Origin of the sequence: Streptomyces coelicoflavus (assembly GCF_003112555.1) — a bacterium.
GTDB lineage: Bacteria > Actinomycetota > Actinomycetes > Streptomycetales > Streptomycetaceae > Streptomyces > Streptomyces coelicoflavus.
Window position 1 is genome coordinate 1 of record NZ_BEWB01000022.1, and the last position, 95,967, is coordinate 95,967.

A 95,967-nucleotide genomic window follows, 5' to 3' on the forward strand; every position below is an offset into this window, starting at 1 on the left:
TACCACTCGATGGTCTGGCGCACCCGTGCGGGCAGGGGCACGTCGCGGTATTCTCCCGGCTTGCGGTGCTTGAGCCGCTCGTACTGGCAGGTGGTCCGGTTGACCTGCTCGGTGATGCGGTAGACGTCGTCGGCGACGATGTTGTTGACGTTGACCGCGAATGCTTCGCCGTTGCGCATGCCGCAGCCGCTCATCAGGTCGGCGACCAGCAGGAAGCTGTCGTCGCCGGCGGTGCGTATCTGCCCCAGCTGTTCGGGTGAGGGGATCACCACCCGCTTGGGGTCGTACTGCGGCGGCTTGATCCCGGCGACCGGGTTGTCGTCGAACAGGCCCAGCCGGTTCGCGTCCAGCAGGATCGCCTTCAGCTTGTCGAAGCAATTGGCCTGCGCGGCCAGGCCGACGCCGTTGCGTTCCAGGGCCTGGAGGAAGCCCTCGACGACCTTGTGGTCGAAGGTGTTCACCCGCCGGCTGCCCAGCAGCGGCAGCAAATGAATGTTCAACAGCGACTCCAGGTGCACCACCGACGCCGGGCCGAGATCCCGCTGGCCGGCCTTCCACTCGACGGCGTACTCCTTGAACCGCATCGCCCCGTACTTCGCGACCCGGTCCGCCTTCGCCTGCCCCCGCGGCGCAGACTTCCTCGCGTTGTAGACCTCCGTCAAACGCGCGATCGCCTTGTCCTGGGTCGCAAACCCGGACTCCTTCACCTGCTTCCCGGCCGCCGACCGATACCGCACCTTGTACGCGTGCGGACACTTCGACCACCGCGACCGCGGATGCTCACACTCCTTGAAAAACGAACCCATCCCACGAACCAACGAACCCGCCACACTGTCACATCCTGTACAGCTAGTAATTTCCACACGGTTCGGCGTATTTCGATCCGCGGCATTAGCGCCAGTATCGGGCTGACCGGGGATCGGAGTTCGCTTCAACAACCCAATATTCGTTGCTGCCTCACCCAGGCTTCGACCTCTGACACTTTGAATCGGATTTTGGCGTTCGCTCCCGCACCAAACTTGTACATCACCAATCCCGACCGGGCGGAATTTTTGTACAGCCAGGAGATGGACACGTTCAAATACTCGGCAGTTTCCTTGACATCCATAAAATGAACAGTCACCACCCGAAAATCTCCCTTTTAAAACTATGCTCCGTAGCCGCACCATGCTGCTTCGAAATGCCACGCTTGGGATCCGATGTCTGACTGGCCCCCAGGCGTTACAACCAATACTCCGCAAGGTCGCCGGTTTGCCCAACCGGCAATCGTCGGCTATGTTGCGCTCGCCATGAACGCCTCCAGTGGTCCTCGGCTAGCGGTTCGAACTCGCGAGGAAGCCCGTCAACCCGAGCCACGCACAGGAGTGGCGGGACTCAACTCGGCTGGAGATCGGGCTTGACGAGAGCCGCGGGGTTGGAGGGCGGCAACGACATCGACCCCGCCAAGAGATGTGGTCCGGGACTGCGCCTCGAAACGATCACACTGGTTCGCTTGGTTGCGGAGCCGGGTCCTGGTTGGCTCCGGTGCTTTCAAATGTTTGGTGCGTCTGGGTATGACCTACAACTTGGCTGCTCAGGAAGACGAGCCGTCGTCGGAGCGACCAACGCCGCCGATGTCTTCGACTGCCCGACTCTCCCTCGACACAGTCAAGGAGGGGCTGGTGTACGCCCACCGCATACCTCAAGGAATACTGAACCGGCCTCGGCGCTGGCCACCTTCAGAGCGTGGACATCAGACCGGGACTCGAGTCCGGCAACCCAGCACCGACGCTCCCGTCGGCTGGCTATTGACACCACGGGATGCGCCTCCCGGATGTGCGGCCGCCGCCGCAGTCCTGCGGTCCCGAACCACGGCCCGCAAGCAGCCGAGCTTCACCCACCACGGATGCAACCTGTGCGACCATCCGGCGCCCCAGGCCGCTTCCCAAGCGACGCTGTCGGCAAAGGCCCGCCACTCCCAGCAGCGCCGGGCCCTGCCGATTCAGATCTCGCTCCATGGCCGCAGCAGTTACAACAGCGCAGCGGAGCGCAAATGGGTCTCCGGTAAGATCCGTCCTCAGCCCGCCGGTGGTCCCATAGTTGGCTACGATCTGCTGCGATGGAACGTCCGCGGACAAGACGAGACGGCGTCGCCCGAAGGGCGATGCCGCTATTTGTACTGCGCTGTGCCGCTCTGCTCGCAGTCTTGGTCTGGGTCCTCCCGGTCTGCACGCACGCCTCGTTCGACTCCGCTGCGGCAACCAGAGCCTCGGCGGCGACCGCAGTAACGCCTGCCGCCGCCGCTACTGCTCCTCTCACCTTGCACACGTGCCCTGACATGCGACACGAGCCGGGTGACACGCACTGCCGTCCCGCCACCGGGGCTGCTTTGGCCACTCCTTCAGTCCCGGTGCCCTCCGCGGAGACTGCCGACGGGGCCGCCGTGTGGCGGCCTCACCGGCAGTCCGCCCCCGGCAACCCGGCCCGTCACCCCCGAGTGCCCGGCATACATCAACTCCAGGTCCAGCGGATCTAGAAGCGGCATGCTGTGCAGCCGCGCGTTCGCACGGCTGCGTTGCGCCGCCTTCTCCCGCCCGCGTGCCGCACCCGGGTAGGCAACCGACCGCCAGCCGTACCACCGCCGATGCCTTGACGCTCGGCGGGGACAAGGACCTGTCATGGGATCTTCCCGAGCAAAAGTTCAGCGTGCCGCCCGACGCGAGAAGATAGAGGAGATACGTCGCGTCCAAGCGGCGCGGGAGCGTCGCAACAAGATCATCGCCTGGACTGCCAGCCTGGTGATCGTCTCCGGTGCCGTCGCCGGCAGCTGGTACCTCATGGACCGGACTGCATCTCAAAACGAAGCGAAGAAGCAGGCGGCGGCTTCCCCGGTCAAGGGCGAGAAGTCCTTCGAGGACCTCGGCCGCAACCACGTCACCACCCCGGTCGACTACAAGATGTCCCCGGCGGCCGGCGGGGACCACAATCCCGCTTGGATGAACTGCAACGGTGACGTGTACGAGCAGGAGATTGACGAGACCAACGCTGTCCATTCCCTTGAGCACGGCGCGGTCTGGATCACCTATAGCGACAAGGCTGCGGGCAAGGACGTCAACGCTCTCAAGTCGAAGGTGCAGAAGACGCCTTACACGCTGATGAGCCCCTACGCCGACCAGTTGTCGGCGATCACCCTGTCCGCCTGGGGGAAGCAACTGAACGTGGATTCCGCGTCGGACGGGCGGATCGAGAAGTTCCTCGACAAGTACGTGCAGGGGCAGCAGACTCCCGAGCCGGGGGCCGCCTGCACGGGCGGTGTCTCCGCGTGAGCGAGAAGCGGAAGAGGCCACAACCAGCGAGGCGGGCAAACGCCGCGTCCCGCGCCTGATCGCAGGGGCCCAGCTCTGGGATTGGCACCAGGGCCGGGCCCCTGCCGGAGCTCTTCGGGACCGGCTACCAGCCGACGCGGTCGCAGCCGGCGTGTTCGGCGGGTTCCACCTGCAGGGTGGCGTGCGCGACGCCGTGCAGGTCGCGGAGCAGATCGCGGGCTTGGTCCAGTACCGCGTGGCCGTCGGCGGAGCCGGCCGTGACCAGATGTGCCGTGGCCACGTTCATACCGGAGGTGAGCGTCCACAGGTGCAGGTCGTGGACATCCTTGACGCCCTCGACCGCCGCCAGGTCGTCGGCGACCGCTGCCGGCTCCACACCCGCCGGCGCGTGCTGGCCGAGGACGGCGAAGACCTCTCGTCCCAGGGCAATGGCACGCAGCGCCACGAACACGCCGATCGCGAGGGCAACGAGGGTGTCCCACAACGGCTGGCCCGTGGCAGCCACCAGCGCGCCGGCCACGATCACGCCGACCGAACCTGCGGTGTCGGCGAGGACTTCGAGGTAGGCGCCCTTGACGTTGAGGCTCTCCGAGGCGCCGGACCGCAGCAGCAACAAGGCGACCATGTTCACGGCCAGACCGATCGCGCCCACGACGAGCATGGGGCCGGAGGAGATCTCGGCGTCACCGCCGATGCGGCCGACGGCTTCGGTGACGACGTAAACCGACACGCCGAGCATCAGCAGCACCGACAGCAGGGAGGCGAACACTTCCGCGCGGTAGGAGCCGTAGGTGCGGCGGCCGGTGGTGTCGGGCCGGGTGGCTATGCGGGTGGCGACCAGCGCCGCGCCGAGGGCGACTACGTCGGCGGCCATGTGGCCGGCGTCCGAGAGCAGGGCCAGTGAGCCGGACAGGAGTCCGTAGACCAGTTCGATGCCGAAGTAGGAGCCGACCAGGGCGAACGACATCCCGAGGCGCCAACGGTGCCGGCCTCCCGCGTGAGCGTCGACGTGACTGTGGCTGTGGCTGTGTCCACCCATGACTTCCCGTCCCTCCCCTGTTCCGGTGACCGTCGACGACAGCGAAGCACAGCGGGGATGAAAGGGGCAAAGGCTGCATCGGTGACCGTTGTCATCTCCGGTAACGAGCCTCTGACCTGGGTAAACGTCTCGACCGCGTACTGGGGCATAGAAGCACCACCCGGCGGCCTGCTGTGGAACGCCAAGTGGGTACGCTGCCCAAGCACACGATGACGCGACCTGTGCGCCACGCAGGTTCCGATCCCGCACCGGACCGACCGAAAGTTCGAGCTCATGCGACCGCACACGACAGGTACCGCCGCATCGCCGGCGGCCGGCGTACTGCGCGGTATCCGGGCCAGTGCGCTGGCGGTCCTGTGCGTGCTGTTGCCGCTGGCCGGACATGTGCTGTCCCAGGGGCACACCCCGCGGTGGCTCGTGGTCGCGGCGACAGCAGCCGTGGCGACACCCGGAGCAGTCGTCCTGACCCGCCGCCGGCTCACGGACACCGAGCTGCTCGCGGTGCTCGCGGCGGCACAGCTGGCCTACCACGTCGTCTACTCGCTGCCGGGCGCCTGCGCCGCGATGGCCGGGACAGACGGAGCACCCGGCGGTCTGCCGGGTCTGACCGAGCACGATGCCGTGGCCGGACCGCCCACCGGAGTGCTGCTCGCCGGGCATCTGGTGACGGTCCTGCTCGCCGCGCGGCTGCTCGGTGTGACCGAGCGCCTGCTGTGGCAGGGCAAGCCACTGCTGACGGCCGTACGCCGACTGTTGCTGTTCGTATGGCCTCTGCTGGGCCGCGCGCACGGTACGGGACCGGAGAGCGCCGTCCGCGAGACCGCGACGCCGCTGAGGTCCGTGCTGCTGGTGCGGCTGCACGATGGTCGGGCGCCGCCGCAGCCCGCGCGTGTCACCACCGCCCTTTTCCGGCCCCTGCCGACCGGCGGTCCCTGCCCAGCCTGACGACGGGCACACGGAAGGGACTTCTTCGGCGCGCCGGTCCCTTCCGTCCCGGCGCCCTGCCGGGGGACACAGAGAGTCCCGCATCATGCACGTCGCACCCCGGCGTGCCGCCCGCTCGGCGGCACGCACACTCGTCGTACCCGCTGCCCTGACAGTCTTGGCCGCGACCGCACCGCAGGCCGCCGCCCACACCGACCTGGAGTCCAGCAGCCCCGGCGCCAACGCGACACTGGCCGGGCTGCCGCCGCGCGTCACCCTGACCTTCAGTGACCCGATGACCGAGAAGTACGCCAAGGTCGCTGTGACCACGGCGGACGGCACATCGGCCGCCCAGGGCGAGCCGCAGGTCTCGGGGCAGCAGGTCACACTCGCCTTGAACAGCACCGCGCCGTCCGGCCGCTACACCGTGGGATACCGCGTGGTGTCCGCAGACGGACATCCTGTATCCGGCTCGTACACGTTCACGGTGAAGGGCAGGACGGCGGCGGCACGTTCTGCCAGCCCGCAGGTGCCGGCCCCTGCCCCGGCCCCCGAGTCCCCGAAGGCTGCTGCCGCGAACGAATCCGACGGTGGGGGTTCCGGTGCGACCGTGCTCTTGGTCGGCGGAACCGGCGCCTTGGTCGTGGCGGTCGGCGCCGCGAGCGTGTTCGCGACGCGACGCAGGCGGTCCCGCCGTGGCGACTGACACCCGGATCGCCCCGGCCGGGCGGCGGCTGCCCATGATCTTGGCAGCGTCGACCGGTGCCTGCCTCGCCGTCGCACTCGCCGCCGTGTGGGCAGGCGGCGGCACTGCGGCCGACGTCCCCGGCATCGAGGACGCCGGGGCACTGACGACCTGGGGTCTGCCGACCGCACGGGCCGTCTCCGACGCGGCGGCGGTCGCCACGGTCGGCGCCCTGCTCCTCGTCGTGGTCCTGCTCCCGGGCGGCAGAGCACTCAGCGCCGTACAGCTGCGCTACCTGCTCTGGGCGGCGTGCGCCGCAGCGGTATGGACGGCGGCGTCGGCGGTGACGCTGGTGTTCACCCTGTCCGATCTGTTCGCCCAGCCCGTCGGCACGGTTGTCTCGCCCGCGATCGTGGCGGACTTCGTCAGCACCGACGCCCAGGGCCGGGCGTACGCGCTGTCGGCCGCCGCGGCGGGGACGATCGCCACGATGTGCGTCGGCGTCGGCACCGCCCGCTGGGCCCGCCTGGCACTCCTGCTCGCCGTCGCCGGCCTGCTGCCGCCCGCGTTCACGGGCCACTCCTCGGCGGCCGGGAACCACGACGCGGCCGTCACCAGCCTGGCATTGCACCTCGTCGGCGTGGCCGTGTGGGTGGGCGGACTGGTGTTCGTCCTGGTCGCCGCGACCCGCCGTGAGGACAGGGCGGCGGACGCCGCCCGGCGCTTCAGTCCGCTCGCGGGCTGGTCGCTGCTGGCGGTCGCCGCGAGCGGAATCGTCAACGCAGCGGTGCGGCTGCCGTCCCTCACGGACGTGTTCAGCAGCAGGTACGGGGCGATGATCCTGGTGAAGACCGTGGCTCTCGCCGGCCTGGGCGGTATCGGTCTGTGGCACCGCCGACGCACCCTGCCCGCTCTGCAGAACGGCCGGAGAAGGGCGTTCGTGCGGCTCGCGGCCGGCGAGCTGCTGCTCATGGCCGCGGCCATGGGGCTCGCCGTGGGCCTGTCGCGCACGCCGGCACCCGGCGCCGACGGCGCCTCCCTGTCTTCCAGCGAGGAGTTGCTCGGCTTCCCGATGCCGCCGCCCCTGGGCGACTTCCCCTGGACGCCGCTGTTCACCCAGTGGCACTTCGATCCGCTGTTCGCCTTCGGTACCGCCGCCGCCGCACTGCTGTACCTGGCAGGGGTGCGCAAGCTGCGGGCCCGCGGCGACAGCTGGCCGGTGGGGCGCACCGTCGCATGGCTGTTGGGTCTCGCGGTGGCCGTCATCGCCACGATGAGCGGGCTGGGCGTCTACGGCAAGGTGCTGTTCAGCGTCCACATGGGCCAGCACATGATCCTCGCGATGACCGTGCCCCTGCTGCTCGTCCTCGGGGCGCCGGCAACCCTGGCCCTGCGTGCGCTGCCGGCCGTGCCGAAGGGCGAGCCGGACGGTCCGCGGGAGATGCTGCTCAAGCTGCTGCACAGCCGCTACGTGAAGGTGGTCTCCCACCCGGTGGTGGCGAGCGTGCTGTTCATCTTCAGCGCCTTCGCCGTCTACTACACCTCGCTGTTCGAGACCCTGATGCGCAGTCACCTCGGTCACATGTTCATGCTGGTGCACTTCCTGGCCGTGGGTTTGCTGTTCTTCTGGGTGATCATCGGCATCGACCCGGGCCCACGTCGCCCGCCCTACCTGGGCAAACTGTTCGTGATCGTCCTGACGATGCCGTTCCACTCCTGGTTCAGCATCTCGCTGATGAGTTCCACCGCGCTGATCGGCGAAGGCTGGTGGTCCATGCTCGATCGGCCCTGGGTCGAGTACCCCATGGACGACCAGTACAACGCCGGCGCGATCGCCTGGGCCACCGGCGACATCCCGGTACTGATCACCACCATCGTGCTGGCCGTCCAATGGATCCGGTCCGACGGCCGCGAGGCCCGGCGCGTCGACCGGCAGATCGACCGCGGCGGCGCCGGCGACCCACTCGCCGCCTACAACGCCTACCTGGCCGGGCTACGGGCCCGCGACCACCGCCCAGCACCCGCCGTGCCCACGCCGCACGGTGCCCATCCGCCAACGACGACAACCGGCCCGGCCGACAACGCTCCCCGTGAGGAATCATGACCAGACTCAAGAAGCACCTGATCGTCGCCGCGGTGATCGTGGCCGGATTCGCAGCAGCCCTCGGCTCCTACCTGCTACTCGCCCCCGAGGACAGGAACAGCGGCGGCCTGGACGTGCCTGCCGCCCAGGCCATGCCCGTACGGGACAACAGCCATCGCCTCACCCAACCGGCGAAGAGCGAACTGACCGTCGTGGAATTTCTCGACTTCGAGTGCGAGGCATGCGGGGCCGCCTACCCGATGGTGGAGAAACTCCGCGAGGAGTACGGCGACCGGGTCACCTTCATCGCCCGCTACTTCCCCATGCCCGGTCACCGCAACGGCGAACTCGCGGCTCGGACCGCTGAAGCCGCCGCCCAGCAGGGAAAGTTCGAGCAGATGTACACCAAGTTGTTCACCACCCAGAAGCAGTGGGGCGAATCGCAGGAGTGGAAGCAGGACGTCTTCCGCGGCTACGCCAAGGAACTCGGCTTGGACATGGCCCGGTTCGACGCGGCCCTCGCCGACCCGGAAGTCGCCGGACGCGTCGAAACGGACCAGCGTGACGGACTGGGGCTGGGTGTCCGGGGCACGCCCACCTTCTTCGTCGACGGCCAGATGATCGACACACCGCGGTCCTACGAGCAGTTCAAGGCCCTCATCGACGACCGGCTCTCCGGCTGACCGGGCACGGAGGACCAGCCATGCAGTACCTCATCGACCAAGCCCGCGTCTTCCGGGCCCGCGCGACGGCGCACGGCATCGACCTCGGGCTCCACCGCCAGGAACACCGCCCACGTGCGATGTTCGTCTCCTGTTCCGACGCCCGGATCGTCCCCGCCCTGATCACCGACAGCCGGCCCGGTGACCTGTTCGAGCTGCGGACCTACGGCGGGCGCATCCCACCGTTCGAAGCCGAGGAGCCAACCGGCGAATCCCTCACCATCGAACACGCCGTCCTCGATCTGGAAGTCACCGACATCGTCGTGTGCGGCCACTCCCACTGCAACGTCGTCCAGGACGCGGTGGCCGGGAACCCGGGCCCCGCCGGGCCCGCGGCGGCCGGGCAGTGGCACACCCTGACACAACTCGACCACCTCGCCGCCTACCCCTGCGTCGCTCCCCGGCTCGCCGACCGTTCCCTGCGGCTGCACGCCTGGTTCTACGAGGCCGACACCGGCGCCGTACACCAGTACGCGCCCCGGGCCAGCGCCTTCCTCCCCCTGTGAACCAGCCCACCAACCGATCCGTATACGACAAGGTGACCGCAGTGACCACCACGCCCAAGGCACCCGCCTACGACGAACGCCTCACAGCTCCCAGGCTCTGGTGGGGTATCGCCTTCCTCTTCGGCCTCTCCATGGCAGCGATCTTCCTTCCCTTCGGCATCATCCCCGCCCTGACCGCCCTCGTCGCCGGTACCGGTTTGGTCGGCTTCTACGTCAGCAGCCAGGGATCCATGCGCATCCGAGTCGTGGCCGGCCTGCTCGTCGCCGGGGAGGCCCGCATTCCGCTCTCGGCCCTCGGCGAACCTGAGGTCCTCGCCGGGGAGGAAGCACGCGCCTGGCGCACCTACAAGGCCAACATGCGGGCGTTCATGGTGATGCGGAGCTACATCGTCACCGCTGTGCGCGTCGAGGTCGTCGATCCGGACGATCCGACCCCGTACGTCTATCTCTCCACCCGCAGCCCGGACGAACTCGCGGAGGCGATCCGCAGCTCACGGTGACAGGCAGACAGCAAGGCTAGGAAGAGGCGGGTGATCGTGGCGGCTGACCGTGGAGCGCAGGCTGATGACCAGCGCGACAGGAGCGCGCGTCGCGGGCATGCCACAGCATGCGTCCGTGCCGGGCTGTTCGCCCTAGTTGGCACGGTGCTCGCTGCCCTGGGCCATCACGCTGTCGCCGAAGGGCCCTTCCCCTGGCGTCTGGTGAGCGCGTTCACGCTGGTCCAGTTCGGCCTCATCTGGCCGGCCGCCCGCCGTCGGCTCCCCTTGAGCATGATCCTGGCGTGCACGCTCGCCGCCCAGGGCTCGCTGCATCTCGCTCTTACGTGGGCGGGTGCCGCGACTGCAGCCCACACCGGCCTTGAGGCACGCCGGTCGACCGGTGTGGTCCACCCCGCCACCCGTGACGGTCATGCCTGGCATCACGCGTCGGCAGCGATGACGGCGGCTCACGTGACAGCCGCGCTGCTGGCCGGCTGGTTGCTGCACCGGGCGGATGTCACGGTCTCAGGGGCTCTGGCCGCTGCTCGGACCGTGCGCCGCGTCACCACCATCGTCGTGGGCTGGCTCGTCCCTTGGCGCCGCATCACTGCGGTCACGGCGCCATCCGTCGCGCACCCGGTCAGCCGCTTCGTGCTGCCTGCAGCGCCCAACTCCCGCCTTTTGCATCACGTGCTGGTGCGCAGAGGACCGCCGGGACACGTCTCGCCCCCAGCGAATGTCCTCTCACTGGGCTGCGGCCACGGGCTGCAGCCCGGCATCATCAGCTAGGAGTCCTGCATGTCCCATTACCGGACTGTCCGCACGGTCCGCCGGGCGGCGCTCGTCGGTACGATCGCCATGGCCGCCCTGCTCACGCTGGCCGGACCCGCCGCCGCCCATGCCGAAGTCGAGGCCGACAAGCCGCAGGCACTGGCAGAGAACGTCACCCTCAGCTTTGTGTCCGAGGCCGAGTCCGGCACGGCCGGATTCACCGAACTCCGCGTCGTCCTGCCCAAGGGAATCGTGCCCGGTGACGTGACACTCGGCACGGCACCCAAGGGCTGGAAGCTCAAGCCCACCAGTGACGGCTACACCGTCGGGGGCCCCGCGCTCAAAGCCGGCGTCGACGCCGAGCACGAGGTCAAGGCCCGGCAGCTCCCGGACGCCAAGGAGCTCGCCTTCAAGACGGTGGAGACGCGACGGTGAGATCTCCCGCTGGGGAGAACTGCCCAAGGACGGCCAGGAGCCGGAACAACCTGCACCGCTCCTCACACTGAAGCCCGCAGCACCGAACGCGAGTCCGATCGCACCTGGTCCCTCCGCAACTCCGACCCCCAGCCCCACCCCGTCTGCCATCACCACACCGTCTGCCGACGCCTCCCCGCAGACTGCGGAGGAAGCCGCCGAGGAGGAAGACGACTCGTCCACTGGTTGGATCATCGGCGGCGTGATCGCAGCCGTGCTAGTGCTCGGGGGCGGAACGACGTGGCTGGTCAACCGTCGCGCCTCATCGACGGGCGGCTGACACGTCCCGATATGCGGGCCATCGGCTGCTTGACGGCCATTCAGTTGCCCCGTCTCTCAGCGAGGCGGGGCAGCACCGCATGGGGGCCAACTCAGCACTACGCGTCCAGATGCGGTCGAGGCACGGGTACGAACACTGGCCTTCCCAGGAGAGCAGGCAGCACTTCACTTGGGGCTGGGAGGCGGATTGCCTTCCGGGGCGTGCCGAGAACGTCTCAGGAGGCTGGACAGCAATGAGGTCGGGCGCCTTTCACATGCGCTTGAGGATGGTGCAGATGTCGGCCTGGCCGCAATCGGCTGGATCGGTGGTGGTCGCGCGGTCGGCGAGAGCGCGCAAGGCTTCCCGGGTGGCGCTGAGTTCGGCCATCCGCTTGTCAATGTCGTCCAGGTGCTCGTGGATCAGGCTGGAGACATGCGTGCATGGGGCGTGGCCGTCGTCGCGGATCGCGAGGATCGAGCGGATCTCGGCGAGCGTGAGGCCGGCGCGCTGGGCGTCACGGACGAAGGCGAGCCGGGTGACGCTGCGGTCAGGGTAATCGCGGTATCCGCCTCGGGTGCGCGGTGGCGCGGGCAGCAGGCCGCTGTCCTCGTAGAAGCGGATAGTCTTGGTCGTGAGCCCGGTGCGGGCGGCAAGGTCGCCGATACGCATACCTCCAGGCTAGCCCTTGACCTTCCAGCGCGCTGGAAGGTCTAGCGTCGGTCAATAGGAAGCAGCCTTTGAAGGGAGGATCTCGTGCGGATCACGGTCTTGACAGTGGCAGACTGCCCGAACGCGCAGCCCGCGCTGGAACGAATAACTGCCGTCCTGGACGGACTGGACACCGAGCTGGAGCTGGTTGAGGTCGCTAGCGAGACCGAGGCTGCTCGGCGGGGTATGTACGGGTCGCCAACGATCCTGATCGATGGCAACGACCCCTTCGCACAGCCGGGAGCGGGTCCGAGCCTGTCCTGCCGCCTCTACCACAAATCCGACGGCACCCTGTCCGGCGTGCCGGACGAGAACGCCCTGCGCCGAGCCCTGGCCGGGGCGAGGGCACCAGGGCCGGATGGCGGGACGTCGGACACCGGCAGGCCCCAACCGCTGGGTGCTTAGCACGTGGCGGGCCGGGCCGGTAGCGGGCGTCGCGCACCTGACGAGCGCGGCCTGCCGGTGGACCTGCAGAACCTCGGTCACTTCACCACGACCGAGGCCAACCTCGGTGCGGAGACGCTTCAGACATCCGCGGGCGGAAACAGGGGGAACAGGTTGGGGGCTGAGTTGGCTGCAAGGGATCTTCTCACCGACCGGGCTGCCGGTACGACGCACTGAGGGAGGAACCGAATGACTGTAGCCGCTGGACGTCGCCACCGATCCTCTTGTGTAGCGCCGCCAGCGTCTTTGGTTCAGCGCTGACGACCCAGCGAGAGCCAACGAGGTATGTGCCGCCGTACACCCTCGCGGTTTCCAGCCAAGTCCGCTTGTACTTCTCCTCCGGGAAGGTGGTGATGAGGTACTCGCCCTGCTCCGTGTGGCAGATCCCCTCACGCAGCTCCGTCGCCTCGACGCGGATGTTGGGCTCGCAGCCCGTCAGATTGGCGATGACCTCGACCTTGGCTGGGGCCATGGCCGCCGCGGCCGGGACCGACGTCTGCGATGGCCTGCCCGCGCCTTCGACCCGGCCGCAGGCTGCGGCCAGGGGGACGAGGGCCAAGGCCCCGGCCATAACGACGGCGGGCACTGCGAAGGTCGTGGGCACAGCAGGGCTGGTGCGTACTCGAAGCTGTGGCAGGAGCATGCGCATTCTCCGTCTCGGCTACGGTCGCCGGTACCAGCAGGACCGGTGTCCATTTGAGGTACGGGCGGACAGTGGTTGCCGTTCACTGCGGCGTCCCGTTCCGAAACCGCAGCATGAATGCCGCCTCGCTCGTGGACGCATGGGAAGAGGGGCGGCGCGCGGAGTGTTCACCCCGGCCAGTCGGCCGTCCTGGTCGCGGTGAGGCGCCCCACGTCACCCGATCTGCTGATCCTTCGTATCCGCCTGAGAGCCGGCCCAGGGCGCTTTCGTCAGCTCCTGAGGCTTGTAGCCGCGGGTTTCCGCCGACGTCAGCCCGCCGACGTCCGATGAAGGGCTCCCCCGGATGGCCATCCACTCACAAGAACTTTACGCGTCCATCCGCTTACTGTGCGTCCATGTCGATCAGTCAGCCGCCACGCGGCAGACGCTCCTCGGTGTGGACCGGGGCAGTGCTGCTGGTACTGCTGGCTGCACTGATGCATGTGCTGGGCTGCGCTCACGGGCCGGTCCCGACGTCTGCTCCGCGCGTCGACGCCGTCCCTGTCGTCTCAGCCGGCTGCGCGCATGATAGCGGGCAGCCGCAAGGCTCCGTCGGAGTGCAGGCTCCTGCCGCCCCTGACGGCACCGGGCACTGCGTGGGGCCGGACGAACCGACAGTCCAGCCACCGCGCGACATCGAACGCCCCTCGCAGGCGGATGTGATGAACCAGGCCGCGCGCACCACGGTTCCGGCACGGCCCGCACCGCGATGCGTTCGAGTGAGCACCTCGCACAGCGGCACTCTCAGCACGGCGCAGACACGAGCAAGTCTGGGCGTCTGGCGGTCCTGACCGGCGAGCCGAACCTGCCTCATCCTGGCAGGCGCGGCAGCCGGACCAAGTCCGTCCGTTCCCCCAGCACCCGGTCGGTCCTCGCGTGGCCGCCCGCAGGAGAAGCACGTGAACCACTGCACGCATCCCCCCGCGTTCACCAGCCCGGCGCAACTGCTCACCGGCACCAAGCATCCGCAGATCACCCCCGGTGGCCTCGTCGGCGACACCCCCGTTTTGTGGATCGGGGAGCCCTTCACCACCGCAGGACGAGGCTTTTGGGCCAAACTCGAAGGCCACAATCCCGGAGGCATCAAGGACCGCACCGCCCTGTACATGGTCCGCACCGCCCGGGAACGCGGACGGCTGCGCCCCGGCGCCCGCATCATCGAATCCACGTCGGGCACGCTCGGCCTCGGCCTGGCGCTCGCCGGTGCCACGTACGGCCATCCGGTTACTGTCGTCACCGATCCGGGCATGGAGCCCCTGATGACCGGTCTGCTCACGGCGTATGGAGCCGAGGTGGACCTGGTCACCGCGCCACACCCGGAGGGCGGCTGGCAGCAGGCCCGACGCGACCGAGTGGAACTATTGCTCACCGCTGACCCCGATGCCTGGTGTCCCGACCAGTACCACAATCCCGACAACGTGGCTGCCTATGCCCCGATGGCTCACGAACTAGTCGCCCAGCTAGGCCGCATCGACACGCTCGTCGTCTCCGTGGGCACCGGCGGACACTCCGCTGGCATCGGGTCCGTCCTTCGCGGCTTTTTCCCCCAGCTGAGGGTTGTCGGGGTCGACACCACCGGCTCCACGATCTTCGGTCAACCGGCCGCGTCACGACTCATGCGCGGTCTGGGCAGCAGCATCTACCCGAGCAACGTCGCCTACGAGCTCTTCGACGAGGTCCACTGGGTTGCCGCCGCCGAGGCCGTCTGGGCCGCTCGGCGCCTTGCCCGCCACCACTACGCCACCGGGGGCTGGAGCGTCGGCGCCACAGCCCTCGTCTCACGCTGGCTCGCCCGCACGCTTCCCGCCGAAGAACGGGTCGTCACCGTCTTCCCTGACGGCCCGCAACGCTACGTCGGCACCGTCTTCAACGACGCCTACGCACGCGAGAACGGCCTGCTGGGGCAGATCCCCGCAGACGAGCCGGACGAGATCGACGAACCCACCGCGCGCGTTGTCACCCGCTGGACGCGCTGCACACGCGTCCTCGACCCCGTCGCCGGTGCCCGTCTCGAAATGGCGGAGGCCGTCCAGTGAGGAACCTGTGGCAGCAGACGCGTTCCTTCCCACCTGCCGCGCGTCTCCTGATGGCCAACCAGTTCGCCATCAACCTCGCCTTCTACATGCTCATGCCCTACCTCGCAGCACACCTCGCAGGGGAACTCGGCCTCGCCGCCTGGGCGATCGGCCTCGTCCTGGGCGTGCGCAACTTCTCCCAGCAAGGCATGTTCCTCATCGGGGGCACCCTCGCAGACCGCCTCGGCTACAAGGCGCCGATCATGGCGGGCTGCCTCTTGCGCACAGCCGGCTTCGGTCTGCTTGGGTGGGTCGACAACCTGCCCGCCCTGATCGCCGCCTCGGCGGCCACCGGCTTCGCCGGCGCTCTGTTCAACCCGGCGGTCCGCGCTTACCTCGCTGCCGAAGCTGGCGATCGGCGCGTGGAAGCCTTCGCCACCTTCAACGTCTACTACCAGGCCGGCATGCTTCTCGGCCCCCTGGTCGGTCTCGCCCTCCTGGCCGCCAACTTCCGGCTCGTCTGTACCGTCGCCGCCGCCATCTTCGCCGTCCTGACTCTGCTGCAATGGCGAGCCCTGCCTGCGCGCCAGGGAACTGCTTCGGGCGGCCAGGACAGCGTGCTGACCCAGTGGCGCACGGTTGCCGCCAACCGCCCCTTCCTCCTCTTCGCGGTAGCCATGATCGGCTCGTATGTCCTGACCTTCCAGGTGTACCTGGCCCTTCCTCTGGCCGCCTCGGATGCACTGGGCACCAATGCCAAGGCAGTCACCAGTGGCCTCTTCGTCGTCTCTGCCGCCGTCGCCGTCATGGGCCAACTGCGACTCACGGACTGGGCCAAACGTAAGTGGAGCGCGCACGAGGCACTGGTACGCGGACTGGCGATTATGGGCCTGGCCTTCCTGCCCCTGGCCGTCGTCCCAGGAGGCGCGCCGGTGGGCATCGGGGCAGCCCTGGTAACGACGGTAGCGTTACTCGCTGTTGGCAGCGCAATGGTGTACCCCTTCGAAATGGACACCGTCGTGACCCTGTCCGGCAATCACCTGGTCGCCACCCACTACGGCCTTTACAACACCGTCTCCGGTCTGGGCATCACCCTCGGCAACCTCGCCACAGGGGCGCTCTGGGACTTCGCGAAGGAGCATGGCGCCCTCTGGCTGACCTGGATGGCCCTGGCTGCCACGGGACTCGCGTGCGCCGCGTCCATCGCTGCCCTGGCCCGCACCGGACAACTGTCCGCCCGACGACAACAGCCCGCCACCGCCTGAAGACCAGCACGAGGCTCGGGCGCTCAAGCACCCGAGCCGAACGCCAAGAGGGGCGTCGACATCTCGGCCCAGCCGCGAACCCAACCGGCCTGGTCACCCATGTCGTCGTGATCACTGCAGCCACCGAGCACCTGCCCGCCGGTCTGGTCCCGGGATGACGGTTTCGACGCCTTCCTGGTCATCGCCCGATACCTGGGACCTGCCCCTGGATCGGCACCCTAGCCAGTGGGTGCCGTCTCATCGTACGGCTGCGGCTGCACGGGTACCCCTGTGACCCATCGGCTTCGAAGAGAGCACCATGTCGCATAGATCGCTTTGGGAGAGGCCGTTCGAGGAGATCTGCAGCAGGTCACGGACGCTGTTGGACGGATGACGCCCCAGGGCTACTGCGTGAAACCCTGCGGATAGCCGCATCAGGAAGCAGTGGTGGCGCTCAAACCAGACGGGGCGTCGGTGTCGTCGGGTCCGTCGACATCAGGCGGAATGGTGGACATCGCACTGAACCACAGCCCCTTCTCGACCAGGCCACGGCGACGCTGGAGAGCGGCCTTGCCGCCGGTGACGATCCTATGGCCGCCGTGCGCTGCGCCCGGACGGTGCACGCCCTGGAGGGCGAATTCTGGATCTGCCTCGCCCAGGACCTCAATTTCGGCTGAGGTCGGCCACCTTGACGGCCGGGCGGTTCGCTTGACAGGCATACCCCCCACTCCTATGTTCGCTACACCTACCCCCTAGGGGTATGCCCCCGGTGAACCGGCACCCGGACACACCTGTGTGTCATCGGGCGTCGACAATGAGAGGAGTGCCGATGTCCTCGGCAGCAAGCCCACCGCAGACACGCGCCGGGCGTAAGGAATGGACAGCGCTGGGCCTGTTAGTCCTGCCGGCCCTGCTTCTGTTCATGATGCTGACCATCCTCTTCCTGGCCAGCCCCTACCTCGCCGCAGACCTGGAGCCCACCGGCACCGAGATTCTGTGGATCCTGGACATCTATGGATTCCTCATGGCGAGCCTGCTCGTCCTGATGGGAACCGTGGCCGACCGCTACGGACACCGAAACCTACTGGTGACCGGTGCGGCTCTCTTCGGCATCTTCTCCGTAGTGGCCGCCATGACGGACTCGCCGGTGATGATGATCGTCTGGCGTGCCGTCCTCGGCATCGCGGCCGCCATGCAGATGCCCGCGACGCTCGGCCTCATCTTCTCGATGTTCCAGGACGCCAAGCAGCGCGGTGTCGCGATCGGCATCTGGGCGGCCGCGATCTCGGGCGGTGTCGCGCTTGGTCCGCTGCTCGCCGGACTGCTCCTGGAGGCCTTCTCGTGGCGGGCGACGTTCCTGGTCGCAGTCCCGGTCATGGCCGTCGTGGTGATCGGTGGGCTCCTGCTGCTGCCTGGCCATCAGGCGTCCCAGAGCACCAAGCTGGACCTGTTCAGCGCGCTGCTCCTGGTCCTCACGCTGCTGCCGTTCATCTACGGGATCAAGTCGTTCGCCACCGAGGACGAGACGGCGCGATCGATCGCCGCGGTGGTGGTTGGCCTCGCCTTCGGAGTCTGGTTCGTCCTCCGGCAACTACGCTCCTCTGCCCCTCTGCTGGACGTGCGGCTCTTCGTCAACCGCACCGTCGGCGGGGCTCTCGGTGTCTTCATCCTGGCTGCGACCGGCCTCGGCGGCGTCTACCTGATGTTCACGCAGTTCCTCCAGCAAGTGAAGGACCTGTCGCCGATCGAGACCGGGTTCGCCATTCTGCCTGCGGCCATCGTGCTGATCGTCGTCGCCACTCTCTCGCCCGTGATCGCGCGCCGGATCCGTCCGGGGTACGTCATCGCCACCGGCCTGGCCGTGCAAGTGGTCGGCTACCTGCTGTTCACGCAGATCGAGAGCACGACCGGGTTGCCGCTCGTCATCGCGGGATTCGTCGTCCTCTACCCGGCGGTGTCCCCGTCCATGGCGCTCACCACCGACTTGGTGGTGGGCTCGGTCCCGCCCGAGAAGGCCGGTGCTGCGGGTGGACTGGCCTCGACCGTCAACGACCTGGGCATCTCGCTGGGCGTCGCGATCGTCGGTACCATCGGCACGGCCGCGTACAGCAGCGGCCTCGAGAACAAGTTGCCCGATGGCCTGCCCGCGGAGGCGAAGGACGCCGCGGACGAGAGCCTCGCCGGCGCGGTGGCCGCCGCGCAGAACCTTCCCGATCACCTCGCCGATCCGCTGCTGCGCGTGGCTAAGGACGCCTTCGCGCACGGACTCAACGTCGGGTCGGGTATCGCCGCGGCCATCGCGGCGGTCGGTGCGATCATCGCCGCCGTCACGCTACGCCACGTTCCACCCACCGGCTCCGCAGCACCAGCGGAGCAGAGCGATGAGCCGGACCCGGTCCAGGTCACAGAGTTCGGCTCGAAGTAGCTACACCTTGCAGAGCAGGAAGCGGCGGCTGGGCAACTCCCGAGTTGCACCGGCCGTCGCCTTCAACGTTCCCCTCGCACCCGGCTCGGCACATGGCTCTCATCAGGAGGCGCACAGTGATCGATTTCAGCACGGCAACCACTGAGGTGATCAAGAGCGAAGGCGGCACCTGCATGTACGCACAGGTGGAACGGCTGCGAGCGTTGGGGCCGGCCGTTCCGGTAGAGCTTCCCGAAGGTGTCGGCGCCTGGTCGGTGTCACGGGGTGACGTGGTCAGGCGGCTGTTGACACACCCCGGCGTCTCCCGGAATCTCAAGGAGACGGTACCGAGCTATGTCCCCGGATCCGTGCCCTGGCTGGCCCCTTGGGTCGACGTGGACTTCATGGCCACCACGGACGGCAGTGCTCATGCACGTCTACGGAAACTGATCACCCCTGCGTTCACTCCCCGCCGTGTGGAGAGGCTCCGTGCTCAGGTCGAGGCGACCGTCACCGAGCTCCTCGACAGGCTCAGGGCCCGCACCGGTGACGAACCCGTCGACCTGCACCGAGAGTTCTCCTACGAGGTTCCGACGCGCGTGATCTGCGACCTCTTCGGCGTACCGGACGACCAACGGCCCGAGGTGCTGCGCGCCTTCCGTGTCGTCGCCACCACCGATGTGCCCGAAGAAAAGTCCGTCGCCGTCTACCAAGACCTCGAAGCGGCGATGCGCCTGCTGATCGCCACCAAGCAGACAACGCCAGGCGACGACCTCACCAGCTTTCTCATAACGACGCGCTCTTCTGGCGAGTCCCCTCTGACCAGCCATGAGTTGATATCGACGCTGCTGCTGATGATCGGCGGAGGAAGCCAGACAACCATCAACCTCATCGATCACACGATCCGCGAACTCCTCACCCGCCCGGACCAACTAGCCCGCCTCCGCAACGACCCCGCGCGCTGGGACGACGCGATCGAGGAGTCGCTGCGCGTGCACTGCCCGGTCATGCACCTGCCGATGCGCTGGGCGACGGAGGACATCGACCTCGGCGAGGGCGTAGTGATCCGCGCCGGCGACGCAATCCTGATTTGCTACGGCGCCCACGGCCGGGACCCGGGAGTACACGAGAACCCCGAGACCTACGACATAGACCGCGAGGACAAGGACCACCTGGCATTCGGGCTCGGTCCCCACTTCTGCCCGGGATCCCACCTCGCCCGACTCGAGGCCACCGTGGCGCTCCCCGCCTTGTTCGACGCCTTTCCTCGACTCGCCCTGGCCGTCGCGCCGGAGGACATCGAGCCTGGCCAGACCTTCATCGGCAATGACATCACCGCTCTGCCCGTCCTCCTGCGCCACGACATCGAGGACTCTGTACGGTGACGGCCGACGATCTACTCAAACGCTCCCGGCAGCTCTTGGACACGGCCCGCTACCTGAACCTGGCCACCGCGTCCGAGCAGGGCGATCCCTGGGTCGCCACCCTTGAGTACGCCTGGTTCGCGGCCCCATTGCGGTTCGTCTTCGGCTCGGCGACCGGGTCCCGACACAGCCGCCACGTGCAGGCCCGGCCACAGGTGAGCGGCTCGCTTTTCACTGCTGGCCGTCACGAATCGGTCGCAGACCTCACCTCGGTCGACGGCGCCCAGTTCACCGGCCGCTGCACCGAGGTTCCCCCCAATCGACTCGACACGTATTACACGGAGTTCTACGCGACAGTGTTCCCGAACCCGCACCAGCGGGCGGAGTGGCAACTGCCCCCCTCGCTGCTGCGGCACCCCGCACCGCACCGCCTCTACCTGGTGGAGGTCGACCGCTGGTGGCTGATCGACACCCGCACATGGGCCGAGGACCGCATCGACCGCCGCATCGAAGTGCCGGCGGCGCACCTGGAAAGGTAGAGGTTTGACCACTTCACACGCACAGGGCGCCACCACCTTCGCGGAGGCCTTACAGGAACGGGCGAGCAAATCCCCCGACGCCGTCGCCTTCCGTTTTGTCGCAGACGACGAGTCGGCTGAGATCATCACCTACGCCGAACTTGACGCACGGGCGCGGGCGGTGGCCGCTGGACTCATCGAGAGGGCCGATACCCGGCGCGTTCCGGTCCTGCTGCTCTTCGTGCCCGGCCTCGACTACCTGTCGGGGCTGTTCGGCTGCTTTTATGCAGGCGTCCCGGCAGTCCCGGCCTTCCCACCCGACCCGGGTCGCCTGTCGCGCACGCTGCCGCGGCTCCAGGCCATCGTCGATGACGCCGGCTCCGACGTCGTACTCACCACGTCAGACATCAAGCCGCTGATCCAACAGAGTCTTCATTCTTCGTCCGGGCGCGCTCCTCACCTGCTGGCCGTTGACCTGCTTCCGAGCGAGGACGGCGGACTCGTGCCTCGCTGCGACCACAGGACTCCTGCCCTGCTGCAGTACACCTCAGGTTCGACCTCACTCCCGCGCGGCGTCGTGCTGAGCCATGAACATCTGATGAGCAACTGCCATGACATCGTCCGCGGATTCGGCATTCACCGTGGCAGTTCGGGGGGCCTGTGGCTGCCGCCGTACCACGACATGGGACTGATTGGCGGCATCCTCACGCCGTTGTTCTCCGGCATCCCGGCGACACTCATGTCACCGATGACGTTTCTCCGCCGACCTTTGTCCTGGCTGCGTATGGTTTCGCGATACGGATCGACGATCACCGGCGGCCCGAACTTCGCGTACGAGCTATGTCTGCGGCGTGCGACGGAGGAGGAGATCGAGGGCCTCGATCTGTCCGGCATCGAACTCACCTTCACCGGTGCCGAGCCCGTGCGGGCCGAGACCATGGCACGCTTCGCCGAGCGTTTCGCTCCGACGGGATTGCGGGCCAAGTCGTTCTATCCGTGCTACGGACTCGCCGAAGCCACACTGTTCGTGACCGGCGGCACCCCACTCGACGGTTGGAGCTCGAAGCGGATCGCGAGCGAGCCCCTCGGCACCGAGGGAGTAGCCCGCCCGGCCTCTCCCGCCGAACCGTCGAAGACCCTTGTGAGCTGCGGCAGACCGGGCCCCGACACCCGGCTGCTGATCGTCGACCCTGACACCCGGGAACCCTTGATGAGTGGAAGAGTCGGGGAGATCTGGGTCGACTCCCCCAGCGTCGCCGAGGGCTATTGGCAGCGGCCCGAGGAGTCCGCCGCGACCTTCGGTGAGAAGACCGCGAGCGGGAGCGGCCCCTACCTCCGCACGGGCGACCTCGGATTCCTCATGGACGACGAGCTGTTCGTCGCGGGCCGTATCAAGGATCTGATCGTCATCAACGGCCGCAACTACCACCCCATGGACATCGAGCAGGTCTGCGAAGAGTCGGTCGCGGGAATCCGCCGGAACTGCGGCGCTGCGTTCTCCGTCGAGGACGGTACGGGCACGGACACCGAACGACTCGTTCTCGTCTACGAAACTGATCCCCGCGACGACAGGCCGTACGAGGAGATCATCGAGGGTATCCGTCGCACGGTCTCCCTCCACTTCAGCATCCCCCCGCACGCGGTCCTCCTGATTCCTCCGCGTGCGATCCACAAGACGTCGAGCGGCAAGGTCCAACGCTGGCTGACTCGACGGTCCTACCTAGCAAGGGAATTTGACGAGCTTGCCCGATGGGAGGCTGCCGGCTAGCGGGACACGAGGCGACTCGGATTCCGCCCGCTCGGCGACCCGGCCACATACCGTGTGCGGGTATCTTTCATAGGGAGGTCGACGCTGCGCTTGGCACCGACCCGGGGAGGAAGGAATTGGAGCCATGCCTGGCGAGAAGAAACAGCACAAAGAAGACGTACTGATGCGACTCCGTCGCATCGAGGGCCAGGTACGAGGCCTGCAGCGGCTGGTTGAGCAGGACACCTACTGCATCGACGTCCTCACACAGGTGTCGGCCACGACCCGCGCCCTACAGTCGTTCGCCCTGCAATTGCTCGACGAGCACATGGCCACCTGTGTGAGCGACGCCGTGGCTGAGGGCGGCGAGGAAAGGGAGAAGAAGCTCCGGGAAGCGTCCAACGCCATCGCCCGCCTGGTGCGTTCGTGAGTTGTGCTACCCCGCCTGCCGGCGGGACGGGGTAGCACGCGGTCTGTCCGACACGTCAGCGCCAGAAAGACTCAACCCGGTTGGCGCCACCTTCAGTGCTGATGCTCCTCGGACTCCTCGGCGGTGTCGCTCCCGGCAGGAGCGTTGGACGCCTCTCCGGCGTCGACCGTGAAGCTCGCGGTGTGCACCTTCCCCTCGTGCTTGAAGTCGAGGAAGAGCCGGTACGAACCAGCACTGGGTGCCGTTGCGGTGAACGAAACTGTGGGTCCGGGCTTGGTCTTGCCGTCACCCGGGGCTCCGTTGGGATGGACATGCAGGTAAGCGAGATCCCCTGAGCGCAGTGCCACCAAGTGTCCGTACGCCTCGAGGTATGGCTGAAGGTCGGTGACAGGGCGCCCGTCCTTGGCGACCGTCAGGTCAAGCCGGCCGCTCACGCCCGGGCGCAGCCCACCTTCCAGCGCGACCTTGTAGCCATCGACCTCCGCGACATTCGAGACGGAGGGCGTCGGCGCGGGGCGGTACATGCCGGAGACAGCGAGGTCCGCACCGAGGGTGAGGTCCGCAGCACCCTTCGCGGCGGGTGTGAAGTCGGCGAAGAGCCGATAGTCGCCGGCTGCGGGAAGTTCGGCGTCGACGCTCCAGGTGCCCTCGGAGGTGCGGATCGGGTGGAGGTGCCGGTAGGTCGCCAGATCTCGAGATGCAAGGATCAGGTGCAGTTCCTTGCCGTGCTCGCGCCGATAGTCGGTGACCTTGCGGCCAGCACTGTCGCGCACGGCGAAGCGGATTTCAGACTCCTTGGCCACAGGGACACTGCGGGTCTCGAGGTCAAGGCTGTAGCCCCCCTCCGAGATCTGCAGGCCACCGGGGGGAGCGCTGCCGTTCTCCTCTGCCCTCTTGTCGGCTTCTCGCTCTCCCGCGCCCCCGGCCCGGTCGTGCCCCGCGTGGGCGGCTGACTCGGCGGTGGTCCTGATCGGGTCGGCTGCTCCTCCCACACCGTATGCGGTTCCGAAGGCTGTGGCGAGCACGGCGGCGAACGCGGTGATCCGCAAAGGGGTGTTCATCAGGGCCTCCTCAGGCGCCGTTTGTTGTGCGACACGGAAATCGAGCATATACCCCCTCCGGGTATGTGCAAGAGATGCACAACCCTTGCCACAGATACCAACTGGGGGTATACATGCAAGGCACCCATACCCCCACGGGGTATCCCAGATCATCCTTCCCTGGAGGAACCATGTCCGACTGCTGCACGCCTGACGGCAGCTGCTCCACCGGTGCGGCGAAGGGCACGACGACCGCGACGGAAGACGGGATCGCGACGGTCTACACGGTGACAGGCATGACGTGTGACCACTGCAAGTCGTCAGTCACCGAGGCCGTCAGTGGGATCGGCGGCGTGCTGAGCGTCGATGTCGACGTCAAGACCGGCCGGGTCTCCGTCACCACCGCGGAGGAACCTGACGACACCGCGTTCGCGAAGGCGGTCGACGAGGCGGGCTACGAGCTCACCGGCCGCGCTGTCTAGCCCTCACCATGCCGCTGGGCCCGTCAATCCCCCGGACGGGCCCAGCTCCCTCCCTGAGGAGCAGTGATGACCAACCTCACCGACGTCGGCGAGGTCGAACTCGCCATCGGCGGCATGACCTGCGCCTCGTGCGCAGCCCGGATCGAGAAGAAGCTCAACCGCATGGACGGTGTCGAGGCGACCGTCAACTACGCGACGGAGAAGGCCAAGGTGACCTACAGCGGCAGCATCGCTGTCAGCGATCTGATTGCCACGGTGGAGGCAACCGGTTACACCGCCCAGGAGCCGACGCCCGTCGCCGCGGACAGCACCTCAGAGTCCGGAACCGTTGAAGAACCCGACCCACACCGGTCGTTGCGCCAGCGCCTTGTGACCACTGTGGTCCTCGCCGTACCGGTGATCGCGATGGCCATGGTGCCGGCATTCCAGTTCGAGTACTGGCAATGGCTCTCCCTGACCCTGACCGCACCCGTGGTCACCTACGCGGCCTGGCCCTTCCACAAGGCCGCGTGGACCAACGCCAGGCATGGCGCCGCGACGATGGACACACTCATCTCGGTCGGAACGTCCGCGGCATTCCTGTGGTCCCTGTGGGCATTGTTCTTCGGCACCGCGGGCACCCCAGGAATGACACACCCCTTCGAGCTGACCATCGGCCGGAGTGACGGTGCCGGGAACATCTACCTGGAAGCAGCGGCCGGTGTCACCGCCTTCATCCTGGCGGGCCGCTATTTCGAAGCTCGCTCCAAGCGGATGGCCGGCGCCGCGCTCAAGGCCCTTCTGGAACTCGGAGCCAAGGAAGTCACGGTCGTACGCAACGGCGTCGAATCCACAGTGCCGATTGGGGATTTGCGCACTGGTGACCGCTTCCTCGTGCGTCCGGGCGAGAAGATCGCCACGGACGGCACGGTGGTCGAGGGATCGTCCGCCGTCGACGCCTCCATGCTGACCGGAGAGTCTGTCCCGGTGGAAGTCGTCGTCGGCGACAGCGTCGCTGGCGCCACGTTGAACACCAGCGGCCGGCTCGTCGTCGAGGCCACCCGGGTCGGCGCGGACACCCAACTGGCCAGAATGGCACAGCTCGTCGAGGAGGCGCAGAACGGCAAAGCGGCCGCTCAGCGCTTGGCCGACCGCATCTCGGCCGTCTTCGTTCCAGTCGTGATCACCCTCGCGACCGGCACGTTCGGCTTCTGGCTCGGCAACGACGCAGGCCTGTCGGCGGCGTTCACCGCCGGGGTCGCCGTACTCATCATCGCCTGCCCCTGCGCCCTGGGTCTGGCCACCCCTACGGCTCTGATGGTCGGCACTGGCCGCGGCGCCCAGGTGGGAATTCTCATCAAGGGCCCAGAGGTCCTGGAGACGGCCCGTAAGGTCGACACGGTCGTCCTCGACAAGACTGGCACGGTCACAACCGGACAGATGACGCTGGTCGCCGTACGGACCGGAGTGGACGAGAACGAGGCCGACGCTCTGCGTCTCGCGGGCGCACTGGAGAACGCCTCAGAGCATCCGATCGCCCGCGCCGTGGCGGAAGGCGCGGCGCGGAAGGTCGGCACGCTCCCCGTTCCCGAGGACTTCACCAACGTGGCGGGACTCGGGGTCCAAGGCATCGTCGAGGGACATGCGGTGCTCGTGGGCCGCGGGCGGCTTCTGGACGAGTGGGAGATCCGTCTGCCGGTCGAGCTGGAGCGAGCCAAGGAAGCGGCGGAGGCCGCCGGTCGGACTGCGATCCTGGTGGCGTGGGACGGGGCGGCGCGAGCCGTGCTGGAAGTGGCCGACGCCATCAAGGAGACCAGTCCCGAAGCCGTCCGCCGCCTGCGCGTGCTCGGTCTCACCCCGATCCTGCTCACCGGGGACAATAGGACAGTGGCCGACACCGTCGCGGCGGAGGTCGGGATCACCGAGGTGATCGCCGAGGTGATGCCCGAGGACAAGGCGGACGTGGTCAAGCGGCTGCAAAGCGAGGGCCGCAGTGTCGCCATGGTCGGCGACGGCATCAACGACGCGGCCGCGCTCGCGCAAGCCGACCTGGGCCTGGCCATGGGAACCGGAACGGACGCGGCCATCGAGGCCAGCGATCTCACGCTCGTACGCGGTGACCTGCGCACGGCGGCGGATGCCATCCGGCTCTCCCGCAAGACCCTCGGGACCATCCACTCGAACCTCTTCTGGGCCTTCCTGTACAACGTGACGGCCCTACCTTTGGCTGCGGCGGGCCTGCTCAATCCCATGATCGCCGGAGCCGCGATGGCCTTCTCGTCGGTATCGGTGGTCGGCAACTCGCTCCGCCTGCGCCGTTTTTCCGCCCAGTCCTAAGGGGGTCGGACGCAGATCGTGCGCATCGCCGATGTCTTCCGCCACCGTGAGACGGTGGCGGAATCTGCGCCCAACTTGATCTGCAACGGCCGGTGTCGTGCCTCGAAGTTGATCACTCGGTTTGTATAACCGCCGTACGCCAAGGCGGCCTTCGTCTGAACATGTGCTCCGACCAAGGAACACACATCTTCAGCACGAAGGCCGTGAGGATGAGTCCGTCGCATCGCGATGCCCGACAAAAGGCATTGGCTGAACTTTCATGATTCCGGGGCGAGTTCTACTCCTGCCTCACCGCTCGTTCGGATACGTTGTTCGAGCTGGCTGACGCTGTTCTGTGCGGCGACGGGCCAGTGAGATCGCTGGCCGAGCTGTCGCTGGCCGGCGAGCACCGCCGCGGTCATGGCGGGCTATACGCCGCCGGCGCCGGTGGCCGGGTCGATACCGGCCGGCTGCGGCGGGCCCTGGCCGCGGTGCCATTGCCGCGGGCCGCCGACGGCCGACTGGTCCTGGCCATCGACATCACCTGCTGGCTACGCCCCGACGTGCACACCTCACCGCAGCGGATCCCGTGTCACACCTACGGCCGGGGAAAAGACCAGCACATCCCTGTCCCCGGCTGGCCGTACTCGATCATCTGCGCGCTCGAGCCGGTCGCAGTTCCTGGGCCGCCCCTTTGGACGTGCTTCGCCTGGCCCTCGGGGACGACACGGCCACCGTCACCGCCCGACAGCTGCGGGACCTGCTCAACCGACTGATCACCGCCGGGCAATGGCAAGAGGGCGACCGCGACGTCCCCGTCATCGCGGACGCCGGATACGACGCATTCCGCCTTGCGTTCCTCCTCAAAGACCTGCCGGTCGAAATGCTCGCCCGGATGCACTCGGACCGGGTGCTGCTCCGGGCTCTCCCACCCCGCCAGCCACACACGATGGGCCGCCCACCCCGGCACGGCGGCTAATTCGTCTTCGGCCAGCCCGACACCTGGGGCGTCCCGGACACCGAAACCGTCACCGACACACGCCTTTACGGCACCGCCAAGGCCCGCTCCTGGGACCGGCTGCACCCCAGGCTCACCCACCGCTCCTCCTGGGCCACCACCGACGGCACCCTCCCGGTCGTCGAAGGCACGGTGCTCCGCCTCGACATCGACCACCTGCCCAACGGAGCAACACCGAAGCCGGTCTGGCCGTGGTGGTCAGGCACCGACGCCCCCCGGCAGACGCCGATCGTCTCTGGCAGGCTTACCTGCGACGCTTCGACATCGAGCACACCTTCCGCCTGTTCAAACAGACCCTCGGCTGGACCTCCCCAAATATCCGCACTCCCCGAAGCCGCCGACCGCCGGACCTGGCTCATCCTCGCCGCCTACACCCAACACCGCCTCGCCCGCACACTCGCAGCCGAGCCGGACCGGCGCCGCCCCTGGGAAAACCCCAGCTCTCCAGACCGGCTCGCTCCCGCCCGCGTCCGGCCGCGACTTCCGGCACATCCGCCCACAGACCGCCTGCCCGCCCAGAGCACCAAAACCCACCCGCCCCGGCCCCGGACCGACCACCGGGCCGAAAGAACACCCATCCCGCACCGCGCCACGACTGCACACACCCAAGAAGACACAGCCAGCAGAACGACAAAAGAATGAAGTCAACCAGCCCAAAGCCCCGCCGCACAGGTTCAAGATCAAGCTAAGGGCTGTGCTGTAAATGATGTAGGGCATGCCGATTGGCCAGCGGCGCTGCCACGCACCCTCTGAAGATGAGGCGATGGAGGCTAGCGAGGCCGAGCATGGGGTGGTGAACGCCCTTGTCCTTGAGGCGGCCATCGGGCGGAGGATCATCCAGATCTTCATACGCGGAGGTACGCCCGACGCGGGCGCGGCTCTTGCGGTGGGAGGCGTGAGTCGGGCGGAACCGGCGAGGCAGCCGCGGCCCTGCCGAGATTGATCATCTGGGCCCTCCGCAGCCGCTTCTCGAGATCCCGGCATCGGCCTGGGCCTTCCTGCTGCTCAGCCTGGGACGGGGCTGCTTTCTTCATCCCCGGAACGCGCCGAGCACCAGCGCAACATCGGCCAGACCGTCGAGCACGGACTCGGCACCCGCATCCTTCAGTTCGGCCACCGAGGCCTTGCCGGTGGCGACCGCGATCGTCCGAACGCCAGCTGCACGCCCGCCCGCCACATCCGCTCGGGTATCCCCGAAGAACACGGCCTTTGGCCCAGTGACGTCCGCCCGTTGAAGAGCGATGCGCAGCAGTTCAGGGCGCTCCTCTCCGTCCTCCCCGAAGGCGCCCTCCTCAAGCCGAAGGTACGAATCCAGACCGAACGTAGCCAACTTCACCTCGGCCGCAAGCCGAACGTTGCCGGTCACAACTGACTGCCGCAAGCCCCGCTCATCGAGTGCGGCAAGAAGCGTGGCGGCACCTGGCAGTGCGTGGCCACGCTCGCGCAGGTCGGCTGCGCGCCGAACGTGCACCGTGCCAAGCGCGTCAGCGAACCGGGTGAACAGCTCCTCGTCGTAGTCGAGACCGTGGAGCCGGGCGGTCTCCCGCAGGATCACACGCTCCGTCGAGCCCGTGACCGACGCCTGCTCGCGCATCGCACATCCTGTCACCTGCTCGAATGCGTCGGCCCACAGCTCGCGGCCCAGCCCGCCTGTGGCCATGAGCGTGTGATCGATGTCCCACAGCACCAGTTCCGGCACCGGCAGCTCCCTTCTCCAGAACAGCAGGGTCCCCGTGCATCCCGCACCCTACGCTCGGAAGAAGCATCGAGGAGCGGACACATGGTGGCAGCAGACCTCCCCATCGGGGACCGCATCAGGCATTACCGCGGCGGGCGTAGGCAGGACGCCGTCGCTGGGCTGGTCGGTATCAGTCCGGACTATCTGTCGCAGATCGAGCGCGGACTGAAGGTTCCGTCGGTGCCCATGTTGTACGCCCTTGCCCAGGAGTTGGGGGTGCCAGCCGCAGCGCTGCTGTCCGAGCAAGCGCCCGTGGAAGCTGAGTCGACAGATACGGCGGAGGCCGCGGTCGGTCGTGCTTTCCTCGGGTATGGTCCGCCCCGCAGTACCGCCCCGGTTCCGGCGGCTGTACTACGGGACCGTGTGGAGGTCGCCTGGCAGTCCTGGCAGACGAGCGGCACCCGTTTCACGGAGGCTGCCGAGACGCTGCCCGACCTGGTTGGCGATGTCGAGCATGCCGTCCGGGCCGCCCGCGCCGGTAACGACCCGGCCGAACGGCGAGCCGTGCTGCGGGCAGCGGCCGACCTCTACTGTCTGCTCCGGTCGTACTTACGACGCACCGGCCGCGTGGACTTGGCCACCATCGCGGCCGACCGAGCCCAGCGCGCTGCTGAGGACGCCGACGATCCTTTGCGCATCGCCGCCGCCCAATGGAATCTAGGCCACGTCCTGCTCGCTGCCGGCCAGCCAGCAGAGGCGGAGGAGCTTGCGCTCTGCGCGGCCGAGCAGGTCGCCGCGACAACGATGCCCGAGGCCGAGCGAGTGGCGATGGGCGGCGCCCTACAGCTCGTCGCCGTGGTCGGCGCCGCACGCCGCCGCCGGTGGTGGGAAGCACGCGAGCGGCTAAGGCAATACGCTGCACCTGCAGCCCGCCGGGTGCCCGATGAGAGCAACGTGGCCTGGACCGTCTTCGGCCCGACCAATGTGGCGTTGCACTCCTTGTCCATCGACATGGAGGCGGGCGAGACCGGTGAAGCCCTACACACAGCGGACGCCATCGACAGCGACGGACTTCCGTCTGTAGAGCGGGAGTTCACGTTCGGCCTGGAGGTCGCTGCCTGCCACTCTCAACGCCGCGACGACGCAGCCACGCTGCTGACCCTGCGGGAGCTGGAGACACTCGCGCCCGAGGATCTCGCGCGCAACCCCCTCGCCCGCCAACTAGTGCTCACGGTCATCCGTAGGGCGCGGGCCATGCAAGCCCGGCAGGCAGAGAAAATGGCCGAACGGATCGGACTGGTGTGAGCGAGCCGCTGGGTCACCCGAGCTGACAGCTCGGGTGTGATCGCACCCTGTTCCCTACGGTCGTCGGTGTGAGACGGATCACCGCGACTGGGGAGGCCAGGGACATGCCTAGCGAACCCGCGAGCACGCTGTTGACAACGGCTACCGTGCGGATGCGCGAGGTATCGCGGCAAGCCTGTCTACGGGCGCTTCGACGCGTCACACCAGTAGCTTGCGAGCATCTCGCCCGGCCAGGCCGGTTGCCGGACGGCTCCTCGGGGGCCCATCTCCTGAAAGTACGGGGCCAGGTCCACGACCGGCGTCCCGTCGACCGCGTCGAGATCGGTCACCAGGAGGTCGCGGCCTTTCACGCTGAGCAGCTTCGGGTAGCTGACGGCCAACTGGTTGGGCCGTCGGTGATTCCGGTGAACGAACGTTCCGGTCGCCGGCCACTGCGGGTTGCCTCGGGGGCTGCGGGCGTGGAGTTGCACATCCTCGGGTTGTGCAAGGTGGAAGCGCCACGTCACCGTCAAGTGGGAGAACGCCTCGATGCCCTGCAGCGTTTCGAGTGGGAAGGCGTCATTCAGTCGAATGATCGATTCCGCCCCGCCCTGGTAATCGTCTTGGACGCGGGTGTGGCCTCCGACGACCGTTGCGATCGATTCAACCTCGTACGTTGCCATCGGCGCTCGTTCCTCTCCCCTGGAGTCGCGTGTACAGCAGCCACCAGCCGCAGCCGCGGACCTGCCCTGTGGTCAGCCTATGGCGCGCAGCATCTCCCGCGCCCGGCGGTCCAGTGCGGCCACGTGACGGCCCCCACGTTGCCTCACGGGCGACAGGTCGCTCTGCATACGGAGGATGATGTCGCGGGCGCGGCCGGACTGGACGCCGGCCATGGCGTCGAGGGCTTGTGCCCAGGTGCCGCATGCCTCGTCGAGACGTCCTTGCTGGACCTGGACGGCGCCCAGGTAGCCGAGGGTCACGCTGTGGGTGCGGGCGTATTGCTGTCGGCGGCGGGTGGCGACGCTGCGCTGGAAGTGGAGTTCCGCGTCGAAGGGGTTGCCCAGGTCGCGCAGAGCGCAGGCGGTCTCGTGGGCGAGGGAGGCTTCCTGGAAGAAGCCCACACGCTCGGGGGCATCCTCGTTGTCGGCTCGGGCGAGATCCCGCTCCGCCCGGCTGATGGCCGCGAGGGTGCCGGGGCGGTCGCCGTCGGCGGCCAGGGCGCGGGCGTGGACGATGGAGAGCAGGGCCTTCTCGCGCGAGCTGGCTTGGCCGTAGTGGGTGTGGGCCATGGAGGCGTCGGCCAGGTCGAGGGCCCTGCGTGGGTGCCCGAGGTCGACTGCCTGGTGGGCGAGGGCGCGCAGGATGTGGCCGCCCAGCGGTCCGTCTGCGGCTTCGGCCGCGATGCGTGCGGCGAGGGTGAGGTAGCGCTGGGCGGTGCGGTGCTCCGAGGCGTCGAACGCCATCCAGCCTGCGATGTAGGTCATCTCTGCCACGGCCGAGTATGTGTCCCGGCGGTGCCGTTCCGTTCGGAATCTGCTGCCCAGCAGTGGCACCGCTTCGTCGCGGAGGTGGCCTGCCAGGGCCGAGCGCCCCGAGGCTCCACCACGCTGCTGGTCCCGCGCCGAGTAGAAGGCTGTCAGGTTGCGGACGTCGCTGATGTCGGCCTGCGTTACCAGTCGTGGGGAGACCGCTGGGCGCGATGCTGCCGCGGCTGGGGCGGTTGTCCACCACGTGCTCTCGGGCAGTGTGAGGCCGGCGGCCGAGTACGCGGCGGTTGCCAGCAGCTTGCGTCGGTGCATGTCCAGGTCGTCGCTTCCCAGCTCGGCGAGCACGGTCAGAGGGTCGACGCTCCAGTCGGAACTGCTGTCGGGCGAGCCTGTCGGTCCGTCTTCCAGCCCGAGGTCAGCGAGGGTGAGGCGGCGGCTGAGCCTGCGGGACAGCGTCTCACGCAGGATATGGGGCGCTCGTCCGCTGGGCTTGGTGCCCTGGACCCACATGGCGATGTGCGAGCGGGAGACGGCCTCCAACTCGCGTGCACCGCTCTCCGCGGCGACACGAGCGATGGCGGCGGCTGCTTGGGGCTGGGACCAGCCCGCTTCGCGCAAGAGTGCGGCGAGGGCGATGTTTCGCTCACGGGCCATGGGGTGCCCCTCGGGTCCGAAATGATCTTTGACGCCTTTGACGGCCTTGCGGGCCGCGCAGGCATACCCCTCAGCGGGGATTCGCGGTTCGCTCAACGTAGCGGCCGGATCACTCACCTTGCACGCCGACCGACTGCGGTGCACGGCGTTTCTCACCCAACTTGGCTTGATCTACATAGGAGTTGTGTCATGCGTCTCTCGCTGGTCCCTCGCCGGGCGTTGTGCCAACGCAGTGGTCAGGACCGGAGCCTCAGTGATCCGGGTGCCGGGCGTGACCAAGCGGTGTCCGCGACGGAGACGGTGACGCTCGTGCTGGGCGAGGACTCGCCAGTGCCCGAGACCGCCGCCGATGTGGAGAACCTCGTCCTGCGGCTGCGAGGGCACGTCAACCAGCTCGGATTCCTGATGCCTTCGCAAGAGCCGGTTTTGCTCCGTGCGCAGCAACTCTGCTCGGTCGGGCTCCCGGAGGGCTATCTGCCCAGCCGGGTGCACCTCGTCAGACTCGCCGAGGCAACGCAGGAACTCATCGCGAAGATCCGGCTGGACGACGTCGGAGCGAGTCGACCGGCACGGAGGTTGGCTCGATGGACACCGCAGATCAACGTGCTGCGCGGTGCGGTCTTCGCCGTCGCCCTCACCTGCCTGGTGTGGGCCGCTTCGGTGCCCCGGACATGACCCTCACCGGAGCGCTCCTCATCGGACTGATCCTCGTCCCGATGGCGTGGCTGGTGTGCCGAGGCCCTCGTGCGACTGGCCTCGATCCCGCAGACAGGGCCTCCACGCCACCTCCGAGCGAGCCTGCGTCCCCGCGGTGACCGCTGACTCCTTGACTCCCGGCCTGTCCCCGGCCGCTTCGGCGGCCCCTATAACACCCCCAGACCAGCGGGGCTTAACGGAGATCCACACAAGATGAAACGCCTTCCACGTATTGAGCAGTACGGCCTGATTGGCGATACGCAGACCAGCGCCCACGTCTGCGACGACGGCATGATCGACTGGCTGTGCCTGCCTCGCTTCGACTCACCGGCCGTGTTTGCCGGCCTGCTCGGCACACAGAAGCACGGCACCTGGCAGATCTCCCCGGCCTCGTCCGCAGGCCGGCCCGGCTCCGGAACAGTGGCTGGGCGCCGGTACCGCGGTGACTCGCTCGTTCTCGAATCGCTGTGGCGTACCCCGACTGGTTCGGTCCGGGTCCTGGATTTCATGCCGCCGCGCGACGGGGCCCCGCAGGTGATCCGGATCGTGGAGGGCCTGTGCGGCGAGGTGGAGATGGTCTCGGCCATGCGTCCTCGGCCCGGGTACGGCAGCGTCAGCCCGTGGATCCACGAGGTCGGTGGGCGCATGGTCGCGGAGGCCGGCGCGGACGCTCTGTGGCTCGACACCTGCGTCCCGCAGGTGGAGAAGGACGGCGTCGTCGTCAGCGCCTTCACCGTCGCCGCCGGACAGAGCGTGGCGTTCGTGCTCAGCTGGTGCCCGTCCCATGCAGCCGCCCCTGACGTTGCTGCCCCTGAGACCGCCCTCGCCGAGACGCTCGCCTTCTGGCAGGACTGGACGCAGGAGTGCACCTACGACGGGCCCTATCGCGAGGCCGTGGTCCGGTCCTCGATCACGCTGAAGGCCATGACCTACGGGCCGAGCGGCGGGATCGTGGCGGCGCCGACCACGTCGCTTCCCGAGGAGATCGGCGGCGACCGGAACTGGGACTACCGCTTCACCTGGCTGCGCGACGCCGCCACGACGCTCGCCGCACTGCTGGGGACCGGATACCGGCACGAGGCACAAGCATGGCGGCGATGGCTCCTGCGGGCCGCGGCCGGGGACCCGGAGAACCTGCAGATCATGTACGGGATCACCGGGGAACGTGACCTGCGGGAGCGGGAGCTTCCCTGGCTTCCCGGGTACGAAGGCTCCTCGCCGGTGCGGGTCGGGAACGGGGCTGCGGATCAGCTGCAGCTGGACGTGTACGGCGAGGTGATCGACACCCTGTATCTCGCACACCGGAGCGGAGTCGCCCACTGCGCCGACACCGCGGTCCTGCACCAGCGGCTCATCGAGCACCTGGTCCAGCGCTGGCGGGAGCCCGACGAGGGCATCTGGGAGATCCGCGGTGCCCGCCGGCACTTCGTCCATTCCAAGGTGATGGCCTGGGTGGCGGTCGACCGCACCATCCGCCTGGTCGAAGCCGGCGCCCTCAACATCGACGTGGCCCCGCTGGTCGAGCTGCGGGCGGCGATCCACCGGGAGGTCTGTGACAAGGGTTTCGACCCGGTGCGCAATACCTTCACCCAGTCCTACGGCTCGCAGGAACTGGATGCCGCCACGCTGCTCATCCCCCGCACCGGCTTCCTGCCGCCCGATGACCCGCGCGTCATCGGCACCGTGGATGCGGTCCGTCGTGAACTCTCCACGGACGACGGGCTCGTGTACCGGTACCCGACCTGCGGTGAGGACGTCGGGGTGGACGGCTTGACCGGCGACGAGGGCGCCTTCTTCCTGTGCAACTTCTGGCTCGTCGACGGCCTCGCCCTGACCGGCCGCCCCGACGAGGCGCGCGCCTTGTTCGAACGCCTCCTGGCTCTGCGCACCGACCTCGGGCTCCTGGCGGAGGAGTACGACCCCGTCCAGCAGCGCCAGCTCGGCAACTTCCCGCAGGCGTTCAGCCACATGGGCCTGATCCAGAGCGCCCTGCTCCTTCAGCAGATGGCGACGCAGTCCTGCCCCCGCCACGCCGCGCTCGCGGTTCCCGCACCCCGGTCAACCTCCCGCAGCACGCGCCAGTCCACCGCAGACCTGACGCCGCAGCACGCATAGCCACCCCACCCCTGACGAGGATTCCCATGCCTGACAGCGCCTTCCCGGCACGGCCGGCCGCTACCGGCCACCGCAGACGGCGGCCCCCGGTCGACGCGACGACGCTGTACCTCGCCCGTCGCGCCGTGGCACTGCCCCTGGCACTCCTTGCCGCGCTGCTGCTCGCCGCCTTCGCTCTCCGGTCGGGGTCTGTCGTAGGCCCCGGCTGGGTCCTGGCCGGCCTGGTCTGCGGACTGGCGGCGGTCGTCGCGGTGGCGGCACACGGAACACGCACCGTCGCCAGTACCGTGCAGTCGGCAGTGGAGGAGTCCCAGGCAGCAGCGCTGACAGCGGTCACAGGGGCAGCGGCAGCCGTTGAGAAGTCGGTGCTGTGGTCGGCGGACGAGCTGTGCCGCGGAAAACGTCCAGCGTTGCCGGACCCGCACACCGCGCAGTCGCCCACTGCAAACGCCGGGATCGACAACACGCTGAGTGCCCTCCAGGCGCAGGCCATCATGTCGCTGATCCGCGTGCACGACGAGTCCCAGTCCGTGGTCCTCCTGGAGGTGCTTCGCCGCCTGGCCATGCGCGAGCACGCCCTGGTCAGCAAGGCACTCCAGGCACTGAGCCAGCTGGAGATGCTGACCGACGACCCGGAGCTGCTGGCCAAGATCTTCGAGATCGATCACCTCGTGACGCGGATGCGCCGCCAGGTCGAGAGCACGGCGGTCCTGGGAGGACAGTCCCTGCGCAGCGTGCGCCGGCCCGTTCCCGTCACGACGGCCCTGCGTGGCGCTGTCTCCGAGGTCGTGCAGTATCCGCGGGTGGCCGTCGCGGCCGGATCCGTGGGTGCCGAGCTGGGGCTGCCCGGCCATGTGGGGCCGGACCTGACGCACCTGCTGGCCGAGCTGATCGAGAACGCCTGCGAGTGTTCGGATCCAGAGACGCGGGTGATGGTGCGCGCGCAGCGGGTGCCACACGGGCTGGCCATCGAGGTCGAGGACCGCGCCATCCCGATGCACCCGCAGACGCGGGCACAGATGAACCACCTGCTCAAAGCCCCGGACGAGGTCGACGTCAGCGGCCAGGTCCGGGCCGGGCAGCTCGGCCTGCTGGTCGCCTCGAAGATCGCCCAGTCACACGGCCTGTCCGTCCTCCTGCAGGAGAACGCGACGGGAGGCACCACCGCCCTGGTCGTCATACCGGCACGGCTCCTGGTAGCCATTCCATCGGTCGAGGATGCGGGCGCGCCGCCGCCCCAGGAAGCCCGAACGTCCGGGCGGCAGCCGCAGCAGGTGGCCGCGGCTCGAGCCGCCTCGGGGGCGGGTCAAGCCGCACGCCCGGGCGCCGCTGGGGCGCCGACCGCAGAGGCAGGTCAGTCGGCTGACGCGCCCGCTCTGCCGACGCGCACACGCCGAACGGAACCTTTCCGTCCACCGCACGAGCGGGAGCAAGCCCCCATGGCCGCGGCGACGCCCGGACTCGCAGCCGCCTTCCGCAACGGCCTCCAGGCCGGCGGCACCGCCGATTCCCCTCCCGCCTCGGCAGAACATCCAACCCCCTGACCCGTCCGTTCCCGGTGGCCCGGCACATCCACTGGCCCTTCCCCCTTCTGGAGCGACCCCTATGAGCACCCACCACGCGATGCACAACATGACCGGCGACATGCCCGCATCCGCGACGACCACAAGCGGACAGCGGGACAGCATGGTCTGGCTGCTGCGTCAGTTCGCCTCCGAGACGCTGGGTGTCACGCACGCCGTGCTGATCTCGCGCGACGGACTGCGGCTGCTGGACAGTGACGTCGACAAGGACTGGGCGGACGAGCTGTCGGCCGCCTTCAGCGGGGTGGCCTCCCTCGCGGCGAACATCACCGGTCCGCGTGGGAAGAAGAGGCCGGCGGGCCAGGTCATCATCGAGCGATCCGACTGCCTGTTCTTCGTCCAGAGCGCCGGGCGCAGCGCGGCCTTCGACAACCACCCCGGTAACGAACGCGGTGAGGTGGACACGATCCTCGCCGTCATCGCCACCCGGGACGCCGACGTGGGCACCGTCGGCTTCGAGATGGGGCGCCTGGTCCAGAAGTTCGCCCCGTACATGGTGATCCCCGTCCGTGGCGGCACGGGCGGAGAGGTCCGGTGAGCACGTACGGCCGCGCGGCCGAGGAGTCGGCGTTCGTGCGGACCTACACCGTGACGCGCGGGCGTACCAAGCCGCGGCACCTGCTCGCTCTGGAAACCGTCCTGGAGGCTGGGCAGGGAAGGCCAGGCCCGGCGCAAGCCGAGGAGTGCGAGGAGATTCTCGCCCTGTGCCGGGAGCGCCGGCGGTCGGTGGTCGAGCTGGCGGGCCGCCTCGGCCGGCCCGTGACCGCCGTCAAGATCCTCGTTTCCGACCTCCTGGACGCCGACGCCCTCGTCGTCCCCCTGACCCATCCCTATGCCGATACCGGCGCGGGCTCCGGCCCGTCTGTCCAACTGCTGGCAGCCGTAACAGCTGGCTTGAAGAGGAAGTGGCCTGATGCCGTTGCCTACTGCCAGGCCGGATGATCCGGCCGCGGTGCTGCATAGTTCGCCGCCCCCGCGGGCCGGTGCACCGACCGTGCTGAAAATCGTGATCGCCGGCGGATTCGGCGCGGGCAAGACCACCGCCGTGGGCGCCGTCAGCGAGATCACGCCGCTGAGCACGGAGGAGTACCTGACCGAGGCGAGCGCGGACGTCGACAGCCTGGCGGGCATCGAGGCGAAGGTGACCACCACGGTCGCCTTCGACTTCGGCCGACTGAGCCTGCCCGACGCGCCGATGCCTCTGGAGCTGTTCCTGTTCGGCACGCCGGGTGAGGACCGGTTCGTCGACCTCTGGTACGACCTCTCCCGCGGCGCCGTTGGCGCGGTCGTCCTGGTCGACACCCGCCGTTTGGAGAGCAGCTTCACGCCCGTCAGCTTCTTCGAGGACATCGGCCTGCCCTTCGTCGTCGCGGTCAACCAGTTCGACGGGGCGCACCGCTACCACCCCGAGCAGGTCCGCGCCGCTCTCGAACTCCCCGCTGCCGTGCCGGTGGTCACCTGCGACGCCCGCGACACGAATCACGTCGCCGGCGTTCTGCTGGCCCTCGTCGACCACGCCGTGAATAGCGTCGCGACCATCAATCGCGCTGGTCACGCCCCTTCTACCACCTTCCAGGACGCCTGATGTCACAGCACCCCAGCGACCCCTACCGCACGCCGCAGGCCACCCCGCCCGCGCGGTCCTTGCCGCGCCGCGACATGCGGGACGCCATCGGTGGCTCAGTCGCCCAGCCCGCCGCCGCCCTCACCAGTCAGTCGCCCCAGCAGTCACTGGAGCTGGCGCAGCGCTACGAGCTGTTGCACCGCCTGGGCGTGCCCACCGTGGCCAACGAGGACTTCGACGACATGGCAAGCCACATGGCTGAGCGGGCGGGATTCCTGTACGGATTTGTCAACCTGGGCTTGGAGAAGCAGAAGTTCGTCGGACTGCACCAGCCGCCCGCGGACAGCGGGTACGTCATCGTCGGCCGCACCATGAGCCGCGACCACGGCTGGTGCCCGGAGGTCATGGCCCGCAGGAAGGCCCTGCCGCTGCACGACGTGCACGCCAGCCCGCGCTTCAGCGGCAACGCGGTCGTCGACGCCGTCGGGATCCGCTCCTACTTCGGCGCCCCGCTCATCCACGAGAGCGGTGTTGTGCTGGGCACGGTGTGCGTCATCGACCCCGAGAAGCGACCTCTGAGCGAGGCCCGACGGATCAGGGACATCACCATCAACACCGGCGCGCAGGTGATGGACCACATGTCCCGGGCTCCCCTCCGCTAGGCCATTTCACCCCCACCCGGGAGCCGTAGGCGAATCCCCGGCAGCTCCACGTTGCGACCTTCATCCAGGGAGAGGGAGACCATGTCCGCCACACCCACCACGCCTCCACCGGCGCTGCGTCCCTACCTCGGCGAGACTGACGAGGACGTCGCATGGCACGAGCTGCTCTGGCACGAGGCCGATGCCTTCGCGGTCGAGCACGCCGCGCCGCAGGCCGTGCGGATGGAGGCCGCTCCGGACAGGGTGGAGCGCAAGGTCGCCGGTCTAATGGCCGCCCGGGGCTGGTTCGCCGTCACCATCCCGGCCGCCTTCGGCGGGCTGGGTGCCGGACACGTGGCCAAGACCATCCTGGTCCACCGCATCGCACGGGTCTCGGCCGCTGCCGCCGCCATCCTGCAGGCCACCCTCATCCCCGTCGGCGCCCTGCTGCACTTCGCCACCTACGAGCAGAAGGGCCGCTGGCTTCCCCAGGTCGCGAACGGGTCACTGCTGCTGTCGATCGCCGTGACCGAACCACAAGCCGGCGGACACATCGGCGGGATCGAAGCCACCGCCGAACGCACCGGCAACGAGTGGGTGATCACCGGGAGCAAGATCCACATCGGTAACAGTCACCTCGCCGGGGCCCACCTCGTCGTCGCCCGTACCGCCGCAGCCGGAGTGAGCACCTCCCAGGCGCTGACCGCGTTCATGGTCGAAGCCGACCGCCCAGGACTCTCGCTCCCCGCCCATCGTGCCGGGCTCGGTCTGCACGGCTTCTCCGCCGGCCGCCTCGACCTCGACCACGTCCGCGTCCCCGACGACAACGTGGTCGGAGAGATCGGCCAAGGTCTGGCAGTGGCCCAGAGCAGCAGCATCATCTACGGCCGCCCCAACCTGGCCGCCCTCAGCCTCGGCATCCACGAAGCAGTCGTGGACACCACCACCAGCCGGCTCAAGACCCGCCCCCGCTACCAGGGCGCCCTGTCCGACCTGCCCGTCCTGCGGGACCGCGTCGGCGGCATGGAGGCCCGCCTGCGCGCCGGCCGGATACTCGCCTACCAGTCCGTGCACCTCCTCGACCGGGGCCTGCCCTGCGACGCCGAACTGATCAACTCGAAATACCTCGGCCACCAGTGGGCCATGCAGTCCGCCCAGGACGCCATGGAACTGCACGGCGCCCACGCCCTCGACGGTGACTACGTCCTCCAGCGCCTGTGGCGCGACATCCAGCACACCTACCCACCCGCCGGGACCGGTGAAGTCCAGCGCATACGCCTGGCGGATGCCGCCTTCGACGAGGACCACATCCAGTGGTCGGAACACCTCGCCGCCGAGGCCGCCTGGGCACGCCCGCCCCGACCGCCGCATGAGCCCCCGTGCGCGGCAGCCCGTAACTCCCCACCGCCGCGTACGGGCCCGTGCCGCCGGCCCCCGTCCCCCGCAGGGGCCGACGGCACCCCTCCCAGTGACCGTCCATCCCAGCCCAGAAAGTGACACCGTGACCCCGTCCGTAACGACCAGCGCTCCCGTCACTCCTCTGACACCGACCCTGCAGCGCGTCGCCCAGCACCTGGTAGGCGGCCTCACACCAAAGGAGATCGCCACCCAGACCCGGCTGTCGGCCGTGACCGTCCGCCACTACATCCGCGACATCCGCGAAAGCCTCCACTGCCCGCCCCGCTGCAAGCCCCCGGTGATCGTGCACCACCTTCTCGCCGCCCGGCAGGTGGCCACTCCCCCAGCAGACAGGCCCGCGCCGAAGCTCGGCCCGGACCAGCTGCTGCTGCTCCGAGCCGTCGCCGAGCACAGCGACCCCCGCGACATCGCCATCGCCGCCAAGCTCGCCCCCGCCGACCAGCGCGCCGCACTCGACCAGCTCCTCACCGACACCGTCGCGCAGAACCCCACCCATCTGGTGATTCTGGCGCACGGCTGGAAGCTGCTGCCGGCCCAGCCGACACAGCGCGGAGGAAGCCAGTGACCCGGGCCCCGGCCTCTGCAGCTGATCGGGAGCAGTCACCCGCGGCACCTTTCGCTCCGGCGCCTTCGGCCGCCGTGTACGAGGTGCGCACGTTACGCACGGACGCCGAGCGCGAGGAAGCCGCCGCCCTCGTCCAGGACAGCCAGCGCTGGCTCACCCTGCATGGTCTCCCCGTACCCGGGCAAGCCGACATTCCGGGCCTCCTCCGCGACCCGAAGACGAAGCCGGCCGGACTCTTCGAGGACGGGAGACTGCTGGCCTGCCTGATTCCCGAGCGCGACCCCGGCCTCAGCTGGGGCGAAGGCCCCTGTCTCTTCCTCGGCTACGTCCACACCCTGCCCGACGAGAGCGACGACATCACCCGCCTGATCACCCTGTGGGCATCGGACTTCGCCGCCCGCTTGGGGCTCCCGCACGTCCGTGCCGAGGTCACGACCCACCTCGGCTACCCCGTGGAGTCCCGAGCCGACCTCTGTCTCCGACTCATCAACTACGGCTGGAACTTGATCGGGTCCGGCCGGGCACACGACGGCAATCAAGGAGTCCGCCTCGAATTGCCAGCCGAACACCGTGCCGGACTCCACGCGCTGATCAGCTGCCAAGTCCACCTGCCTGAGCCGATCTCCCCTGATCGGAGCAGCCTGTGACAACCGACGAACCGCAGCGGCCGGACCTCGCCCGCGAGCTGATTGCCCGTGCCGCGCAATCCGCCCGGCACCGGGCCAAGCGCGTACGCAATCAGCTCGACGCCATCCAAGTGGGTCAAGGCCGTCACATCGACCACGTCAACGCCAGAATCCTGGGCCACATCCTGGCCGACCACGATTGGCCCGGCCATCGCCTCGTCGGCCTCGACGGCGCCCGCGCCGCATGGAGCATCGCCCTGCACAGCGACGACGACTACGCCCTTCAGCGCGCCGCCACCACCCTGCTCGGACGTGCGGTCCAGGCCGGCGACGCGCTCGTCCAGCACTGGGCGCACCTGCACGACCGCGCCCTCGTCACCAGTGGACGCGCCCAGGAGTACGGCACCCAGTTCCTGCTGAGCGCCGACGGGATCGAGCTGTGCCCGCTGCGCGCGCCGGGGTCCGTCGACGCACGCAGAGCCACCGTGGGTCTGCCGCCCCTTGCCGTCGCTTTCACAACGGTGCGCCGCCGCTACGCACCGGACAGCTCCGCCGACGAAGCCCCGACCGTCCTCCTCTCGGGGGCCGCGTGAACCAGCAGAACCCCGGGTTCTCTATCCGCCAGCCCACCTGCCGCAAATCTGCTCTGGGAAAGGTTCGTTGCCCGATGAAGCTCACCACCGCCGTCCTCGCTGCCGGTGCTGCCGTCTCCCTCACCACCGCCGTGGTCGGAGCCACCCGGCTCAAGCAAGACGCACGGCATCAGGCCGAGCGTAACGAGGCGTTCCTCACCGGCACCCAGCTCGACTGGCTGGCTCAGGTGTCCAACAGCCCCGCCCTCGCCAGGCTGTGGGCTCCCGAGGACCTCGACGCCAAGGAGTACATGCAGCTGCTCGCGGCCAATCGGCTCATCTGCATGCTCAGCGTTCGCGACCGTCTCGGCTTCGTCCGTACCGGACATCTGCCGTTCTACGCCGCGAAGCTGATGGAGAGCGACGTCTGCCAGCGCTATTGGAAGCGGTTCGGCGGCCTCCGTGCCGAGGAGGCCGAGGGCGATGAGCAGGCCGAGCACTTCACCCGGGTGCTGGACCAGGCCGCCAAGAATCGCCCGCAGGCGCAGCGCGCAGCAACCTGACGCGTATCTCGGTCCCGTCACCCTTCTTCGGGCTCCGTGTCCGTCCCCAATTCTCAGCCGGACAGCAGTTCTCGTGTCTGGCGAGGTGGCCGAGGAGGCCCGAGCGGCGCAGGGCATACAGCTGCCGCCCATCGGACAGAGCCGGCCGTACAGCAACACACCGAATCGAAGCGTTCCACCACATCGACCAGGAGGATTCCCGTGACTCCCAGGGTGACCGACCAACGCGTAAGGACCGTCTCGGCCTCTGCCGCGCAGGACCCGTTCGACCTCAACATCAGCGTCATCGAATCGGGTGGCACGGTCGCCTCCGACGGCGGCTGCGGCTCGACCTGCGGCAACGCCTGCATCTCCAGCGGCTCCTGACCGCACCAGACCACCGGCACGACGCCCATGTCGTGCCGGCGCCGCCCGCGCGGCACTCCCCTCGCGGCTCGATCGGAGCCGCGCACGGCAACGGAGGAATCAGCACATGCAGAACGACGAATTCGACCTCGACATCAGCGTCCTGGAGTCCGACGACGGCTCCGCCACGCTGATCAACCTGACCGACGACGGCTGCGGCAGCACCTGCTCCAGCCCGTGCGCCACCAACGTGGCCTGATCATTTTCCACCGCACGACGATTAGGGAGAAACCTGCATGAACGCGAACACCATCAAGGCTCAGGCGCAGTCCCCGGCCGCCACGGCGGAGGGTGATGCGTTCGACCTGGACATCAGCGTCCTGGAGTCCGGCGACGGCTCCGCCACGGTGATCAACCTGACGGATGACGGTTGCAAGCCGAGCTGCAAGGGGTCTTGCGCCACCAACGTGGCCTGACCCCGAGCGCGCCAATCTGCCAGCCCGTGCGGCCTTGCGCCGCGCGGGCTGGCACCCCAACGCGCCACAACCAGGGAGGGTGCATGGATTCACGGAAGGACGGTCCGCTGTACCGGTGCGCGGACGCTGCGCTGGTGCGCGCCGCCCGTTGCCCGAGGCTGCCGCTTCCCGCGTGGCCGGACCTCACCGACGACGCCCCGGATCGTGAGGTGCGGTGGCAGACGTGGCTGCGCGACGTCTGGTCGCTGTCCGAGGCTGCCGAAGCTATGGAACAGGCCAGCCCTCTGCTCGCGCAGCAGGTTCAGGCCCTGTGCTCGGTGGCCAGCCCTGAGACCCGTCAGGTGCGCCGCGCAGTGGTGTCGGTCATGCGGTACCTGCTGCGTATGACGGGCCGAGCGACCCCGAATGGTTTGTTCGCCGGCGTCGCGCACGCCTCGTTCGGGGAACGGCCGGGATGGTCCTGGGGTGAGGAGCACCGACCCGTCATCCGTGCCGATGGCGACTGGATCGCGGACCTGATCGCCCGCCTGGAAACACACCCTGAAGTTCTGCGGCACCTGCATGTGGTAGCCAACAACACCGTCTTCGTACGGGGTGATCGGCTGATCGTGCCCTACCCGTCCCGCTCACGCCACACCGAAGGCAGCCCGGCGGCTGAAGTGTCCCTCCGGTACACCAACGCCGTACGTGTCGCCGTCGATGCCGCTGCCTCGCCCGTCCCCGTTCATACCCTCGTGGAACTGATGAGGGCCGAGTACCCCGACGTTCCCGCTGACCGGGTGGAAGGGCTCGTCAGCAGCCTGGTCGAGCGCGGTGTGCTCATCAGCAGCCTGCACGCGCCCTCTGCCACCCTCGATGCCTTGGACCACCTGGTCGAGCAGGCCGAGGCCGCCGGCGCGCCGTCAGCTGCGGACCTCGTGGCAGACCTGCGGGCGGTCCGCGACGCCATCGCCCAGCACAACCAGGTTTTGGCTCCGACGGACGGCCGGTGCCTGCGTACTGCCTTACGTCTGAAGATGACCGCCTTGAGCACCGTCAAGGCCCAGCCGCTCACGCTGGACCTGCGCATGGACTGCTCTCTCACTCTGCCCCCAGAGGTTGCCCGCGAGGCTGAGAAGGCCGCCACGGTGCTGGCCCGGCTGAGTGCGTACCCCTTTGGCACGCCGGCGTGGAAGGACTTCCACAATCGGTTCTTCGAGCGGTACGGCATCAACTCGCTCGTCCCGGTCCGGGACCTGGTGGACCCGGACGTCGGCCTCGGCTTCCCGGCCGGATACCGCGACGCGGAAGCTGAGCAGCGTGAGGCCCTGACCAGCCGCGAACAGCGGTTGCTTTCCCTCGCCCAGGCGGCCGTCCTCGATGGCCGCGACGAAATCAGCCTGGACGAGGACCTGATCCGCACACTGACAGTCGGAGACCGAGACGCCCCGCAGGTACCGGCCCACACGGAGCTGCGCTTCCAGATCCGCGCCACATCCCAAGAAGCATTGGAGAGTGGAGACTTCGCCCTTCACGGCATCGCCCCCTCCCGCGGGATCGGCACCACGATCGGCCGGAGCCTGGGCTTGCTCGCACCAGAAGATCAGCGCCGCGCCGCCGCCATGCTGGGGAAGCTACCGGTCAACGCGCCCGGCTCGGTGCCCACGCAGGTCTCCTTCACTCCACTCGACCGGGGAGACACCAACGTCACCCGCGTCGCCGAACTCCTGCCAGCCGTCATTAGCCTGGCGGAGCACCGTCCGGTGGACGAGCGCACCGTCACGCTCGACGACCTCGCCGTGGGCTGCGACCGCCGCAGGCTCTACCTCGTCTCCCTCTCCCGCGCGTGCCTGCTGGACCCCATGACCCTGCACGCGCTGGACCTGCGAGGCCACACGCCGCCGCTCGCACGCTTCCTCACCGAGATCAGCCGCTCCCAGACCGCCGTCCTGAGCATCTTCCCTTGGGCGTCCGCCACCGCCCTGCCGTACCTGCCGCGCGTCCGCTACGGGCGCGCGATCCTCTCGCAGGCGAGGTGGCGACTGGACCGGTCGGAGCTGCCCGACCGCCGCGCCCCCTGGAAGGAGTGGCACAAGGCGGCCGACGAGTGGCGCACACGCCGCCGAGTCCCGGACGAAGTCTCACTGGCTGAAGAGGACCAGCTCCTGCCGCTGGACCTCTCCGAACGTGCGCACCTCGCGCTGCTGCGCGCCCACCTGGTCACCCACGAATCGGCGATCTTGACGGAAACGGAATCCGACGGAGGCTGGTTCGACGGACGGGCCCACGAGGTCATCGCCCCGATGACGGCCGTGCGCCCGCCCCAGTGGCCGGCTGTCCCGCCCGTGACCGCCGACCGACTCATCACGCGCGAGCACGGTCATCTTCCGGGCGCCGCCTTCTGGCTGCTGGTCAAGCTGTACGGGCACGTCGAACGACAGCCCGAGATCCTTGCCGACCACCTTCCCGTGCTGCTCAATCAGTGGGACGATCAGCTGGCCTGGTGGTACATGCGCTACTGCGACCCCCGCTGGCACCTGCGCCTGCGCATCGCGGTCCCCAGCGAGCAGGACTTCGCCCTCACCGCGCGGCGCGTGAGTTCGTGGGCGAACGGCTTGCGGCGTGCCGGGCTCCTCACCGACATGCAGTTCGCGACCTCCTACCCAGAGACCGGCCGGTGGGGCGCCGGGCCGCTGATGAGTCTGGCCGAGGACGTCTTCGCCGCCGATTCCCGAGCGCTGGCCGTCCAGTTCGCCCAGAGCACCCGCCCGCACCGACAGGCCCTTGCCGCAGCGAACTTCGTGTCCCTCGCTGCGGCCTTCACCGGCAGCACCGCGGCCGGCATGGACTGGCTGATCACCCACGGCCGGATCATCGACCCGCGTCCCATGGACCGGACCGTGCGTGGTCAGGCCGTACGTCTGGCCGATCCGACCGACGGCTGGGCTGCCCTGCGTGCCGTCCCCGGCGGCGCCGCCATCTCCAGAGCCTGGAGCGGGCGCGATGCGGCCCTGGCTTGCTACCGGCAGAAGCTGGATGCGTCCGGTGGTGGCATCGACCCGGACCTTGTTCTCGACTCGCTGCTGCACGCCCACCACATCCGCGCCGCCGGCATCGACAAGGACGACGAGCGGATGTGCATACGGCTGGCCCACGCCGCCGCGATGGCCTGGACTCACCGAGGAGATCACCGATGAACCTGAGTGACAGCGCACTGGCCACCGCCGACGTCCTCGCCGAGCGACTCGCCTCACCGCAGGACGTACGGGGGCTGCACCACCGCCAGGGTTGGTGGCCGCAGTCGCTCGCGCACGGCGCGGCCGGTGTCGCGCTGCTACACATCGAGCGGGCCCGCGCCGACCAGGGCCCGTGGCCACGCGCCCACGACTGGCTCGCCTGCGCCGCAGCCGAACCCGCCGTCGGCGGCCCGGACAGCCACCTCTACTACGGGGCGCCCGCGCTCGCCTTCGCCCTCCACGCCGCCGCCGACCGCCCCGGACGCTACGCCCGCGCCCTGGACACCCTCGACCGGTACGTCACGAAGGCCATCCTGGACCGGCTCGCGGACGCCCACACACGGATGGACCGCGGTGAGATGCCCTTGCTGGCCGAGTTCGACGCGATCCGCGGCCTGAGCGGGATGGGCGGGCTCCTGCTGCACCGCAATGTCCACACCGACGTCCTCCGCGAGGTCCTGACCTACCTGGTCCGGCTGACCGAGCCGGTCAAGCACGACGGGGAAGTTCTGCCCGGCTGGTGGAGCCACCTCGCCCCCTCCGGCACGATCTCCCCGGCGTATCCGGAAGGACACGCCAACAACGGCGTCGCCCACGGCATCGGCGGCCCCCTCGCCGTGCTCTCCCTCGCGGCCCGCCGCGGCATCACCGTCGACGGCCACCTCGACGCGATCACCCGCATCCTGACCTGGTTAGACCACTGGCAGCAGGACAGCCCCGCCGGCCCGTGGTGGCCGTACTGGATCACCCGCGAGCAGCTACGATCCGGCACGACCGGGCCCGGCCCCTCCCGGCCGTCCTGGTGCTACGGCACCGCCGGATTCGCCCGCGTCCAACAACTCGCCGCCCTGGCCCTCAAGGATCCGGCGCGCCAACACGCCGCCGAGTTCGCCCTCCTGCGCGCCATGACCGACTCCGGCCAACTCGACGCGACCGTGGACATGTCCCTGTGCCACGGCTTCGCGGGCCTGGCGCACATCACGCGCCTCGCTGCCGACGACGCCCTCACGCCCGGCCTCACCGCATGCCTGCCCCGGCTCCTGGCCCCGATCGCCGACACCGCGCCGGGCGCCCTGGCGGACTCCCTGATCAGCCCTCCTAGCGGCGGCGACATCGGGCTCCTCGAAGGTGCCGCAGGCACCGCACTCGCCCTGCACTCCTTCCACACCGGAACGCCGTCCGCGTCCGGGTGGGAGACCTGCTTTCTGACCAACTAGACGAAGAGAAGAGGAAACATGACTGCGGACGAATGGCCGCAACGCCTCATCCGGTTCACCAACTGGAGTCACGCGGAGGCCACCGCCGTGGAGTATTTACTCCCGGTATTGATCGCCCAGGAGTCGGAACTGGCCCAGTGGTCCTTCCTGCGGAAGCACCCCTGGTGGCGGTTGCGGTATCGGCCCGCAGGCCCGGACTCAGCAAAGGTCCTCGACGCTGCCCTGGACGAGCTGGTCGACACCGGCGTCCTCGCCTCCTGGACACGAGGCATCTACGAACCGGAAGAGACGGCCTTCGGCGGCCCCGCCGCGATGAAGATCGCGCACACCCTGTTCCACTACGACAGCCGTCACCTGCTGGACGAGGCGGCCCGCCAGCAGGCCGTCAGCGGCCCCCAGCTCGGCCGCCGCGAGCTGGCGGTCCTCCTGCTCAGCGTGGCGATGCGCGCGGCGGGACTCGACTGGTACGAGCAGGGCGACGTCTGGGCGAGGATCGCGGCCGAACGCCTCGGCGACGAGGTTCGTAGTCCGCAACGGCACCGGGCCGCTGTCCACCGGTTGATGACCGTCGACGTCGGCACCACTAGCCGCAGCGTCGCCCGGGGCCGACTGGCGCCGCTGGCCGAGTGGATAACCACCTTCGAGTGGTTCGGCCAGCAGCTCGCCGACCTCAACCGCCAGGGCCGCCTGGAACGAGGGCTGCGGGCCCTGATCGCCCACCACGGCATCTTCCACTTCAACCGCTTGGGCCTCCCCACCGAGGACCAGCACACCTTGTCAACACTCGCGAAAGAGGTAGTCATGGGAACGAACGACAACGCCGCGTCCACCCAAGCTGAGGGGGCACCGGTCACTACGGTCAACGGGGTGAACAGTGACACCATCGAAGCCCCTTCCGCCGGCCGTCTGCGCTCCCAGTTGATCGACCATCTGGTCGAGACCGGGTGCGTGCGCACGCCCCGGGTGGAGGAGGCCATGCGGACCGTGCCCCGTCACCTCTTCGTCCCGAACGCCCCGCTGGAGAAGGCGTACGGGAACGCACCCGTGGACACGAAGTTCGACGGGTCCGGGCGCTCCATCAGCTGCGCCTCCCAGCCCGACATCGTCGCCATGATGCTGGAACAGCTCGACGTCCATCCCGGCCAGAAGATCCTGGAGCTGGGGGCCGGCACCGGCTTCAACGCCGGACTCCTGGGCTACCTCGTCGGCGAGACGGGGCACGTCACCACGATCGACGTGGACGAGGACATCGTGGACGGAGCGCGCGGCGGACTGGCCGCCGCCGACATCCACAACGTGGAAGTGATCCTCGGAGACGGAGCAGTCGGCCACGCCCCCAACGCGCCGTACGACCGCATCGAAGCCACCGTCGGCGCCCACGGCGTTCCCCACGCCTGGCTCGAACAGCTCGCCCCCGGCGGACGGCTCCTCACCCCGTTGCGCCTGCGCGGCAGCGTCTCCCGCTCGATCGCCTTCGAGAACCAGGACGGAGCCTGGCGCAGCGTCGGCAGCCAGATGAACACGTTCATGCCGCTGCGCCGGGGCATCGCCGACGACCCGCGCGTCTTCGTGCCCCTGGACCCCGACCACACCGTCACCCTCGTCACCAACGGGGACCAGAAGGTCGACGCGGACGCCCTGAGCAACATCTTCCGCCAGCCGCGCACCGAGGCGTGGACGGACGTCACCTTCCGCGGCCCGGAGTCGGCGGAATACCTGGAGCTATGGCTCACCTGCGCCATGCCCAACGGCCTGAGCCGGATGCCCGCCAAGAACAAGGCCATCGAGAATGGGCTGGTCACCGCCCCCTACCCGTCCTCGACCGCGGTCTTCGAGGACGGCACCCTCGCCTACCTCACCCGGCGCCCGTACGCGAAGAAGGCCCCCGACGGCGCCACCCTGTACGAGTTCGGTGTCATCGGCCACGGCCCCGACGCCGAAGCCCTCGCCTCAGACGTCGCGGACCAGATCCGCACCTGGGACCAGGACTTCCGAGCGCTCGACGTCGGCTTCGAGATCCAGCCGCTCGACGCGACCCCGCTCGCGCCGAAGCCCGGCCGCTTCGCCTTCGACAACCCGCTCAACCGCATCGTCATCGAATGGCAGTGACATGGACGTCAGCCAGATAGCGAAGCGGTTCCCGCTCGTTGCCCGTCCACGTCCAGCGTGCCCGCCCCTCGCTGAACGGGTCCGCGAGATCACCGACCTCGCAGCCGCCGCCGAGCGCGACGGCAACGTGACCTCCGCGACCGTCGCCCTGAACAAGGCGGCGCTGATCGCGAGCGACTGCGGCATGCCGGACCTGGCGCGCACTCTGTGCTGGCGTCACGCCGAGGCCGTCCTGCGCACCCAACCCCTGGGCGCGCAGGAAGCCCGGTACGCCCTGGAACCCCTGGTCAACCTGGCCCGACTACGCATCCGCGACGGCGACGGGCACGGCGCATACCACCTGCTCGACTCCCTGACCCGAGCAGTCAGATCGAAGACCGAAGCGGTCATCGACGGCCGCACCACGTCCTTCCAGCACCTCACGACGTCGGCAGCTGATCATCAACAGGTGTGCCAATGGCTGTGGACCGTCCTCCTCGGCGACGGAACCCGTGCCCTCGTCGCAGCAGGCGAATGGGACCGCGCACGGGCGCACAGCAGGCAGCACCGGGGCATAGGCCAGCGTCTCTTCGACGGGCGTCAAGTGGAAGTGATCGTCCGCTGCCTCGGCGAGCAGTCCAGCGACGCGCTGACGTTCCTGCACACGAGCCATCTGGTGGAGCCATGGGAGCAATCCGTCGCGGCAGCGCTCACCGTCCTCTGCCACAGGGCAGCCGACGAGCACCCGGTCGAGCCGATCGACAAGATGGTGCAGCGCTACTTGGCCCTCGACTCGGCTCCCGAACTTGCCGTCTTTCGCTCCCGTGTGGGACTAGTCGTGCTCGACCTCTCCTCAAAGACCCGACAGGCCGCAGCAGTGCGCCGTCTCACCTGCGAAGCGATGACACAGACAGACGGGTACGTCGCACGCGACGTCCTGGCCCACCCTGTGTGCCGCAAAGCGCTAAGCCACGGCGAGCACCGTACGCTTTCCGCCGCCATCGCCTCAGCCGGCCTCGGTCAGGGGCACATCCCCGAACCCCTGACACAGGCCCTGCTGGCTGCTGCGTCCGTCTCGGCGGATGTATGGGAGCGCTACGTCAACCGTCGAGCCAGCCCCGGCTCGTCGCACCGCCTCGACTCTTGACCGCGACGGCGAGCCCCTTGGCGTTACGTCGCCTGCACACCGAAGGAGCTGACGTGTCTACCCGCGGGTCCCGCCCTGGGTCCCTAGCCTCCCGAACGGAGATCACCGTGACAGCCAGTACCGCCCCCACCAACCCGGACGAGGCCCTGGCCCAGCGGCTCATCGACAGCGGCCACCTGCACAGCCAGGCGGCCATCGACGCCGTCCGCACCACCGACCGGCACGCCTTCCTGCCCGGCGTCGACCTGGAGAGCGCGTACAAGGAGGACGCGGTCCCGATCAAGCACGACGAGCACGGGGAGATGATCTCCTGCATCTCCGCGCCGTCCATCGTCGCCACCCAGCTCGAACAGCTCGGCGCCCAGCCCGGTCACAAGGTCCTGGAAGCCGGAGCAGCCACCGGCTACAACGCCGCCCTCCTCGGCAAGATCGTCTCCCCCGGCGGGCAGGTGTGGACCCTCGACGTCGACCAGGACCTCGTCGCCGGCGCGAGCCGCCACCTCGCCGAGGCCGGCGTCGACAACGCCACCGCGGTGATGGCCGACGGCGCGGCCGGGCTGCCCGAGCACGCTCCCTTCGACCGGATCATCTTCACCGTCGGCTCGGGCGACGTCCCCGTGAAGATCCTCGACCAGCTCGCCCCCGGCGGGCGCCTGGTCCTGCCGATGCGCATCCGCGGGAGCATCTCCCGCTCCTTCGCCTTCGAACGCGACGGGGAGACGTGGAAGACCGTCTCCTGCGAGATGGCCACCTTCATCCCGCTGCGCAAGGGCGTCTGCGACAACGTGTACACGCTGGTGCCGATGACCGGCGAGGGCAACGTGCGCCTGGAGACGTTCAGCGAGCAGGACGTCGACCGCGACGCCCTGCGCACCGTCCTCGACCAGCAGCAGACCAAGATGTACACCGGGGTGAAGTTCCGCCAGGGCTCCGCCTGGGAGTGGCTGTACCTGTACCTGGCCTGCGTGCTGCCCAACGGCCTGTCCCGCCTGCCGGGCCAGCGCCGCGGATTCACCCCGCACTTCGGGTGGGGGCTCCATGGCCGCCCTCGACGCCGGGTCGCTCGCGTACCTGACCGTCCGCGAGGGCGAGGACGAGAAGGGCCGGTACTGGGAGGCCGGCGTGATCGGCCACGGCGAGGCAGGGGCCGACCTCGCCGAGCGCGTGGTGATCGAGATCCGCGCCTGGGACGCGACCGGCGGCAACGCCGCCCCCGAGCCGGGCTTCCGGATGGCCGTCGCCGACTCGCGCGAACGGCTGACGCCCAACGACCCGCGCTTCGTCGTCGACAAGCCTTACAGCCGGCTGGTCGTCGACTGGGCGCGCAAGGGCTGAGCCGGTGATCCCCGCGATAGCCAGCCGCATCCCCCTGGTCCGCCGCACCAAGGCGCCCGCGCTCCCCCTGCAGGCGCACTGCTGGCCCGCCGAGGCCCCGTCCCGGGAGACGATCTCGACCGCACAGTGGAGGAAGCCGTCCGGCTCCTTGCCCATCCCGATCCGCCGACCGCCGTCTTCCAGGCCCGAACGGGCCTGTCAGCCCTGGAAGTGGATCGCGCCGGCCGCCATCATGCGCGGATACTCGAGTCCCTCGTCAGCGTCGCACGACTCGACGCCTACGCCGCACGAGAGGCTCTGCACAACCCCGTCGCTGCGTCAGCCCTGGCCGAGCAGGCGACCGGAGCGCTGACCGCGGTGATCGCCGCGGCCGGACTGGGAGCCGGCGCTCTGTCCGCCCCCGACCACGAGGCCCTGAGGGGCGCGGTCGGCCACGCCGAGAGGGAGCTGGAAAAGCTGCTGCAGGCCGATTCCCATACCGGTTAGGAGGGGGTGACCTTCTCTGCCGAGGCGTACTGCTCACGTGGTGTGGCGGTGTCGGCGTTTCGGCCATTTCCTGCCCGCAGCCGCTCCAAGCCAGACCAGGGATGTGGCGCCTGCGGGTTCCACGGACGCAGGGAATCACGGGCTTTCCAGCACGACCGAATGACGTGTGTTCGATATCGCAACCGCGTCGTTAGACCTCACGACCTTGCCGCAGCGACCGTCCCAGGGGGAACGATGACCTCGGCCGTTACACAGGACCAGCCGCCACAACCACCCAAGGGGACCGCGCCGGCCAGCGAACATCGGGACGCCGGTGTTCGAGAAGAGGAATACCTCTACCGCGACGAGTCCAGGCTCCAGGCCGGCTCCCTGCTGACCTCCCGTACCATGGCGCGGCGCCTGCCCTCGCTGGTGCGGCGCTCGGTGCGGATGGCCTGGCGCGTGGACCGCGGCGCGACCGTCGGCCTGTTGATCTGCCAGATCGGCACCGGCGTCCTCGCGGCCCTCGGCCTCCTGGCCGTCACGGGCACGATCACCGCACTGGTCTCCGCAGGCGACATCACCGCACGACTGTGGGACGCGGCCCCGCAACTGGCCGTGATCGCCGCCGCCGCCGGCCTGCGCGCGTTGCTGGGCATCGCCGTCGTCTGGCTCACCGGCCGTCTGCGCCCGGTTCTCGGCCGGGCGGCGGAGCTGACGATGATCGAGGCCGCGCTCGGCGCGGAGCTGGCCGCCAACAACAAGCCCGGCTACAACGACGCCTACGACATCGCCGACCGCGGCGCCCAGGTCACCCCCGACCTCGTCGAAGAAGCGCAGGACGTGCTGGCGGCCACCGCCACGCTGGCGGCCGGCGCCACCGTCCTGACCGTCCTGCACCCCCTGCTCCTCCCCCTGCTCTTCCTTGCCTGTCTGCCGCAGGCCGCCGCGTACGTGCGCTCCGCACGCGTGCTCTACCTCGCCGGGCTGGAGACCTCCGGGCGGCGCCGGATGCTGGGCAAGCTTCGCTGGCACATGGCCTATCAGGAGTCCAGCGAGGAGATGCGCGCCTGCCTGGCCGGCCCCTTCCTGATCGGGCGGTACCGCCGGCTGGCCGCCTCGGTCAACGACGCCGAGCGCAAGGCCGCCAACACCGGTGCCTGGATGGGACTGGCCGGGGCCGTCGCCGGCGGGGTCGCCTCGACCGCGGTGTGGGCGGCGCTGCTGTGGCTCCTGGCCTCCGGGCGGATGAGCCTGGCGGCCGGCGGAGGCGCCGTCTTCGCCCTGCAGACCGCCACCGGCTCGGTGCGCGGCATCATCAACGGAGGGGCCCGCCTGGTGCGCACCGGCTGGTACGTGCAGGACTGGCAGAACTTCCTCGACAACGCCCACGGCCAGGCCATGGCCGACTCCCGCGGCACCGCGTCAGTCTCCGCGGCCCCGGAGCGCTTTGAGGTCCGTGACGTCACCTACCGATACGACGGCGCGCCCAAGGACAGCCTGAGCAACGTCTCCCTGCATGTGAAGCGCGGCGAGATCGTGGCACTGGTCGGTGAGAACGGCTCCGGCAAGACGACTCTGTCGCGCCTGCTGTGCGGGCTGCTGCTGCCCACCGAAGGGGACGTGGCCTGGGACCATGCCTCCACCGCGGACCTGGACCCGTGGAGGTCGTGGGAACACGTCGCGCTGGTACCGCAGAAGTTCACCTACCTGCCGCTGACGATGCGCGACAACATCACCTTCGGGCAGGGCGACACCAGCGACGCGGCCCTGCTCGCCGCCTGCGAGGCGTCCGGCGCCGCGGAGATGCTTCCCCATCTCCGCTCGGGCCTGAACACCCTCCTGACCAGCGAGTGGTTCGGAGGACAGCAGCTCTCCGGAGGGCAGTGGCAACGCCTGGTCCTCACCCGCGCGTTCCACCGGCAAGCAGCGCTGCTGGTGATGGACGAACCCACAGCCGCCCTCGACGCCTGCGCCGAGCACCGGATCTTCGCCGGCCTGCGCGAACTGGCAAAGGACCGCGCCATCCTGCTGATCACGCACCGCCTCAGCAACGTGGCCGTCGCCGACCGGATCGTGGTGCTGGACGAAGGGCGGACCGTCCAGGAGGGAACCTACGCCCAACTCACACAGCAGCCAGGGCTGTTCCGGTCCCTGTGGGAGCTGCAACGCCGGATGAGCGGCGACGCCCCCTGATCGCCGGGCCGGGCCACCGGTCCGCCGGACAGAGACACCAGCCCGTTCCCGATGCTCCCTCAGCCCCACGTCCCTGCGAGGTAGTCCCCATGTCGTTGTCGCACCACCACATCCGCACCACCGTCGATACCTACCTCGCCCGTCACCCTCACGAGCGCGAGCAGCTCAGCGTCCTCCCGGACGCCCTCGACCGGCCTGGCGAGGACATCGCCAGCCGCTCGACCTTCACCGGGCACGTCACCTGCGGCGCGATCGTCGTCGACCATCTCGGCCGCATCCTGCACGTGCTGCACCTGGCTAGCGGGAAGGTCCTCGTCCCCGGCGGACACACTGAGCCCACCGACGACTCCCTGGCAGCGGCGGCCCTCCGCGAACTGCACGAGGAGACCGGGATCCCGGCTCGGGCCGTCACGCCGTGGCCGGGCTACGAGACCGTGCCGCTGGACATCGACATCCACGACACCGACGCCCATCCGGGCAAGGGCGAGCCCGCACACCAGCACTTCGACCTCCGGTTCCTCTTCCGCCTGCGGACGACCGAGGTGTCGGTCGTGCTGCAGGAAGAGGAGGTCGGCGGCATCGAGTGGCGTCCCGTGGACTGGGTAACTTCCCCGACACTGCGCGAGAAGCTGCTCAAACTGCCGCTCCAGGTCGAACCCGAGACGGCCAACGCCTCCGCCCTGATCTACAACGACCGCGGCGAGTACCTGCTCCATCTCCGCGACTACTTCCCCGGACAGATCTGGGAGCCGGGCATGTGGTCCCTGCTCGGGGGCGGCCGAGAGCCCCAGGACGCCACCCTGGAACACACCGTGCGGCGCGAACTGGCCGAGGAAGCCGGCCTCGATCTCGCCAGCCTGTCCCCGTTCGGCACCGAGTACGCCTCCCACGACGATGGCACGACCGTACCCATCGCCATCTACGCCGGCCGCTGGAACGGCGACCCGCGCGAACTCCACCTGACCGAAGGAGTAATGCTCGCCTGGTTCGCCCCCGACGACCTCCACCGCCTGCGCATCGCGGACACGACCAGCGACCTCATACGGCGCCACGCCGCCGGCCACCCGCCGATGCGGAGCGGACCCGAGGCCGAGCCCGAGGAACAGCGTCTGGCGCCACCGCACGGCACGGTCCCCAACATCATCGGCCTCCACCTCTACCTGGAACGCCCGGACGGGACGGTGCTGCTCGGGCTGCGCCACCCCGACTCCGCGTTCGCGCCGTCCACCTGGCACGTCCTGGCCGGCCACTGCGAACAGGAGAACGCCACCGACTGCCTGATCAGGGAGGCGATGGAGGAAGCCGGCCTGCACATCGAGCGCCAGGACGTCCAACTCGTCCACGTCGTCCACCACATCGACAAGCCCAGGAACCCGCCCCGCATGGGCCTGTTCTTCCGCGCCCGCACCTGGAGCGGCGAGCCGGTGCTGCGCGAGCCGGACAAGTGCACCCAGTGGAAATTCTGGGACCCCGCCGCCCTTCCCGACGACCTCGTCCCCTACACCCGACAGGCCATCGAGAAGATCCAGAACGACGAGCTGTACAGCGAGACAGGCTGGCCCGCATGACCAGCGCATCCAGTCGCGTGCCCACTGCGACAGCGACCGGGCGTCCAGACACCCGCCTCGTAGTAATCCGCGGCAACTCGGCGTCCGGCAAGTCGAGCGTGGCCCAGAGCCTGCGAGATCACTACGGCCGCGGTATCGCGATCGTGGGCCAGGACGTGATCCGCCGGAACGTACTCAGGGAAAACGACACCGCGCGCGGCGCCAACATCGCCCTGCTGAGCACGATCGCACGCGCAGCCCTCGACGCCGGCTTCCACGTCGTCCTCGAAGGGATCCTGTATGCCGACCGCTACGGCCACATGATCACGTCTCTGGTACGGGACCACCGCGGCGTCTCCAGGTGCTACTACCTGGACGTTCCGCTGGAAGCGACGTTGGTACGGCACGCGTCAAAGGCGGATGCCGCCTACCTGGCGCACGTCACCGACGCCCACCTCACCTCCTGGTACCGCGAGCTGGATCTGCTGCCCGGCGGTCTGGATGCCGTAATCCCGGCCGACAGCACGCTGCGGGACACCGTCGCCCGGATCGTGCGCGAGACCGCTCTGACCGCTGCCGCCCCCGCCTCGCCACCTCAGCGCAATCCGTCACAGGGAGACTCGATGATTCCTCCGGTGTTGATGTCCGATCCGCAGGTCGCGGCGATCCCCGTGCGCGAGTGCGGAGAGCCACTCGTCGACGTGCGCGACCACAACTTCCGCGTCGACCCCCGCAAGCCCGACCCACTGGGGGCGTTCGCCCACGTCCGTGAAGGCGTCCTGGCCCGGTTGCAGCACGCCCGCTCGCTCCTGCCCGCCGGCACCGACCTGCTGTTCATCGAGGGCTACCGGCCGCTGACCCTCCAGCAACGCTACTTCACTGACTACCGGAACGAGCTGGCCACCGCCCACCCTGACTGGACACCTGAGCAACTGCACCAGGCCGCCAGCCGGTACGTGTCGCCGCCAGAGATCGCGCCTCACTCCGCGGGCGCGGCCGTGGACGTGACCCTCGTCGACCAGGACGGCCACGAACTCGACCTCGGCACCCGCGTCAACGCCTCCCCCGAGCAGAGCAATGGCATCTGCTACACACACGCCGTGAACCTCAGCGCCCAGGCGCGCCACCACCGCACCCTCCTGCTCAACGCCATGGAAGGCGCGGGTTTCACGAACTACGGGACCGAGTTCTGGCACTTCTCGGCAGCAGACCGGTACGACGCCCTGATGCGGCAGGAGCCGCACGCGCGCTACGGACCGGTCGAACTGCCGTAGCTCGCCAATGGACTCGTCCACGTGGGCCCAACGACCGGAGCGGACGGAAAGCATCGAACGGAGGCACGTATGCCTGACGACACCCAGCAAGCCATCCCAGCCATCCCGAGCCCGGCGGCCGGAGACGAAACGCCCGAGCATCACATGCACCTTCTCGGGCGGCACTACCGGCAGGTGGAAGCAGGGCGCAAAACAATCGAAGTGAGGGTGGCCACCCCGAGCAGGCGCGCCGTCGCCGTGGGCGACACGCTCGTCTTCCACGACCGGGACAGCGGGCGGGAACTCGACGTCATCGTGCAGCGGATCACCCTGTACCCCTCCTTCGACGACCTTCTCCGCTCGGAGGGCACCTCACGTATCAACCCGGACGGGTCGCCCGGCGAGCTGCTCGCCGACTTCCGCGGCATCTACCCGCCGGCCGAGGAAGCCCTCGGCGTTCTCGCCCTCGCCTTCGACCACCGCCCTGCCCGGCCCGGCCGCCCTATGCCGATGCCAGCCGAGGAGTACGCGCGGACCGTCCCTCACCACACGGTGTACGGCTGCCTGTACGTCCGCGACGAACACGACCGTCCGGTCCAGCTCCGTTCGGTCTACGGCTCAAGACTCTGGCAGTTCCCCGGTGGCAATCTGGATGCCCCGGGCGAGGACCCGCTGCAGACCGCCCGGCGGGAGACGGTCGAGGAGACCGGCCTGGAGCTCGCCCTCAACACGCCGACCCTGCTCCTGACGCACTTCCTCCACGCTGGACCGCGCCAGCCGCTGAACAAGGTGGGGCTCATCTTCGACGGAGGCCAGCTGACCGCCGCCCAGCTCGACCGGATCCGCCTCGACCCCGCGGAACACGACCTGTGGGCCGTCCACGACCTCGCGACCTGGCAGGAGCTAATGGCCCCACGCGCCTTCACGCGCCTCGACGCCATCGAACGAGCCCGACGCGGCGAAGGTCCCGCCTACCTGATCACACACACCTGACCCCCAGAACACCCGCCCACCAGGAGGCAACCGTGCCCGCCGAGGACACCAACACCCGGGCCTGGCAGATCTACGGCCAGCGCCAACTCGCCCGCGCATACACCCCGCCCGTCCCCGAACGGCTCCGCTGGACGCCCTGGCAAGGCATCGGGCCGGGAGCAGAAGTCCTCGGCGACGTCACCGGCCGCCGCGTCCTGGACATCGGCTCCGGGGCCGGCCACCACGCCGTCCACCTCGCCCAGGCACACGGAGCGCGGGTCACCGGCATCGAGCTGTCCCCGACCCAGCACGAGCGCGCCGTCTCCACCCACGCAGGCGCGGACGGCGTGGAGTTCGTCCGAGCAGACGTGGCCGAGTACCTGGGCGGAGCCGAGCCGTTCGACGCCGCGTACGCGATCGGGACGCTCGCCTTCATCGACCCGCACCGCTCGCTGCCTGCGCTGCGCGATGGTCTGCGTCCCGATGCCCCGCTGATCCTCTCGCTCCTGCACACCGATCTGCACGGCAACGGTCCGTCCACGGCAGTGGCGCCGCGCGAGGAGATGATCCTGCTGCGCGACGACCCGCCGTTGCCGACGCAGATGTGGGTCCTGGCACCGCAGCTGTGGGAGGACCTGCTCACCGAGTACGGCTTTCGCGTCGAAGCCATCGACCTGTTTCCGCACCCTGACGAGAACGCCAAGGTAGTCCATCAGCTCGTCCGCGCCCGGCGCCTTCCCGACCGGCCGACGCGCGTCTCCAGCCGACCCCGCAGCACCCGAGCCCCGGCCGCCCACGCGGCAGTCGGCGTCGGGGCGATCCTGCTCAGCGAGCAGGGCATCCTGCTGGGCCGACATCGCCGCGGCACCCTCGAACTACCCGGCGGCAGCGTGGAGGCCACCGGAGAATCCTTCGAGGAGGCGGTCGTCCGAGAACTCGCCGAGGAGACCGGCCTGGTCGCTCGGACCGGCGACGTGGAACTGCTGGGCACGCTTGTCGATCACGTCGAGGGGGTCCTGCGGGTCACCGTCGGCGCGCTCGTCCACGCCTGGCAAGGGCAGCCACTGACGCAGCCGGACGAGAGCGTCGGCGACTGGGCGTGGTACCCCCTCGACCAGCTCCCCAACGGCCTGTTCGTCTGCAGCGCCCAGATCCTCACGTCCTGGCGGCCCGACCTGCCCATCGACCACCCGCCTGCGCACTTCACCGCCTTCGCCCCAGCCAAGTAGGCCGCGCTGACTGCCGCCTCCGATGCCCTCCCGCGACACGACGTACGTGTCGCATCCCCGGTAGCAGCACACACCGCTCAACACCAAGCTGGAGTTCTTCATGCCGCGCCGACGAGGCAGTTGGAGGCTACTTCCGCAACGGTGGCCGGGCCGCGACCCTCAACCCCAATGCCCGGAGCCGGTGTGTCGGGCGCGGCTGGTGCCCGAACACCCTGGAGGCCGCCGCCGATCCGAGGATCCAGGAGGACCAGGGCCTCGATGCACTCCTGCGGGCCCTCAGCGAGCAGCACCTCCGCCGCAATCTGGCCGAATTGGAGGAGGTCACCGTCACGCCCACCACCCTGTCGAGGTGGATTCGGCCCTGGCCGCCGCCCGCCAGGTCGCCCGTGGTGGAAGGGTCCTGGCGGTGTTCCAGCCGCACCTGTTCTCCCGGACACAGCAGTTCCAGGGCGGGTTTCTCGACGTGCTCGCGTCGGCGGACCTCGCGTGGGTCAAGCCCGTCTACCCAGCCCGGGAAAATCCCGAGGTATGGACGCACGTCGCCGAGCAGCTCGCCGCCGATGTCGCTGACCGGGCACCGCAGATGCAGATGTCCCCGGGCAGAGCAAACCTCGCCCGGCTGCTGCGGGACGAGGCGACGGACGCCGACGTGATCATGCTAATCGGTGCCGGCGACGTCAACACCCTCGCTGAGGACCTGGTCGGCTGACCCTTCGCACATCACACGCTTCCTCCGGTGCCCACCCCTGTTCGGAGACATGCCAGAGGGCGCACTCGTACGTGCGGATGGGCACCGACGGGGGTGGCCTGCGCGGGGCCGTCCGGTCCCCAGCCGAGCAGTGGGCTTACCTGAACATTGGGGACGAGGATGCGTCGGTAGGTCTCCCCGGTGTCCGGGTCTGCCGACTTACAGCGGCTAACAAAATGAGCGTTGAGGCCTGCGCTTACAGGCATCCCGGATCACCGTCGGCGTTGAACCTTGTCAGGGAGCGCTCCAGTAGCTCCAAAAACTTTCGGAGGTCATCGGCCACCTTGTCGAACTCTGGTTCCTCCAGCGACGCCGTCCGCGTCCGGTAAACGGCCCCATCGGGCCCCGCGACGTAGATCAGGCCGCCGCCATTCGAGCCCATGACCAGGCCATGAGCCTTTTGGTCCGTGCCGACGTCGACAATGCCGTGCTCCTGGAGCTGCAGCAGGACGTCACCGGCCGGATCGAGGAAGAGGCCGTTGCCGACGTCCTCCCAGATGACATCGCCGATGCTCTCGTAGAAGGTGACCAGGTCAGCTGGTGTAGGGGTGATTTGGGCGAGCGTACGAGCCGCGGCTTGATCGTCGTGGTCGGCCGGCCGGACCTGGTTGGTCCCAGGGGGGAAGCCGTGCCGACGCTCGAACTCGCCTGTCATGGTCGTGAGAGTCCCGGAAACTCTGTCTGTCCACCAGGCCAGCCAGGCAGGCGCAAGCGATCGGTCACTCATGAGGCCGGATCATGGCATGAGCCACAGACATCCATGGAGTGCCTAGCGGTTCCAGCGTCAGCGCAATGTCCCGAGCTGCCGATGGGTGATGAGGCAGCAGGCGAGTTTGAGCAACGCTTCGTGGATGTCGGCTCGCCGTTCCCAGCGGATGCGCAGGCGACGGAAGCCGTGCAACCAGGCAAAACTCCTCTCCACGACCCAGCGGTAGGTGCCCAGTCCGGTGCCGTGCAGGGTGCCGCGGCGGGCGATCGCGGGCACGATGCCGCGGGCACGGACCTGGTCCCGGTAGATGTCGTGGTCGTACCCGCGGTCGGCGAACAGCGAGTCCGGCTTCCGGCGAGGATGACCAACCCGGCCGCGGACCGGCGGGATCGCGTCGAGCAGGGGCAGGAGCTGGGTGACGTCGTTGCGGTTGCCGCCGGTCAGCAGCACCGCGAGCGGGGTGCCGTGTCCGTCAGTGATCAAGTGATGCTTGGAACCGGCTCGTCCTCGGTCAACCGGCGATGGACCCGTGTGTTGCCCCCTTTTAGCGCCCTGATGTGCGAGGAGTCGACCACACAGCGGGACCAGTCCAGACGTGCGGCCGCGTTCAGTTCGGCCAGCAGGATCTCGTGCAACCGCTGCCAGACGCCGGCCTCGTTCCAGTCCCGCAACCTGCGCCAGCACGTCATGCCCGACCCGAAGCCGAGGTCCTTGGGTAGGTACTCCCACTGGATCCCGGTGTGCAGCACGTACAAGATCCCGCACAGCACCGCCCGGTCCGGCAACGGCTTGCGACCCGGATACCGGAACCTGCGCTCACGCTGCGGCAGCAGCGGCGCCACACGGTCCCACAGCTCATCCGACACGATCCACGGCGACGTTCCCACACCGGACCGAACGCTCAACTCCCGTCCGGGACACGGCAACCAGGACTGATCCACCTCATTGTGTTAGCCGCTGTTAGACCCACAAACTACCGACCGCCCGTCCATAGGCCCCCGCTGGATGGGCAGGCGTCAGAACACAAGATGGCCGGGCAAAGGTTGATGGGCCAGTCTAGCGGTCTGCCGCTGCACGCACTTCCAGCGGCAGCACACCCGGGGGCACCGGTGGGCATCTAGGCAATCGCCTCTGACTTTCCGTCAAATAGAGCCTGAAACGCTGTGGAAAATTCCCGCATCTCACCCTCGCCCCTGTGGGAGGTGACAGTCTCGAAGTACCACGCACTTTCGGACTCGGTCATCCCTCGCCAGATCCCCCACGTCACGACGATGCGCCCATCCGAACGCTGTGCCGATATCTGCAATTGCCCCTCGCTGGACCGCCAAGTACGAGGTTCACTCCAGCTGCCCGATACGTCAGCCAGTGACGAAATGAATTCCACCAGTCCGTCACCGTCCAGCGTCCGGACCAACTCGCTGACGTCCACCCACGCGCCCTTGGCCCGTACGGTCACATCAAGCGCAGGGTCGTCCCCGTATGGCCGCGTCGGCGTGGAGAACAGCAGGTGGACCCCTTGCCCCGGGTCTCCCACGCGGAGGAGTTGTCCGCCGCGCGCATCGTGAATGATCATTGGCCCATTCTATTGGCTTCTCCCCTTCCCCTGAAGGGTGACGCTTGCCACGCAGTATTGCCGCTCTCGCAGGCCCATTACAGGAGCCTCTTCCTCTGTCACGGGACGCAATTTGGTGATTGTCGTCACTCTGGCCGAACTTTGCGGAAGTCGGGCTATGGGCTTGTGAGTTGAATGCGTCGCATGAGCGTTGGGACAGTTCAACAGGCGGGAGCTGCTGGGGTTGGCACCCGCCAATACGATATAGCTGAGATCAGCGTCCCGTGGAACGCCAGTCGGCGCTCGGAGAGACCGTCGCCACGGTTGTCCTGGCAACGGGTTGACAGAGGCCGCGCGGGGGCCGCGCGCCAGGAATTCCCCCGACCGGGCCGCGGATAGCCGAGCGCCGGCGGAGGCCGGTCACATTGCTTGGACGGCCTGCCGGTCTGCTGGCTCCTGGGGTGCTCGCTGGCTCAGGATTGTCATGCGGCAACCAGGAAGACCGGCGGGTTGCAGCACATGGGTGACCAGTTCGGTCACCTGGCCGTCGAAGAGCGGGAGCGCCATCTGCAGTAGGTGGCCGTCGTAGTGGTCGGCGAAGTCGGCTGCGCCACGGGTCCACAGGTCGCGTACGGCGGGATTCTGACTGGTGTCGCTGATGAGCTGCTGAAGGTCTGGGTCGTGGGGGCGGTCTACGGCCGCGTCGCGGAGCATGCGCACGCACACTTCCGCGTCGGCCTCCCAGTTCAGGTGCTGGTCTCGCGCTTCGGCACTGAGGAGCAGCCACCGCATGAGGTTGGCCCCGGGGGCGGTCGACCACGGGAACAGGGCGGCCATCGACGTGTTGACGGCCAGGACGTTCCAGGTGGCATCGATGACGTAGGCGGGGAAAGGCTGCTGGTCCAGCAGGAGGCGCAGTTCGTCGCTGATGCGTGGTGGCTCTTGGGCTTCCGGGCTGGAGAGGCCCCCGCCGTTGCTGACGAGGAACAGCGCACGTCGCTGGACGCGATCGAGTCCGAGCAACGTGCCGATGGTGTCAAGTTCGTGACGGGTGAGGGTCCGGGTGATCGTTCCGCTTTCAAGGTCCCGGTACCATCGCTCGCTTCTATGCAGGGCGTCGGCCACTTCTCTCTGGAGGATCGGGCGGCCGAGCGTGGTGCTGGCGGCGGCCCTAAAGACGCGCAGTAGAGCGCCGACCCCGGTGGGTCCTTCTTCCCCGCCCCCGCCCCTCACGACCCCGCGCATGCCACGTTCCTCGCAGTTCTCGTCTGCACGGTTCCCGTCCTGCAAGATTGCATCTGGATCTAACCGTGCAAGCCCTCAATGCAATGTCAATCAGGTGCTGCCCCCTGCACTGCATGATAGATCGATGGCGGCGCTGCGCGACCGGCAGAAGATTGCCGGTCACCGCATTTTGACCGACTTGTCCCCCATGGATGCAGAGAGCTTGCGGCCGTCGCACCGCTCCTTGGCTCGCGAAGTCCGCGTATGCATCGGCAAGTTGAGCGGCATTACGGCGCAGCGATCATTTCGGTAGCAGACATCTTGTTACTCCGCTGTGATCTTTACTGTGCATTGACTAATGATCCGGACCAAGCCCAAGATCTGTTCGTCCATACAACGGACCGCAGGTCACGGGGACGAGTCGCGGGGGCGTGAGTGATGCCCTCGCTGGATCAGCGCGGGTGCTCCCGGTCGGATATGACTTGGATCACTCCGGCTGGGCGGTTGAAGAAGCCGCTGCAGTAGGCGACACGAGGGAGGGCACTTTGAAGATCATCTGTGAGGACGTCGGTGGATTCGAGTTGCCGCCCGCACTCCCGTTCGCCGCATCTATCGAGGGAGCCGCATTTTGGCGGCCCCTTCACCCCGCAGAGAGCATTTCAGCAAGATCTGAGTCTTGGCGCATTCCCCGCACATGTTCGTCACCCCAGCCCCAGTGCCTTGACCGGCACCCGACAGCAGGGCGAGCGTTACGCGAAGGGTGCGAATAGCCGGGCGGACAGAGGGCCACACAATCAGCGCCGACACTCACAGGGGATTCAACTGCCGGGCGCCGAGCGCCAAATGGCATTCCAGCCCTGCAGGACGGCGGATTTCGGCCCCTTTTGCGCGCTGAACCTCTCCTCCAGACGCAGGGGCGTCGGCTTCGCCAGGAGGAACGCCCCTAACCCTCCGCCCCGGGCGACGGAACAGCGCTCCCGATCGGCGCGGCAGCCGACTCTCGGCCCCAGATCGAAGTCCTCCGGCCAGCCACCCGCCCTCGGCTGCGGAATGTGATCACTCGGGGACTTTCTGCAACTAGTACAGAGTTTAAGAACCAAGTCTGGATCTTGACGCAGGTCCGTGCGTATGTTCGTCGTCCCCGGGCAGCCCGCCCACGGCGCGAAGGCGAGGAGAGCACGGCACGGACCGCGAAGGTCCAGGAAACAGCGATGGCGCCCGAGAGCGGTAACTCACGGACGCCGAACGCTAAACGGCATGACCGCCCCGGCAAGGGCGGCGACTGCCCACCATCACCACGCTGAGTCCTTCCGAGGGGCGCATCAGCGTGGCAACACTGCACAAGGGAGTATCGCATGTCTCCTGCCCTGCGCATAAGGCCCTTCCGCCTGGCCTGCGCGGCAGCCACCTCCGCCCCGGCGCCTCAGCGCTCCGAGCCGGACCCCACCACCCCGGCGCCGGCGAGTCGCCGGACCCACCGCCTCGTCGGGGGTGGCCGATGAGCAGCGAAGCCCGCGAGTGGGTATGGGAGCACAGCTCCAGCCGAGGGGCCGCGCGTCTGGTCCTGCTGTCGATCGCCGACCGGGTGGCCGACGAGCAGTGCATCTCCTGGGCCTCGCTGTCCAGCCTGGCCAAGCGCACGCGCGCCTCGGTCTCCGCGGTGCGCGAAGCCGTCGAGCGTCTGCTCCTGGCCGGCGAGTTGGAACAGCTCGACGACCTGGTGGGCCCGCAGCGCAGCACGGTCTACCGCCTGCCTCTCGCTGCCGTAGCGGTCGCACAGGCGCTGCGAGAGCAGCGGGAGGAAGCGGGTGACACGGCGGTGTCGGACGCGGCCGACGGCCCTGCGAAGCTCCGGCTGTCGGCTCTGCAGCGGTACGGGATCCGCCCGCGTGAGGTGCCGGAATCCCCCGCGAGGGTCCGGAAACCGGCAGTACCGGAAACCGGCAGGTCCAGGCGGAAACCGGCACAGCGGCGTACCGGCCACCGGCACAGCGATGTACCGGCCACCGGCACACAGAACCGTAGTGAACCTGATTTGAACCGGAGGTACAGCAGTGGTGGTGCTGCCGTCCTCCCGGCTACCGAGTGGCGGGTCGACCCCGCCACCCACACCTGGGCCCGCCAGCAGGGACACCTCGACCGCCTCGGCGAGCAGGGCCTGCAGGCCGCCGACGCGAAGTGGCGTGCCCACCGGGCGGGCCATGCTCCAAGGCCGGCGGAAGCCTGGGCTGCCGACTGGCGCTCCTGGATCACCCGGGAGCACTCCCCCAGCCGCCCGAACCTCTACGCCGTGCCCGGCCAGAACACCGCCGCGCCCGGTGGCATGACACGGGCCGAAAGGCACACCGCCGCCCTTCTCGCCGCCCTGGACGAGCCGACCGGAACGGAGGGCTGAACATGGACCGCCGCGAAATCGCCGCCCTGCTGGCCTACGTCGGCCGGCTCGACCCCCGCAGCATCCGCACCGACGAGGGCGAGGCCCGCGACCAGCTCGCCCAGTGGCACGAGCTGCTCGGCGACGTGCCGATGGCCACACCGCACGGCTGGGACGCCCGCGTCGCCGCCCGCCAGCACTTCCGCGCCTCGCCGTACCAGATCCAGCCCGCCGACGTGGTGCGCCCCTGGGAGAGCTACCGGCGCAACCGCCTGGCCCTCCACTGGGACCCCACACCGTCCGCGGATCCGGACGACCAGGCCGCCTGGACCGCAGAGCTGGTCGGCACCCGGCGCGCCGTCGCCGCCGGTATGGCGCAGCCCGCGCAGGCCCCGGCCATCACCAGCAGCCAGGAAGGGATCAACCCGAGGCTGCAGGCTCGGCTGGACCAGATCGGCTCCTGCATACCGCCTGCCGCCCGAGCCGCCCTCGCACCGTTCCGGCCGGCCCGGGCAGCACGCGAAGCCGCCGTCGCGCAAGGGCTGCCCGATGCCCTGAGCGTGCGATGCGAGTGGTGTCTGGCCCCGGTCGGCGAGCCGTGCCGGCGCCGCCGGATCGGCCCCAACGACGGGGTACGTGCCATCACTCCACGCGCCGACCCGCACCCGGGCCGCTTCGACCTCGCCGCCGCTCAGCAGGCTCAGCGCACGGATCAGGCCGAGCAGCCTGCCCTGGCTTGACCGGCGCCTCCGGTGCGTGCATCCCGTCCGCTGCACCGCCGCAACATCACCGTCCCGCGCCGGCTGCGGTGCACGTCCTGTGCCGCATCCGGCACTCGACGCCGCACCCCGAGTACCGCCCTAGCCCGGCCGGTGCGGCAGCACATCGGAGATCTGCCTTGCGCCACATCACCACCCACGACGCGCCGGCCACCGGCCTGCGCGCCATCGCAGACACCAGCTGGCACGTCCGCGGTGCGTGCCACGGCATGGACGTCGAGGACGCCGACGCCGTGTTCTTCCCCGGGCCCCGGGATCATGAGGAGATCGCGGAGGCGAAGGAGCTGTGCGGCTGGTGCCCCGTACGCCGCGAGTGCCTGGACTTCGCTCTGGAGAACGTCCTCAAGGAGGGCGTCTGGGGCGGGCTCACTGAAGCCGAGCGGCGCCCGCTGCACGACAACCTGCACCAGCGTATGGACTATCGGCGTGTGACCGCGTTCTTCCAGGGACGCGACGTGCACCTGACGGAGGCCGAGCGGCAGGTGGTCATCGACCACGCCTACGTCCGGGGCTGGCAGCCCGACCGGCTCGCCGCCGCCCTGCAGATCAGTCACAAGCACGCTCGCGACCTGCTCCGGCAAGCGGCCAACAAGGTCTTCGACCGCGACCGCAATTACGGCGTGCCCCGCTCCAGGAAGAAGCGGAAGAAGACCTCCAAGGCCAAGGGCACTCCCGCGCCCGCAGCTCCCGGCACTCAGCAGCCGACAGGCCGCCCGGCGGCGTCGGCCCCGGCGCAGGCCCCTCTCGGAAAGGCAGCATGACCCATCCTGTCCTCGCCTTCGGTGCTACTTCGGACCTCCCTCTCCTGCTCGCCGCCGTCGTGCCCGCTGCCCTCGCGCTCGTGCTGACCGCCTGGGCGATCCGGCGCCGGGGGACCCGTCCGCAGAAACGTCTCGGCGGCCCGGCGGTCAAGGTCGCCGCCGTCGCCGCCCTGGGCTGCACCGCCTACAGCGCCGACACCAGCTGGCGCTTCGCCGCCGACTACCTCGACATGGCCGGCACCGCCGAGCGCGCCGGAATGTTCGCCGCCGCCGAACTCGCCCTATTCGCCACCGCGCTGATGGCACGGCAGAACCTCGCCGTCCAAGGCGCCCCCGGCCTGCCGGGCACGCTGGTCTGGGTGATCACCACGGTGCAGGTGATCCCCGCCTACGCCGAGAGCGGCCCCGTCGGCGGCACGGTCCGCGCCTTCGTCGGACCGGTCATGGCGGCGATGCTGTGGCACCTGGCCATGGGCATCGAACTGCGCCTGCGCACCCCGGGTGCCGCCTCGCACGGACTGTTCGCCGTCCTGGGCCGGGAGGCACGCGAGCGGCTGCTGTCCCGCCTGGGCATCGCCGCGCGAGGACGCGACGCCGCGCAGATCACCCGGGACCGGGCCACCGCCCGTGCGGTCACCCTCGCCGCCCGCCTCGCCGAGCGCACACCCGAGCAGCAGCAGAGCCGTCGCGGCCGACGGCTGACGCGACGGCTGTCGAAGGCGGTCGGCAGGGCTTCGGTCGGCACCGACCCTCTCCAGCGGGCACAGCTGCTCGACCAGCTCGCCGCCCGGCGACACGCACTCGCGCTCGCCACGGTCCCGCTCCCTTCTCCCTGGTCCCCGGCGCACAGCAGCGCATCGGCCGCCACGGTCCCCGCACAGCCGCCATCGAATGTGCCGGTCCCCGTCCCCGGTCCCGACGGTTCTGACGAGCCGGTCCGGGACCGAGGACCGAGGGCTCCGCGGGGACCAGTCCCCGAGGAGGCGGACCCGGAAGCCGAGGTCGACACAAGGACCAAGAGCGACGCAACGGGGACGGCCGCGGGAACCGAACCGTGTGAAGACGGTGCCGTCCCCGGGACCGAACTCGCGGGACCGGAAGCCGCAGCTGCCATGAGGACCGACCACAGCACACGAGAAGTAGCAGCTCAGGACCCGCCTCATCGAGGACCGGGCATCGCGAAGACGGGGGCCGAGGCCATCGAGGACCGAGGACCGACCGCTCCACAGTCCGGGACCGAGACCACCCAGGACCGAGGACTGACCGCCCCACAGTCCGGGACCGAGACCACCCAGGACCGAGGACACAAGGTCCCGCTTCGCCGGAAGCCGACCAGGACGTCCCGGACGAAGAACAAGGACAAGCGGGCCCGGTCCCGCACTCCGCAGACGGAGCGCCAGGCACGCGAGCTGGGTGAGTCCGAGCGTCAGCTTGTCCGTGAGGTGCGCCCCCATGTTCCCGCCCTGCTCGAACGGGACGGCAACGGCGCGATCACCCGAGTGCAGCTGCGCGAAATCATCCGCCGCCAGGGCCTGACGGGAGTCGGTAACGACCGACTCGGCCTGGTCCTCCACGAGCTGCGGAACGAGGACATCACGACGAGGAGCACAGCCCGATGAAGACCTGCCACCAGTTCAACACCGTCCGTGCGGAGTACGAGCGAGAGATCAGATTCATGCTCGCTCACTCCGAGCGGCACGCGGGCAGGCCGGCGGCGAAGTCCAGTGCGAAGCAAGCTGCCTCCGCGAAGCAGCGGATGGCCCGCGCGCTCAATAGCCATGTCGGGCGCTGCCCCGAGTGCGGCTGAACCGGCAAAGCCCCAGCTCAAGGCCCGCATCCGTAAAGGTGGCCCGGCTCAAGCCGGGCCACCGCCCCTCTCAGGAGGTACGCCATGATTCCTCGTCCCCCTCGCTTTTCCGGGCGGGCCCACCACCGCCGAGGCCGGCGCCTGGGCGGAGGTCCTCGTCCGCCGACACCTCCTCCACGCCGTCGTCCTCATGCCGACCGGGCAGTGGCTCGTCCAGGACCTTCCCAACAAGCCGGTCCGCGTCCTTGCCAGCCCCGCCGAAGTCCTTGCGCTGGAGGCAACCATCCAGCAACGCACCCGCTCTACGAGGTCCGAATCCCGATGACAACCGCACCCAAGAACGGCACCACCCCGGAACCTGATCCCGGCTCCAACTCGGTCTCGGGGCGAGCAAGTTGGGGCGGAAGCATAGCTTCCGCCGAGCCCGCCCCAGAGGGGGCGAGAGAGGACCTGCACCGGGGGGCGCAGGTCCTTGAGGCTTCGACCGGGGGCGGATCGAAGCCGGGGCAGGAGGGGAATCAGGCAGATCCGCGCGCCAGCCGACAGCTTGCTCCCCGCGCCCGTCAGCGACCGCGTCAGCCCCCTGCAAAGAAGCGTCTGCGTCAGCCCGCCACGCGATTCAACGAAGACGAGTACGCCCTGATTACATCCGCCGCCGCCCGGTGCAATCTGTCCGTCGCCGGGTTCCTCGCCCGCTCTGCACTCGCCGCTGCTCGCGATCTCGACCGCACCAGTGCTGAGATCGCCGACGAGCGTGAAGTGATCACAGCGCTGTTCGACAGCCGACGGCGGCTCGGCTGGGCCGGCAGCAACCTCAACCAGGCAGTCAAGGCACTCAACTCAGGTGCAGACGTCCCTCACCTCGAAGCGGCCGTCGCCGCCGTCCGACGTGCCGCCGACACCGCGCACGAAGCCGCCGCACGGCTGATCGAGCACCGCGGCTCATGATCCCCAGCGTCAACTCCTCAGGCTCCCGGACCATCGGGCTCCTGGCCTACCTCTACGGCCCGGGCAAGCACGAGGAACACACCGACCCCCATCTCGTGGCCTCCTTCGACGGCATGTCCCCCGACCCCGGCCGCGACCCGAACGCCACCCTCACCGACCTCCAGCAGCTCCTCGACCAGCCGGTCATGGCCCTCGCCAAGCACGCCCGTCCGGCCAAGCACGTGTGGCACACCTCCGTCCGCGCCGCCACCGGCGACCGAATCCTGTCCGACGAGGAGTGGGCCGGCATCGCCCGTCGCATCGTCGCCGCCACCGGCATCGACCCCGGCGACAGACAGCCCGGCTGCCGCTGGGCTGCCGTACGCCACGCAGAAGACCACATCCACATCGTCGCCACCCTCGTCACCGAAGACGGCCACCGCCCCGACGACTACCGCTCCGGCGCCCGCGCCCAGGCCGAAGCCCGCCTCATCGAAAAGGAACTCGGCCTCCATCAGGTCGCGCCCGGTGACGGCACCGCAGCAAAGCGGCCCACCAGCGCCGAACGCCACAAGGCCGAACGCCAGGGCCGCGAGCGCACCGCGCGCGAAGAACTGCGGGAGAGCGTACGTCGAGCGGTGGCCGGCGCCCGAAGCGAAGTGGAGTTCTTCGACCGCCTCGCCGCCGCCGGCCTGCTGATCCGCAAGCGCGAGGCCCCGTCCGGCGACCTGCTCGGCTACAAGGTGGCCCTGCCTGATGACCGCAACAAAGACGGTGAGCCCGTGTTCTACCCCGGCGCGCGCCTTGCCCCGGATCTGTCCCTGCCACGGATCCGGGAGCGCTGGTCCGCCGACTTCGACAAGACGGCGTCGCCAGATTCCGCTGGCAACGCCTCGTCCAACAGCCCTTCTGTAGCACGTCGCCGGACGGCCACGGCTGCGTGGGTGGCAATCGGGGCCGTCGAGTACGGTGACGACGCGGTCGCTGCCGCGTACATCGCCGCGACCGGCGAGATCCTGGACGCCCTCGCGAAGACGTCCGCCGCCCAAACCCGACGCGAACTACGCGATGCCGCCTTCGCGTTCGAGCGAGTCTCGCGCTCCCACGTACGCGCTGCACGCGGACACGACCGCGCCCTGCGGCAGGCGGCCCGCGACCTCGTCCACGGAGGCCCGGCCCTCGGCCGGGGCGAGGACGGCGCCACCACCGCTATGGCGATCGACATGCTGTTCTTCCTCGTCACGGCCGCCGCCCACTGGCATGCGCGGAAGGGGCACGCCCAGCAGGCCGAAGCCGCGACTCGGGCCGCCGAGCACCTGCGCAACGCCTACCGACCCGCCGCCGCTCAGCCGCTCGGCCTGCTCTACCAGCGCGGCCGACGCCTGAGCCAGCCGATGCTCCAGCGGCAGACAGCGCTTCTGCGCGAATCGCTGCCGAGCCTGGCCGAGCAGATCCTCGCCGAACCCGGCTGGTACGCCCTGGCAGCGACCATCGCAGAAGCCGACGCCGCCGGCCACGACCCGGCCGCGCTCCTGGCCGACGCCGTGGAGAGCCGTGAACTCGGCACCGCCGATTCCGTCAGTGACGTCCTGGTGTGGCGTTTGCGGCGGCGCGCAGATCTGCCGGCCGACGCTCCTGGAATCCCGGAGAACCACATGACAAGGAGTCCGGCGACCAGGCGCCCGCCGACGCCCGGGCCCACCGCATCTGGCCGCCGTTTCGGTGACGAGGCACCCGGCAACACGCGATGAGGCCGGTGCGGCTGCGCCTCAGAGGAACTCGTGGACACCGCGCACTCTCGTACGCAGCTTCGCCTGGGTCGCCCGGCTGTCGAGGCGGACGTCGAGTGCACCGGAAAGCGATGTGCCGACGCGGAGGCCCTCCGGCAACCGGGAAGCATCGAGCCCGTCCCGCTGAGCGATCAGCACACCCAGGCCGTGACGACTCACGGCATCCCTACCCGCAAGGTGGTGTACACCGCAGGCGCCAGTGAAGGCCAACTCCAGCAGAGCAGCGGCGAGGTCCCCGACATGCACGGGACAGCGGACGTCGTCGGTGAACAGCGCACCGGTTCGGGAGCCGGTCGCAAGGTCGTGCACGAGGCGGACATGCTCGGACTGGATGCCGCCGATGATCAGAGAGGTACGGGCGATGACGGCGGCGGGAGCCAGTAGCCGGATGCCCGTCTCCGCCGCTGCCTTCGCTGCCCCGTACGGAGTGACTGGATCGGGGAGACAGGACTCGTCGTAGTGGACTCGGCTGCCGGAGAACACGGCGTCGCTGCTGACGTGAACGAGGCGGCAGTCGTACTTCACCGCGGCCATCGCCAGACGGACGGGGCCTTCGGCCGTGACGGCCCAGTCGGCGCTGCCGCTGCTCGCGTTGATGACCACGCAGGGGGCAAGCGAGGCAACGACCTCTTCGACACGACTGCCGTCTCGCAGGTCCACCTCGTGCCACGTGGCCTCCGGACCATCGCACGGCCTGGTCGCGAAGGTCGCGGCGACGCGATGCCCAGCGGCAGATGCCTGGCGGACCAGCTCGGTGCCCAGGAACCCGCTGCCTCCGACAAGAAGGACAGTCATGGCATGCCACGGTAGACGCCCCCCACCTCACTCTGAACGCCTCGCCCCGAGCGACGCTGCCTTGAGGATGCAGGGATATGCCCTTGTGACCTGCCGAAAGTCACTGTGGACTTTGTGAATTGAAACCGCCGAGGGCGTGGGGCACGATCATGAAACGCGCAGGACGAGGTGCCGAGGTAGAGGAGGACGCCAGGGTGTTTCACCGGATACGCCGCAGGGCCAAGGAACCGAGCGAAGCTCAGCGACAGTTCGCCGAACTGCACGCGCGGATGCAGGGCCAGGTCCCGCCCGGCATCGGAGTGCCGGCGCCTAAGCCGCAGTCCGCCGAGCCAGCGGCCATCGTGGACGACTTCCTCCCGGCGGAACTGCGGGTGCCGAGCCACGACCAGGTCGAAGGCAAGATGATGCCGTGGAAGCAGCCCCTGGTCCTCGACGGTGAGATGGCCACCTGCGCCGAGTGCGGCGCATACCGGGACTGGCTCATCCTCTCCACCCGCGGTGAGATCTGGCTGCGCTGCAGGGCCGGACACCAGCAATTGGAGACGCGCATCGACACCGCCTGGTACAACCGCAACAGCGGACCGGCGGATGCGACTTACGCCACGTTCGAGGACTGCCTGCACCACCTCGGGCACTGACCACCACTCCCACGACCCCACCGGGCCCGAGGGCCCGCACTGACCACCCGTCGCCTAGCACCAAGGGGTCAGTTCCGTCATGCGCGTTCGCGTCGCCACCACCGCACTTGGCATCACCGCCGCCCTCCTCGCCGTGCCCGCCTGTTCCACCGACACCACCGGGTCCGAGCACCAGACCTCCTCCTCTCGTATGGGAAAGCCGACCGACGCCGCCCGGGAGCCGGCCGCGCTCTCCTCGGCCGCACTCGAGTCCCGCCTGCTCGACCCGCGCGACCTCGGCAGCGGCTACCTTCCCAAGCCGGAGCGTCCGGCCCAGCACGACGACGTCAAGGTCATCGGCTGCCCGGCCTTGAGCGAGCTGGGCGGCGACGCGGCAACTGGCGGCACGCTCGCCTTCCCGCACAGGGCGAAGGTGGACTTCACCTACGGCGGCAGCTCCTCGGAGATCTCCGAGGAGCTGTACAGCGACAGCGTGAAGAAGCTCTCCGACGGCATCGGCCGGATCTTCGACGCCATGACAGGCTGCCCGGCCTATCAGGTCGTCTCCGGTGGCACCCCGGTCGACGTGACCTCGCAGAAGCTGCCCGCACCCACCGTCGGCGGTGATAAGCGGTGGAGCCTGCTCCTGACCTTCATCGCCGGGGGTCGGAGCACCGTGGTCAAGCAGACCGCGATCCGCGACGGCAACCTGCTACTGGTCGTCTCCGGCTCCCCGGCCCTCGTCGACCGCCACCTCGACAAGGCCCTCGCCAAGGCCACAGTCACGAGCTGACCTGCGCGCGCGTCACGCAGCTGCCTCCGACCACCGCGGGTCGGGGGCAGCAGCGCGTTACGGGGCTGCGCATGGACAACCCGTCGGCCACTTCCCCCGGGAAATAGGAAAGTCCGGCGCCCCCAACTGGAGGATGCCGGACTGGCGGTCGTCGAGAGGTGCGCAGGACGTTAGATGGCTGGCGCGCGCAGGAGGCGCTCCTGGGTGGCCTCGGGCAGGACCCGCCGCAGGACCGGTGCGGTCGAGCTGAGGGAGGCCGCGAAGGCGGCAACGAGATCGTGCGGGACGCTGGCGGCGAACGAGGCCACCCACAGAAGCGGGGCGCCGAGCACGGGCTCGGCCCACGCCTGCCATCCGGGCGGTCCCGTCTCGTCGTCCTCGGCGGACACGGCCCGTGGGTCGCCGTCCTGGATGAGGGGCGGCACCTCCCCCAGGCTGATGTGCGAGGTGAAGGTCGGATCCGTCGCCACCGCCTCGGGCTGGTCGATGTCGCGGAACCAGCCGTGGGCGGCGACAGCGTCAAGGACCAGCTCGGGCCTCGCGAGCACCGAGGCAGGCTGATTGCCTGCGTCGAGCGCGACGAGGAAGTCGACCACCGCCTCGCCGGGGACGTCACGGGTGAAGTAGGCCGACCACTGGGCGAGCGGGCTGCTCGCCTCGGCTCGGGCGGAGATCTGCCAGGCGATCGGCAGCCCACCCAGATGGAACGGTTCGTCCGGCAGCGCCCACTGGGCCCAGCGCAAGGCGTCGGGGCTGATGTGGAGGACGGTGCTGCGCAGGACCTGGCGGTCCTCCGGTTCCTCGTCCGGCTCGTGCCGTCCGCGGACGATCGTCAGGCTCGTCCAGCCCAGGCCGGCGAGCGCGTCGGCGACGACGTCGTAGAGGCGTCCATCGTCGCCGGCCAAGTGCCGGGGACCGACCCAGAAAGCAGGTTGGCCGCCGCGCGGGGCGGACGGGTCGGGCGGAAGGTCGGGGTACAGAGGCGCCTCCAATGACTCGGTGCGGGTCTAGTTGCCGCCGGCGCGGCGGCGAGGGCGGCGCGGGGGCGCCTGGACGGGGCCCTGCCAGGTCAGGGCGATGGCAACCTCCGGCAGAAGGTGGCCAAGCTGTGCGTCCGGCTCGGCTCCTTCGGCGAGGTAGACAACGGTCCGGCCGGTCTCATCGACCGACTGCAGGACCTGCGCCAAGCGATGCGCCATCGGGAAGAACGGGTTCATGGCCTGACGGACCGGAGCACTCCGGTCGCAGCCGGACAACCGATCGATGAGATCGCCGACGGTCATCTCCGAGGACGTCACGAACAGCCTCCTAGGGCTCGGGGGAAACAGGGGCGGTGAAGCCGGACCGGCCTACGGCACCGCCAGCGCTCACAGGGCGGGCGCCATGTATCGGTGGCCGCGCTGTCAGAGACGGCGTGAGGTCTCCAGCACCCTCGCCACGGCGGCGGCGACGATGTCGGCCGGCGTCTCGGTGTCGAACGACAGGTGGTAGCCGCGGACCTGGGCGGTGCCGGTGACAGCAATCTTCCACCCCTCGCCGTCCGTGCCGGGTCGGCCGAGCGGGAACCAGCCGAGGTAGAACCGGCCGTCCTTGGAGCTGACGTGCACGTCAGCGCGATCATCGACGATCAGATGGAAGTCCTCGGCGGAGAACTGGTCCATGACCAGAGTCGGCTGACCAGGGCCGAGCTGCCACTCCCGCAGTCTCAGGGCTTCCACGGTGGTGGAGAAACCGGGGCCCGCAGGGGCTACGGTCACGAGCAATCACCTCTCTGACCTGGGGTTTCTTGCAAGGTCGTCTACGTTGACATGCCCTCGCGCCCGTTGGCCAGTCTTTCCCCGATCATTCCTGTCTGCCCCCGGCGAACTGCCGTCCGTCAACAGCTGTGGCATCTCAGATTCCGTGGCCCTAACGCCAGCTGCCCCGGCGCACTCCCGCGTGGGGACTACGCCGTACAGCCCGCCGGCGACCTTGTCCCGAGTCGGGACACGCGGCGTGTCCCGACTCGGGACATCGGATCCGTCCCGAGTCGGGACAGGTATCCCACGATGACTTTGCTACTGGTTCCCCAAGCGTCACCAGCCCAAGGAGGGACACCGCCCTCCTCGGGGCTTCACAGGCTCTCTGCCGAGCCTGTCTCCTCCGACAGCGAGACGGATCGCGAAGCATCGGTCCGCCAGAGCCCCCCAAGGTCGGCAAGATGCTGGCGAAGGGCGCCGCGCTGCTCCTCAAGGTCCTGCGAGGCGGGAGACAGAAGAAAGACATTGTCTCGGTAGGGACGGAAACCCAGGCTCTCCCACCCCTGGGCAATTTTGGCGTTCACGCGGTCCCACTCGGCTCTGGCCGTCAGCCGATGGCTGCTGAGATCGGTGATGCCGGGCGAACAGGCGACGGCCCGGCAGCCGGCCATGAGCCGGGTGATCACCTCGCAGGCAAGCACGGCCGCCAGGCCGTGCCCGCGCCATGGCGGATCCAGCGTCACGCAGTCTCGTACAGTTCCTCCGACTCCTCCTCCATGGGCCAGTAGGCGTTGCGGCCTCGATCGAGGTGCACCCGGTAGAACGTCATGGAGCCGACGACTACGTCCTCGACCGTGCACGAGGGACAGTCAGCAGTCGCACAACCGCTGGAGCTGACCGGCTCGTGATGTTCACCATGGGCGCGTCGGCGGTGCAGGATGGCCACATCCCAGCACTCCAGCGTGTCAGCCTGGGGAGTGTCCCAGAGTCCGTCGTCGTAGGAGATGCGCAGGTGCAGCTCGGAGGGGTCGCCTGGCAGCGGGGAGGGCTCGGTCACCGCCGCAGCGTAACGAGGTCTCCGATCGTTCGTGGATAACGGAGCCCCAGCTCAGGGACTGCGTGCCCACGCCCACGCCGAAGCGAGGAGTTCGTGCGCTGAGACCCGCGGTCCTTCGCCAAGCTGAAAGCCGGCCATTTCTCCTGATTCGTCCGCGGCAGCTCACCGCACGCGCGTCACGGTGACCACGGCATGCCTCGTCGTCCCCGCCAGCACCTCGACGAGCAGTCCGGGCTCCGCCGCCGTGAACGACTCGCCCCCGGCCGCCCGACCTCGTGCGGCCGGGGCAACGGCCACAAGCGCCGCCGCGACCTGCGCGGCCAGCTGCGCCCCGAGCCGCTGAGACAACGCAACACGGCCGTCAGGCAACCGCACCGCCAGCGCCCGCGGTCGACCCGCCGCCCCCGTGAACCCCACCACCTCCGCGTCGATCGTCTCCGCGTGTCCGACCTTCTTCCACGACGACGACCGGCCTGCCTGATAGGGGGCGCTCCCCAGCTTCGCGACCACACCCTCGACGCCCGAGGCGACAAGCGTGTCGTACCAGACCCGCGCCACCTCGACGTCGTCCGTCGCCGACACGGCCTGAATCGGCGAAGGCGACGGGAGCCCCCCCCCAGGACGTCCAGCATCATCGCCCGCCTCTCCTCGTACGGACGCGCACGCACGTCCCCCGTCGGAAGCGCCGGGACGTCCCACACGGAGGCAGACGGGTTCGTGGATTCCTGGAGGATGCGATCGCTGAACCCGCGCGGCATTACCCAGTTGAGGCCGGGCACCAAGGCGGGTTCATCTGTGCTTGACAGGGATGACTCGGCAGTCAGAGCGGTTGGACGCATCGGCGGTCCACGGTGCGATGAGTGCGGCGGCCACGGAGACGGTGGCCAGGAGGATGAAGAGCGGTCCGTAGCCGCCTAGGGACACGGCCAATGCGGCGCCGGCGAATGGCGCAAGGGCTGCCGCGGTGGTTGCCGGTGCCGCCAGGAGTCCGGAGAGGCGGCCGTAGTGGGTGGTGCCCCATCGGTCGGTGATGGCGGTGGCTTGGAGGAGGGTGAGGTTGCCGCGGACCATGCCGGCAACGACTGAGACGGCGATGAGTAGGGCGTACGGGCCGGGGACGGCGGCGAATGCGGCGGTGGTCAGTGCGCCGAGCGCGATCAGGATCGTTGTGCGGGCTGTTGCGGCGGTGCGATGCGCGAGGGTGGCGTACAGGGTGCGGCCGAGGGTCTGCCCAGCGCCGCCGATGCCGAGGGCCCAGGCCGCTTGGCTGGTGGTGTACCCGCGTTCTAGGAGGAGCGGGACGAGGGCGATGACGACGGCGTACATCGCGAAGCCGGACAGAGTGAAGGCGGCGGCGAGCAGGAGGAACGGTCGGCTGCGTCCGATCTCGGCAGCGCCTGGGGACCCGTGTGCGGGGCTCGTTGGGGCGTCGGGCCAGGGTGCGCGCAGGGCCAGGGCGTGGGCGGGGATGGTGACGGCGGCGAGGATGCCGGCGAGTACGAGGTAGGTGTGGCGCCAGGACAGATGGTCGGCGAGAGCTGCGGTCAGGGGCGCGAAGACGGTGGACGCAAGCCCGCCGGCGAGGGTGACGACGGTCAGGGCGCGCACGTGGTCGGGTGCCCACCAGCGGGTGAGGGCGGCGAACGCGGGCTGGTAGAAGGTGGTCGCCATCGCGAGTCCGGCCAGCGTCCAACCGGCGATGAAGACCAGGACGTTGGGGGCTGCGGCCACGATTAGCAGGCTGACCACGCCGAGCACGGAGCCGAGGGTCATGACGGTGCAGGGGCCGCGCCGGTCGAGGATGCGCCCGACGCGGATTCCGGCGAGGGCGGAGACGACGAGAGCGAGGGAGAACGCCGCGGTGGTCGCTCCGGTCGGCCAGCCGGTCGCGGCGGTGATCTGGGGGTTGAGGACGGGGAATGCGTAGTAGACGATGCCCCAGCTGGTGATCTGCGTGGCGCAGAGGGCTGGCAGGGCGGCGCGGGGTCGCGACCGGTCTCCTGTTCCGGTCGCGACCCCGCCGTCGCGGGTGTTCAGGTCGGTCACGAGCCGCAGCAGCCGCCTGCCGGGGCCTGCTCGGAAGCGGCCCCGACCGTGGCGGGGGCGCCGAGCTGGACGAGCTGCGGCGCGGGCGCGCAGCAGCCGCCGCCGTCGGCTTCCTGGGCGTCGGGGGCGTCGAAGAGGCCGGCGCCGCCGCAGACTCCGGTCTCCGGGAGGGTGAGTTCGACGCGGTCGGCGGAGGCGAGGTCGCCGGCGATTGCGGCGGCGACGGAGCGGACCTGCTCGTATCCGGTCATGGCGAGGAATGTTGGGGCGCGGCCGTAGGACTTCATGCCGACCAGGTAGACGCCCTGCTCGGGGTGGGAGAGCTCGCGGTGGCCGTGCGGGTAGACGGTGCCGCAGGAGTGCTGGTTGGGGTCGATCAGCGGAGCCAGTTCGACGGGCGCCTGGAGGCGTTCGTCGAGGCCCAGGCGCAGCTCGTCGAGGAAGGACAGGTCGGGGCGGAAGCCGGTCAGGACGATGACCTCGTCGACCGGGTCCAGGCGGCGTCCGTCCTCGCCGGCCAGGACCAGGCGGTCGTTGGCGTCGCGCTCGATCGCCTCGGTACGAAAGCCCGTGACCGCGTCCGCGTGGCCTTCGTCGACGGCGGCCTTCGCCGCCAACCCGAGCGCGCCACGCGCCGGGAGCTGGTCAGCCTCGCCGCCACCGAAGGTGGAACCCGAGATGCCCCGGCGCAGGATCCACACCCCCTTCGTGCCCTCACCGCCGTCGGACTTGGCGAGGTCGGCCAGGTAGGCGAGCGCGGTGAAGGCGGAGGCACCGGAGCCGATGACGGCGGTGCGCTTGCCCGCGTACCGGGCGCGGACGGCGGGGTCCTTCAGGTCCGGGACGCGGTAGGCGATCCGGTCCGCGGCGGCCTTCTCGCCGAGGGCGGGCAGGCCGCTGCCGCCGACCGGGGACGGCGTGACCCAGGTGCCGGAGGCATCGATGACCGCGCGGGCGAAGGCGCGCTCCTCACGGCCGTCGGCGTAGGTGATGTGCACGACGAACGGCTGCTGCTCCCGGTCGGCGTCGACGATGCGGTCCCGGCCTGCCCGGGAGACACCGGTGACAGTCGCACCGGCGCGGACGCGGTCGCCGAGGACGTCGGCGAGCGGCTGCAGGTAGAGGTCGGCCCAGTCGCCTCCGGAGGGGTAGGCGGCCGGGTCGGGTCGCATCCAGCCGGTGGGGGCGAGGAGCTTCTCGGCGGCCGGGTCGACGACCTCGCCCCAGGTGGAGAACAGGCGCACGTGGCTCCACTCGCGCACCGCGGAGGCGGCGGCTGGTCCCGCTTCCAGGACCAGAGGCTCGATGCCGCGCTCGACGAGGTGGGCGGCAGCGGCCAGGCCCGTGGGGCCGGCTCCGATGACGACGACGGGGAGCTGCTGGGTGCTCATGATGCTCGGTCTCCTTGAGGGGCGAAGGGGGTCAGCGCGCGTGGGTGAGGGCGGTCAGCTGGTGGTGTTGGCGGTGTTCTGCCGCTCGGGTGGCTCTGTCGCTGACCTGGGCGCAGCTGTCGCAGAAGCTGACGCCGGCCAGGTGGCGGGCGGTGCGGCGGGCCCGGGCCACCGAAAGCACGGTACGGAGGGCGGTGGTCACGACGACTCCTTGTTTCGATGCCTGTCGATACCTCGGAGCTTGCCACTCGTATCGACGAGTGTCAACATAGACACATGTCGAATCCAGAGGTTGTGGAGTTGCCCGTTCTGCAGGACGGCGACGTGGTGCCGTGCTGCCCGCCGATCACGGCCGGGGAGCTGTCCACGGCGGATGCGCAGAAGATGGCGGCGATGTTCAAGGCGCTGTCGGATCCCGTGCGTCTGCGGCTGTTCTCCAAGGTCGCCTCGCATCCGGGCGGGGAGGCATGCGTGTGCGACATCGCCGACGTCGGCGTCTCCCAGCCGACCGTCTCACACCATCTGAAGAAGCTGCGCGAGGCCGGCCTGCTGACCTCGGAGCGGCGCGGCACCTGGGTCTACTACCAGGTCGCCCCGTCCGTGGTGGCGGCCATGTCCGCCATGCTCGATCTGCGTAGCTGACGGCTGCCCCGAGGCGGGCGGGCTGTCAGTCGCCGCATCCGGGTGGGCAGCAGCGCAGCAGGTACTCCTTGAGCGCGTCCATGCGGCTCGCCATCGTGGCGCCGTCGGCGCGGTAGAAAACCTGCTTGCCCTCCTTGCGGGAGAGAACCAGGCCGCCGCGGCGCAGCAGGCTCAGATGCTCGGACGCGGTCGAGGACTTGAGGCCGCATCGCTCGGCGATCTCCCCGACGGTCAGCTCGCGACCGCCCGCGAACTGCTGCATGACCAGCTGGCGGGTCTCGCTCGCCAGGGCCTTGAGGAAGTCGGCCGTCGCCGGGTCGACCCCCTCGCCCGCCTCACCGTTCGCCGCCTCTGCTTCTCCCTGGCTCATATTTCGTCACTTCCCGAAACAACGACATTTACAGGAGAAGGTTCTCATGGAGCACCACGCCGACCTCATCGTCATCGGCGCCGGCCAGTCCGGTCTGGCCACCGCCGCCCTCGCCCCGCGCCATGGCTTCGCCCGCACCCTGGTCCTGGACGCCGCCGAGCAGACCGGCGGATCCTGGCCGCGCTACTACGACAGCCTCACCCTGTTCTCCCCCGCCCGGTACTCCTCGCTGCCCGGCATGCGCTTCCCCGGCGACGGCGACCGCTACCCGACCAGGGACGAGGTGGTCGACTACCTGCGTGCCTACGCCCGCCGGCTCGACGCCGACATCCGCACCTCCACCACGGTCACCTCGGTGCTGCCCCGCGACGGCGCCTGGGCGGTGCGCACACAGGACGGTGCCGAGTTCACGGCGCGTGCGGTCGTGGCCGCGTCCGGCGCCTTCCGCAGCCCGTACACGCCGGACGTGCCCGGAAGCGAGGAGTTCGCCGGGCAGTCGCTGCACGCCGCCGACTACCGCAGCCCCGAACCCTTCACCGGCCGACGGGTCGTGGTCGTGGGCGGCGGCAACTCCGCGGTGCAGATCGCCGCCGAACTCGGCACGGTCACCGAGACGACGCTGGCCAGCCGCCGGCCGATCGGCTGGATGAAGCAGCGACCGCTGGGCCGGGACGTCCACTGGTGGTTCAAGCACACCCGCTTCGACACCGCCCCGCTGAGCCGGCTGCTGGAGAAGATGCCGGTGTCCGTCCTCGACGACGGCCACTACCGCACGGCTCTGGACACCCACGGCGTCGAACGGCGCGAGATGTTCACCCGCCTCACCCCGGACGGTGCCGTATGGGCCGACGGCGCCAAGGAACCGGTCGACGCCGTCATCTGGGCCACTGGCTACCGCCTCACCCACCCCTACCTGAACGACAGCGGCGCCCTGGACGCCGACGGAAGGCCCCGGCACCGCGGCGGCATCGCCACCGTTCCCGGGCTCGGTTTCGTCGGCATCGAGTTCCAGCGCAGCTTCTCCTCCAACACCCTGCGCGGTGTCGGCCGCGACGCCGCGCACGTCCTGACCCGGCTCAGCCGCTCACGCTGACGTCAGAGCTCTCGGTCGCGCGGTTCCACTCCTCGCTGTAGACCTGGATCTCTTCCTCGGACAGGTCCAGGTCGCCGTGGACACGCACCGCGCTGGTGTCCCATGGCCGCACCCCGTCGCGGCGCGGAGTGAGCAGGACTCCGAGCGTGGAGGATTCCTCGGCCCGGCCGGTACGCGCGGTGACCTCGTGGTGGCGCAGCTGCACGTACGCGGAGAAGGCGGCCTCGATGATGGGGTCGAAGCGGGTGGCCGCGCCCACGATGAGCTGCCGGGTGCCGTCCTCTTCGAGCAGGCGCCGGAAGCGCCACTTGCAGTGTTCCTCGGGCACTTCTGGCACGTCACGGAGCATGTCCAGCAGCAGGTGACCCCACTCGGCCCGGGCCGGCACCGGCAGCCGGTCGAAGTCGGACAGCACCGTGAAGCGGTCGCCCTCGGCCACCGAGTCGCGCAGGAGGCTGGTGGCCACGTCTTCGAGCATGATGCGGATCATGAGGTGGGCGTGGGTGCCGTCCGAGCCGGCCGGCGCCTGCGGCAGCCGCGGTGTGGAGAACAGCGTGCCACCCGGACCGACCAGCTCGGTGTCGATGTCCTTGGGCGGCGCGGCGGCATCCGCGGCGGCCAGCTCGTAGAAACGGACCGGCTCCTCACCCAGCGGCACGGGCTCTTCGGCAGCTGCACGGAAGAGGTAGTCGAGCACTGCGGTGGTGGAGCGCAGCTGGTCGAACAGGAAGTCCCAGTCGCGGCGGGTCAGCGCGATGGCAGGCATCCCGATCGGCTCCCAGGTGGCCTGGGCGCCCTGCGGGACCTGGGGGTGATCCAGCAGGAACACCGCGACCCATTCGTAGGCGTTGCCGTCGACCTGCAGCGTCCGGGCCCGTCCGTTGACCATGTCGGCGGGCAGCATGCGCAGTTGCCGCACGGTGCCCTTGGCCTGGCTCATCGCCTTGGCCGCCACCTTCTGGATCCAGGCGACCTCCTGGGGATCCGGTTTGGGCTTGATCGTGCGTGCCTTGACCTGGACCACCGCGCCTCGCCTGCCGGCCAGCAGCAACCGGTCGCCCAGCTCCCGGCGCCCCGACCCCTTGGTGGCGTGATCAGCCTGCTGGAAGACGAAGTCGGGCATGCCCCACGTGGCTGCGGCGGTGTGGGCGGCGGCCTCGGCGCCGGAGCCATGGTCGACGCCGGACGGCAGGGGCAGGGCCGGAGGTATCCGCCGCACGTAGGGCCCGTTGGGAGTCTCCACAATGAGGGTGAACGCGCTGGGGTCGTCGTCCTGGACGTAGCGCCACAGCTGAGAGGGAGAGGAAGTCGGGTCGGTCATGGCGCCCATTAGACGCCGCGTGACCCGGCTGGCGCGGCGGATTTACCACCACCCCGCTGGGTGCGACAGCAAGCCCAGCAGATGGTCTCTGCTAGCCGTGCAGACCGGACCGCGAGGTCAGGTGCTCAGCTGACGCGCGATCTGCTGGACGGCCTCGCGAGCAGGGCGGCCCACGCCGATCAGGGTGGCGGAGGCCGGGCCGGTCCAGTCGCCGTAGCCGAGCAGGTGCAGACGCGGCTCGCCGAGGGCGCGCGTGCCGGCGGTAGGAATGTGCCCGCGCGGGCCACGCAGGGTCAGGGGGGCGAGATGGGCCAAGGCCGGGCGAAAGCCGGTACACCAGACAACCGCATCAGCACCGCTGTGGCTGCCGTCGTCCCACCGGACCCCGTCGGCGGTGAGCCGGGCGAACATCGGCCTGACGCTCAGGAGTCCGGCGCCGCGGGCGGAACGGACGGGCGGTACGGCCACGATGTCGCCGAGCGAGGCCACCCCGCCGGTGTCGCTACGGCCTTCCTCGAGGGCGCGGCGGCGTGCGGTGGCGACGTCGAACAGGGCACGCCCGTCGATGTCGTCCGGCAGGAAGCGCGGCGGGCGCTGGGTCACCCACGTCACCTCGACGCGGCCGTCCAGGGCGAGGTCGGCGGCGATCTGGGCGCCGGAGTTCCCGCCGCCGACCACGACAACGCGCTGCCCGGCGAAGTCGGCCGGGGAGCGATAGCTGACCGTGTGCAGATGCCGTCCGGTGAACACTTCGCGGCCGGGGACGGTGGGGAGGAAGGGCCGCGACCAGGTGCCGGTGGCGCTGACGACCGCGCGGGGCCGCCAGGTGCCGGTGTCCGCCTCGACCAGGAGGTGGTCGCCGTCGGGCCGTACGGCGTCCACGCGGGTGCCGTGCTGGACGGGCAGGTCGTAGCGCTTCTCGTAGTCGGTGAGGTAGTCCACCACGTGCCCGGCATCCGGATAGGTCTCTCCGGGCTGGGCGGGCATGAGCCGTCCGGGCAGCGAGGAGTGCTGGGCCGGGGAGAACAGGTGCAGCGAGTCCCACATGTGCTGCCAGGCCCCGCCCGGCGCCGGATCAGCGTCCAGGATCACGAAGTCGAGACCCTGGCGGCGCAGGTGGTAGCCGGCGGCGAGCCCTGCCTGGCCTCCGCCGACCACCACCACATCCGTGCGCTGCGTCACGGCGCCGTCGTCACCGCGTCGGCGGCGAACTTCCGTCGCCAGGCGAGCGCGACATAGACCAGGCCGATCAGGACCGGGACCTCGATGAGCGGGCCGACCACGCCCGAGAGGGCCTGGCCGGAGGTGACACCGAAGGTCGCGATGGCGACCGCGATGGCCAGCTCGAAGTTGTTGCCCGCCGCCGTGAACGCCAGGGTCGTAGTGCGGTCGTAGGCCAGACCCAGGCCCTTGCCGAGGAGGAAGGTGCCGAAGAACATGACCGCGAAGTAGACCAGCAGCGGCAGCGCGATGCGGGCAACGTCCAGAGGCTGGGAGGTGATGGTCTTGCCCTGCAGGGCGAAGAGGATGACGATCGTGAACAGCAGCCCGTACAGCGCCCACGGGCCGATCTTCGGCAGGAAGCGCTGTTCGTAGCCCTCCCGGCCCATCCTCTTCTCACCGACGCGGCGGGTCAGGAAGCCGGCCAGCAGCGGGACGCCGAGGAAGATGACCACGTTCAGCGCGATCTCCCTCATGGAGATGTCCAGGTGCTCGCCGTCGCCCAAGCCGAGCCAGCCCGGCAGCAGGTCGAGGTAGAACCAGCCGAGCAGGCCGAACGCGATGACCTGGAAGACGCTGTTGAGGGCCACCAGCACGGCGGCGGCTTCGCGGTCGCCGCAGGCAAGGTCGTTCCAGATGATCACCATGGCGATGCAGCGCGCCAGCCCGACGATGATCAACCCGGTGCGGTACTCGGGCAGGTCCGGCAGGAAGATCCACGCCAGCGCGAACATGACCGCGGGGCCGAGGATCCAGTTGATGACCAGGGAGGAGATCATCAGCTTCCGGTCGCCGGTGACGGCGTCCAGCTTGTCGTAGCGGACCTTCGCCAGGACCGGGTACATCATGACCAGCAGGCCGAGCGCGATCGGCAGGGAGATCCCGCCGATCTCCACCTTCGCCAGCGCGTCGTTCAGTCCAGGGATCACGCGTCCGAGACCGAGACCGACGGCCATGGCGATCAGGATCCACACCGCGAGGTAACGGTCGAGGGTGGAGAGCTTCTTGACGATCGAGTCGTCCCCGCCGCCAGCCGGACGAGGGGCGGCGGTGGTGGGCTCGGTGGAAGTCACGGGCAGGCCCTCTTGTTCTCGGCGGCGGTACGGGCGGAGGCTGCAAGCTCCGCGAACTGCTCGGACAGGCCGGCCAGGACCTCGGGCTTGAGCTTGTAGTAGGTGAAGCGGCCGCAGGGCTCGGTCTCCACGATCCCGGCCTCGCGCAGCACCTTCATGTGGTTGGACAGGTTGGTCTGCTTGGCTCCGGTCTCCTCGACCAGGTGCGTCGTGCAGAGCGTTTCGCGCGCCAGCAGGGTCACGATCTTCAGGCGGAGCGGATCGCCCAGCACCCGGATCACGTCAGGATCGACTGAAGTCAGCATGCACTGATACTCTCACATCATCGCCCGCTGATACCAGCGGGGGCTGAAGTCATTGGCGGCTGGGTTCCGCCATGCGACGAGAGAGAACGATCACCATGGCCGACAAGCCGTCCGTCCTGTTCGTCTGCGTCCACAACGCCGGCCGCTCCCAGATGGCCGCCGCGTGGCTGACCCACCTGGCCGGCGACCGTGTCGAGGTCCGCTCCGCCGGCTCCAACCCCGGCGACCAGGTCAACCCGGCAGCCGTCGAGGCCATGGCCGAGGTCGGCATCGACATCTCCAAGGAGACGCCGAAGATCCTCACCGTCGACGCGGTCCGCGAGTCGGACGTGTGCATCACCATGGGCTGCGGCGACACCTGCCCCGTCTTCCCCGGCAAGCGCTACCTGGACTGGAAGCTGGAGGACCCGGCCGGCCAGGGCGTCGAGGCCGTCCGCCCCATCCGCGACGAGATCAAGACCCTCGTCGAGGGCCTGATCGCCGAGATCGCCCCCGCGAAGCCGGAGGCGACGGCGTGAACGAGATACGCGAGGTCGTCATCATCGGATCCGGCCCCGCCGGATACACCGCCGCCCTCTACACCGCCCGCGCCCAGCTGCGCCCCCTGCTGTTCGGCAGCTCCATCTTCGTCGGCGGCTCGCTGACGACCACGACCGAGGTGGAGAACTTCCCCGGCTTCCCCGAGGGCGTCGACGGCCCGGTCCTCATGGAGAACATGCGGGCCCAGGCGGAGAAGTTCGGCGCCGAGATGATCGACGACGACATCGTGGCCGTCGACCTCACCGCCGACATCAAGCTCCTCACCGACTCCGCGGGCACCGTCCACCGCGCCAGGACGGTGATCATCGCCACCGGCTCCGGCTACCGCAAGCTCGGCATCCCAAACGAGGACAAGCTGTCCGGCCGGGGCGTCTCGTGGTGTGCGACCTGCGACGGGTTCTTCTTCCGCGACCGGGACATCGTCGTGGTCGGCGGCGGCGACACCGCCATGGAGGAAGCCACCTTCCTCACCCGCTTCGCCCGCTCGGTCACCGTCGTCCACCGCCGCTCCACCCTGCGCGCCTCGAAGGTCATGCAGGACCGGGCCTTCGCCGACGACAAGATCTCCTTCGCGTTCGACAGCGAGATCGCCGAGATCAAGGAGACCAGCGGCATGCTCGGCGGCGTCGTCCTGCGCAATGTCTTCACCGGCGCCACCCGCGACCTGGACGTCACTGGCCTGTTCATCGCCATCGGCCACGACCCCCGCACCGAACTCTTCAAGGGCCAGCTCGACCTCGACGCCGAGGGCTACATCACCGTCGCCGCCCCGACGACGCGTACGAGCCTGCCCGGGGTGTTCGCCGCCGGCGACGTCGTCGACCACACCTACCGCCAGGCCATCACCGCCGCCGGCACCGGCGCCGCCGCAGCCCTGGACGCCGAGCGCTACCTGGCCGCCTGGGGCGCGGCAGAGGTCGAACGGGTAACTGCCGTCCCGGCCTGAGCGGGCTCGCCAGCGGGGTCGTCCGGAAACCTCCGGGCGGCCCCGCTGCTGTCGTTCACAAACCGGCCTCCACTGGGAGGGCTGGGGGAACGCTTCTGCGGATGGCCACGGCACCGTAGTGCGTGGCGGCCTTTCAGCGACGGCGAACAAGTGCATCAGCTTCAGCGGATTCGCGGCAGCGCCTTATCGGGGTGCGCCGTGTGTACGTACTTCACGGCGACCCGGGGGTGGATCCCGAAGAGCCGCACGAGACAAACCGGGTCTGCCGTCTCACGAGCCTCGTCGAGCACGCGGTCGGCCCACAGCTGACGGGGCAGGAGCCCGATCTGGTCGAAGGCGGAGCGCATCCCGGTATAACTGATCTGCGGCGATGACGGATTCCGGTAGGTCTGAGCGGTGACGAGAAGGTGCGGGTTGGTGGCCTGGGGCCAGCGGGTGCGGCGTTCACGCAGCCAGTCGGCTACCAGCCGGGTGCTCAGGTCGTCGAGGTAGACGACGTGGATGTGCAAGCCCCGCCGCACCGTGATCGTCCGGTTCCTCAGATCCACGTCGGTCAGCAGGAGCCGGGCCACCTCCACAGCGTGGATGGCGTGGATGGCGACCAGGCCGACGATGAGGCGGGCGCGAGGCCCGTCGAGGCGGTCCAATGCCCCGGCGAGGCGGTCGCTGGACAGAGGCCGTGGCAGATTCACAGTGGCCTGCGCCTTCAGCCCGACGGTGGGGACGTGGAAGATCAGCCGTTCCTGCTTCAATGCCCGGAAGATGCTCCGTAGCGCGTTGAGCAGGCCGCGGGCCGCGTTTCCCCGGTGCCGGTCGAGCTCCGTCTGGATGTCCTTGCTCGTGATCTGCCGCAGGTCCTTCCCGGCGGCCGCCCACGCGGTCAGGGTGGAGGACGCCGTGCGGAAGTAGCGGCGGATGAGCCGGTAGGCGGCGGGTGGGTGCTCGTAGCGACCGGCGCCACGCATGACCTTGACCCAGGCGTGCATCTGCTCGGTCATCGGCTCGGGAAGCAGGTCGATCTGCTGCATCAGCTCCCGAGCGTCGTGTCGGTCGCGGCGCTCCACGCTCAGGCTCACGACTCTGTCCGGGGTTCGGCATTGGACGTCGGTGAGCAGCTGATGCGGTGTCTCGCGCAGTTGGTCGGCGTCGAGCAGAGAGTTGAGTGGCGGCCCCCTCGGCGGCGTCGAGGCCGTGATCACGGATGTAGGCCAGGCACCCTCGGCACAGCCCCTCCTCATGCACGGGCAGGTCGTCGCGTCGACAGCGCGGACACCGGCCAGGTGGATACCGCTCGGGCGTATGCCGCCAGGTCTCGCATCCACGGCAGCGCTTCGTCGTGATGCCCCAGCTGCCACAGTCCGCGCACGCCCTGGCCGGCCACAGTGCCGGCGGTGGAGCCGCCCGTGACTTCAAGAGCCCAGCTCGGTGCAGCAGTTCGGCCGCTGCCGCCTTCAGCGGCAACCGCACCTGATCGAGCATCTCCGGGGCGACGAGTGCCTCCCCCTCGGTATCCCGGATCGCGAGCGCGCACCGGATGATCCGCATCACCGTGTGGAGCCACGTCGCGGTCAGCCCTTGGGCTGCTGCCCGCTCCTCGGCCAACGCCCGTACCGCGCTCTCCTCCGGCCACGTCCGACCGCTGATCCGGCGCGCGTGCTCACGCTCCAGACGCCGCCGAACCGGGAACAGCGTCTGCTGTCCGAGCATCACGGCGGGACAGATCCTCGGATCGTCGATCGGCCGCTGGACCTGGCGCGGTCCCAGGTACGGGGCGGCGGCGCCGCGCGGTCGCGGGAGGTTTCGGCTCTCCTGCTGCCCGAGCCCGAGCACGTATACCCGCAGCTGCGTCGCGCCTGGGAAGACGGCCTCGAAGCCGGCTGCGATCTCCTCGCGTACCGCCATCACGCAGGGACGGCACAAACGATCTGCGTCCACCCGGTCGGGCCTGGCGCACCGGACACACCTCGCCGAGTCCGGGTGGGACTTGCGCCAGCCCACACAGCCCCAGCACAGACCGTCGCACAGCCGGTGCACACCCCAGTCCAGGCACACAGCACACTGCCGGATGACGCCCATGACCACCTCGGTCAGTTCGGCGGCCGCAGCTGACGCCGCCCATCGCGCCGCGGCACAGGCCGCACCGCCCCCGCCTCACCGCCGACCGCGCGCTGCGGCTCCTCCAAGCCCTCGGCGGGAGCTACCGGTTCGGCCTCCATCAGGTCCGCCACCGTGCACTGCAGCGCCGCGCAGATCTTGTCCAGGTCGTCCAGGCGCACCGTCACCGGGGTCCCGCCCCACAAGGCCGCGACCTTGCTCAGTGACGGGGTGAAGCCCACCGTCGCGAACGCCGCCTGCAAGTCGACAGGCCGCCAGATGTCGCACTTGGCGGCCGCCCAGCGCAGATTCCACTTCACCGTAAACTCCCGATATTCGCGACCAAGCGCTGCCCGGCCCGCGTGGCCGACTGCCGCCAGCGCTCCGCGTGCTCGGGGTCCGCCTGAGCCGTCGCCAGATAGTTCACCGTCGTAGTCGTCCAGGTATGTCCAAGAAGCCGCTGTACTTCCCACAGCGTCATCCCGCGCTCATAGTTATGGGTGGCGCAGGCGTGCCGCAGCAGATGCGGGTACAACTCGCCCACCGGCCCCGGCAGGTACAGCAGCGAGGCCGCCTTGAGGTTCCGGCGGAACGTTCCCGGGGTGATCGCCGCCGCGACCGGGATGTTCGCCGCCGCGAGCTCCACCGGCAGCCGCTCAGAGGGAAACAGCGGCGCCAGCGGATGCTCCGGGTCGTCGTGGAAGAGGCCGCGGACCTCCTCGACGTACCACCACACGAGCTCGCGGCACTCCTCGAACATGAACGCCTCGCGCGGCCTGGGCCCGGAGCCGCGGGCGCCCTTGCCCTGCACGACGAACCGGCCCCACTTGCCCAACTCCCAGTGCACATCGCACAGGCCGACACCACAGAGCTCGGACGCCCTCACCCCGGACAGATAGTCGAGCTTGGCCATCACGTAGTCCCGGCACGCGACCGCCGGCTTGCGAGCCAGCGGCAGCGCATCGCGCCACGCGGCGAAGTATTCGCGCATCGCCCGCTGCGAGGGCGGCACCCGCAGCCCGAAGTCACCACGATGTCGCGGCCGGTTGAACGGGTCGACCGGCGACTCCACCGCGGCGCCGAACCGGCGATGGATCTCACCGGCGTAGCGCTGTTCCAAGAACGCGAAGTACGCGTCGATCTTGGTGATCTTCGTACGGACAGTCGACCGAGCACGCTTCCCGGGTCCTGCGAAGTAGCAGTCGAGCAGCGTCGGGGTGAGCTGCCACGGCACGAGGTCGTAGTGCTCGCAGATTTCCAGCACCGGTTTGACCAGCTGGTCGATCGAGGACGGCATCAGCCCGGCGGAATCACGCGCCCACTGGTACTCCGCCAGCGTGTCGAAGAAGTACGACCGCTCGTCCTGCTGCCCCGCGCGGCCCGCTCGGTGGGTGTGCAGGGAGAAGACCTCTGCCAGCCCGTCCGGCGGCGACCCGATGTCGGGGTGCGAGTTTCGAGATCCCCCATAGATCCGCAGATTACGAGTGGCACTCCTGGAATCTGCGAGTAACTACGAGAACCTCACACCGTCGAGGGATGTCTCGAACAACGGTCTCTCACCTGCTCACATCCATCGATCGCGCTCTCGGGACCTCACGAGGAACTCGCGCGCACTCCAGTTATCAGCAACGCCGGGCGCTGTGCCGCCAGCTGCCGGGCCCGAGCCGGCGACGACGCCGCCCGAGACTGCGCCGCCTCGAAGGACACCCTGCCGTCGACCACGACGACCGCCTCGCCATCCAGAACCACACCCGGCGGCAACGCCATCCCAGCCACAGCCAGATCCATCCACGGGCCGGTCACATCCCGCCCCGACCGGGCCTGAAGCCGCACCGTGTCAGCCAGCCGCCACAGAACCGTACGGGGGCCGTCCATCTTCACCTCGTACCACCACCGCGGCCCCGTAGGCAGCCGCGGTACCAGCTCGGCGAGCGCCACGTCGACGGGGAACTCCACACCACCAGCCTGCGACGTTCCTCCAAGCGGCGCGCGCCGTCTACGCCCGCAAGCTCAGCACAAGGCGCCCGGCTCGTACGCCACAACCCGCTCGGCCTCCTGGTCCCACACCCAGACCGGCGTCTCCCGCCACAGTCTCGGGTAGTCCTCGTACGGCATCGCGAACGGGTTCTCGCCATGACCGGCCAGCGGATCACCGCTCTCACCGTTCACCCAGCCCACGGGCATCCGACGAGGTCGCCAGTCGGCGCTAGCGACGAGGATCGCAACCACTCCATTGATCTTGATGCTGGTTTCCGGGCGAGACAGGGGCAGCCGCCACTCCCGTTCGTGCATCCACGAGATCCCGTTCCCCGTGTTCACCGCCCAATGGCCGAGCGCCGCCCGCTGAAAACGCCGCTGAACCTCCCGCGGCACGTACGCCACCGCGCCACCACCGAGTCCGTTCACCACCTCCCGCGTAGTGACCAGACCCCATGGGTCGAAGTGCCTCCATCGGAACAGCTGAGCCATGTGCTCCGGAGAGCACTCCGAGAAGCACACACAGGGCCTCCCCGAGGCGCCGGCCTCAGCAGCGCCGAAAGGCGGGAACGCCCGGAACTGCTCCTCCCGCAAGATCGACTCCAGGCGCTGAGCCCCGTTCATCGAACGGATCTCGTCCGGCACCCAGTCCGGGCTTTCTCCATTACGGCTCGTGAAGTGATACAGGTACTCGCTCTGTGCCGGTCCAGTAACGCCCAACTCGAAAGCCATCCCCACCCCATGTCTCAGTTCGTCGCCGCCAACGTCATACAGGACGTCAAGCCGAGACGGCGCGCCGATAGCGCAACTCCGACCACCCCTGGCAGCGCGCCGAGTATGGCGGCGGAACGGAGCAGCCCCCCGGCCGCTGAGCGCGACCAGGGGCTTGGAAGGGGTTCCGTTTCAGACAGCGTTCCGGTAGCGGATGCAGCGGAGGAGCGGGACGCACGCCAGGAGGGTCATCTCTGACGGGACCTGCGGAAGCAGGAAGATCACGGTGCCGGTGATGACTGTGTTGAACGCGTCCTGCCACTCGGGGCGGCGGTACTGGAGCCCGACGGGCTTCCAGAGCTGTGGTTGCATGGTGTCGTCCTTAATGCGATTTGCTCGTATCCACGGACATCTCGGGGATCGCCCTGGCCGGGGCGGTCCCCGTCCGCGTTGCCGACGACGGTATGCGGTCGCTACAGGGGTTGGCGTCATCATGGGGCGTGCATCGGCCACCAGGGCAATTCACGGCCTGACCTGCGGAGTTGGATCACCTACCCCATCTCTGGGGCAGCTCTGCAGAACGCTGACCTGCGGGCTTCGCGGAAGCAAAGTTGATCTGCGCGGATTGCCTGCGGCGCATGGCTGAAAATCGTTCTGTGGCGTGAGCCACACACGGGGTAGCGGCGGTCACTCCAGCAGTCCCAGCGCCGTATCCGGGCGGCAAAACGTGCACGCCGGCACCTGGTGTCGAATTGCCTCCATCGCCTGTTCGCGCGACACCGGACGACACCGCTCCGACCCCTCGACGGTCCAGCAGTCCCCTGTGTGCACCGCGTCGATGTTCTTCGGGTTCAGGCCGTGTTGCAGTAGCCATTCCGGAGGGGGCGCGCCTCCCTCTGTGTGGCGGCGGCGTTCCGCTTCCCGTCGCTCCTCTGTGGCGATCCATCCGTCGATCTGCCGCAGTGCAGCACCGGCCTGCTGCTCGACCACTCGGCGGGTGAACCGCAGCAGTTCCAGACGAGAAGGTTCGCTCACAAGTTCGAATATAGTCGCCCTGCCAGCGGCCAGGGCTGCGAGGGGGCTCGTTGTCCTCTGACAAGTGATCTTGACCGATTGCCAGGTGAGTTTGACCGGCTGAGCGGCCGCAGGTCAGGTGTAGACGTTGCGGCCGTACTCCTGACGGCTCACCTGGAAGTCGCCCGGCCGGTCGCGGCGGAGTTCCTCGTATCGAAGCCCGAAGATGTCGATCGCCTCATGGAGTGTGCAGCCCGACGCGTCCATGATCGCCTTGAGTGCCAGGACGACGTGGTGGTCCAGGATGTGGCGGTCCACGATCTCTGGCAGCTTTTCCATGGATCGACCGTACCGATAGCCGTTCGACCATGGCGGTCAATATCTCTTGGCAATCGGTCGAGATCACCTGTCAGGGGGACAGTGGGCTGTCCTCTGTCACTGCGCATGGACCGATTACCAGGCAAGTTGGACAACTATGGCGTGGTCGGAGACTGTCGGGAGCGTGACCTGTGCTGGTCAGACGTGACTGTTGACAAGCGCGGTGATCTGGGCTTTCGACAGTGCACCCACCTTTGTCTGCGCCACAACCCCGTTCTTGAAAATGATCAGGGCAGGGATGCCTCGGACGCCGAACTTCGCCGGCGTCGCCGGGTGCTGGTCCACGTCGATCTTCGCAACCTTGAGCCTGTCGCCGTAGTCCTTGGCCACCTCGTCGAGAAGCGGTGCGATCATCCTGCACGGCCCACACCACGGTGCCCAGAACTCCAGCAGCACGGGCTGGGCAGAGTTGAGCACGTCCCCCTCGAACGACGCGTCAGTCACATGCAAGATCTGCTCAGGCATTGGCTCTCCTCACAGCAGTTGTCTACGCGATACACCACGCCCATGGCACCGCTTCCAGCAGCAGGCTTCCACTCAAAGCCGCCGAAAGGACCAACCTCCCGAGCAGGCACTTCACCCACGCCAGCCGCGAGAATG

Annotated in this window: 96 protein-coding genes and 2 pseudogenes; 60 read left to right on the forward strand and 38 right to left on the reverse strand. The window is 69.1% G+C overall.

From position 1 onward, the window contains the following. Together Sco07f_RS37645 and Sco07f_RS41290 are read right to left on the reverse strand one after the other, a co-directional pair. Positions 1–737: pseudogene (locus tag Sco07f_RS37645) on the reverse strand (tyrosine-type recombinase/integrase); the annotation flags it as partial. Between the two features lie 194 nt (positions 738–931). Further along, positions 932–1,108, reverse strand: a complete 177-nt coding sequence (locus Sco07f_RS41290; RefSeq protein WP_365890000.1) for a helix-turn-helix domain-containing protein — start codon at positions 1,106–1,108, stop codon at positions 932–934. Positions 1,109–2,657: 1,549 nt separating this feature from the next. Between Sco07f_RS41290 and Sco07f_RS37655 the strand changes: the two genes are divergently transcribed. Beyond that, a complete protein-coding gene (locus Sco07f_RS37655) occupies positions 2,658–3,305 on the forward strand; it encodes a thioredoxin-like domain-containing protein (RefSeq protein WP_108990547.1) in 648 nt (215 codons plus the stop codon). Between the two features lie 124 nt (positions 3,306–3,429). Here the strand turns inward: Sco07f_RS37655 and Sco07f_RS37660 are convergent, their stop codons facing one another. After that, a complete protein-coding gene (locus tag Sco07f_RS37660) occupies positions 3,430–4,272 on the reverse strand; it encodes a cation diffusion facilitator family transporter (protein ID WP_244942240.1) in 843 nt (280 codons plus the stop codon). Between the two features lie 345 nt (positions 4,273–4,617). Between Sco07f_RS37660 and Sco07f_RS37665 the strand changes: the two genes are divergently transcribed. From Sco07f_RS37665 to Sco07f_RS40960, 8 genes are all read left to right on the forward strand, one after another. Continuing rightward, on the forward strand, positions 4,618–5,289 hold the full coding sequence (locus Sco07f_RS37665; RefSeq protein WP_108990549.1) for a hypothetical protein: 672 nt from the start codon (positions 4,618–4,620) through the stop codon (positions 5,287–5,289). 157 nt (positions 5,290–5,446) lie between these two features. Further along, a complete protein-coding gene (locus Sco07f_RS37670; protein WP_159107045.1) occupies positions 5,447–5,974 on the forward strand; it encodes a copper resistance CopC family protein in 528 nt (175 codons plus the stop codon). Further along, a complete protein-coding gene (locus Sco07f_RS37675) occupies positions 5,964–8,057 on the forward strand; it encodes a bifunctional copper resistance protein CopD/cytochrome c oxidase assembly protein (protein WP_108990551.1) in 2,094 nt (697 codons plus the stop codon). Before Sco07f_RS37670 ends, Sco07f_RS37675 begins: the two co-directional genes overlap by 11 nt. Next, the gene (locus Sco07f_RS37680; protein ID WP_108990552.1) at positions 8,054–8,719 is read left to right on the forward strand and encodes a DsbA family protein; all 666 of its coding nucleotides are present in this window, start codon (positions 8,054–8,056) and stop codon (positions 8,717–8,719) included. The genes Sco07f_RS37675 and Sco07f_RS37680 overlap by 4 nt, the downstream gene beginning before the upstream one ends. Positions 8,720–8,739: 20 nt before the next feature. Beyond that, on the forward strand, positions 8,740–9,264 hold the full coding sequence (locus tag Sco07f_RS37685; RefSeq protein WP_108990553.1) for a carbonic anhydrase: 525 nt from the start codon (positions 8,740–8,742) through the stop codon (positions 9,262–9,264). A gap of 32 nt (positions 9,265–9,296) precedes the next feature. Next, positions 9,297–9,764, forward strand: coding sequence for a DUF3093 domain-containing protein (locus Sco07f_RS37690; RefSeq protein ID WP_108990625.1), 468 nt, complete (start codon positions 9,297–9,299; stop codon positions 9,762–9,764). Between the two features lie 201 nt (positions 9,765–9,965). Beyond that, positions 9,966–10,532, forward strand: coding sequence for a hypothetical protein (locus Sco07f_RS37695; protein ID WP_159107046.1), 567 nt, complete (start codon positions 9,966–9,968; stop codon positions 10,530–10,532). 9 nt (positions 10,533–10,541) lie between these two features. Further along, entirely contained in the window at positions 10,542–10,949 is a 408-nt protein-coding gene (locus Sco07f_RS40960; RefSeq protein ID WP_244942241.1) for a hypothetical protein, read from the forward strand. Between the two features lie 568 nt (positions 10,950–11,517). On the opposite strand, the gene Sco07f_RS37705 is transcribed toward Sco07f_RS40960, so the two are convergent. Both Sco07f_RS37705 and Sco07f_RS37715 read right to left on the reverse strand, forming a co-directional pair. Beyond that, positions 11,518–11,916, reverse strand: coding sequence for a heavy metal-responsive transcriptional regulator (locus tag Sco07f_RS37705; protein WP_108990555.1), 399 nt, complete (start codon positions 11,914–11,916; stop codon positions 11,518–11,520). 628 nt (positions 11,917–12,544) lie between these two features. Further along, complete coding sequence (locus tag Sco07f_RS37715) at positions 12,545–13,042, reverse strand: hypothetical protein (protein WP_244942242.1); 498 nt, start codon at positions 13,040–13,042, stop codon at positions 12,545–12,547. 938 nt (positions 13,043–13,980) lie between these two features. On the opposite strand from Sco07f_RS37715, the gene Sco07f_RS37720 reads away from it, so the two are divergent. Next, positions 13,981–15,117: a PLP-dependent cysteine synthase family protein gene (locus Sco07f_RS37720; RefSeq protein WP_174855477.1), complete on the forward strand. Its 1,137-nt coding sequence runs from the start codon at positions 13,981–13,983 to the stop codon at positions 15,115–15,117. Beyond that, positions 15,114–16,361 carry an MFS transporter gene (locus Sco07f_RS37725; RefSeq protein ID WP_108990557.1) on the forward strand — a complete coding sequence of 416 codons (1,248 nt, stop codon included), beginning with the start codon at positions 15,114–15,116 and terminating at the stop codon, positions 16,359–16,361. Before Sco07f_RS37720 ends, Sco07f_RS37725 begins: the two co-directional genes overlap by 4 nt. A 413-nt stretch (positions 16,362–16,774) precedes the next feature. Here the strand turns inward: Sco07f_RS37725 and Sco07f_RS37730 are convergent, their stop codons facing one another. Then, complete coding sequence (locus Sco07f_RS37730; protein WP_108990558.1) at positions 16,775–17,059, reverse strand: hypothetical protein; 285 nt, start codon at positions 17,057–17,059, stop codon at positions 16,775–16,777. Positions 17,060–17,169: 110 nt separating this feature from the next. On the opposite strand from Sco07f_RS37730, the gene Sco07f_RS37735 reads away from it, so the two are divergent. The 5 genes from Sco07f_RS37735 (at position 17,170) to Sco07f_RS37755 (ending at position 22,803) form a co-directional block, all read left to right on the forward strand. After that, the gene (locus Sco07f_RS37735; RefSeq protein ID WP_167468337.1) at positions 17,170–18,765 is read left to right on the forward strand and encodes an MFS transporter; all 1,596 of its coding nucleotides are present in this window, start codon (positions 17,170–17,172) and stop codon (positions 18,763–18,765) included. Between the two features lie 116 nt (positions 18,766–18,881). Then, positions 18,882–20,129: a cytochrome P450 family protein gene (locus Sco07f_RS37740; RefSeq protein ID WP_308408155.1), complete on the forward strand. Its 1,248-nt coding sequence runs from the start codon at positions 18,882–18,884 to the stop codon at positions 20,127–20,129. Next, entirely contained in the window at positions 20,126–20,647 is a 522-nt protein-coding gene (locus Sco07f_RS37745) for a pyridoxamine 5'-phosphate oxidase family protein (protein ID WP_108990561.1), read from the forward strand. The genes Sco07f_RS37740 and Sco07f_RS37745 overlap by 4 nt, the downstream gene beginning before the upstream one ends. Positions 20,648–20,651: 4 nt before the next feature. Then, on the forward strand, positions 20,652–22,394 hold the full coding sequence (locus tag Sco07f_RS37750; protein WP_108990562.1) for a fatty acyl-AMP ligase: 1,743 nt from the start codon (positions 20,652–20,654) through the stop codon (positions 22,392–22,394). A 124-nt stretch (positions 22,395–22,518) separates the two neighbouring features. Then, complete coding sequence (locus Sco07f_RS37755; RefSeq protein ID WP_042799349.1) at positions 22,519–22,803, forward strand: metal-sensitive transcriptional regulator; 285 nt, start codon at positions 22,519–22,521, stop codon at positions 22,801–22,803. Positions 22,804–22,895: 92 nt separating this feature from the next. Here Sco07f_RS37755 and Sco07f_RS37760 read toward each other — a convergent pair whose 3' ends face one another. Continuing rightward, positions 22,896–23,864 carry a DUF8832 domain-containing protein gene (locus Sco07f_RS37760; protein WP_108990627.1) on the reverse strand — a complete coding sequence of 323 codons (969 nt, stop codon included), beginning with the start codon at positions 23,862–23,864 and terminating at the stop codon, positions 22,896–22,898. Positions 23,865–24,034: 170 nt separating this feature from the next. On the opposite strand from Sco07f_RS37760, the gene Sco07f_RS37765 reads away from it, so the two are divergent. The 3 genes and pseudogenes from Sco07f_RS37765 to Sco07f_RS37775 all read left to right on the forward strand — a co-directional run bounded on the left by Sco07f_RS37765 (position 24,035) and on the right by Sco07f_RS37775 (position 28,327). Beyond that, positions 24,035–24,325 carry a heavy-metal-associated domain-containing protein gene (locus tag Sco07f_RS37765; RefSeq protein WP_108990563.1) on the forward strand — a complete coding sequence of 97 codons (291 nt, stop codon included), beginning with the start codon at positions 24,035–24,037 and terminating at the stop codon, positions 24,323–24,325. A gap of 66 nt (positions 24,326–24,391) precedes the next feature. Further along, on the forward strand, positions 24,392–26,641 hold the full coding sequence (locus tag Sco07f_RS37770; protein ID WP_108990564.1) for a heavy metal translocating P-type ATPase: 2,250 nt from the start codon (positions 24,392–24,394) through the stop codon (positions 26,639–26,641). A 308-nt stretch (positions 26,642–26,949) separates the two neighbouring features. Next, positions 26,950–28,327 (forward strand): annotated as a pseudogene (locus Sco07f_RS37775) (NF041680 family putative transposase). A 341-nt stretch (positions 28,328–28,668) separates the two neighbouring features. On the opposite strand, the gene Sco07f_RS37785 reads toward Sco07f_RS37775, so the two are convergent. Continuing rightward, positions 28,669–29,337, reverse strand: a complete 669-nt coding sequence (locus Sco07f_RS37785; RefSeq protein WP_108990566.1) for an HAD family hydrolase — start codon at positions 29,335–29,337, stop codon at positions 28,669–28,671. A gap of 81 nt (positions 29,338–29,418) precedes the next feature. Between Sco07f_RS37785 and Sco07f_RS37790 the strand changes: the two genes are divergently transcribed. Next, positions 29,419–30,621: a helix-turn-helix domain-containing protein gene (locus Sco07f_RS37790; protein WP_108990567.1), complete on the forward strand. Its 1,203-nt coding sequence runs from the start codon at positions 29,419–29,421 to the stop codon at positions 30,619–30,621. Between the two features lie 179 nt (positions 30,622–30,800). On the opposite strand, the gene Sco07f_RS37795 is transcribed toward Sco07f_RS37790, so the two are convergent. After that, positions 30,801–31,283 (reverse strand): SAM-dependent methyltransferase, encoded by a 483-nt coding sequence (locus tag Sco07f_RS37795; RefSeq protein ID WP_108990568.1) that lies wholly within the window; start codon positions 31,281–31,283, stop codon positions 30,801–30,803. A 72-nt stretch (positions 31,284–31,355) separates the two neighbouring features. Then, positions 31,356–32,744: an NsdA family TPR-like regulatory protein gene (locus Sco07f_RS37800; protein WP_174855478.1), complete on the reverse strand. Its 1,389-nt coding sequence runs from the start codon at positions 32,742–32,744 to the stop codon at positions 31,356–31,358. A 300-nt stretch (positions 32,745–33,044) separates the two neighbouring features. Between Sco07f_RS37800 and Sco07f_RS37805 the strand changes: the two genes are divergently transcribed. The 27 genes from Sco07f_RS37805 to Sco07f_RS41295 all read left to right on the forward strand — a co-directional run bounded on the left by Sco07f_RS37805 (position 33,045) and on the right by Sco07f_RS41295 (position 61,282). Further along, positions 33,045–33,419 carry a DUF6415 family natural product biosynthesis protein gene (locus tag Sco07f_RS37805; protein ID WP_244942243.1) on the forward strand — a complete coding sequence of 125 codons (375 nt, stop codon included), beginning with the start codon at positions 33,045–33,047 and terminating at the stop codon, positions 33,417–33,419. A gap of 234 nt (positions 33,420–33,653) precedes the next feature. Beyond that, on the forward strand, positions 33,654–35,555 hold the full coding sequence (locus Sco07f_RS37810) for a glycoside hydrolase family 15 protein (RefSeq protein WP_108990569.1): 1,902 nt from the start codon (positions 33,654–33,656) through the stop codon (positions 35,553–35,555). Positions 35,556–35,581: 26 nt separating this feature from the next. Beyond that, on the forward strand, positions 35,582–37,099 hold the full coding sequence (locus Sco07f_RS37815) for a sensor histidine kinase (protein WP_108990570.1): 1,518 nt from the start codon (positions 35,582–35,584) through the stop codon (positions 37,097–37,099). A gap of 61 nt (positions 37,100–37,160) precedes the next feature. After that, complete coding sequence (locus Sco07f_RS37820) at positions 37,161–37,676, forward strand: roadblock/LC7 domain-containing protein (protein ID WP_108990571.1); 516 nt, start codon at positions 37,161–37,163, stop codon at positions 37,674–37,676. Then, positions 37,673–38,080: a DUF742 domain-containing protein gene (locus Sco07f_RS37825; protein ID WP_108990572.1), complete on the forward strand. Its 408-nt coding sequence runs from the start codon at positions 37,673–37,675 to the stop codon at positions 38,078–38,080. The genes Sco07f_RS37820 and Sco07f_RS37825 overlap by 4 nt, the downstream gene beginning before the upstream one ends. A gap of 52 nt (positions 38,081–38,132) precedes the next feature. Next, positions 38,133–38,723 (forward strand): GTP-binding protein, encoded by a 591-nt coding sequence (locus Sco07f_RS37830; RefSeq protein ID WP_167468338.1) that lies wholly within the window; start codon positions 38,133–38,135, stop codon positions 38,721–38,723. Continuing rightward, complete coding sequence (locus Sco07f_RS37835; protein ID WP_108990573.1) at positions 38,723–39,364, forward strand: GAF domain-containing protein; 642 nt, start codon at positions 38,723–38,725, stop codon at positions 39,362–39,364. Before Sco07f_RS37830 ends, Sco07f_RS37835 begins: the two co-directional genes overlap by 1 nt. An 81-nt stretch (positions 39,365–39,445) precedes the next feature. Further along, positions 39,446–40,840 (forward strand): acyl-CoA dehydrogenase family protein, encoded by a 1,395-nt coding sequence (locus Sco07f_RS37840; RefSeq protein WP_108990574.1) that lies wholly within the window; start codon positions 39,446–39,448, stop codon positions 40,838–40,840. A 4-nt stretch (positions 40,841–40,844) separates the two neighbouring features. Then, positions 40,845–41,327: a helix-turn-helix domain-containing protein gene (locus Sco07f_RS37845; protein WP_244942244.1), complete on the forward strand. Its 483-nt coding sequence runs from the start codon at positions 40,845–40,847 to the stop codon at positions 41,325–41,327. A gap of 83 nt (positions 41,328–41,410) precedes the next feature. After that, positions 41,411–41,974, forward strand: a complete 564-nt coding sequence (locus tag Sco07f_RS37850) for a hypothetical protein (protein ID WP_308408059.1) — start codon at positions 41,411–41,413, stop codon at positions 41,972–41,974. Continuing rightward, complete coding sequence (locus Sco07f_RS37855; RefSeq protein WP_108990577.1) at positions 41,971–42,546, forward strand: DUF6624 domain-containing protein; 576 nt, start codon at positions 41,971–41,973, stop codon at positions 42,544–42,546. Before Sco07f_RS37850 ends, Sco07f_RS37855 begins: the two co-directional genes overlap by 4 nt. Before the next feature lie 74 nt (positions 42,547–42,620). Next, entirely contained in the window at positions 42,621–43,088 is a 468-nt protein-coding gene (locus tag Sco07f_RS37860) for a DUF6082 family protein (protein ID WP_108990578.1), read from the forward strand. Between the two features lie 201 nt (positions 43,089–43,289). Then, entirely contained in the window at positions 43,290–43,454 is a 165-nt protein-coding gene (locus Sco07f_RS39945) for an FxLD family lanthipeptide (protein WP_159107047.1), read from the forward strand. Between the two features lie 106 nt (positions 43,455–43,560). Next, the gene (locus tag Sco07f_RS37870) at positions 43,561–43,692 is read left to right on the forward strand and encodes an FxLD family lanthipeptide (protein WP_011031314.1); all 132 of its coding nucleotides are present in this window, start codon (positions 43,561–43,563) and stop codon (positions 43,690–43,692) included. 37 nt (positions 43,693–43,729) lie between these two features. Next, positions 43,730–43,909 carry an FxLD family lanthipeptide gene (locus Sco07f_RS37875; protein ID WP_108990580.1) on the forward strand — a complete coding sequence of 60 codons (180 nt, stop codon included), beginning with the start codon at positions 43,730–43,732 and terminating at the stop codon, positions 43,907–43,909. Between the two features lie 83 nt (positions 43,910–43,992). Beyond that, on the forward strand, positions 43,993–47,085 hold the full coding sequence (locus Sco07f_RS37880; protein ID WP_108990581.1) for a lantibiotic dehydratase: 3,093 nt from the start codon (positions 43,993–43,995) through the stop codon (positions 47,083–47,085). After that, on the forward strand, positions 47,082–48,341 hold the full coding sequence (locus Sco07f_RS37885; RefSeq protein ID WP_108990582.1) for a lanthionine synthetase C family protein: 1,260 nt from the start codon (positions 47,082–47,084) through the stop codon (positions 48,339–48,341). The genes Sco07f_RS37880 and Sco07f_RS37885 overlap by 4 nt, the downstream gene beginning before the upstream one ends. An 18-nt stretch (positions 48,342–48,359) precedes the next feature. Beyond that, the gene (gene fxlM, locus Sco07f_RS37890; protein ID WP_108990583.1) at positions 48,360–50,450 is read left to right on the forward strand and encodes a methyltransferase, FxLD system; all 2,091 of its coding nucleotides are present in this window, start codon (positions 48,360–48,362) and stop codon (positions 50,448–50,450) included. A gap of 1 nt (position 50,451) precedes the next feature. Beyond that, complete coding sequence (locus Sco07f_RS37895) at positions 50,452–51,576, forward strand: hypothetical protein (protein ID WP_108990584.1); 1,125 nt, start codon at positions 50,452–50,454, stop codon at positions 51,574–51,576. A gap of 107 nt (positions 51,577–51,683) precedes the next feature. Then, positions 51,684–52,919 carry a methyltransferase, FxLD system gene (gene fxlM, locus Sco07f_RS37900; RefSeq protein ID WP_244942245.1) on the forward strand — a complete coding sequence of 412 codons (1,236 nt, stop codon included), beginning with the start codon at positions 51,684–51,686 and terminating at the stop codon, positions 52,917–52,919. Positions 52,920–53,037: 118 nt separating this feature from the next. Further along, positions 53,038–53,397: a hypothetical protein gene (locus tag Sco07f_RS37905; RefSeq protein ID WP_108990585.1), complete on the forward strand. Its 360-nt coding sequence runs from the start codon at positions 53,038–53,040 to the stop codon at positions 53,395–53,397. A gap of 234 nt (positions 53,398–53,631) precedes the next feature. Next, positions 53,632–55,572, forward strand: a complete 1,941-nt coding sequence (locus tag Sco07f_RS37910) for an ATP-binding cassette domain-containing protein (protein ID WP_108990586.1) — start codon at positions 53,632–53,634, stop codon at positions 55,570–55,572. A gap of 89 nt (positions 55,573–55,661) precedes the next feature. Then, entirely contained in the window at positions 55,662–57,140 is a 1,479-nt protein-coding gene (locus Sco07f_RS37915) for an NUDIX domain-containing protein (RefSeq protein WP_108990587.1), read from the forward strand. Further along, positions 57,137–58,393 carry a M15 family metallopeptidase gene (locus tag Sco07f_RS40965; RefSeq protein WP_244942246.1) on the forward strand — a complete coding sequence of 419 codons (1,257 nt, stop codon included), beginning with the start codon at positions 57,137–57,139 and terminating at the stop codon, positions 58,391–58,393. Before Sco07f_RS37915 ends, Sco07f_RS40965 begins: the two co-directional genes overlap by 4 nt. 201 nt (positions 58,394–58,594) lie before the next feature. Then, a complete protein-coding gene (locus Sco07f_RS37930) occupies positions 58,595–59,365 on the forward strand; it encodes an NUDIX domain-containing protein (RefSeq protein WP_244942247.1) in 771 nt (256 codons plus the stop codon). 32 nt (positions 59,366–59,397) lie between these two features. After that, positions 59,398–60,573: a bifunctional class I SAM-dependent methyltransferase/NUDIX hydrolase gene (locus tag Sco07f_RS41185; protein WP_108990589.1), complete on the forward strand. Its 1,176-nt coding sequence runs from the start codon at positions 59,398–59,400 to the stop codon at positions 60,571–60,573. Positions 60,574–60,922: 349 nt separating this feature from the next. Continuing rightward, complete coding sequence (locus Sco07f_RS41295) at positions 60,923–61,282, forward strand: glutamate ligase domain-containing protein (protein WP_216720663.1); 360 nt, start codon at positions 60,923–60,925, stop codon at positions 61,280–61,282. A gap of 235 nt (positions 61,283–61,517) precedes the next feature. Here Sco07f_RS41295 and Sco07f_RS37945 read toward each other — a convergent pair whose 3' ends face one another. From Sco07f_RS37945 to Sco07f_RS37960, 4 genes are all read right to left on the reverse strand, one after another. Beyond that, positions 61,518–61,976, reverse strand: a complete 459-nt coding sequence (locus tag Sco07f_RS37945; RefSeq protein WP_108990591.1) for an SMI1/KNR4 family protein — start codon at positions 61,974–61,976, stop codon at positions 61,518–61,520. 129 nt (positions 61,977–62,105) lie between these two features. After that, positions 62,106–62,956 (reverse strand): IS5 family transposase gene (locus Sco07f_RS37950; protein ID WP_108990632.1). Its coding sequence is split into 2 segments (ribosomal slippage): positions 62,106–62,591 and positions 62,594–62,956, totalling 849 coding nucleotides; the frame shifts between segments, so codons are not numbered across the junction. Between the two features lie 191 nt (positions 62,957–63,147). Then, a complete protein-coding gene (locus tag Sco07f_RS37955) occupies positions 63,148–63,603 on the reverse strand; it encodes a DUF6228 family protein (RefSeq protein WP_108990592.1) in 456 nt (151 codons plus the stop codon). Between the two features lie 399 nt (positions 63,604–64,002). Next, entirely contained in the window at positions 64,003–64,707 is a 705-nt protein-coding gene (locus tag Sco07f_RS37960; RefSeq protein WP_369695815.1) for an MmyB family transcriptional regulator, read from the reverse strand. Positions 64,708–66,304: 1,597 nt separating this feature from the next. On the opposite strand from Sco07f_RS37960, the gene Sco07f_RS37965 reads away from it, so the two are divergent. The 7 genes from Sco07f_RS37965 (at position 66,305) to Sco07f_RS38000 (ending at position 73,205) form a co-directional block, all read left to right on the forward strand. Next, entirely contained in the window at positions 66,305–67,201 is an 897-nt protein-coding gene (locus tag Sco07f_RS37965; RefSeq protein ID WP_108990594.1) for a helix-turn-helix domain-containing protein, read from the forward strand. Between the two features lie 2 nt (positions 67,202–67,203). After that, positions 67,204–67,920, forward strand: coding sequence for a zinc finger domain-containing protein (locus tag Sco07f_RS37970; RefSeq protein ID WP_108990595.1), 717 nt, complete (start codon positions 67,204–67,206; stop codon positions 67,918–67,920). 158 nt (positions 67,921–68,078) lie between these two features. Further along, positions 68,079–68,720: a WhiB family transcriptional regulator gene (locus Sco07f_RS37975; RefSeq protein ID WP_108990596.1), complete on the forward strand. Its 642-nt coding sequence runs from the start codon at positions 68,079–68,081 to the stop codon at positions 68,718–68,720. Further along, positions 68,717–70,339 carry a hypothetical protein gene (locus Sco07f_RS37980; RefSeq protein ID WP_108990597.1) on the forward strand — a complete coding sequence of 541 codons (1,623 nt, stop codon included), beginning with the start codon at positions 68,717–68,719 and terminating at the stop codon, positions 70,337–70,339. The genes Sco07f_RS37975 and Sco07f_RS37980 overlap by 4 nt, the downstream gene beginning before the upstream one ends. Continuing rightward, on the forward strand, positions 70,336–70,527 hold the full coding sequence (locus Sco07f_RS40985) for a hypothetical protein (RefSeq protein ID WP_108990598.1): 192 nt from the start codon (positions 70,336–70,338) through the stop codon (positions 70,525–70,527). Before Sco07f_RS37980 ends, Sco07f_RS40985 begins: the two co-directional genes overlap by 4 nt. A 321-nt stretch (positions 70,528–70,848) precedes the next feature. After that, positions 70,849–71,475, forward strand: coding sequence for a hypothetical protein (locus Sco07f_RS40990; RefSeq protein WP_244942248.1), 627 nt, complete (start codon positions 70,849–70,851; stop codon positions 71,473–71,475). Next, positions 71,472–73,205: a relaxase/mobilization nuclease domain-containing protein gene (locus Sco07f_RS38000; RefSeq protein ID WP_174855479.1), complete on the forward strand. Its 1,734-nt coding sequence runs from the start codon at positions 71,472–71,474 to the stop codon at positions 73,203–73,205. Before Sco07f_RS40990 ends, Sco07f_RS38000 begins: the two co-directional genes overlap by 4 nt. Positions 73,206–73,223: 18 nt before the next feature. Here the strand turns inward: Sco07f_RS38000 and Sco07f_RS38005 are convergent, their stop codons facing one another. Further along, complete coding sequence (locus tag Sco07f_RS38005) at positions 73,224–74,039, reverse strand: SDR family oxidoreductase (RefSeq protein ID WP_108990599.1); 816 nt, start codon at positions 74,037–74,039, stop codon at positions 73,224–73,226. A 194-nt stretch (positions 74,040–74,233) separates the two neighbouring features. On the opposite strand from Sco07f_RS38005, the gene Sco07f_RS38010 reads away from it, so the two are divergent. Together Sco07f_RS38010 and Sco07f_RS38015 are read left to right on the forward strand one after the other, a co-directional pair. Beyond that, positions 74,234–74,677 carry a hypothetical protein gene (locus Sco07f_RS38010; RefSeq protein WP_167468339.1) on the forward strand — a complete coding sequence of 148 codons (444 nt, stop codon included), beginning with the start codon at positions 74,234–74,236 and terminating at the stop codon, positions 74,675–74,677. Between the two features lie 79 nt (positions 74,678–74,756). Further along, a complete protein-coding gene (locus tag Sco07f_RS38015; protein WP_108990601.1) occupies positions 74,757–75,449 on the forward strand; it encodes a hypothetical protein in 693 nt (230 codons plus the stop codon). 170 nt (positions 75,450–75,619) lie between these two features. Here Sco07f_RS38015 and Sco07f_RS38020 read toward each other — a convergent pair whose 3' ends face one another. From Sco07f_RS38020 to Sco07f_RS40280, 9 genes are all read right to left on the reverse strand, one after another. Next, positions 75,620–76,441, reverse strand: coding sequence for an SPDY domain-containing protein (locus tag Sco07f_RS38020; RefSeq protein ID WP_108990602.1), 822 nt, complete (start codon positions 76,439–76,441; stop codon positions 75,620–75,622). A 15-nt stretch (positions 76,442–76,456) separates the two neighbouring features. Then, a complete protein-coding gene (locus Sco07f_RS38025; protein WP_108990603.1) occupies positions 76,457–76,747 on the reverse strand; it encodes a hypothetical protein in 291 nt (96 codons plus the stop codon). A 105-nt stretch (positions 76,748–76,852) separates the two neighbouring features. Continuing rightward, positions 76,853–77,206 carry an SPDY domain-containing protein gene (locus tag Sco07f_RS38030; RefSeq protein ID WP_108990604.1) on the reverse strand — a complete coding sequence of 118 codons (354 nt, stop codon included), beginning with the start codon at positions 77,204–77,206 and terminating at the stop codon, positions 76,853–76,855. A 356-nt stretch (positions 77,207–77,562) separates the two neighbouring features. Then, positions 77,563–77,931, reverse strand: coding sequence for a hypothetical protein (locus Sco07f_RS38035; RefSeq protein WP_108990605.1), 369 nt, complete (start codon positions 77,929–77,931; stop codon positions 77,563–77,565). Beyond that, positions 77,928–78,245 carry a hypothetical protein gene (locus Sco07f_RS38040; RefSeq protein ID WP_108990606.1) on the reverse strand — a complete coding sequence of 106 codons (318 nt, stop codon included), beginning with the start codon at positions 78,243–78,245 and terminating at the stop codon, positions 77,928–77,930. The genes Sco07f_RS38035 and Sco07f_RS38040 overlap by 4 nt, the downstream gene beginning before the upstream one ends. A 162-nt stretch (positions 78,246–78,407) precedes the next feature. Beyond that, positions 78,408–78,827, reverse strand: a complete 420-nt coding sequence (locus Sco07f_RS38045; protein WP_244942249.1) for a hypothetical protein — start codon at positions 78,825–78,827, stop codon at positions 78,408–78,410. Between the two features lie 207 nt (positions 78,828–79,034). Further along, on the reverse strand, positions 79,035–80,144 hold the full coding sequence (locus Sco07f_RS38050) for an MFS transporter (protein ID WP_374201130.1): 1,110 nt from the start codon (positions 80,142–80,144) through the stop codon (positions 79,035–79,037). Between the two features lie 143 nt (positions 80,145–80,287). Further along, complete coding sequence (locus Sco07f_RS38055) at positions 80,288–81,682, reverse strand: FAD-dependent oxidoreductase (RefSeq protein WP_108990608.1); 1,395 nt, start codon at positions 81,680–81,682, stop codon at positions 80,288–80,290. Between the two features lie 31 nt (positions 81,683–81,713). Further along, positions 81,714–81,884 carry a hypothetical protein gene (locus tag Sco07f_RS40280; protein WP_167468340.1) on the reverse strand — a complete coding sequence of 57 codons (171 nt, stop codon included), beginning with the start codon at positions 81,882–81,884 and terminating at the stop codon, positions 81,714–81,716. A gap of 74 nt (positions 81,885–81,958) precedes the next feature. Between Sco07f_RS40280 and Sco07f_RS38060 the strand changes: the two genes are divergently transcribed. Further along, positions 81,959–82,324, forward strand: a complete 366-nt coding sequence (locus Sco07f_RS38060; RefSeq protein WP_108990609.1) for an ArsR/SmtB family transcription factor — start codon at positions 81,959–81,961, stop codon at positions 82,322–82,324. 25 nt (positions 82,325–82,349) lie between these two features. Here the strand turns inward: Sco07f_RS38060 and Sco07f_RS38065 are convergent, their stop codons facing one another. Continuing rightward, the gene (locus Sco07f_RS38065) at positions 82,350–82,694 is read right to left on the reverse strand and encodes an ArsR/SmtB family transcription factor (RefSeq protein ID WP_108990610.1); all 345 of its coding nucleotides are present in this window, start codon (positions 82,692–82,694) and stop codon (positions 82,350–82,352) included. A 46-nt stretch (positions 82,695–82,740) separates the two neighbouring features. Here Sco07f_RS38065 and Sco07f_RS38070 point away from each other — a divergent pair, with 46 nt between their 5' ends. Continuing rightward, positions 82,741–83,787: a flavin-containing monooxygenase gene (locus Sco07f_RS38070; protein WP_108990611.1), complete on the forward strand. Its 1,047-nt coding sequence runs from the start codon at positions 82,741–82,743 to the stop codon at positions 83,785–83,787. On the opposite strand, the gene Sco07f_RS38075 is transcribed toward Sco07f_RS38070, so the two are convergent. The 4 genes from Sco07f_RS38075 to Sco07f_RS38090 form a co-directional block, all read right to left on the reverse strand. Continuing rightward, on the reverse strand, positions 83,771–85,108 hold the full coding sequence (locus Sco07f_RS38075) for a hypothetical protein (protein ID WP_159107048.1): 1,338 nt from the start codon (positions 85,106–85,108) through the stop codon (positions 83,771–83,773). The two genes, Sco07f_RS38070 and Sco07f_RS38075, sit on opposite strands and share 17 nt — an antisense overlap. Before the next feature lie 117 nt (positions 85,109–85,225). Next, complete coding sequence (locus Sco07f_RS38080; protein WP_108990613.1) at positions 85,226–86,290, reverse strand: ArsO family NAD(P)H-dependent flavin-containing monooxygenase; 1,065 nt, start codon at positions 86,288–86,290, stop codon at positions 85,226–85,228. Further along, positions 86,287–87,402 carry an ACR3 family arsenite efflux transporter gene (arsB, locus tag Sco07f_RS38085; protein WP_108990614.1) on the reverse strand — a complete coding sequence of 372 codons (1,116 nt, stop codon included), beginning with the start codon at positions 87,400–87,402 and terminating at the stop codon, positions 86,287–86,289. The genes Sco07f_RS38080 and arsB overlap by 4 nt, the downstream gene beginning before the upstream one ends. After that, positions 87,399–87,707, reverse strand: coding sequence for an ArsR/SmtB family transcription factor (locus Sco07f_RS38090; protein ID WP_030329993.1), 309 nt, complete (start codon positions 87,705–87,707; stop codon positions 87,399–87,401). Before Sco07f_RS38090 ends, arsB begins: the two co-directional genes overlap by 4 nt. A 95-nt stretch (positions 87,708–87,802) precedes the next feature. On the opposite strand from Sco07f_RS38090, the gene Sco07f_RS38095 reads away from it, so the two are divergent. Together Sco07f_RS38095 and trxB are read left to right on the forward strand one after the other, a co-directional pair. Beyond that, positions 87,803–88,225 carry an arsenate reductase ArsC gene (locus Sco07f_RS38095; protein ID WP_108990615.1) on the forward strand — a complete coding sequence of 141 codons (423 nt, stop codon included), beginning with the start codon at positions 87,803–87,805 and terminating at the stop codon, positions 88,223–88,225. After that, positions 88,222–89,193, forward strand: a complete 972-nt coding sequence (trxB, locus tag Sco07f_RS38100) for a thioredoxin-disulfide reductase (RefSeq protein ID WP_108990616.1) — start codon at positions 88,222–88,224, stop codon at positions 89,191–89,193. The genes Sco07f_RS38095 and trxB overlap by 4 nt, the downstream gene beginning before the upstream one ends. Before the next feature lie 161 nt (positions 89,194–89,354). On the opposite strand, the gene Sco07f_RS38105 is transcribed toward trxB, so the two are convergent. The 9 genes from Sco07f_RS38105 to trxA all read right to left on the reverse strand — a co-directional run bounded on the left by Sco07f_RS38105 (position 89,355) and on the right by trxA (position 95,832). After that, positions 89,355–90,269 (reverse strand): site-specific integrase, encoded by a 915-nt coding sequence (locus tag Sco07f_RS38105; RefSeq protein ID WP_159107049.1) that lies wholly within the window; start codon positions 90,267–90,269, stop codon positions 89,355–89,357. A 1,011-nt stretch (positions 90,270–91,280) separates the two neighbouring features. Beyond that, the gene (locus Sco07f_RS38110; RefSeq protein WP_108990618.1) at positions 91,281–91,607 is read right to left on the reverse strand and encodes a helix-turn-helix domain-containing protein; all 327 of its coding nucleotides are present in this window, start codon (positions 91,605–91,607) and stop codon (positions 91,281–91,283) included. Further along, positions 91,604–92,584, reverse strand: a complete 981-nt coding sequence (locus Sco07f_RS38115; RefSeq protein ID WP_108990619.1) for a tyrosine-type recombinase/integrase — start codon at positions 92,582–92,584, stop codon at positions 91,604–91,606. Before Sco07f_RS38115 ends, Sco07f_RS38110 begins: the two co-directional genes overlap by 4 nt. 296 nt (positions 92,585–92,880) lie before the next feature. Then, the gene (locus Sco07f_RS38120; RefSeq protein WP_244942250.1) at positions 92,881–93,243 is read right to left on the reverse strand and encodes an ATP-dependent DNA ligase; all 363 of its coding nucleotides are present in this window, start codon (positions 93,241–93,243) and stop codon (positions 92,881–92,883) included. 54 nt (positions 93,244–93,297) lie between these two features. Then, the gene (locus tag Sco07f_RS38125; protein WP_159107050.1) at positions 93,298–93,996 is read right to left on the reverse strand and encodes a hypothetical protein; all 699 of its coding nucleotides are present in this window, start codon (positions 93,994–93,996) and stop codon (positions 93,298–93,300) included. A gap of 171 nt (positions 93,997–94,167) precedes the next feature. After that, entirely contained in the window at positions 94,168–94,347 is a 180-nt protein-coding gene (locus Sco07f_RS38130; RefSeq protein ID WP_108990621.1) for a hypothetical protein, read from the reverse strand. A gap of 315 nt (positions 94,348–94,662) precedes the next feature. Beyond that, on the reverse strand, positions 94,663–95,010 hold the full coding sequence (locus Sco07f_RS38135) for a DUF6233 domain-containing protein (protein WP_108990622.1): 348 nt from the start codon (positions 95,008–95,010) through the stop codon (positions 94,663–94,665). A 114-nt stretch (positions 95,011–95,124) separates the two neighbouring features. Continuing rightward, entirely contained in the window at positions 95,125–95,328 is a 204-nt protein-coding gene (locus Sco07f_RS38140) for a hypothetical protein (protein WP_108990623.1), read from the reverse strand. A 177-nt stretch (positions 95,329–95,505) separates the two neighbouring features. Continuing rightward, entirely contained in the window at positions 95,506–95,832 is a 327-nt protein-coding gene (gene trxA / locus Sco07f_RS38145; protein WP_108990624.1) for a thioredoxin TrxA, read from the reverse strand. Positions 95,833–95,967 lie beyond the last annotated feature (135 nt).

Excerpts from the sequence above, each read along its gene's own strand:
- Sco07f_RS41290 (WP_365890000.1), bottom strand. The coding sequence starts at position 1,108 with ATGGATGTCAAGGAAACTGCCGAGTATTTGAACGTGTCCATCTCCTGG.
- Sco07f_RS37655 (WP_108990547.1), top strand. The coding sequence starts at position 2,658 with ATGGGATCTTCCCGAGCAAAAGTTCAGCGTGCCGCCCGACGCGAGAAG.
- Sco07f_RS37660 (WP_244942240.1), bottom strand. The coding sequence starts at position 4,272 with ATGTCGTTCGCCCTGGTCGGCTCCTACTTCGGCATCGAACTGGTCTAC.
- Sco07f_RS37665 (WP_108990549.1), top strand. The coding sequence starts at position 4,618 with ATGCGACCGCACACGACAGGTACCGCCGCATCGCCGGCGGCCGGCGTA.
- Sco07f_RS37680 (WP_108990552.1), top strand. The coding sequence starts at position 8,054 with ATGACCAGACTCAAGAAGCACCTGATCGTCGCCGCGGTGATCGTGGCC.
- Sco07f_RS37685 (WP_108990553.1), top strand. The coding sequence starts at position 8,740 with ATGCAGTACCTCATCGACCAAGCCCGCGTCTTCCGGGCCCGCGCGACG.
- Sco07f_RS40960 (WP_244942241.1), top strand. The coding sequence starts at position 10,542 with ATGTCCCATTACCGGACTGTCCGCACGGTCCGCCGGGCGGCGCTCGTC.
- Sco07f_RS37705 (WP_108990555.1), bottom strand. The coding sequence starts at position 11,916 with ATGCGTATCGGCGACCTTGCCGCCCGCACCGGGCTCACGACCAAGACT.
- Sco07f_RS37715 (WP_244942242.1), bottom strand. The coding sequence starts at position 13,042 with ATGCTCCTGCCACAGCTTCGAGTACGCACCAGCCCTGCTGTGCCCACG.
- Sco07f_RS37730 (WP_108990558.1), bottom strand. The coding sequence starts at position 17,059 with ATGCCTGTCAAGCGAACCGCCCGGCCGTCAAGGTGGCCGACCTCAGCC.
- Sco07f_RS37735 (WP_167468337.1), top strand. The coding sequence starts at position 17,170 with ATGTCCTCGGCAGCAAGCCCACCGCAGACACGCGCCGGGCGTAAGGAA.
- Sco07f_RS37755 (WP_042799349.1), top strand. The coding sequence starts at position 22,519 with ATGCCTGGCGAGAAGAAACAGCACAAAGAAGACGTACTGATGCGACTC.
- Sco07f_RS37760 (WP_108990627.1), bottom strand. The coding sequence starts at position 23,864 with ATGAACACCCCTTTGCGGATCACCGCGTTCGCCGCCGTGCTCGCCACA.
- Sco07f_RS37765 (WP_108990563.1), top strand. The coding sequence starts at position 24,035 with ATGTCCGACTGCTGCACGCCTGACGGCAGCTGCTCCACCGGTGCGGCG.
- Sco07f_RS37770 (WP_108990564.1), top strand. The coding sequence starts at position 24,392 with ATGACCAACCTCACCGACGTCGGCGAGGTCGAACTCGCCATCGGCGGC.
- Sco07f_RS37790 (WP_108990567.1), top strand. The coding sequence starts at position 29,419 with ATGGTGGCAGCAGACCTCCCCATCGGGGACCGCATCAGGCATTACCGC.
- Sco07f_RS37795 (WP_108990568.1), bottom strand. The coding sequence starts at position 31,283 with ATGGCAACGTACGAGGTTGAATCGATCGCAACGGTCGTCGGAGGCCAC.
- Sco07f_RS37800 (WP_174855478.1), bottom strand. The coding sequence starts at position 32,744 with ATGGCCCGTGAGCGAAACATCGCCCTCGCCGCACTCTTGCGCGAAGCG.
- Sco07f_RS37810 (WP_108990569.1), top strand. The coding sequence starts at position 33,654 with ATGAAACGCCTTCCACGTATTGAGCAGTACGGCCTGATTGGCGATACG.
- Sco07f_RS37815 (WP_108990570.1), top strand. The coding sequence starts at position 35,582 with ATGCCTGACAGCGCCTTCCCGGCACGGCCGGCCGCTACCGGCCACCGC.
- Sco07f_RS37820 (WP_108990571.1), top strand. The coding sequence starts at position 37,161 with ATGAGCACCCACCACGCGATGCACAACATGACCGGCGACATGCCCGCA.
- Sco07f_RS37835 (WP_108990573.1), top strand. The coding sequence starts at position 38,723 with ATGTCACAGCACCCCAGCGACCCCTACCGCACGCCGCAGGCCACCCCG.
- Sco07f_RS37840 (WP_108990574.1), top strand. The coding sequence starts at position 39,446 with ATGTCCGCCACACCCACCACGCCTCCACCGGCGCTGCGTCCCTACCTC.
- Sco07f_RS37860 (WP_108990578.1), top strand. The coding sequence starts at position 42,621 with ATGAAGCTCACCACCGCCGTCCTCGCTGCCGGTGCTGCCGTCTCCCTC.
- Sco07f_RS37870 (WP_011031314.1), top strand. The coding sequence starts at position 43,561 with ATGCAGAACGACGAATTCGACCTCGACATCAGCGTCCTGGAGTCCGAC.
- Sco07f_RS37875 (WP_108990580.1), top strand. The coding sequence starts at position 43,730 with ATGAACGCGAACACCATCAAGGCTCAGGCGCAGTCCCCGGCCGCCACG.
- Sco07f_RS37880 (WP_108990581.1), top strand. The coding sequence starts at position 43,993 with ATGGATTCACGGAAGGACGGTCCGCTGTACCGGTGCGCGGACGCTGCG.
- Sco07f_RS37885 (WP_108990582.1), top strand. The coding sequence starts at position 47,082 with ATGAACCTGAGTGACAGCGCACTGGCCACCGCCGACGTCCTCGCCGAG.
- fxlM (WP_108990583.1), top strand. The coding sequence starts at position 48,360 with ATGACTGCGGACGAATGGCCGCAACGCCTCATCCGGTTCACCAACTGG.
- Sco07f_RS37895 (WP_108990584.1), top strand. The coding sequence starts at position 50,452 with ATGGACGTCAGCCAGATAGCGAAGCGGTTCCCGCTCGTTGCCCGTCCA.
- Sco07f_RS37910 (WP_108990586.1), top strand. The coding sequence starts at position 53,632 with ATGACCTCGGCCGTTACACAGGACCAGCCGCCACAACCACCCAAGGGG.
- Sco07f_RS37915 (WP_108990587.1), top strand. The coding sequence starts at position 55,662 with ATGTCGTTGTCGCACCACCACATCCGCACCACCGTCGATACCTACCTC.
- Sco07f_RS40965 (WP_244942246.1), top strand. The coding sequence starts at position 57,137 with ATGACCAGCGCATCCAGTCGCGTGCCCACTGCGACAGCGACCGGGCGT.
- Sco07f_RS37945 (WP_108990591.1), bottom strand. The coding sequence starts at position 61,976 with ATGACAGGCGAGTTCGAGCGTCGGCACGGCTTCCCCCCTGGGACCAAC.
- Sco07f_RS37955 (WP_108990592.1), bottom strand. The coding sequence starts at position 63,603 with ATGATCATTCACGATGCGCGCGGCGGACAACTCCTCCGCGTGGGAGAC.
- Sco07f_RS37965 (WP_108990594.1), top strand. The coding sequence starts at position 66,305 with ATGAGCAGCGAAGCCCGCGAGTGGGTATGGGAGCACAGCTCCAGCCGA.
- Sco07f_RS37970 (WP_108990595.1), top strand. The coding sequence starts at position 67,204 with ATGGACCGCCGCGAAATCGCCGCCCTGCTGGCCTACGTCGGCCGGCTC.
- Sco07f_RS37980 (WP_108990597.1), top strand. The coding sequence starts at position 68,717 with ATGACCCATCCTGTCCTCGCCTTCGGTGCTACTTCGGACCTCCCTCTC.
- Sco07f_RS40985 (WP_108990598.1), top strand. The coding sequence starts at position 70,336 with ATGAAGACCTGCCACCAGTTCAACACCGTCCGTGCGGAGTACGAGCGA.
- Sco07f_RS40990 (WP_244942248.1), top strand. The coding sequence starts at position 70,849 with ATGACAACCGCACCCAAGAACGGCACCACCCCGGAACCTGATCCCGGC.
- Sco07f_RS38000 (WP_174855479.1), top strand. The coding sequence starts at position 71,472 with ATGATCCCCAGCGTCAACTCCTCAGGCTCCCGGACCATCGGGCTCCTG.
- Sco07f_RS38005 (WP_108990599.1), bottom strand. The coding sequence starts at position 74,039 with ATGACTGTCCTTCTTGTCGGAGGCAGCGGGTTCCTGGGCACCGAGCTG.
- Sco07f_RS38015 (WP_108990601.1), top strand. The coding sequence starts at position 74,757 with ATGCGCGTTCGCGTCGCCACCACCGCACTTGGCATCACCGCCGCCCTC.
- Sco07f_RS38055 (WP_108990608.1), bottom strand. The coding sequence starts at position 81,682 with ATGAGCACCCAGCAGCTCCCCGTCGTCGTCATCGGAGCCGGCCCCACG.
- Sco07f_RS38060 (WP_108990609.1), top strand. The coding sequence starts at position 81,959 with ATGTCGAATCCAGAGGTTGTGGAGTTGCCCGTTCTGCAGGACGGCGAC.
- Sco07f_RS38065 (WP_108990610.1), bottom strand. The coding sequence starts at position 82,694 with ATGAGCCAGGGAGAAGCAGAGGCGGCGAACGGTGAGGCGGGCGAGGGG.
- Sco07f_RS38070 (WP_108990611.1), top strand. The coding sequence starts at position 82,741 with ATGGAGCACCACGCCGACCTCATCGTCATCGGCGCCGGCCAGTCCGGT.
- Sco07f_RS38075 (WP_159107048.1), bottom strand. The coding sequence starts at position 85,108 with ATGACCGACCCGACTTCCTCTCCCTCTCAGCTGTGGCGCTACGTCCAG.
- Sco07f_RS38090 (WP_030329993.1), bottom strand. The coding sequence starts at position 87,707 with ATGCTGACTTCAGTCGATCCTGACGTGATCCGGGTGCTGGGCGATCCG.
- Sco07f_RS38095 (WP_108990615.1), top strand. The coding sequence starts at position 87,803 with ATGGCCGACAAGCCGTCCGTCCTGTTCGTCTGCGTCCACAACGCCGGC.
- Sco07f_RS38115 (WP_108990619.1), bottom strand. The coding sequence starts at position 92,584 with ATGCCGTCCTCGATCGACCAGCTGGTCAAACCGGTGCTGGAAATCTGC.
- Sco07f_RS38125 (WP_159107050.1), bottom strand. The coding sequence starts at position 93,996 with ATGGCTTTCGAGTTGGGCGTTACTGGACCGGCACAGAGCGAGTACCTG.
- Sco07f_RS38130 (WP_108990621.1), bottom strand. The coding sequence starts at position 94,347 with ATGCAACCACAGCTCTGGAAGCCCGTCGGGCTCCAGTACCGCCGCCCC.
- Sco07f_RS38140 (WP_108990623.1), bottom strand. The coding sequence starts at position 95,328 with ATGGAAAAGCTGCCAGAGATCGTGGACCGCCACATCCTGGACCACCAC.
- trxA (WP_108990624.1), bottom strand. The coding sequence starts at position 95,832 with ATGCCTGAGCAGATCTTGCATGTGACTGACGCGTCGTTCGAGGGGGAC.